Here is a 110,688-nt window from a genome sequence, read left to right on the forward strand (position 1 = left end):
CCGCAAGAAAGCCACGGCTGCTGGATTTCTATGCAATCGCTCGATGCGTGGCTATCATGCGGGCCTCATTGTGAGGCGAGACCTGCATGCTGACGTTGTTAAAGCTTCTTAAAGATGGCCGATTCCATTCGGGTCAAGCATTGGGTGCCGCCCTGGGCGTCAGTCGTAGTGCTGTGTGGAAGCAGCTTCAGCATTTGGAAGCTGAGCTGGGTCTGTCTATTCATAAGGTTCGTGGGCGCGGCTATCAACTGTCCGCGCCATTGGCGCTGCTCGATCCTGCCGAGATTAGCGCTCAGGCGCACTCCTGCGCCTGGCCCGTCCAGGTTTACGACTCAATCGACTCCACTAATGCCGAAGCACTGCGCGCTATCGAGCGTGGGCAAGCGGCACCCTTTGTGGTGCTTTCGGAGCGGCAGACAGCCGGACGCGGGCGACGTGGTCGCAAGTGGGTCAGTCCATTCGCAGAAAACGTCTATTACAGCCTGGTGCTACGCATTGATGGTGGGATGCGCCAGCTGGAGGGCTTGAGTCTTGTCGTTGGGCTCGCTGTCTTGCAGGCGTTGCGCGAGCTCGGTATTGCATCCGCTGGATTGAAGTGGCCTAACGATGTCCTTGTAGGCCAGAAAAAGATCGCGGGAATACTGCTCGAGTTGGTTGGTGATCCTGCTGATGTGTGCCACGTGGTCCTGGGGGTGGGGATCAATGTGAACATGCAGTCCGCTGATGAGGTGGACCAGCAATGGACATCCCTGCGGCTCGAGTCAGGCAAATTTTTTGACCGCAACCAATTGGTTGCGGTGCTGGGGGAGATGCTGCAGCGATACCTGGCTCGTCACCAGGCGGGTGGTTTTTTGGCCATCCAGTCGGAGTGGGAGCAAAATCATCTATGGCAGGGGCGAAGCGTGTCCTTGATTGCCGGCGTCAATCAAATTGATGGTGAAGTACTTGGTATTGATGGCCAGGGCGCTTTGCGCCTGAAGGTGGATGGTGTGGAGAAAGTCTTCAGTGGTGGTGAGTTGAGCCTGAGGTTGCGTGATGATTCTTGAGCTCGATTGTGGGAATAGTTTCATCAAGTGGCGTGTGCTTGCCGCTAATGCCGGGCAGGTGCTCGGTGAAGGGGTCGTCGATTCCAATCTTGGATTGCTGGAGGGTTTGGGGGCGATCAAAGGGCTTGCCCTCACGTTTTGCCGGTTGGTGAGCGTCAGGACCGCGGAGGAAACCGCTGCGTTGACGTCATTGCTCGGCGATACCTTTGATGTGCCGGTTGTATGCGCAACGCCTGCTCGCGAAATGTCAGGCGTGCGCAATGGCTATGAAGAGTTTGAGCGGTTGGGGCTGGATCGCTGGCTCGCAATGCTCGGAGGCTTTCATCTGGCCTCGGGTGCGTGTCTGGTGCTCGATTTCGGTACGGCCGTGACCGCTGACTTTATCGCGGCGGATGGAGAGCACCTGGGTGGTTTCATCTGTCCAGGGATGCCGTTGATGCGCAACCAGTTGCGCACCCACACCCGCAAAATTCGTTATGGGGATCTGGCGGCCGAGCAGGCTCAGGAAAGTCTTGTTCCTGGTCGCGCGACTGTCGAGGCTGTAGAGCGTGGTTGTCTGTTGATGTTGCGCGGCTTCGTGCTGACCCAGCTCGAGTTGGCGCGCAGTTACTGGGGTGAGGACTTTGTCGTGTTCCTCACCGGGGGGGATGCGAGCCTGGTTGCTGAGGTCGTGCCTCAGGCCAGGGTTGTTCCGGACTTGGTGTTTGTCGGATTGGCCATGGCCTGTCCCTTGTCCTGAGGTTTTTATGCGTTGGTTGTTTCTACTGCTGCTTGTCCTCAATGGCTTCTACTACATCTGGCATCAACAAGAGGCTCCTTTGCGCGCGAAGGATGTCACGCCTTTGAGTCTGTATCGCGGATCTCAACAAGATATTCGCTTGTTGAGCGAAGCAAGTGACGTATCCAAGGATAAGGGAAAAGCTGCCTCGGCAGACAATGGCTGCCTTTATCTGGGCGGCTATACGCGCCAGGAGGCCGCACAGGCGGTTGAGCGTCGTTTGAGCGGGATGGAGGTCAAGTTTCAGTCCCTGCCGAAAGCTGCGGCTGAAGGAGCGGCGTATTGGGTGCGTATCGCACCGGAAAGCCGGCGTTGGCTGGACGATTTGCAGCTGCAAAACCTTTCTAAAGAATTCAATGAGTTAAAACATAAAATAATGCCGTGCGAGGGGGTTGCACCCACCGAATAGTTTGCATAGAATGGCGCCCGCTCCACAGCGAACACCGGAAACGGTAAGCGGTGTGAAGCGAGGTCAACGCAGCTAAGCTCAGGTTTTTAATGAGAAAAATGCTTGACAGAAGGCTGGCATGATGTAGAATGCCGGCTCGCTTAGGAGGGGTTCCCGAGCGGCCAAAGGGATCAGACTGTAAATCTGACGTCTACGACTTCGAAGGTTCGAATCCTTCCCCCTCCACCATTTTTAGCGAGAGCTGTAAGCCTCGCGGGTATAGTTTAGTGGTAGAACCTCAGCCTTCCAAGCTGATGATGCGGGTTCGATTCCCGCTACCCGCTCCAAGTTTACGGGTTTTGCACAGTGTTACGCTCTTGTAGCTCAGTTGGTAGAGCACACCCTTGGTAAGGGTGAGGTCAGCGGTTCAAATCCGCTCAAGAGCTCCATATAACAAGGCAGATATGAAAATATCTGCCTTTGTTTTAGGTGGTAGTGGTTGCGCCTGATTGTGTTTCTGAGGGTTGCCGGTGTCATGGATGTCGGTGTTGCAGCCAGGATTGCCTCGTAAGTGTTGTAAAGTCTTTTTCGGGTCGGCATAATGGTCGGCCTGATTTTGTTTTAGGTCAGTAGCTCAATTGGCAGAGCGACGGTCTCCAAAACCGTAGGTTGGGGGTTCGATTCCCTCCTGACCTGCCAGATTCACTCGGTGTGTCTGGCTTTCTTTTCACAGGATCTTCATAGATGACTCCTAAAGCTGAAGCTCAAGGCTCTCGTTTCGACCTCCTCAAGTGGCTTGTAGTAGTCGCTCTGGTGGTTGTTGGCGTTGTTGGCAATCAGTACTTTTCTGCTTCGCCGATCCTGTACCGCGTACTCGCATTGCTTGCTATTGCTGCCGTAGCTGCCTTTGTAGGCCTGCAGACAGTCAAGGGCAAGTCTTTCTTTGTACTGGTTAAGGAAGCGCGCACCGAAATTCGTAAAGTCGTTTGGCCAACTCGCCAAGAAACCACGCAGACCACGTTGATCGTTGTGGCTGTTGTCCTGGTTATGGCGTTGCTGTTGTGGGGGCTTGATTCCCTGCTCGGCTGGCTTGTTTCCTTGATCGTCGGCTAAGGGTGTCCCGTGGCTAAGCGTTGGTATGTTGTGCATGCTTACTCCGGTTACGAGAAGCATGTAATGCGCTCGCTGATCGAGCGCGTAAAGCTGGCTGGTATGGAAGATGGCTTCGGCGAGATTCTGGTTCCCACTGAAGAAGTGGTCGAGATGCGCAATGGCCAGAAGCGCAAAAGCGAACGCAAATTCTTCCCTGGCTATGTGCTGGTGCAGATGGATATGAACGAGGGTACTTGGCACTTGGTCAAGGATACGCCTCGGGTGATGGGTTTCATTGGCGGTACTGCCGATAAGCCTGCACCAATCACCGATAAAGAAGCAGAAGCGATTCTGCGCCGCGTTGCCGATGGCAGCGACAAGCCGAAGCCGAAGACGTTGTTCGAGCCGGGCGAGTCGGTGCGTGTCAATGACGGTCCGTTCGCAGACTTTACCGGTGTTGTTGAAGAAGTTAACTACGAAAAGAGCCGGATCCAGGTCGCAGTGCTCATTTTCGGTCGCTCTACTCCGGTGGAGCTCGAGTTCAGCCAGGTCGAAAAGGTCTAGTTGAACAAAAATCCCAACCCCGCAGCCGTAGGCTGTGGGGTTTTGTCGTCACTGGGATAAACGCGCAAGTAACCGGGGAGCCTCTCGAGGCGTTCGAACCCGTAATTGGAGTGCCTCATGGCCAAGAAGATTACCGCTTACATCAAGCTGCAAGTGAAGGCCGCTCAGGCTAACCCAAGCCCACCTGTTGGTCCTGCTCTGGGTCAGCACGGCGTGAACATCATGGAATTCTGCAAGGCTTTCAACGCCCGTACTCAGGGTCTTGAGCCAGGTCTGCCGACTCCAGTGATCATCACTGTCTACAGCGACCGTAGCTTCACTTTCGAAACCAAATCCACCCCTGCTTCGGTTCTGCTGAAGAAGGCGGCCGGTCTGACCAGCGGTTCCGCTCGTCCGAACACCGTTAAGGTTGGCACCGTGACTCGTGCTCAGCTGGAAGAAATCGCGAAAACCAAAAACGCGGATCTGACTGCAGCTGATATGGAAGCAGCCGTGCGTACTATCGCCGGTTCTGCTCGTAGCATGGGCCTTAACGTGGAGGGTGTGTAATGGCTAAGCTGACCAAACGTCAAAAGGCTATCGCCGGCAAAATCGAAGCAGGCAAGGCCTACAACTTTGTAGACGCCGCTGCCCTGCTGGCTGAGCTGTCGACTGTCAAGTTCAGCGAGTCGTTCGACGTAGCTGTAAACCTGGGTGTTGACCCGCGTAAATCCGACCAGGTCGTTCGTAGCGCTACTGTGCTGCCACACGGCACTGGCAAGACCGTTCGCGTTGCTGTGTTCACCCAGGGTCCAGCTGCTGAAGCCGCTCTGGCTGCCGGCGCTGACCGCGTAGGCATGGACGACCTGGCTGCCGAAATGAAAGGCGGCGACCTGAACTATGACGTAGTGATCGCATCCCCGGATGCAATGCGCGTTGTAGGTCAGTTGGGTCAGATCCTCGGTCCACGTGGCCTGATGCCTAACCCTAAAGTCGGCACCGTAACTCCAGACGTAGCTACCGCGGTTAAGAACGCCAAGGCTGGTCAGGTTCGTTATCGCACCGACAAAAACGGCATCATCCACACTTCCGTTGGCAAGATCGGCTTCGATGCCGTCAAGCTGAAGGAAAACGTTGAAGCCCTGATCGCTGATCTGAAGCGTATCAAGCCAGCTTCCTCGAAAGGCATTTACGTCAAGCGCGTTACCCTGAGCACCACTATGGGCCCAGGTCTGGTCATCGACCAAAGCTCGCTCGACGCGTAAGACACAAATTGGCGCAAGCGATTGCGCCAATTGAAAAATTGGGGTCCCTGCCTGGCGGGGGCTATCCAAGACCGTAGGCGACGCAAGTCTTAAACCACAAGCCTACGCAGATGGTGCTCCCGGTTCCTTACCGAATCAGACACCAAAACGACATCCGGTTTCGACCAGATGAAACGGTAACAAGCAGGAGTTAAACCCGTGGCAATTAAACTCGAAGACAAGAAGGCCATCGTCGCTGAAGTCAACGAGGCTGCCAAAGTCGCTCTGTCCGCTGTCGTGGCTGATGCCCGTGGCGTAACAGTAGGCGCGATGACCGGACTCCGTAAAGAGGCTCGTGAAGCTGGCGTTTACGTACGTGTTGTACGTAACACCCTGCTCAAGCGCGCTGTTGCTGACACTGAATTCAGTGTCCTCAACGACGTGTTCACTGGCCCTACCCTGATTGCGTTCTCCAAGGAACATCCAGGCGCTGCTGCCCGGATCTTCAAGGAATTCGCAAAGGGTCAGGACAAGTTCGAGATCAAGGCAGCTGCGTTCGAGGGCAAGTTCCTCGCAGCTAACCAAATCGACGTACTGGCAACTCTGCCGACCCGTGACGAAGCAATTTCTCAGCTGATGAGCGTGATTCAAGGCGCTACCAGCAAGTTGGCTCGTACTCTGGCGGCAATTCGCGACCAGAAAGAAGCTGCTGCAGCCTAAGGCTCGTCAACTTCTCGCGTTTTTTGTTTTTTTCGATGGTCGCGTAGGCCGTCCCCAATATCAGGAATTAGATTCATGTCTATCTCTCAGAACGATATCCTTGAAGCAGTTGGCAACATGTCCGTAATGGAAGTTGTTGAGCTGATCAAAGCTTTCGAAGAAAAATTCGGTGTTACCGCTGCTGCTGCATCGGCTGGTCCAGCTGTTGCTGCTGCCGTTGCTGAAGAGCAAACCGAATTCAACGTCATGCTGACCGAAGCTGGCGAGAAGAAAGTTAACGTGATCAAGGCTGTACGTGAACTGACCGGCCTGGGCTTGAAAGAAGCCAAGGCTGTAGTTGACGGCGCACCTGCCATGGTTCTGGAAGCTGTTGCCAAAGACGCAGCTGACAAAGCCAAAGCAGCTCTGGAAGAAGCAGGCGCTAAAGTCGAGCTGAAGTAAGCATCGACTTTGCTCCTCCAGCCCGAGCGTTAAGCGACAGGCTGATGGCTGGTGGCTCTTGCCACCGGCCTTTTTCCGTTATTGGCAGCCGACTGGGTCGGTGCCGATAACGTGCTGTAACCACCCGATGCGGTGGCGCAAACCATGGGGTTTGCACGATTTTCTGGCTGCTCCCGTCGGGAGGGGCCAAACAAGCAGGTGACCAAGCTGGGGAACGCTGATGGCTTACTCATATACTGAGAAAAAACGTATCCGCAAGGACTTTAGCAAGTTGCCGGACGTCATGGATGTGCCGTACCTCCTGGCCATCCAGCTGGATTCGTATCGTGAATTCTTGCAAGCGGGAGCGACTAAAGATCAGTTCCGCGACGTGGGCCTGCATGCGGCCTTCAAATCCGTTTTCCCGATCATCAGCTACTCCGGCAATGCTGCGCTGGAGTACGTCGGTTATCGCCTGGGCGAACCGGCATTTGATGTCAAAGAATGCGTATTGCGCGGTGTAACTTACGCCGTACCTTTGCGGGTAAAAGTGCGCCTGATCATTTTCGACAAAGAGTCGTCGAACAAAGCGATCAAGGACATCAAAGAGCAAGAAGTCTACATGGGTGAAATCCCCCTGATGACTGAAAACGGTACCTTCGTAATCAACGGTACCGAGCGTGTAATCGTTTCCCAGCTGCACCGTTCCCCGGGCGTGTTCTTCGACCACGACCGTGGCAAGACGCACAGCTCCGGTAAACTGCTGTACTCCGCGCGCATCATTCCTTACCGCGGTTCGTGGCTGGACTTCGAGTTCGACCCGAAAGACTGCGTATTCGTGCGTATCGACCGTCGTCGCAAGCTGCCTGCATCGGTACTGCTGCGCGCGCTGGGCTATACCACTGAAGAAGTGCTGGACGCGTTCTATACCACCAACGTATTCCATGTGAAGGGCGAGACCCTGAGCCTGGAGCTGGTGCCTCAGCGCCTGCGCGGTGAAATCGCTGTCCTCGATATTCAGGATGACAAGGGCAAGGTTATTGTCGAGCAGGGTCGTCGTATCACCGCTCGCCACATCAACCAGCTGGAAAAAGCCGGGATCAAAGAGCTGGATGTGCCTCTGGACTACGTCCTGGGTCGTACAACCGCCAAGGTCATCGTGCACCCGGCAACCGGCGAAATCCTGGCAGAGTGCAACACCGAGCTGAACACCGAGATCCTGGCCAAAATCGCCAAGGCTCAGGTTGTTCGCATCGAAACTCTGTACACCAACGATATCGACTGCGGTCCGTTCGTCTCCGACACCCTGAAGATCGACTCCACCAGCAACCAACTGGAAGCGCTGGTCGAGATCTATCGCATGATGCGTCCTGGCGAGCCGCCAACCAAAGACGCTGCCGAGACCCTGTTCAACAACCTGTTCTTCAGCCCTGAGCGCTATGACCTGTCTGCGGTCGGCCGGATGAAGTTCAACCGTCGTATCGGTCGTACCGAGATCGAAGGTTCGGGCGTGCTGTGCAAGGAAGATATCGTCGCGGTACTGAAGACCCTGGTCGACATCCGTAACGGTAAAGGCATCGTCGATGACATCGACCACCTGGGTAACCGTCGTGTTCGCTGCGTAGGCGAAATGGCCGAGAACCAGTTCCGCGTTGGCCTGGTACGTGTTGAGCGTGCGGTCAAAGAGCGTCTGTCGATGGCTGAAAGCGAAGGCCTGATGCCGCAAGACCTGATCAACGCCAAGCCAGTGGCCGCGGCGGTGAAAGAGTTCTTCGGTTCCAGCCAGCTGTCCCAGTTCATGGACCAGAACAACCCGCTGTCCGAGATCACCCACAAGCGTCGTGTTTCCGCACTCGGCCCTGGCGGTCTGACTCGTGAGCGCGCCGGCTTCGAAGTTCGTGACGTACACCCGACTCACTACGGTCGTGTATGCCCGATTGAAACGCCGGAAGGTCCGAACATCGGTCTGATCAACTCCCTGGCCGCTTATGCGCGCACCAACCAGTACGGCTTCCTGGAAAGCCCGTACCGCGTGGTGAAAGACGCTTTGGTCACCGACGAGATCGTGTTCCTGTCCGCCATCGAAGAAGCCGATCACGTGATCGCTCAGGCCTCGGCCACGATGAACGACAAGAAAGTCCTGATCGACGAACTGGTAGCTGTTCGTCACTTGAACGAATTCACCGTCAAGGCGCCGGAAGACGTCACCTTGATGGACGTATCGCCGAAGCAGGTAGTTTCGGTTGCTGCGTCGCTGATTCCGTTCCTCGAGCACGACGACGCCAACCGTGCGTTGATGGGTTCGAACATGCAGCGTCAAGCTGTACCAACCCTGCGCGCTGACAAGCCGCTGGTAGGTACCGGCATGGAGCGAAACGTAGCCCGTGACTCCGGCGTTTGCGTCGTGGCTCGTCGTGGCGGCGTGATCGACTCCGTCGACGCCAGCCGTATCGTGGTTCGTGTTGCCGATGACGAAGTTGAAACCGGTGAAGCCGGTGTCGACATCTACAACCTGACCAAGTACACCCGCTCCAACCAGAACACCTGCATCAACCAGCGTCCGCTGGTGCGTAAGGGTGATCGGGTTCAGCGTAGCGACATCATGGCCGACGGCCCGTCCACCGATATGGGTGAACTGGCACTGGGTCAGAACATGCGCATCGCGTTCATGGCATGGAACGGCTTCAACTTCGAAGACTCCATCTGCCTGTCCGAGCGTGTTGTTCAGGAAGACCGCTTCACCACGATCCACATCCAGGAACTGACCTGTGTGGCTCGTGACACCAAGCTTGGCCCAGAGGAAATCACTGCCGACATCCCGAACGTGGGTGAAGCGGCTCTGAACAAGCTGGACGAAGCCGGTATCGTTTACGTAGGTGCCGAAGTTGGCGCAGGCGACATCCTGGTCGGTAAGGTCACTCCGAAAGGCGAGACCCAGCTGACTCCGGAAGAAAAACTGCTGCGTGCGATCTTCGGTGAAAAAGCCAGCGACGTTAAAGACACTTCCCTGCGCGTACCTACCGGTACCAAGGGTACTGTCATCGACGTACAGGTCTTCACCCGCGACGGCGTTGAGCGTGATGCTCGTGCCCTGTCGATCGAGAAGTCCCAGCTGGACGAGATCCGCAAGGACCTCAACGAAGAGTTCCGTATCGTTGAAGGTGCTACTTTCGAACGTCTGCGTTCCGCTCTGGTCGGCCACAAAGCCGAAGGCGGCGCCGGTCTGAAGAAAGGCCAGGACATCACCGACGAAGTTCTCGACGGTCTTGAGCACGGCCAGTGGTTCAAGCTGCGCATGGCTGAAGATGCTCTGAACGAGCAGCTCGAGAAGGCTCAGGCCTACATCGTTGATCGTCGCCGTCTGCTGGACGACAAGTTCGAAGACAAGAAGCGCAAACTGCAGCAGGGCGATGACCTGGCTCCAGGCGTGCTGAAAATCGTCAAGGTTTACCTGGCAATCCGTCGTCGCATCCAGCCGGGCGACAAGATGGCCGGTCGTCACGGTAACAAGGGTGTGGTCTCCGTGATCATGCCGGTTGAAGACATGCCGCACGATGCCAATGGCACCCCGGTCGACGTCGTCCTCAACCCGTTGGGCGTACCTTCGCGTATGAACGTCGGTCAGATCCTTGAAACCCACCTGGGCCTCGCGGCCAAAGGTCTGGGCGAGAAGATCAACCGCATGATTGAAGAGCAGCGCAAGGTTGCCGAGCTGCGCAAGTTCCTGCACGAGATCTATAACGAGATCGGCGGTCGTCAGGAAAGCCTCGATGACTTCTCGGACCAGGAAATCCTGGACCTGGCTCAAAACCTGCGTGGCGGCGTTCCAATGGCCACTCCAGTGTTCGACGGCGCCAAGGAAAGCGAAATCAAGGCCATGCTGAAACTGGCGGACCTGCCAGAAAGCGGCCAGATGCAGCTGACCGACGGCCGTACCGGCAACAAGTTCGAGCGCCCGGTTACCGTTGGCTACATGTACATGCTGAAGCTGAACCACTTGGTAGACGACAAGATGCACGCTCGTTCTACCGGTTCGTACAGCCTGGTTACCCAGCAGCCGCTGGGTGGTAAGGCGCAGTTCGGTGGTCAGCGTTTCGGGGAGATGGAGGTCTGGGCACTGGAAGCATACGGTGCCGCTTACACTCTGCAAGAAATGCTCACAGTGAAGTCGGACGATGTGAACGGCCGTACCAAGATGTACAAGAACATCGTGGATGGCGATCACCGTATGGAGCCGGGCATGCCCGAGTCCTTCAACGTGTTGATCAAGGAAATTCGTTCCCTCGGCATCGATATCGATCTGGAAACCGAATAACACGTGACGCGAATCGAGAGCGGGGCAGGATTGCCCGCTCTCTGCTCCGCCAGGAGGAAAGGCCTTGAAAGACCTACTGAATTTGCTGAAAAACCAGGGTCAAGTCGAAGAGTTCGACGCCATCCGTATTGGATTGGCATCGCCTGAGATGATCCGTTCGTGGTCGTTCGGTGAAGTTAAAAAGCCGGAAACCATCAACTACCGTACGTTCAAACCTGAACGTGACGGCCTGTTCTGCGCCAAGATCTTTGGCCCGGTAAAGGATTACGAGTGCCTGTGCGGTAAGTACAAGCGCTTGAAGCACCGTGGTGTGATCTGCGAGAAGTGCGGCGTTGAAGTCGCGCTGGCAAAAGTTCGCCGTGAGCGCATGGCGCACATCGAACTGGCCTCGCCAGTTGCCCACATCTGGTTCCTGAAATCGCTGCCGTCCCGTATCGGCTTGCTGATGGACATGACCCTGCGTGATATCGAGCGCGTTCTCTACTTTGAGAGCTACGTCGTTATCGATCCAGGCATGACCACCCTTGAAAAAGGTCAACTGCTCAACGACGAGCAGTACTTCGAAGCGCTGGAAGAGTTCGGCGACGATTTCGATGCTCGCATGGGTGCCGAAGCTGTCCGCGAACTGCTGCACGCTATCGACCTGGAGCACGAGATTGGCCGCCTGCGTGAAGAAATTCCGCAAACCAACTCCGAAACCAAGATAAAGAAGCTGTCCAAGCGTCTGAAGTTGATGGAAGCCTTCCAGGGTTCCGGCAACCTGCCAGAGTGGATGGTGCTGACCGTTCTGCCGGTTCTGCCGCCAGATCTGCGTCCACTGGTCCCGCTTGATGGCGGTCGCTTCGCGACTTCCGACCTCAACGATCTGTATCGTCGAGTGATCAACCGTAACAACCGTTTGAAGCGCCTGCTGGATCTGTCCGCTCCGGACATCATCGTGCGCAACGAAAAGCGTATGTTGCAGGAAGCCGTCGACGCACTGCTCGACAACGGTCGTCGTGGCCGCGCTATCACAGGTTCCAACAAGCGTCCTCTGAAGTCCCTGGCTGACATGATCAAGGGTAAGCAGGGTCGTTTCCGTCAGAACTTGCTCGGTAAGCGTGTTGACTACTCCGGCCGTTCGGTAATTACCGTAGGTCCGACCTTGCGTCTGCACCAGTGCGGTCTGCCGAAGAAAATGGCTCTCGAGCTGTTCAAGCCGTTCATTTTCGGCAAGCTTGAAATGCGTGGTCTTGCTACCACCATCAAGGCTGCCAAGAAGATGGTCGAGCGCGAGCTGCCAGAGGTTTGGGACGTTCTCGCTGAAGTGATTCGCGAACACCCGGTTCTTCTCAACCGTGCACCGACCCTTCACCGTCTGGGTATCCAGGCGTTTGAACCGGTACTGATCGAAGGTAAGGCTATCCAGCTGCACCCTCTGGTCTGCGCCGCGTACAACGCCGACTTCGACGGCGACCAAATGGCCGTGCACGTACCGCTGACGCTGGAAGCCCAGCTCGAAGCGCGTGCGTTGATGATGTCGACCAACAACATTCTGTCGCCAGCCAACGGTGAGCCAATCATCGTTCCGTCGCAGGACGTTGTATTGGGTCTGTACTACATGACTCGTGAAGCGATCAACGCCAAGGGCGAAGGTCGTGTGTTCGCGGATCTGCAGGAAGTTGACCGTGTGTTCCGTGCCGGCGAAGCCGCACTGCACGCCAAGGTTAAAGTCCGGATCAACGAAACCGTCAACGACCGTGATGGCGGCAGCGTGAGCAACACCCGTATCGTCGACACCACTGTCGGCCGTGCTCTGTTGTTCCAGGTTGTGCCAAAGGGTCTGTCGTACGACGTCGTCAACCTGCCGATGAAGAAGAAGGCAATCTCCAAGCTGATCAACCAGTGCTATCGCGTGGTTGGTTTGAAAGAGACTGTGATCTTCGCTGACCAGTTGATGTACACCGGTTTTGCTTATTCGACCATTTCCGGCGTTTCCATCGGTGTTAACGACTTCGTTATCCCGGATGAAAAAGCCCGCATCATCAATGCTGCCACTGATGAAGTGAAAGAGATCGAAAGCCAGTACGCCTCCGGCCTGGTAACCCAGGGCGAGAAGTACAACAAAGTGATCGACCTTTGGTCCAAGGCGAACGACGAAGTTTCCAAGGCGATGATGGCCAACCTCTCGAAAGAGAAAGTCATCGACCGTCATGGCGTCGAAGTCGACCAGGAGTCCTTCAACTCGATGTACATGATGGCTGACTCGGGTGCGCGGGGTTCCGCAGCACAGATTCGTCAGCTGGCCGGTATGCGTGGCCTGATGGCCAAGCCGGACGGTTCCATCATTGAAACGCCGATTACTGCGAACTTCCGTGAAGGTTTGAGCGTACTTCAGTACTTCATCTCCACTCACGGTGCTCGTAAGGGTCTTGCGGATACCGCGTTGAAAACGGCTAACTCCGGTTACCTGACTCGTCGTCTGGTAGACGTTGCACAAGATCTGGTTGTAACCGAGATCGATTGCGGCACCGAACACGGTCTGCTGATGACTCCGCACATTGAAGGCGGTGACGTTGTAGAGCCGCTGGGTGAGCGCGTATTGGGTCGTGTTATCGCCCGTGACGTATTCAAGCCAGGTACCGAGGACGTCATCGTTCCTGCCGGCACCCTGGTAGACGAAAAGTGGGTCGAGTTCATCGAACTCAACAGCATCGACGAAGTGATCGTGCGTTCGCCGATCAGCTGCGAAACCCGCTTCGGTATTTGCGCCAAGTGCTACGGCCGCGATCTGGCTCGTGGTCACCAGGTGAACATCGGTGAAGCGGTCGGCGTTATCGCTGCCCAGTCCATCGGTGAGCCGGGTACCCAGCTGACGATGCGTACGTTCCACATCGGTGGTGCGGCAAGCCGGACCTCCGCAGCCGACAGCGTTCAGGTGAAGAATGGCGGTACCGTCCGTCTGCATAACCTGAAGCACGTTGAGCGAGTGGATGGTCACCTGGTTGCTGTGTCCCGTTCCGGTGAGCTGGCCATCGCTGATGACTTCGGTCGTGAGCGTGAGCGTTACAAGCTGCCGTACGGTGCCGTGATTTCGGTTAAAGAGGGTGACAAGGTCGAAGCTGGCGCCATCGTGGCCAAGTGGGATCCGCACACTCACCCGATCGTTACCGAAATGAAAGGTACCGTGACCTACGTGGGCATGGAAGAAGGCATCACGATCAAGCGTCAGACTGACGAATTGACCGGTATGACCAACATTGAAGTACTCGACGCCAAAGATCGTCCAGCTGCCGGTAAGGACATCCGTCCTGCCGTGAAGATGGTCGACGACAACGGCAAGGATCTGTTGCTGCCAGGCACTGACGTTATCGCTCAGTACTTCCTGCCGGCCAACGCCCTGGTCGGTGTAGCGGATGGTGCGAAGATCGCGATCGGTGATGTTATCGCTCGTATCCCGCAAGAGACTTCGAAAACTCGCGACATCACCGGTGGTCTGCCGCGTGTTGCCGACTTGTTCGAAGCCCGTCGTCCGAAAGAAGCGTCGATTCTGGCTGAAGTCAGCGGCACCATCGCGTTCGGTAAAGAGACCAAAGGCAAACGCCGTCTGGTTATCACCCCGAACGACGGTACCGATCCGTACGAAGAGCTGATTCCGAAGTGGCGTCACCTGAACGTGTTCGAAGGCGAACAGGTAAACCGCGGCGAAGTTATCTCCGACGGTCCGAGCGATCCACACGACATCCTGCGTCTGCTGGGTGTGAGTGCGCTGGCCAAGTACATCGTCAACGAGATCCAGGACGTTTACCGTCTGCAAGGCGTGAAGATCAACGACAAGCACATCGAGACCATCCTGCGTCAGATGCTGCGTAAAGTTGAGATCGCTGAATCCGGCGATTCCAGTTTCATCAAGGGCGACCAGATGGAATTGACTCACGTACTGGTAGAGAACGAGCGTCTGAGCGGCGAAGACAAGTTTGTCTCCAAGTTCACTCGCGTTCTGCTGGGTATCACCAAGGCGTCGTTGTCCACCGAATCGTTCATCTCGGCGGCTTCCTTCCAGGAAACCACTCGCGTACTGACCGAAGCGGCGGTAACCGGCAAGCGCGATTACCTGCGCGGCCTGAAAGAAAACGTGGTCGTGGGTCGTCTGATCCCGGCTGGTACCGGCCTGGCTTATCACAGCGAGCGTAAGCGCCGCCGTGATGCAGACAAGCCGTTGCGCGTAAGCGCCAGTGAAGTGGAAGCTGCACTGACCGAAGCGCTGAACTCGAGCGGTAACTGAGTTCTGCGGTAAATGAGTGTGAGGCCCTGGTCACTCCGTTCATCGAATCGAGACAATTTGTCGAGATTGGATGAGCGGGGAGGGCGGGGCCTTGCCTTGACTGGGGACAAGATCCTCTTTAGACTCTTGTACCCCTAAATTTGGCGGGAACTCGTTCCTGCCATTTTGCTTTTCTTGCAAGACAATAGCGTCGCAAGACAACAGTGGAGCTAGTAGATGGCAACTATCAACCAGCTGGTACGTCAGCCGCGTAAGCGTATCGTCGAGAAATCCGACGTGCCTGCGCTGCAGAACTGCCCGCAACGCCGTGGCGTGTGCACCCGTGTGTACACCACCACGCCGAAAAAACCTAACTCGGCACTGCGTAAAGTATGCCGTGTGCGCCTGACCAACGGTTTCGAGGTTTCCTCGTACATCGGCGGTGAAGGCCACAACCTGCAAGAGCACAGCGTGGTACTGATCCGCGGCGGTCGTGTAAAAGACTTGCCAGGTGTTCGTTACCACACCGTTCGCGGTTCGTTGGATACTTCCGGTGTTAAAGGTCGTAACCAGGGTCGTTCGAAGTACGGTACCAAGCGTCCGAAGTAATCGGCCGTTTTGCAGTTTTTCATTTTATTGAGTCGATAAGAGTAAGGTCGGGCACGCATCCATAGGAGCTGTCCCGGGCTAACCTGAAGACCGTTTGAGGGCTTATCAATGCCAAGACGTCGCGTAGCAGCCAAGCGTGAGATTCTGGACGATCCGAAATACGGAAGCCAAATCCTCGCCAAATTCATGAACCACGTAATGGAAAGCGGCAAGAAAGCCGTTGCCGAGCGTATCGTTTATGGTGCCCTGGATACCGTGAAGGCTCGTAAGGCCGGCACCGATCCCCTGGAACTCTTCGAAAAAGCACTCGACGCCATCGCTCCGCTGGTCGAAGTGAAGTCGCGCCGCGTTGGTGGTGCTACTTACCAGGTTCCGGTCGAGGTTCGTCCTTCCCGTCGTAACGCTCTGGCAATGCGCTGGTTGGTAGACTACGCCCGCAAGCGCGGCGAGAAGTCTATGGCTCTGCGTTTGGCTGGCGAACTGTTGGACGCTGCCGAAGGTAAAGGTGCTGCAGTTAAGAAGCGTGAAGACGTTCACCGTATGGCTGAAGCCAACAAGGCTTTCTCGCACTACCGCTTCTAATTTTAGCGTCACTAATTTTGCGAGGGCTTTATGGCTCGTACAACACCGATTAATCGCTACCGTAACATTGGTATCGTTGCACACGTGGATGCTGGTAAAACCACCACCACTGAGCGCGTCCTTTTTTACACTGGCAAAAGTCACAAAATGGGCGAGGTGCATGACGGCGCCGCGACCACAGACTGGATGGTTCAGGAGCAGGAGCGTGGTATTACCATTACTTCTGCTGCCATTACCGCCTTCTGGCAGGGTTCCGCCAAGCAGCACAAAGACCAGTACCGTTTCAACGTCATCGATACCCCGGGCCACGTAGACTTCACTATTGAAGTTGAGCGTTCCCTGCGTGTACTCGACGGCGCGGTCGTTGTGTTCTGCGGTACTTCCGGCGTTGAGCCTCAGTCCGAAACCGTATGGCGTCAAGCCAACAAGTACGGTGTTCCACGTATCGTTTACGTGAACAAGATGGACCGTGCCGGTGCGAACTTCCTGCGCGTGATCGCTCAGATCAAGCAGCGTCTGGGTCACACTCCGGTGCCTATCCAGCTGGCTATCGGTTCCGAAGACAACTTCCAGGGTCAGATCGATCTGATGACCATGGAAGCCGTTTACTGGAACGATGCCGACAAGGGTATGACCCCTCGTCGTGAAGCCATCCCTGCTGAACTGCAGGAACTGGCTGAAGAGTGGCGCAACAACATGGTTGAGGCTGCGGCCGAAGCCAGCGAAGAGCTGATGAACAAGTACCTTGAAGGTGAAGAACTCACCATCGAGGAAATCAAGGGTGCTCTGCGTCAGCGTACTATCGCTGGTGAGATCGTTCTGGCTGTTTGCGGTTCTTCCTTCAAGAACAAGGGTGTTCCCCTGGTTCTCGACGCCGTTATCGACTACCTGCCGGCTCCAACCGACATTCCTGCCATCAAGGGTACTGACCCGGATGACGAGGAAAAGCAGATGGAGCGTCATGCAGACGACAACGAGCCGTTCTCGGCTCTGGCGTTCAAGATCGCTACCGACCCATTCGTGGGTACCTTGACTTTCGTCCGTGTTTACTCGGGCGTGTTGGCCTCCGGCGACGGCGTGATCAACTCGGTCAAAGGCAAGAAAGAGCGCGTGGGTCGTATGGTGCAAATGCACGCAAACGCCCGTGAAGAGATCAAGGAAGTACGCGCTGGTGACATCGCGGCCCTGATCGGCATGAAGGACGTCACCACTGGTGAAACCTTGTGCAACGCTGACAAGCCAATCATCCTGGTTCGCATGGACTTCCCGGAGCCGGTTATTTCGGTTGCCGTTGAGCCTAAGACCAAGGATGACCAGGAAAAAATGGGTATCGCTCTGGGCAAACTTGCTCAGGAAGACCCGTCTTTCCGCGTCAAGACTGATGAAGAGACTGGTCAAACGATCATCTCTGGCATGGGCGAGTTGCACCTGGACATTCTGGTTGACCGGATGCGCCGTGAGTTCAACGTCGAAGCCAACATCGGTAAGCCTCAGGTTTCGTATCGTGAGCGCATCACGAAGAATTGCGAAATCGAAGGCAAGTTCGTTCGTCAGTCCGGCGGTCGTGGCCAGTTCGGCCATTGCTGGATCCGTTTTGCTCCTGCTGACGAAGGTCAGGAAGGTCTGCAATTCGTGAACGAAGTAGTGGGTGGTGTGGTTCCTAAGGAATACATCCCGGCTATCCAGAAGGGTATCGAAGAGCAGATGAAGAACGGCGTAGTTGCCGGCTATCCGCTGATCGGCCTGAAGGCTACCGTGTTTGATGGTTCTTACCACGACGTCGACTCGAACGAGATGGCGTTTAAGGTGGCTGCTTCCATGGCGACCAAGCAACTGGCCCAGAAGGGCGGTGGTGAGTTGCTCGAGCCGATCATGGCGGTAGAGGTTGTTACGCCTGAAGACTATATGGGTGACGTGATGGGCGACCTTAACCGTCGTCGCGGCATGATTCTGGGTATGGAAGACACGGTCTCCGGTAAGGTGATCCGTGCTGAAGTTCCGTTGGGCGAGATGTTCGGTTATGCGACCGACGTTCGTTCGATGTCCCAGGGTCGCGCAAGCTACTCTATGGAATTCAAAAAATACAATACAGCTCCGTCGCACATCGTCGAAACTGTAACCAAAAAACAAGGCTGATTCAGTCCTTTAGGCAAGGAGTTAATTGTCGTGGCTAAAGAAAAATTTGATCGTTCCCTACCGCACGTCAACGTTGGCACCATCGGTCACGTTGACCACGGTAAAACCACTCTGACCGCAGCTCTGACTCGCGTTTGCTCCGAAGTTTTCGGTTCCGCAATCGTTGATTTCGATAAAATCGACAGCGCTCCAGAAGAAAAAGCTCGTGGTATCACCATCAACACCGCGCACGTCGAGTACAACTCGAAGATCCGTCACTACGCTCACGTTGACTGCCCAGGTCACGCTGACTATGTGAAGAACATGATCACCGGTGCTGCCCAGATGGACGGCGCGATCCTGGTTTGCTCGGCCGCTGATGGTCCGATGCCACAAACTCGTGAGCACATCCTGCTGTCCCGTCAGGTAGGCGTTCCGTACATCGTGGTTTTCCTGAACAAGGCTGACCTGGTAGACGACGCTGAGCTGCTGGAACTGGTCGAGATGGAAGTTCGCGACCTGCTGTCCACCTACGACTTCCCGGGCGATGACACTCCAATCATCATCGGTTCGGCTCGTATGGCGCTGGAAGGCAAAGACGATAACGAAATGGGCACCACTGCCGTTCGTAAACTGGTTGAGACTCTGGACAGCTACATCCCAGAACCAGAGCGTGCTATCGACAAGCCATTCCTGATGCCAATCGAAGACGTATTCTCGATCTCGGGTCGTGGTACTGTTGTGACTGGTCGTATCGAGCGCGGTATCGTTCGCGTTCAAGATGCACTGGAAATCGTTGGTCTGCGTGACACCACCACCACCACCTGCACCGGTGTTGAAATGTTCCGCAAGCTGCTCGACGAAGGTCGTGCTGGCGAGAACTGCGGCGTTCTGCTGCGTGGTACCAAGCGTGACGACGTTGAGCGTGGCCAGGTTCTGGTTAAGCCAGGTTCGGTTAAGCCGCACACCAAGTTCACCGCAGAAGTTTACGTTCTGAGCAAGGAAGAAGGCGGTCGTCACACTCCGTTCTTCAAAGGCTACCGTCCACAGTTCTACTTCCGTACTACTGACGTGACTGGTAACTGCCAGCTGCCAGAAGGCGTTGAAATGGTAATGCCAGGTGACAACATCCAGATGGAAGTTACCCTGATCAAGACCATCGCAATGGAAGACGGCCTGCGTTTCGCTATCCGTGAAGGCGGTCGTACCGTCGGCGCTGGCGTCGTAGCCAAAATCATCGAGTAAGCATCTCTTTTGAGATAGCTTCGATGCTTTGAAAAGCCCCCGCTCAGCGGGGGCTTTTTTATTGGGTTGACACCCATCTGGGGCGTCTATAGAATTGCGCCTCCTTTTAACGGGCGTATTGCGCTCGGTGGGAATAGCAGCCGGAGTCTGAAATCCAATGCAAAATCAGCAAATCCGTATCAGGTTGAAGGCTTTCGACCATCGCCTGATCGACCAATCAACCCAGGAAATCGTGGAAACCGCGAAACGTACTGGTGCTCAAGTGCGTGGTCCAATTCCACTGCCTACCCGTAAAGAGCGGTTCACCGTTCTGGTCTCCCCGCACGTCAACAAAGACGCGCGTGACCAGTACGAGATCCGTACTCATAAGCGCGTTCTGGACATCGTCCAGCCAACGGATAAAACCGTTGATGCTCTTATGAAGCTTGATCTTGCGGCCGGTGTGGAAGTGCAGATCAGCCTCGGCTAAGACTCGGTCTTAGTCGTGTAACGCTCTGAAATGGGCGGCCATAGCGGGTGAAAGCCCCGTACACTCATGAGGTTTACAACATGACTATTGGTGTAGTCGGTCGTAAATGCGGTATGACCCGTATTTTCACCGAAGAAGGTGTCTCCATTCCGGTCACGGTCATTGAGATCGAACCGAATCGCGTCACCCAGTTCAAAACTGAAGAGACCGATGGCTATCGTGCAGTGCAAGTCACTGTCGGCGAGCGTCGCGCTTCGCGTGTAACAGCAGCTCAGGCTGGCCACTTCGCTAAAGCGAACGTTGCCGCTGGTCGTACCGTAATGGAATTCCGCCTTGAAGAAGGCGAGTACCAGGCCGGCGATCTGATCAACGCTGAAATCTTCGCCGCTGGTCAACTGGTTGATGTAACCGGTCAGTCCAAGGGTAAAGGCTTCCAGGGTACGATCAAGCGTTGGAATTTCCGCGGGCAAGATAACACCCACGGTAACTCCGTATCCCACCGCGTTCCAGGCTCTATCGGCCAGTGCCAGACTCCTGGTCGTGTATTCAAGGGCAAAAAAATGTCCGGTCATATGGGCGCTGAGCGCGTGACCGTGCAGTCCCTCGAAGTAGTGCGCGTGGACGCTGAACGCAATCTGTTGTTGGTCAAGGGCGCTGTTCCTGGCGCTACTGGCGGCAACTTGGTTGTACGTCCAGCAGCCAAGGCTCGCGGTTAAGGGGAAGCTGACATGCAATTAAATGTAAATGACGCTCAAGCGATCGAAGTTTCCGAACTGACATTTGGCGGCGAGTTCAACGAGACGCTGGTTCACCAAGCAGTCGTAGCCTACATGGCTGGCGGTCGTCAGGGTTCCAAGCAGCAAAAGACCCGTTCCGACGTTCGTGGTGGCGGTAAGCGCCCATGGCGTCAGAAAGGTACTGGCCGTGCTCGTGCCGGTACTATCCGTAGCCCAATCTGGCGTGGCGGCGGTACCACTTTCGCAGCTCGTCCTCAGGATCACTCCCAGAAGCTGAACAAGAAGATGTATCGCGCAGCAATGCGTTCCATCCTTGCTGAGCTGGTGCGTACTGATCGTCTGGTCGTGGTTCAGGATTTCGCCGTTGAAACGCCGAAAACCAAAGACCTGCTGGGCAAACTGAACAACATGAGCCTGACCGACGTTCTGATCGTGTCCGACGCTGTTGATCAGAACCTGTACCTGGCTGCTCGTAACCTGCCACACGTAGATGTACGTGACGTGCAAGGTTCCGATCCAGTTAGTCTGATCGCATACGACAAGGTGTTGATCACCGTGTCGGCCGTGAAGAAATTCGAGGAGCTGCTGGGATGAACCAGGAACGCGTATTTAAAGTTCTGCTTGGCCCGCACGTTTCCGAGAAGGCTACGGTTCTGGCAGACAAGAAAGGCCAGTTCGTTTTCAAGGTTGCTACCGACGCAACCAAGCTGGAAATCAAGAAGGCCGTCGAAAGCCTGTTCAGCGTGAAAGTAGAGCGTGTTACTACCCTGAATGTTCTGGGTAAGAGCAAGCGCACTGCTCGCGGTCTGGGCAAGCGTAATGACTGGAAGAAGGCAGTTATCTCCCTTCAGCCAGGCCAAGATCTCGATTTCAGCAGCAGTGCTGAGTAAGGAAGGGGTGCATCATGGCAATCGTTAAATGCAAACCGACTTCCCCTGGCCGCCGTTTTGTGGTCAAGGTGGTCAACCAGGAGCTGCATAAAGGCGCTCCTCACGCACCGCTGCTCGAGAAGAAATCGAAGACTGGTGGTCGTAACAACAATGGCCGTATTACCACTCGTCACATCGGTGGTGGTCATAAGCAGCATTATCGTCTGGTCGACTTCCGTCGCAACGACAAAGATGGCATCTCTGCCACTGTCGAGCGTATCGAATACGATCCAAACCGTACTGCTCACATCGCTCTGCTGCTGTACGCAGATGGCGAGCGTCGCTACATCATCGCCCCTAAAGGCGTGAGCGCTGGCGACCAGCTGATCGCAGGTGCCCTGGCACCGATCAAGCCGGGCAACGCTCTGCAACTGCGCAACATTCCAGTTGGTAGCACCGTACACGGCATCGAATTGAAGCCAGGTAAAGGCGCTCAGATCGCTCGTTCCGCTGGTGCTTCGGCTCAGCTGATCGCTCGTGAAGGCGTGTACGTTACCCTGCGTCTGCGTTCCGGTGAAATGCGTAAAGTCCTGGCTGAATGCCGTGCGACCCTGGGCGAAGTCTCGAACTCCGAGCACAGCCTGCGTTCGCTGGGTAAAGCTGGTGCCAAACGCTGGCGTGGCGTTCGCCCAACCGTTCGTGGTGTTGCCATGAACCCGGTTGACCACCCACATGGTGGTGGTGAAGGTCGTACCTCTGGTGGTCGTCATCCGGTATCGCCATGGGGCTTCCCGACTAAGGGCGCGAAGACTCGTGGTAATAAGCGTACCGACAAAATGATCGTCCGTCGTCGCAAGTAAATAGAGGGATACGACAGTGCCACGTTCTCTGAAAAAAGGTCCTTTTATCGATCTTCACCTACTGAAGAAGATCGAAGTGGCGGCGGAAAAGAACGATCGCAAGCCGGTGAAAACCTGGTCGCGTCGTTCGATGATCCTGCCACAAATGGTCGGTTTGACCATCGCAGTACACAACGGTCGTCAGCACGTCCCAGTTCTCGTGAACGAAGACATGGTCGGCCACAAACTGGGCGAGTTCGCCGGTACCCGCACTTATCGCGGGCACGTGGCAGACAAGAAAGCCAAGCGTTAAGGGGTTAGGAAATGGAAGTAGCCGCTAAGTTGTCGGGCGCTCGAATCTCCGCCCAGAAAGCCCGCTTGGTCGCCGACCAGATCCGCGGGAAGAAGGTGGGCGAAGCGCTCAACCTGTTGGCTTTCAGCAGTAAGAAAGCCGCCGAGATCATGAAGAAAGTGCTGGAGTCGGCCGTAGCCAACGCCGAGCATAACGAAGGCGCAGACGTTGATGACCTGAAGGTCAGCACTGTTTTCGTCAACGAAGGGCGTTCGCTGAAGCGCATCATGCCACGTGCCAAAGGCCGTGCTGATCGCATCGTCAAGCGGTCTTGCCATATCACTGTCAAGGTTGCTGACAAGTAACGGAGTCGAAGAGATGGGTCAGAAAGTACATCCCATTGGCATTCGCCTGGGAATCGTCAAGGAGCACACCTCCGTCTGGTACGCAGACGGTCGGACTTATGCGGACTATTTGCTCGCAGATCTGAATGTGCGTGAGTACCTCCAAGACAAACTAAAAAGCGCGTCCGTAAGCCGTATCGATATCCATCGTCCGGCCCAAACTGCACGCATCACCATCCACACCGCTCGTCCAGGTATCGTTATCGGGAAGAAAGGTGAAGATGTTGAGAAACTGCGTCAGGACCTGACCAAGCAAATGGGTGTGCCTGTGCACATCAATATCGAAGAGATCCGCAAGCCGGAGCTCGACGGTATGCTGGTTGCGCAGAGCGTAGCTCAGCAGCTGGAGCGTCGCGTAATGTTCCGTCGCGCTATGAAGCGCGCTGTACAGAACGCCATGCGCATTGGTGCCAAAGGCATCAAAATCCAAGTGAGCGGTCGTCTCGGCGGTGCTGAAATCGCACGTACTGAATGGTATCGCGAAGGTCGTGTGCCGTTGCACACCCTGCGTGCCGACATCGACTATGCCAACTACGAAGCTCACACCACTTACGGTGTGATCGGTGTAAAGGTTTGGATCTTCAAAGGCGAAGTAATTGGTGGTCGCCAAGAAGAACTGAAACCACAAGCACCAGCGCCTCGTAAAAAAGCTGCTAAGTAAGGGGTACGCCAAATGTTGCAACCAAAGCGTACGAAGTTCCGCAAGCAAATGACTGGTCACAACCGTGGCCTGGCATTGCGCGGTAGCAAAGTCAGCTTCGGCGAGTTCGCGCTGAAGTCTGTTGCTCGTGGTCGTCTCACCGCTCGTCAGATCGAGTCAGCGCGTCGTGCTCTGACCCGTCACGTAAAACGTGGCGGCAAGATCTGGATCCGTGTATTCCCGGACAAGCCTATTTCCAAGAAGCCACTCGAAGTTCGGATGGGTAAAGGTAAGGGTAACGTCGAATACTGGGTTGCCCAGATTCAGCCAGGCAAAGTCCTGTATGAAATCGAGGGTGTTTCTGAAGAGCTGGCGCGTGAGGCTTTCGCCCTGGCTGCTGCAAAGCTGCCGCTCGCCACCTCCTTTGTTAAACGGACGGTGATGTGATGAAAGCGAATGAACTTCGTGAAAAATCCGCACAGCAGCTGAACGAGCAACTGCTCGGCTTGCTGCGCGACCAGTTCAATCTGCGTATGCAGAAAGCAACTGGCCAGTTGGGGCAGTCTCATCTGCTCTCGCAAGTTAAGCGTGACATCGCTCGCGTGAAGACTGTGCTCAACCAGCAGGCAGGTAAGTAATCATGGCTGAAGCCGAAAAAACTGTCCGTACGCTGACTGGCCGTGTTGTCAGCGACAAGATGGACAAAACCATCACCGTTCTGATCGAGCGTCGCGTTAAGCACCCGATCTACGGTAAATACGTTAAGCGTTCGACTAAGCTGCACGCGCACGACGAAACCAATCAGTGCCACATCGGCGACAAAGTCACTATTCGTGAAACTCGTCCTTTGGCCAAGACCAAGTCTTGGGCGCTGGTTGATGTTCTCGAACGCGCTGTGGAAGTCTAAGGACTAGGGGTCGGAGAAATTATATGATTCAGACTCAATCCATGCTCGATGTGGCCGATAACAGCGGCGCTCGCCGCGTTATGTGCATCAAGGTGCTGGGTGGCTCCCATCGTCGTTACGCTGGTATCGGTGACATCATCAAAGTTACCGTGAAGGAAGCAATTCCTCGCGGTAAAGTGAAAAAAGGCCAAGTGATGACTGCTGTTGTAGTCCGCACTCGTCACGGCGTACGTCGTGCTGATGGCTCCATTATCCGCTTTGATGGCAACGCTGCTGTTCTGTTGAACAACAAGCAAGAGCCGATCGGCACCCGTATCTTTGGGCCAGTGACCCGTGAACTTCGTACTGAGAAGTTCATGAAGATCGTCTCGCTCGCCCCAGAAGTGCTGTAAGGAGATCCGACATGCAAAAGATTCGTCGTGACGACGAGATCATCGTGATCGCCGGCAAAGACAAAGGTAAGCGCGGTAAGGTGCTTAAGGTTCTCGCTAACAACCGTCTGGTTATTGGTGGTCTGAACCTGGTCAAGCGTCATACCAAGCCTAACCCGATGTCGGGCGTGCAGGGCGGTATCGTCGAAAAAGAAGCTCCACTGGATGCTTCTAACGTCGCCATTTTCAACGGCGAAACCAACAAGGCTGACCGCGTTGGTTTCAAAGTAGAAGACGGCAAGAAAATTCGTGTCTTCAAGTCGACCCAAAAAGCGGTTGATGCTTGAACACTGCTAGGTAGATGAGACCATGGCACGACTAAAAGAGATTTACCGGAAGGAAATTGCTCCGAAACTTAAGGAAGAACTTAAGCTTTCGAACGTGATGGAAGTTCCGCGCGTTACCAAAATCACCCTGAACATGGGTCTGGGCGAAGCGATCGGTGACAAAAAAGTCATCGAGCACGCTGTTGCTGACCTGGAAAAGATCACCGGCCAGAAAGTCGTTGTGACCTACGCTCGCAAATCCATCGCTGGCTTTAAAGTCCGTGAAGGTTGGCCGATCGGCGTCAAAGTGACCCTGCGCCGTGAGCGTATGTACGAGTTCCTGGATCGTCTGCTGTCGATCTCCCTGCCTCGGGTTCGCGACTTCCGCGGCCTGAATGCCAAGTCCTTCGATGGTCGTGGCAACTACAGCATGGGCGTGAAAGAGCAGATCATCTTCCCGGAAATCGACTACGATAAGATCGATGCTCTCCGCGGTCTGGACATCACCCTGACCACCACTGCCAAGAACGATGATGAAGGCCGCGCTCTGCTGCGTGCGTTCAAATTCCCGTTCCGCAACTGATTGGAGTAGGACCATGGCCAAGATGAGCATGAAAAACCGCGAGCTGAAGCGTCAGCTCACGGTTGCCAAGTACGCCAAGAAGCGTGCAGCACTGAAAGCTATCATCGTTGATCTGAACGCAAGTCCAGAAGCGCGTTGGGAAGCTACAGTAGCCCTGCAGAAGCAGCCACGTGACGCAAGCGCTTCGCGCATGCGTAACCGCTGCCGCCTGACCGGTCGTCCACACGGCGTTTACCGCAAGTTCGGCCTCGGCCGTAACAAGCTGCGTGAAGCTGCCATGCGTGGTGACGTACCGGGTCTGGTTAAAGCCAGCTGGTAAGTACTGTCAAAGTCTCGGTGTCCAGGATCGCAAGATCCTGACCACCGGTGGCCTTGAATCTGGATCAAGCCCCTTTTGGGGCTTGATTCATTTCCGGGGTGTGTCTAGAATACCCGGCTCGCCTGAGCCCGTGTTTTTCATGCTCGGAGATTCTCGGCGACACGTAATAGCCGCAAGGCTAATTTTTTTGTATTAGGAGCGTCTAGCCCATGAGTATGCAGGACCCGTTAGCGGACATGCTAACTCGTATCCGTAATGCCCAGATGGCTGAAAAGTCCGTCGTAAGCATGCCATCTTCCACGTTGAAGGTAGCTGTTGCCAAAGTCCTGAAGGACGAAGGTTACATTGCGGGTTATCAGATCAGCAGCGAAATCAAACCACTGCTGTCCATCGAGCTGAAGTACTTCGAAGGCCGTCCGGTTATCGAAGAAGTGAAGCGCGTTAGCCGTCCAGGCCTGCGTCAGTACAAGTCCGTCGATGATCTGCCAAAAGTTCGTGGCGGTCTCGGTGTGTCTATCGTCTCCACCAACAAGGGTGTGATGACTGATCGTGCTGCGCGCGCTGCCGGTGTCGGCGGCGAAGTTCTTTGCACTGTGTTCTAAGGGGGGATAAGCATGTCTCGCGTCGCTAAGAACCCCGTTAAGCTGCCAGCCGGTGTCGAAGTAAAATTCGCAGGCCAACAGCTTTCGGTGAAGGGTGCCAAGGGCACTCTCGAACTGAACATCCATTCGTCCGTTGAGATCGTTGAAGAAGCCGGTGAGTTGCGTTTCGCTGCTCGCAATGGCGATCAACAGACTCGCGCAATGGCTGGTACCACTCGTGCGTTGGTAAACAACATGGTCCAAGGCGTAAGCCAAGGCTTCGAGCGCAAGCTCCAGCTGGTCGGTGTTGGTTACAAAGCGCAAGCAAAAGGCACAGTGCTGAACCTGGCTCTTGGCTTCTCGCACCCAGTGGATTACGAACTGCCGGAAGGCATCACCGCTGAGACTCCTAGCCAGACCGATATCCTGATCAAGGGCATCGACAAGCAGCTGGTAGGTCAAGTGGCCGCCGAGATCCGCGACTTCCGTCCACCAGAGCCGTACAAAGGCAAAGGTGTGCGCTACGCGGACGAAGTCGTCCGTCGTAAAGAAGCCAAGAAGAAGTAGGGCATAGCAAATGACCGACAAAAAAGTTACTCGACTGCGTCGCGCTCGCAAAGCACGCCTGAAAATGCACGAACTCGAAGTCGTGCGTCTCTGCGTGTTCCGCTCTTCGCAGCACATCTACGCCCAGGTCATTTCGGCCGACGGCAACAAAGTCCTGGCAAGCGCCTCGACTTTGGATAAAGAACTGCGTGATGGTGCCACCGGCAACATCGACGCGGCCACTAAGGTTGGCCAGCTGGTCGCTACGCGTGCTAAGGCCGCTGGCGTCTCGCAAGTGGCTTTCGACCGCTCTGGCTTCAAGTACCACGGCCGCGTTAAAGCGCTGGCTGATGCTGCTCGTGAAGCTGGGCTGGAGTTCTAAGTTATGTCAAATAACGACCAAAAGCGCGACGAAGGCTACATCGAGAAGCTGGTTCAAGTTAACCGCGTAGCCAAAACCGTTAAAGGCGGCCGTATCTTCACTTTCACCGCATTGACCGTGGTTGGTGATGGTAAGGGCCGTGTTGGCTTCGGCCGTGGCAAGTCGCGTGAAGTGCCTGCTGCGATCCAGAAGGCAATGGAAGCTGCTCGCCGCAACATGATCCAGGTTGATCTGAACGGCACCACTCTGCAGTACGCAATGAAGTCCGCTCACGGCGCTTCGAAGGTGTACATGCAGCCTGCTTCTGAAGGTACCGGTATCATCGCTGGCGGCGCCATGCGTGCTGTCCTCGAAGTTGCTGGCGTTCAGAACGTTCTGGCCAAGTGCTACGGCTCGACTAACCCGGTAAACGTGGTTCACGCCACTTTCAAAGGTTTGAAGGCCATGCAGTCTCCTGAATCCATTGCCGCCAAGCGTGGCAAAAGCGTCAAGGAGATCTTCTGATCATGGCTACCGTTAAAGTTACGCTGATCAAAAGCATGACCGGCCGCATCCCTAACCACAAACTGTGCGTTAAGGGTCTGGGTCTGCGTCGCATCGGTCACACTGTAGAAGTCCTGGATACTCCCGAGAATCGCGGGATGATCAACAAGGCTTACTACATGCTGCGTGTCGAGGGTTAATCGATGAAACTCAATGATCTGAGTCCAGCGCCGGGTTCCCGTCGCGAAAAGCATCGTCCGGGCCGTGGTATCGGTAGCGGTTTGGGTAAGACTGGTGGCCGTGGTCACAAAGGTCAGACCTCCCGCTCCGGTGGCACCATTGCTCCAGGCTTTGAAGGCGGTCAACAGCCGCTGCATCGTCGCCTGCCGAAGTTCGGTTTCGTTTCCCTGAAGGCCATGGACCGCGCAGAAGTGCGTTTGTCCGAGCTGGCTAAAGTGGAAGGCGACATCGTCACCGTGCAGTCCCTGAAAGATGCCAACGTGATCAACGTCAACGTACAGCGTGTGAAAATCATGCTGTCCGGTGAAGTGACTCGCGCTGTCACTATCGGCAAGGGAATCGGCGCCACCAAAGGTGCGCGTGCGGCTATCGAAGCAGCTGGCGGCAAGTTCGAGGAATAAATGGCTAAGCAAGGTGCTCTCTCTGCGCTCGGCAAAGGCGGTATGTCTGAACTCTGGGCTCGTCTGCGTTTTCTGTTCCTGGCGATTATCGTCTACCGAATAGGCGCACACATCCCGGTTCCAGGTATCAACCCGGACCGACTCGCGGACCTGTTTCGACAGAATGAGGGGACCATTCTTAGCTTGTTCAACATGTTTTCCGGCGGCGCGCTGGAACGGATGAGCATCTTTGCACTGGGGATCATGCCGTACATCTCGGCATCGATCATCATGCAACTGATGACCGCCGTCAGCCCGCAGCTGGAGCAGTTGAAGAAGGAAGGTGAAGCTGGCCGTCGCAAGATCAGCCAGTACACCCGCTACGGCACTGTCGTCCTCGCTCTCGTCCAGGCCATTGGCATGTCCATTGGTCTGGCGGGGCAGGGCGTTGCGTTCACTGGTGACTTTGGCTTCCATTTCGTCGCGGTATCCACTTTTGTGGCTGGTGCGATGTTCATGATGTGGCTGGGTGAGCAGATTACTGAGCGTGGTGTTGGCAACGGTATCTCGATGTTGATTTTTTCGGGTATCGTCGCCGGTCTTCCGAGAGCGATCGGGCAGTCTTTCGAGTCTGCACGTCAGGGTGATATCAACATCTTCGCCCTGGTTGCCATCGGTTTGCTGGCAGTAGCGATTATCGGTTTCGTGGTGTTCATTGAGCGTGGTCAGCGTCGTATTGCTGTTCACTACGCCAAGCGTCAGCAGGGCCGTAAGGTCTTCGCTGCGCAGACCAGCCACTTGCCGCTGAAGGTGAACATGGCCGGTGTTATTCCGGCTATTTTCGCGAGCAGCATTTTGCTGTTCCCGGCTTCGTTGGGTGCCTGGTTCGGTCAGTCTGAAGGTATGGGCTGGTTGCAGGACATCTCGCAGTCGATCGCTCCTGGTCAGCCGTTGAATATTCTGCTGTTTAGTGCAGGGATTATTTTCTTCTGCTTCTTCTATACGGCGTTGATGTTCAATCCGAAAGACGTAGCGGAAAACCTGAAGAAGTCCGGTGCCTTTATTCCGGGCATCCGTCCAGGTGAGCAGTCTGCGCGCTACATTGATGGCGTTCTGACTCGCTTGACCATGTTCGGTGCTCTTTACATGACGGCCGTCTGCCTGTTGCCCCAGTTCCTGGTGGTTGCAGCCAACGTACCGTTCTACCTTGGCGGGACCTCGTTGCTGATCGTCGTCGTGGTTGTGATGGACTTCATGTCCCAAGTACAATCGCACCTCGTTTCGCACCAGTACGAATCCCTGATGAAGAAAGCCAACCTGAAGGGTTACGGCAGCGGCATGCTGCGCTGACCCATAAGGTTCGAGGAGTTGGTGATGAAAGTTCGTGCATCGGTGAAAAAGCTGTGCCGTAACTGCAAGATTATTCGCCGCGAAGGTGTTGTTCGAGTAATTTGCAGCGCGGAACCGCGTCACAAACAGCGCCAAGGCTGAGTGTGATTGTGCTTCAAGCCCGGCAGCTAGTGCGCTGCCGGGTTGATTATTTGTTATTACAGCGATATTATCTCGCGCCCTATTTCTTGGCTTCCGGGGCGTAGGTAGCTGTCAATTGGAGTCCCACTGAATGGCCCGTATTGCAGGCGTTAACATTCCAGATAACAAGCATACTGTTATCTCGCTGACCTACATCTATGGTGTTGGTCGCACTACTGCACAGAAAATTTGTGCAGAGACTGGGGTAAACCCAGCAGCAAAGATCAAAGATCTGAGCGACGAGCAGATTGAACAGCTGCGTGGCGAAGTGGCGAAGTTCACCACTGAAGGTGACCTGCGTCGCGAAATCAACATGAAAATCAAGCGCTTGATGGACCTCGGTTGCTATCGCGGTCTGCGTCATCGTCGCGGTCTTCCAGTACGCGGTCAGCGTACCAAGACCAACGCGCGTACCCGTAAAGGTCCGCGTAAGCCGATCCGCAAGTAATCGCCCCAGCGAATCGACAGGAATTTAATCATGGCAAAACCTGCTGCTCGTCCTCGTAAAAAAGTTAAAAAGACAGTGGTTGATGGCATCGCCCACATCCATGCATCTTTTAACAACACCATCGTGACCATCACCGACCGTCAAGGTAACGCTCTTTCCTGGGCTACCTCCGGTGGTTCGGGTTTCCGCGGTTCCCGCAAGTCCACCCCGTTTGCTGCTCAAGTAGCTGCTGAACGTGCTGGTCAAGCTGCGCTGGAATACGGCCTGAAAAACCTTGACGTCAACGTCAAAGGTCCAGGTCCAGGTCGTGAATCCGCAGTCCGCGCTTTGAACGGCTGTGGCTACAAGATCGCCAGCATCACCGACGTGACGCCAATCCCGCACAACGGGTGCCGTCCGCCGAAGAAGCGCCGCGTGTAATCCAGGAGATTGTAAAGAATGGCTCGTTACATTGGTCCAAAATGCAAACTCGCTCGTCGCGAAGGCACCGATCTCTTCCTGAAGAGCGGCGTGCGCGCGATCGAATCGAAGTGCAACATTGAAGCAGCACCTGGTATCCACGGCCAACGCCGCGGTCGCCAGTCCGACTACGGCACCCAACTGCGTGAAAAGCAGAAGGTCCGTCGTATCTACGGCGTTCTCGAGCGTCAATTCAGCGGCTACTACAAAGAAGCTGCTGGCAAGAAAGGTGCAACCGGTGAAAACCTGCTGCAACTGCTCGAATGCCGTCTGGACAACGTTGTATACCGTATGGGCTTTGGTTCGACTCGCGCCGAATCCCGTCAGCTGGTATCGCACAAGTCGATCAGCGTAAACGGTCAGACCGTTAACGTTCCGTCCTACCAGGTTCGTGCTGGTGACGTGGTCGCTGTTCGCGAGAAAGCAAAAAATCAACTTCGCATTGTCCAAGCTCTCGATCTGTGTGCCCAACGTGGCCGCGTAGAATGGGTAGAAGTAGACACTGAGAAGAAGTCGGGCGTTTTCAAGAACGTTCCAGCTCGCAGTGATCTGTCCGCCGACATCAACGAAAGCCTGATTGTCGAGCTCTACTCCAAGTAAGGGCTAGAAAATAGGTGCATCCATGCAGATTTCGGTAAATGAGTTCCTGACACCCCGCCACATTGATGTGCAGGTTGTCAGTCCAACCCGCGCCAAGATCACTCTCGAGCCTCTCGAGCGTGGTTTCGGCCATACCCTGGGCAACGCGCTGCGCCGCATCCTGTTGTCCTCAATGCCCGGCTGTGCAGTAGTCGAGGCCGAGATTGACGGTGTGCTCCACGAGTACAGCGCCATCGAAGGTGTACAGGAAGACGTAATTGAAATCCTGTTGAACCTTAAAGGTCTGGCTATCAAGCTGCACGGTCGTGACGAAGTTACGCTGACCTTGTCGAAGAAGGGTTCGGGGGTGGTTACCGCTGCCGATATTCAGCTGGATCATGATGTCGAGATCGTTAATCCCGATCACGTAATCGCTAACCTGGCGTCTAACGGCGCCCTGAACATGAAGCTCGTAGTGGCTCGTGGTCGTGGTTATGAACCGGCAGACTCGCGTCAGAGCGATGAAGACGAAAGCCGCAGCATCGGTCGCTTGCAGCTTGACTCTTCGTTCAGCCCGGTTCGCCGTATCGCATACGTGGTGGAAAACGCCCGTGTCGAGCAGCGTACTAACCTGGACAAGCTGGTTATTGATCTGGAAACCAACGGTACTCTGGATCCTGAAGAGGCAATTCGCCGCGCTGCAACCATCCTGCAACAGCAGTTGGCTGCGTTCGTCGACCTCAAGGGTGACAGTGAGCCAGTGGTTGTCGAGCAGGAAGACGAGATCGATCCGATCCTGCTTCGCCCGGTTGACGATCTGGAACTGACTGTACGTTCGGCTAACTGCCTTAAGGCGGAAAACATCTACTACATCGGTGACCTGATTCAGCGTACCGAAGTAGAGCTGTTGAAGACTCCGAACCTGGGCAAGAAATCCTTGACTGAAATCAAGGACGTTCTGGCCTCCCGCGGTCTGTCCCTCGGCATGCGCCTCGACAACTGGCCGCCTGCAAGTCTTAAGAAGGACGACAAGGCGACTGCCTGATCGTCGTAATCACCGAACGTAGTGTTTGGTAAGGAATGAACCATGCGTCATCGTAAAAGTGGTCGTCACCTGAGCCGCACCAGCTCGCACCGCAAGGCCATGTTCCAAAACATGGCGGTGTCGCTGTTCGAGCACGAGCTGATCAAAACTACTCTGCCAAAAGCTAAAGAACTGCGCCGCGTTGCCGAGCCGCTGATCACTTTGGCCAAGATAGATAGCGTTGCTAACCGCCGTCTGGCTTTCGACCGTACTCGTTCGAAAGCTATCGTTGGTAAGCTCTTCAACGACCTGGGCAAGCGTTACGCTACCCGTGAGGGTGGCTACCTGCGCATCCTCAAGTGCGGTTTCCGCGCTGGCGACAACGCGCCTATGGCGTACGTCGAGTTGGTTGATCGTGCTACTGCTGGCGAAGCTGTATCTGCCGAGTAAGACGTCAGTCTGAAACAAAGAACCGGGCCTAGTGCCCGGTTTTTTGTGCCTGTAAGAAACGCGCCGTTTGTACAAGCGTCTCCTTCGTCCACATCGTCATGATGTGATGGGGATGGTCATTAGTTTTTCTCTATCGATGTCTACAGGTTAATGAATTTGTAGCTGTCATATTGATGATCAATACTCCTTCTCAGCCGATAGCCGGCAGTTCAAGACCGACAGAGGAAGGAACATCGCATGAGCCAAAACAAAACGCTTACTACCGCCAGTGGCGCTCCTGTTGCCGATAACCAGAATTCCCGTTCCGCTGGCCCTCGTGGCCCGCTGCTGCTCGACGACTTTCACCTGATCGAGAAGCTTGCTCACTTCAACCGTGAAAACATCCCAGAGCGCCGCGTACACGCCAAGGGCTCGGGTGCCTACGGTACGTTCACCGTGACGCGCGATATCACTCAATACACCAGCGCGAAGCTGTTTGAGGCAGTCGGCAAGCAAACCCCCACTTTCCTGCGGTTTTCCACCGTGGGTGGCGAGCGTGGTTCGGCCGATACCGAGCGTGATCCACGCGGGTTTGCCTTGAAGTTCTACACCGAGGAAGGAAACTGGGACATCGTGGGCAACAACACCCCCGTGTTCTTCATTCGTGATCCACTGAAGTTCCCGGACTTTATCCACACCCAGAAGCGTTTGCCGCAAAGCAACCTGAAGAGTGCCCAGGCGATGTGGGACTTCTGGTCGCATTCGCCCGAGGCGCTGCACCAGGTCACCATCCTGTTTTCCGACCGCGGTATCCCTGATGGATACCGTCACATGCACGGCTTCGGCAGCCACACTTACAGCCTTATCAACGCTCAGGGCGAGCGTCACTGGGTGAAATGGCACTACAAGACCAAGCAAGGGATCAAGAACCTTGCACCTGCCGAGGCTGCTCGCCTGGCGGGTACTGATCCGGATTACGCTCAGCGCGACTTGTTCAATGCAATCGACCAGGGTGATTTTCCGAAATGGCGCGTGTGCATTCAGATCATGAGCGAGGCTCAAGCAGCGGCGCACTACGAGAACCCGTTTGATGTCACCAAAACCTGGTCGCAGAAAGAGTTTCCACTGATTGAAGTCGGAGAACTTGAGCTCAATCGCAATCCGCAGAACTACTTCGCGGAAGTCGAGCAAGCCGCGTTCGGGCCCAGCAACATGGTTCCAGGCGTTGGACTGTCGCCGGATCGTATGCTGCAAGGTCGGGTCTTCGCCTATGCGGACGCTCATCGCTACCGTGTCGGCACCAATCACCAGCAGTTGCCCGTCAACGCTCCTCGGAGTCCGGTCAACAGTTATCAGCGCGATGGTTCGATGGCTTTTGGCAGCAATGGCGGTGCGACGCCGAACTACGAGCCCAACAGCTACGTCGAGTCGCCGAAGCAGGCGCCTCGTTACGCAGAGCCGGCGTTGGCCCTCAGTGGTGCCGCCGATCGTTACGACCACCGTGAAGACACGGATTACTACAGTCACGCCGGCGCATTGTTCCGCTTGATGACTGAAGAGCAGAAATCACTGCTGGTCAGCAACATCGCCGGTGCGATGGCGGGCGTGTCGAGTGATGTGGTTGACCGCCAGCTGCAACATTTCTACAAGGCTGACCCGGCGTATGGAGAAGCAATCGCAAAGTTGCTCAACGTACAGCTTAACGAAGTCTAAATGAGAAGCAGAACCGCCCTTGTTTGGGCGGTTTTTGCGTTATTTCAGCCGGTTTTCTCAGAATATCTTCGCTTTTATTGCGTCTTGCGAGTGACGATACCGGCATGTTGGTTCAAACTACAACTTTCAAGCAGGGAGATGTAGGGCGATGCAGGGCCACCCAGATGTAATCGATTACCTCAACACGTTGCTGACCGGCGAACTGGCCGCGCGTGATCAATATTTCGTCCACTCGCGGATGTATGAGGACTGGGGTTTCACCAAGCTCTACGAACGAATCAACCACGAGATGGAAGAGGAAGCAGGGCACGCTGATGCCCTGATGCGCCGGATTCTGATGCTCGAGGGCACGCCGCGGATGCGTCCGGACGATCTCGATGTCGGCACCACAGTCACCGAGATGCTCGAAGCGGATTTGCGCCTGGAATACAAAGTGCGGGCAGCGCTGTGCAAGGGCATTAAGCTCTGCGAGCAACACAAGGACTATGTCAGCCGCGAAATGCTGCGGGTTCAATTGCATGACACAGAAGAAGATCACACCTACTGGCTCGAGAAGCAGTTGGGTCTGATCAAGTTGATCGGGCTTGAGAACTACCTGCAATCCCACACCTGATTGCTGCGAATACAAAAAAGCCCCTGTCACTGATGAAGTGACAGGGGCTTTTTCATGGGGCCCGGTTAAGCCCTGTCGCGTTCCAGCAGCGGCTTGAGGTAGTAACCGGTGTGGGATTGCTTCATCTCTGACACCTCCTCCGGCGTGCCGACGGCAATGATCTGTCCGCCCTTGGAACCGCCCTCCGGACCCAGGTCCACCAGCCAGTCGGCGGTCTTGATCACGTCCAGGTTGTGTTCGATCACCACCACTGTATTGCCGTGGTCGCGCAGGCGGTGCAAAACGTCCAGCAGTTGCTGGATATCCGCGAAGTGTAGCCCGGTAGTGGGTTCGTCGAGGATGTACAGGGTCTTGCCGGTATCGCGCTTGGACAGTTCGCGGGACAGCTTCACCCGCTGGGCTTCACCACCGGAAAGCGTGGTCGCCGATTGCCCCAGCTTGATGTACGACAGTCCGACGTCCATCAAGGTTTGCAGCTTGCGCGCCAGGGCCGGTACGGCATCGAAGAACACCCGTGCTTCCTCGATGGTCATCTCGAGGGTCTCGTGGATGCTCTTGCCCTTGTACTTGATCTCCAGGGTCTCGCGGTTGTAACGCTTGCTCTTGCACACGTCACAGGGCACGTAGATGTCCGGCAGGAAGTGCATTTCCACCTTGATCAGGCCATCGCCCTGACAAGCCTCGCATCGCCCGCCTTTCACGTTGAAGGAGAAACGCCCCGGCCCGTAGCCCCGGGAGCGGGACTCCGGTACGCCGGCAAACAACTCGCGGATCGGTGTGAACAACCCGGTGTAGGTCGCCGGGTTGGAGCGCGGTGTACGGCCGATCGGGCTCTGGTCGATGTCGACGACCTTGTCCAGGTGTTCCAGACCCTTGATGCTGTCGTGAGCGGCAGCTTCAAGCGTCGTCGCGCCGTTCAGCGCCGTGGCGCTCAATGGAAACAGCGTGTTGTTGATCAGCGTCGACTTGCCCGAGCCGGACACGCCGGTCACGCAGGTCAACAAACCGATTGGAATCTCCAGGTCGACATTGCGCAAGTTGTTGCCGCGAGCACCCTTGAGCGACAGCGACAGCTTCTTGTTGCGCGGCGTGCGGTTGGCCGGGACTTCGATCTTCACCCGGCCCGACAGATATTTGCCGGTCAGGGAGTCAGGGTGAGCCATGACTTCGGCCGGTGTGCCTTCGGCGACGATGTGCCCGCCGTGCACGCCAGCGCCCGGTCCGATGTCCACCACGTAATCGGCCAGACGGATCGCGTCTTCGTCGTGCTCGACCACGATCACCGTGTTGCCGATATCGCGCAGGTGCTTGAGGGTGCCGAGCAACCGGTCGTTATCGCGCTGGTGCAGGCCAATCGAAGGTTCGTCGAGGATGTACAGCACGCCGACCAGGCCAGCGCCAATCTGGCTGGCCAGACGAATACGCTGGGCCTCGCCACCGGACAGGGTGTCCGCGCTGCGATCCAGCGACAGGTAGTCGAGGCCGACGTTGACCAGGAATTGCAGGCGCTCGCGAATTTCCTTGAGGATCTTGTCGGCGATTTCGCCACGTCGGCCGGTGAGCTTGAGCCCGCCAAAATAATCGGACGCATCGCCGATTGGCAGGTTGGTCACCGCCGGCAGGGTTTTCTCGCCAACCCACACGTGCCGCGCTTCACGCCGCAGACGGGTGCCACGGCAATCCGGGCACGACTGGGTGCTGAGGAACTTGGCCAGTTCTTCGCGCACCGATGCCGATTCGGTTTCGCGGTAACGGCGTTCCAGGTTCGGCACGATGCCTTCGAACGGGTGCGAGCGTTTGACGATATCGCCACGGTCGTTCAGGTATTTGAAATCGACGTTTTGCGAGCCGCTGCCGTGCAGGATGAATTTCTGCTGATCGGCGGGCAGTTCGTTGAACGGAACTTCCAGGCTGAATTTGTAGTGCGAGGCCAGCGAGCCGAGCATCTGGAAGTAATAGACGTTACGCCTGTCCCAGCCACGAATCGCCCCTTCGGCCAGGGTCAGTTCGCCATTGACCAGGCGCTTGATATCGAAGAACTGCTTCACCCCCAAACCATCGCAGGTCGGGCAAGCGCCGGCCGGGTTGTTGAAGGAGAACAGCTTGGGTTCCAGTTCGCTGATCGCGTGGCCGCAGATCGGGCAGGCGAAGCGTGCGGAGAAGATCATCTCTTCACCCGGCTCGTCGTCCATCGGCGCCACCAGGGCGATACCGTCCGCCAGTTTCAGCGCGGTCTCGAAGGATTCGGCCAGGCGCTGTTGCAGGTCGGCGCGAACCTTGAAGCGGTCGACCACGACATCGATGGTGTGTTTTTTCTGCTTGTCGAGCTTGGGCGCTTCGTCCAGTTCATAGAGCTTGCCGTTGATTCGGGCGCGGACGAAGCCCTGCGCGCGCAGCTCTTCGAAAACCGACAGGTGCTCGCCTTTGCGCTCGCGGATGACCGGCGCCAACAGCATCAGCTTGCTGCCCTCCGGTTCGGCGAGGACCAGGTCGACCATCTGGCTGACGGTCTGCGCTTCCAGCGGGATGTCGTGATCCGGGCAGCGGGGAATACCCACGCGTGCATAAAGCAGACGCAGGTAGTCGTAGATTTCGGTGATGGTGCCGACCGTCGAACGCGGGTTATGCGAGGTCGACTTCTGTTCGATGGAAATCGCCGGCGACAGGCCTTCGATGGTGTCGACGTCGGGCTTTTCCATCATCGACAGGAACTGCCGGGCATAGGCCGACAGCGATTCGACGTAGCGACGCTGACCTTCGGCGTACAGGGTGTCGAAAGCCAGGGACGACTTGCCGGAGCCGGACAGGCCGGTGATGACGATCAGCTTGTCCCGCGGCAGGGTCAGGTCGATGTTCTTCAGGTTGTGGGTTCGAGCCCCACGAATCAGGATCTTGTCCAAGGTGGCCTCGCTCGGCGGGCGTCGAAAACGTAGGAGTATACGGCCAAATACTGGATGGATGCACACTATCAAACGAGTGGGCTACTGTCTTACATGAAGAGTGTGTCAGCAATGCGCGTCAAAGCGTCGCGATATACCCTGCCAATCGATGGGACTGGTAGAATCGCCGCCGGTTCACATGAGGTTTTTCCATGCACGATCCCCACAGCGAGCGCATGAGTGGCAGCGAGACCCGCGCGGCAAGCGGTCTGGCCCTGGTGTTCGCCTTCCGTATGCTTGGCATGTTCATGGTGTTGCCGGTACTGGCGACCTATGGGATGGATCTGGCTGGCGCCACGCCGGCGCTGATCGGTCTGGCGATTGGCGCCTATGGCCTGACCCAGGCAGTGTTCCAGATTCCTTTCGGTTTCATTTCCGACCGCATCGGTCGCCGCCCGGTGATTTACCTGGGCCTGATCGTGTTTGCCCTCGGTAGTCTGCTGGCAGCCAATGCCGACTCGATCTGGGGCGTAATTGCCGGCCGGATCCTGCAGGGCGCCGGGGCGATTTCCGCGGCGGTCATGGCCTTGCTGTCCGACCTGACCCGCGAGCAGCACCGGACCAAGGCCATGGCCATGATTGGCATGACCATCGGCCTGTCGTTTGCGGTGGCCATGGTGGTCGGCCCGCTGCTGACCCGCGCCTTCGGGTTGTCCGGGCTGTTCCTTGCCACGGGCGGTATGGCGCTGTTCGGCATCGTGATCGTGATGTTCATGGTGCCGCGCTCCACCGGCCCGTTGCAGCACCGTGAGTCCGGTGTCGCGCGCCAGGCGCTGATCCCGACCCTCAAGCATCCGGACCTGTTGCGCCTGGACCTGGGCATTTTTGTGTTGCACGCGATGTTGATGTCCAGCTTCGTCGCCTTGCCGCTGGCGCTGGTCGAGAAAGCCGGGCTGCCCAAAGAGCAGCACTGGTGGGTATACCTGACCGCGTTGCTGATTTCTTTCTTCGCCATGATCCCGTTCATTATCTACGGCGAGAAGAAACGCAAAATGAAACGAGTTTTACTCGGCGCCGTCGTGACGCTGATGCTCACTGAGCTATTCTTCTGGCAGTTCGGCGACAGCTTGCGGACTCTGGTGATCGGTACGGTGGTGTTCTTCACCGCGTTCAATCTGCTGGAAGCTTCGTTGCCGTCGCTGATCAGCAAGGTTTCACCGGCTGGCGGCAAGGGCACGGCGATGGGGGTTTACTCCACCAGCCAGTTCCTCGGCTCGGCACTGGGGGGAATCCTCGGTGGCTGGCTGTTCCAGCATGGCGGTCTGTCGGTTGTGTTCCTCGGATGCGCCGCTCTCGCTGCCCTCTGGCTGGCCTTTGCTGTTACCATGCGCGAACCTCCCTACGTCACGAGCCTGCGCTTGCCGTTGTCGCCCGAGGCGATCCGCGAAGCGGGTCTGGTCGAGCGCCTGAAGGCGGTCGTAGGGGTAACAGATGCAGTCATCGTCGCGGAAGAGGCGGCGATTTACATCAAACTGGACACCGAACTATTGGATCGCACCACCCTTGAGCGCCTGGTGAACAACCCGGCCGGGGCAGCGTGCGTAGCCTAGGAGAACGTTATGGCCCGTGGGGTTAACAAAGTCATATTGGTCGGCACTTGCGGCCAGGATCCCGAAGTTCGCTACTTGCCTAACGGTAACGCCGTGACCAACCTGAGTCTGGCGACCAGCGAACAGTGGACCGACAAGCAAACCGGTCAGAAAGTCGAAAAGACCGAATGGCACCGTGTGTCGATGTTCGGCAAGGTTGCAGAAATCGCTGGCGAATACCTGCGTAAAGGTTCGCAGGTCTACATCGAAGGCAAGCTGCAGACCCGCGAGTGGGAAAAAGACGGTATCAAGCGCTACACCACCGAAATCGTGGTCGACATGCAAGGCACCATGCAACTGCTGGGCGGCCGTCCACAGGGCGACCAGCAAGGCCAGGGCGGCGGTAACAACTACCAGCAATCCGCTCCGCGCCAGCAGGCTCCGCGTCCACAGCAGTCGGCACCGCAACAGTCGCGCCCGGCTCCACAGCAGGCGGCTCCTCAGCCGGCTCCGGATTTCGACAGCTTTGATGACGATATTCCGTTCTAGCCTGGCTGCAAGCCTCAAGCTACAAGCGGCAAGCTGAAACACAAAACCCGCACTTCACTTCGAAGTGCGGGTTTTTTATGGGCGGTAAAATTTGGTTGCAGACTCAGGCCGCGAGGAACTCGTTGGTCGACACCACGCTGGCATACGCAAACGCCAGGGCTGCCATGAACGCCGCATGAACCTGCACCGCCGCAACCGTCACGCCATTGAACTCCAGGTCACGGGTGGCGCAGGCGTCGTGGATCACGGTGACCGTATAGCCAAAATCCGCCGCCGCACGGGTGATGCCGTCGACGCACATGTGGCTCATGCTGCCCACGACCACCAGTTCCTTGATGCCTTGCTCGTCGAGGATCGATTTCAATTCGGTTTCGCGGAATGAGTTGACGAAGTGCTTGAGTACCACCGGTTCGTCGGCGCGGTTGAGCACTTTCGGATGCAGCTTGGCGCCTTCGGAGTTCGGAGTGAAAAACGGCGCCTCTTCGGAGGTGAATTCGTGGCGGATGTGCACCACCGAATCCCCCGCGTCGCGGAAGGCCTTGATCAGGCGGACGGCGTTGTCGGCGGCGGCATCGGCACCGACCAGCGGCCACTTGCCTTGGGGGAAGTAGTCGTTCTGGATATCGACTACGATGAGCGCTTGCTTGGCCATGACTGTTTCCTCGAAGTGTGTGTTGGTGTGGAATGAAGTATTGGCTGTGGCAGGCAATCCGAGGATTGGCCGCACCGACAATAGAAGGGGGAAAACTGACAATGGACGCAGAAAGGGCAGTCGCCGAACTCGGTGTGCTGATCTATCCCGGCGCGCAGATGGCGGCGGTGCACGGCTTGACGGACTTGTTCGGGGTGGCGAACCGGATCGCCGCCGAGCATCAGGCTGCGCAGTTACCGCTGTTGCGGGTCAGCCATTGGCAGGTCGAGGGTGATCAGCCGCCGGTTCGGGTATTCGATAGTCATTCCGGCCCGGGGCGCGCCCTGGTGGCCGTGTTGATTCCGCCGTCGATCGGCGGTTTTTCCGAGGGCCAGGCGCCACAGGGATTGATCCGCTGGTTGCGTGAGCAACATGCCAGCGGTGCGACACTGGGCGGGGTTTGCGTGGGTTCTATCCTGTTGGCCGAAAGCGGTCTGCTTGACGGTCGCAGCGCCACTACCCACTGGACCTCGGCCAAAGCCTTCGCCGAGCGTTATCCGGCGATCAGGCTCAAGGCCGATACGCCGATTGTCGATGACGGCGACCTGATTACCACCGCCGGGCTGATGGCCTGGTCCGAACTGGGTCTGCGCCTGGTCAATCGACTGCTGGGGCCGAGCATCGCCACCAACACCGCACGTTTTCTGGTGGTGGAACACAGCGACAGCGCCAGTGAGTGCGGCAGCAACTTTGCGCCGATCCTCAGTCATGGCGATGCGGCGATCCTCAAGGTGCAACACTGGCTGCAAAGCACCGGGGCGACCGATGTGTCGCTGGCGGCGATGGCCGAAAAGGCAGGGCTGGAAGAACGTACCTTCCTGCGCCGCTTCCGCGCGGCCAGCGGGCTCAAACCCACCGAATACTGCCAGCATCTGCGGGTCGGCAAGGCCCGGGAAATGCTTGAGTTCACCAACGGCACTATCGATCACATCGCCTGGACCGTGGGGTATCAGGACCCCGGGGCATTTCGTGCGACGTTCAGGAAAATCACCGGGTTGGCGCCGAGTGATTATCGGACGCGGTTTGGGGTGACGCCGGGGGCCGCGGCACGGTAGGCCGTTCACAACAAATCCCCCTGTGGGAGCGGGCTTGCTCGCGAATGCGGACTTTCAGTCAACATTTGCGGTGAATGACACTCTGCTTTCGCGAGCAAGCCCGCTTCCACATGTGTTCTGTGCCAGTCTGGAATCGTGCAAAATGCCGGAGTATCAAAGGGCGTCGTGCAGAATAAAACAGGCCTAATGCCATCGCTGTCTGTGCAACGGGCTGATTTTAAACCCCTTTTCCCTCGACGGGCCTTGGCCTGATCTCTGCACCCCTTCAGCTACATTCATCAAGCGTCGATTGAAGGGGGATGCATGACCCCAGCAAACTCCAGGAGACTGGTGGTCGCCCATTCGGTGCTCGCCGATGCACCGCAGCACGAAGTTGAAACCAACCGTGCGCTGGCCCGCTGGCTGGCTCAGATACTGGGGCTCAAGTATGGCGGCAGCTACGACCCGCAACTGCATGTCGGGCGGGACCTCTACCTGTTGCCGACCCAGACCCTGGTGGGCGCTGCGATTGCCCGGCAACTGGGGGTCAAGGGGCCGGAGGATTTGTGGGGTGGTTATGTCGACCACGACTTCATTTGCACCAAGGCCATCAGCCACGGATTGCTCAACCGCCACGCCCATGCGCCGCCAGGCTGGGCTCCGTTGTTTTCCGAGCGGGTGCGCAGCGTGGTGCTCGACGGTCTCAGTGTGTTCTCTCTGAAGGATGCGCGTCCGGCGGCAGAGCATTTGCTGTACACCGGGCCGATCCGCCTGAAACCGATTCATGCCTGTGCCGGACGTGGTCAGGAAGTGATCAAAAGCCTCGACGAGTTCGATGAGCTGCTTGCCCAGCCGGAAGCTGAGGCGATGTTCACCGAAGGCGTGGTACTCGAACAGGACCTGGACCAGGTGATCACCCACAGCGTCGGCCAGAGTCGTATCGGCGGCCACGTACTCAGTTACTGCGGTGATCAATATTTGACCGAGGACGCTCAGGGGGAACAGGTGTATGGCGGGTCCAACCTGCTGGTGGTGCCAGGCGGCTATGACGCATTACTGGAACTGGATCTTCCGGAAGACGTGTGCCTGGCGATCCATCAGGCACAGGTGTTCGACAGCGCGGCGGATGAAGCCTATCCCGGTTTCTATGCCTCGCGGCGCAACTACGACATCGCCCAGGGCGTCGGCAGCGACGGTCGGCCACGCAGCGGTGTGCTGGAACAGTCCTGGCGCATGGGCGGTGCCAGCAGCGCCGAGGTGGCGGCCTTGCAGAGTTTCGTCAACGATCCGGGGATATGCGCGATTCGTGTGTCTTCGGTGGAAACCTACATCGACCAGCCGCTACCGGCGGACGCCATCGAGGTGTACCGCGGGCCGGCGCAGGCCAGTGACTTTCTCCTCAAGTACGTGACGGTTGAATCCAATGACGGCTAGAAGCGAATCCATTCAGATCGACATCGACGACGAACAGATGAGCGGGACCTTCCTGAGTCCCAAATCGAAAGTTCCCGGTGTGCTCTTCGTGCACGGTTGGGGCGGCAGCCAGGAGCGGGACCTGGAGCGCGCCAAAGGCATCGCCGGCTTGGGATGCGTGTGCCTGACATTCGATTTGCGCGGGCACACCAATGGCACCGGTATCCCATTGACACGGGTGACCCGGGAAGACAATTTGCGCGACCTGCTGGCGGCCTATGACCGCTTGCTCGCGCACCCGGCTCTCGATACCTCGGCGATTGCCGTGGTCGGCACCAGTTACGGGGGGTATCTGGCCTCGATCCTGACCTCGCTCAGGCCGGTTCGCTGGCTGGCGTTGCGGGTGCCGGCGCTGTATCGCGACGAGCAATGGCACGCGCCGAAACGCGATCTGGACAAGCTGGACCTGCGTGATTACCGAAGCACCCTGGTGCGTGCCGACAGCAATCGCGCCTTGCATGCCTGCTCGCAATTCACCGGGGATGTCCTGCTGGTGCAGTCCGAGACCGACGACTATGTGCCCCATTCGACGATCATGAGTTACCGCGCGGCGTGCCAGCAGACTCACTCGCTGACCCATCGCATCATCGATGGTGCCGATCACGCGCTGAGCGACCCGGTTTCGCAGCAGGCCTACACCTCGATCCTTGTCGGCTGGATTACCGAGATGGTGGTGGGGGAGCGGTTGAGCATTATTCAATCCCGGTGATTTGCGGTGTGCTTGTGGACGCCTTCGCGGGCAAGTCGGATCGCCGCACCGCCGCTCCCACATGGATCGAGGGTGTACATAGAATCTGCATCCACCAACAGACCCTGTGGGAGCGGCGGTGCGGCGATCCGACTTGCTCGCGAAGGCGTCTTCACAGCCAGCACAAAATCACTTGGGTTTTTTCTCTATCCGCAGCGCCTTGGCCTTGGCTTCCACCAGCAAATACATCACCAGGGTAATCAACAGCGGCAGGATGAAATAAATCGCCCGATAGGCCAGCAGTCCCGCCACCAGGCTGCCCCGCGAAGCCTCGTGTTGCAGCAGGGCCACAAACACGGCTTCCAGCACGCCGAGCCCGGCCGGGATGTGAGTGATGACCCCGGCGATGGCGCTGATCAACAGCACGCCCAACACCAGTGGATAGTCCAGTTTGCTCGGCAGCAAGGTGAAAATCACCGCCGCCATCAGCGACCAGTTCAGGGCACCGAGGGCCAGTTGCAGCACCGCCATGCGCAAGGATGGCAGGTCGATTTCGATGCCGCGAATCGCCCACTCCCGACGCCTGGCAAACCGGCACGCCGCCAGGTACCCGGCGCTCAGCAGCAACAACAAGACCCCCACGCCTTGCAGCGTGCTACTGCTGAGCTTCCAGCCCGGAGGCATGCGTACCAGCCCGCTGCTGAACACGGCACCGGCAATTACCATGTACCCAAACCAGTTGGTCGCCAGGCTCAGGCCGAGGATTTTCGCGATGTTGCTCTTGCTGACCCCGAGCCGCGAATACAACCGGTAACGCATGGCGATGCCGCCGACCCAGGCGCTGAGGTTCAGGTTGAAGGCGTAGCTGATGATTCCCACCGGCAGGATTTGCTTCCAGGTCAGGTTCTGGCGGATGTAAGTGCGGCCGATCAGGTCGAAGCAGGCGTACACCAGAAAACTCACCAGGGTCAGCCCCGACGCAATGATCAGTGTGCGCACCTTGAAGTCCGCCAGGTTATCGAACACTTCGTTCCATTCCAGGCGCTGGGCGAGCATCGTGAACAGCACGATCAGCATCAGGAAGAACAGCATCGTCAGCGGTCGTTTCCAGCGGCTCCAGTGCGACTTGCCCGGGCTTTTGGCGTGAGTTGCCGTGTGGGGATCAGCGCGGTTCATGGTCAGCGCTCTCGGTCGGAGGGGGGAAGGGTTTCAGGCGAGGTTTATGCGCCGGCAACCAACCGGCCCATGCCGGGAAATGCCGCAGGAAGTGGAACACCAGAAAACCGATGGTCATGTGCCAGACACGCCCGCGTGGCGCGATGTCGTGAGACATGACCTTGCAGTGGTTGTCGCTGAGGTCTTCCAGGCGATCGAACAGAACTCGATTGAAGCCACGGTCGCGGATCAGCACGTTGGCTTCCAGATTCATCGACAGGCTCAACGGGTCGAGATTGCTCGAGCCAACGGTACTCCAGTCCTCATCCACCAGTGCGACCTTGCCGTGTAGTGGGCGGTCGCAATATTCGTAGATCTTCACCCCGGACTTGAGCAAGTAATCGTAGGTCATGCGCGCCGCGAGCTTGGCCACCCGCATGTCTGGCTGTCCCTGCAGGATCAACCGCACATCCACCCCTCGGCGTGCCGCGTTGCGGATCTCGCGCAGCAAGCGGAAACCGGGAAAGAAGTAGGCGTTGGCGATCACCACCCGGCGCTGCGCCTGGCGCAACACCTGGCGGTAAACCTCCTCGATGTCGGTCTGGTGTTCCCCGTTGTCGCGGTACACCAGCCGCACCTGGCCATCGTGATCACTGAAGGCCAGTTCCGAACGCCGCTGCCGACGGCGCTGCCACCAGTATTTGGCGTGTGCCGGGCGACCGCATTGCAGCAGGGCAAAGTGATGGATGTCGGCAACGGCCGGACCCTGAACCTCTACGGAATAATCCTGCTTGGCCTCGGGGCCGAAATCGGCCAGATGATCGGCGGAAAAGTTGATCCCGCCGACGAACGCGACGGTGCCATCGACCACCACAATCTTGCGGTGCAGGCGCCGGAACCAGTTGGTGCGGATGCCCAGGCGTTTCGGTGCCGGATCGAACATTTGCAGATGCACGCCGGCGGCTGTCAGGGCGGTGAGGAACCCGGTACTCAGTTCGCCGCAGCCAAAGCCGTCGAGGCTGACGGTGGTGCGCACGCCCCGTTGAGCGGCTTCGATCAGGATTTGTTGCAGCTCATTGCCCACCTTGTCCTCGAACAGAATGAAGGTTTCCAGCAAGATTTCACTTTGCGCCCGGCGCAGGGCTTCAAACACCCGGGGAAAATACGCCTCACCGTTTTCCAGCAACTCGACCCGATTGCTGCCTTGCCAGCCGTATTCGACATCGACCGCTGTCGGCTCGCGGGTCGGCGGAGCGGGAATGTGTTCCAGCGTGGTTTTTTCCATCGACTGGCTGCTCATAGCTCGATCTCCACCGACAGCGGGACGTGGTCGGAAAGGTGCGACCAGGGCCGGGAGGTCAGCACTCGCGGATGGCTGGCCTTGAGGTTGCGCACGTAGATTCGGTCCAGGCGCAATGCCGGCAAGCGCGCGGGGAAACTGCGTGCCGGTTTGCCATGGTGCGCGGCGAAGACTTCACGCAAACCACTGGGTTTTAGCAACGCATCGGCGCGCTGGCGCCAATCGTTGAAGTCACCGGCGACAATCACCGGGGCGTCGCCGGGCAGTGCGTCCAGGCGTTGGGCGAGCAGCTTCAGTTGTGCGGTGCGATGGGTTTCGAGCAACCCCAGGTGTACGCAAATGGCATGCACCTCCTGGCCATCGCCGGGCAGGCGCAACACGCAATGCAGGAGCCCGCGGTTCTCGTGGCCGCTGATGGATACATCGAGGTTGTCGTGGCGGATGATCTGGAACTTCGACAACAGCGCATTGCCGTGATCGCCCGCCGGATACACCGCATTGCGGCCATAGGCGAACTGTGGCCACAGGCTGTCGGCGAGGAATTCGTATTGCGGCATCGCCGGCCAGTTGGTGTAGCGCCTGGGATGCTGTTCGTGGGTGCCGTGGACTTCCTGCAAAAACACCACATCGGCAGACACACTGCGCACCGCTTCACGCAGTTCCGGCAGGATGAAACGGCGATTGAGCGCGGTGAAACCTTTGTGGGTGTTGACCGTCAGCACTGTGAAGCTGCGCACTGTCGTATTGATGGGTGTCTGCTCGTCCGTGACGCCGACCGGCTCGGGAATGTTCATGGCAACACGCCCTCGGTGGCAGGCTCACCGGGGACGGTGGCGAGGTTTTTGTCGAGGTGCAGGCGTTGCAGCAAATGGCGTGCATCAAAGGGGGCGCGGATTTTGATGTCGTTATCGAAATAGCAGAATACCTCCCGGGATTTGCACGCCTTTGGTTTCTGCCGGGGCGCGATCAGTTGTGCATCATCCGGTTGCCGGCCGTGATGCCAGGCTTCGATTCGTTCGCCCCAGTGTTTTAGTGCCTGCGGGGTGTAGCCGCTGGCATAGAGTGTTTCGGCGCCATGCAGGCGCAGGTAGACGAAATCGCTGGTGATGTCTTCGCGGTACGGCCATTTACCTGCCGTGTCGGCGATGACCAGGGCCGTGTTGTAGCGCTTGAGCAAGCGGACGAACAGCGGATCGATAAAACTGTCGTGACGGATCTCTACGGCATGGCGCAAGGGCTGTTTTTTGTGAGCCTTCAGACTCGCATGGCCGGTGACGTGGGAGTCGTGCTGGCGGGCGAGGGCGGCGGCCTGTTCGGTATTGTGGGGCAATTGGTCGAGGAAGTTTTCGAACAACTCGGCATCGAATTTGAAACTGGGGGGAAACTGCCAGAGGACAGGGCCGAGCTTTTCTTTTAATTCCAGCACTCCGGACGCAAAGAAATTGGCCAGCGGTCTGTGGATGTCCCGCAGCCGCTTGATATGGGTAATGAAGCGCGGGGCCTTGACGCTGAAAACGAAGTCGAGCGGGGTTTCGCCGTACCACTGGGCATAACGTTCGGGCCGCTGCAGCGCGTAGAACGATCCATTGATTTCGATGCTGTTGACCGCCCGCGAGGCGAATTGCAATTCGCGCTTGTGGGTCAGGCCACTGGGGTAGAAGTCTCCCCGCCAGGGCGTGTAGCGCCAGCCTGAAATACCGATATGAATCGTCGCCATGTCGCCTCCGGTCTGACAGCGCCTGTCTTGAGATGACTACGAGGCTGCGGCGAAAGTTTCGATGGCGCTACGGACGGTAAATTTTCTATAGAGCACCACTTGTGGGCGATATATTCCGGCACGTAGCTGCCGATGAGGGCGATTACATCCGGAGGCAAAACGGCAAGGACGGTTTCACACCAGCCCAAATGCTGGCCGATGAATGTCCCCAGCGGCACGCCGGTGACCAACGCCGGTCAGGCTGGTGAACATGCTCGCAATCGTGCTGGCGGCTTTTCCCTTCGGCACTAGACTGGTGGCGATAGTCGAGTCGATCGAGAAAAACACCCCGTGGGCAGCGCAGCGTCGGGATTTGGCTCGTTCAGAAAAATACAGGGAAGGACATTTGATATTTGCCTCGGGCGCAAAGATCGCGAGCGCGGGTGTTAGTCTGTGGCGAGGGATCTATATCCGAACTTGTCCGGCATTTCTCGATCAGTTCCCTACCGATACAGCCAAAGGAGCGGGTGTTTTGATCAGGCTCAAGACCGCGATACTGCTCGGTGCGTTGCTGTTTGTGGGCAGCGAGCAACTGGAAGCCGCCGCGATACCGGGGCTGCCCGCCGCCGCGACGCCGCCGGCCCACCCCGAGCCGCTGGTGCAAGGCGGGTTACTGGGGGCCATCAGTTCAAGCATCGACGAGGTCCAGACCAAACTCGATCTCAATGAAAATCTCGTCGACGTCTGGCGCCTGCGTGCCGACCTGGCAGTCGATGAAGTGGATCAGTTAGTCAATCAGCCTTCGGCCCGTTCGCCCTGGAGCGTCGCCGGCGATTTCCTGCTGCTGACCTGCGTGTGGGCGGTGGTGTTTGCCTGTCTTTGGCTGCTTGGGCGGATGGCCGTCAGGCGCCTGTGCGAGCATCGTCTGCTGCTCAGTCGTGAGCGGGGCCAGGCGTTGCTCGGCTACGTGCTGCCCTACACCCTTGCGGCGGTGATCAGTCTGCCGTTGACGATTTATGCCAGTCAGTTCTTGCCGATATCGGCAGGACGGGCGCTGGCGCTGTGTCTGGCCTATGCCGCCAGCGCGGGGATATTTGCCGCGTCATTGGTGCTGTCGCTGGTGGTGGTGTTCAATGTCGGGCACAAGCGGCGGGCGGTGCAGATCATCCGCGAGAAGAGTCCCCGCCCCTTGTTCGTCATCGGCTTTCTGGTGGCATTGAGCGATGCCCTGACCAGCCCGCAGATCGCCCATCAACTGGGCAGCAACCTCACCAGCAGCATCGCCGTGTTCACCGGGTTGGCAGCATCGATGTCCTTCGGCTTACTGGTGATCCGCATGCGCCGACCGGTCGCCCAGGTGATCCGCATCCTGCCGCTGGCCCAGCGCCTCAGGCAGCCGGCGCTGCGTGAAACCCTGCGGATATTTTCCGGGCTCTGGTATTGGCCGATTCTGTTGATGGTACTGGTTTCGATCATCAACCTGATCGGTGCCGGGGCGGACAACCAGAGAGTGCTGCGCAGCGCCTTGTTCACCACTGTATTGCTGATTGCCACGGTGTTCCTCAGCACCACGCTGCACCATTTGTTCAAGGCCCACAGCGAGACGGAGCTGCGCCGCAGCAGCGCCTACAAGGAACGCTTTCTCAATCTGTCCCACGCCTTGCTGCGCATCGGCATGGCCATCGTGTTCATCGATATCCTCGGACGGATCTGGGGCGTGTCGCTGTTCGAATTCGCAGTGACCAATGCCGTGGGCCGGGCGATCAGCGATTCCCTGAGCCACATCGGTTTGATCCTCCTGGTGACCTGGATGGTCTGGGTGTTGCTCGACACGGCCATTCAGGAAGCCCTGAAACCACCCACCAACAAGCGCTCGGCGCGCCAGCCGAGTACGCGGGTGAAAACCATCCTGCCGCTGCTGCGCAACGCGATCAAAATCATCCTGGTGGTGATTTGCGCGATCACCACCATGGCCAACCTGGGAATCAACGTCGCGCCATTCCTGGCCGGTGCCGGGGTCATCGGCCTGGCGATCGGTTTCGGTTCCCAGCAACTGGTGCAGGATGTGATTACCGGGTTGTTCATCATCATCGAAGACACCCTGTCCATTGGTGACTGGGTGGTGCTCGATTCCGGCCACGCAGGCACCGTCGAAGGCCTGACCATTCGCACCTTGCGCCTGCGCGACGGCAAGGGATTCGTGCACTCGGTGCCGTTCGGGCAGATCAAGGCCGTGACCAACCAATCGCGGCAATTCGCCTATGCGTTTTTCTCGGTGCAGTTCACTTACGACACCGATGTCGACAAGGCCATCGAACTGATCCGCGAGGCCGGGCACTCCATCAGCAACGACCCGTTCCTGCGCTACAACCTGCAAGGATCGCTGGATGTGTTTGGCGTCGACAAGATGGACCTCAACGGTGTGGTGCTGACCGCGCAATTCCGCACGGTGTCCGGTGGTCAATACGCGGTGAGCCGGGCCTTCAACCAGCGGTTGAAAAAGCTTGTGGATAACTGTCCGTGGGTGAACTTCGCGCAGACTTATCCACAGCAGGCGCTGGTGCCGCGGCATCCGGTCGAAGCGCCGCCGGAGATCGAACCAGAGCATGCTGCTGTACTGATGCCGGATAGGCCGCGTTCTCAGTAGAAGGTTTTGTCCTGAGGTTCTTTGTTGGCTGTGATGGCCTCTTCGCGGGCAAGTCGGATCGCCGCACCGCCGCTCCCACAGGGTTTTGTGTTGGAACACCAATCTGCGTCCGAACATAGATCCAATGTGGGAGCGGGCTTGCTCGCGAAGGCGCCAGACCAGACAACTTCAATGCCGGATCAGTTTGTTGCGCACCTCGGCACCACCGAGCTGATCCAACTCCCCCCAGAACTGCTGCTTGCCGGCAATCTCGGCAGCCACCGGCAACCCGTCCCGATACACCAGCCGATTGCACGCCAGTGCCGGGACTTTCATGCCGGGCAATAGCGTGCCGGCGAGGTTCAGCGGATCGACCCCGCACACCGCGACCAGGCTGCCGTCATGGGGCCGACGCCGCACCTCTCGCAACAAGGGGATCGCCTCGGGCAGGGCGAATTGCTCTCCCGCCAGGCCACTGACAAACCGCCCGCCGCGAATCTCGCCGCGTGCCTCCAGCTGATGGAAGGTACGCAGCAGTTCCCGCCAGCTCGGCAACCAGTCCGCCTCGCGTTCCAGCAAGCGCCAGAACACCACGCCGTAGCGGCGCAGCAAGGTCATGGCGATGTGTTCAAGGGTTTCGGCAGACATCCGCTGGTTTTGCACCATCGGCCCGGTAGGTGCGCGTCGCAACAGGGCCCAGCGTCCGGCGTCGTCCATGCCACCGATGAATGCTCCGCGTCCACGCCGACTGTTGCGCGGCTGGCGCTTGCTGGCCGGGGTAATCAGGGCGCGCAATCCGGCGAAGCTGTCGGCGTTCACCAGCCCCGCGCCCACCAGTTCCTGCAGGGCGATTTCCAGCTCTGAACGCAGCAGGTGGGCCTCATGGATCAGCTCATCGAAAAACAACGCGCCATGCTGGCTGAGGGCGGCGTGGACCTTTTGCGTTTTCGGCGACAGTTCGCTGACCGGCGTCTGTTCGGTCAAGCTGCTCCAGAGGCCGACCTGGTTGCGCGGCAGCAACACGATCGGCGTGCTGCGCAGGGCGGTGCTGGCGCTTTTGTTGTGTGCAGTCAGGCGTGTCCATACCAGTCTGCCGCTGCGGCACAACTCATCCAGCCAGGTCGCCGAGTAGTCCTTGATTCGCGCTGGCAGGATATCGCTGTCCCAGGCTGAAGCAGCGGCGGGGTAGCCTTCGAATTGCGCAATAACGGCCGGCAAAACCGCCGCGCCCTGGCCCTGGCTTGCGCTCGATACATGCTGCCAGTCGAACAGGAATCGCATGAAATCCTGCAACGCCACCGGCTCGATTTCCCGGCGCAGGCGCTTGACCGTATAGCGGTGAATCCGCGCCAGCAAATGCCGCTCGCACCATTCTTCCTGGGCGGTGCCCGGGGTGAATCGGCCGCGCAGCACGTAACCTTCGCGTTCCAGTTGCGCCAGGGCCTGGTTGACCTGCGCAGCGGGCAAACCGAGCGGTTCGGCAATGCGCTCGAGCGCCAGCGGCCCGAAGGCGCTGAGCCGTGCACGGATCAGTTCGAGGATGGCGTCGTCGGGTTCCCAGGCCTCGTCGAAGTCCGGCAGCGCTTGCAGCGATGGCGTCAATTCGGCCTGTGGATAAATCGCCCGCAGGCAGGTCAGGCGTTCCAGTGCCAGCCACAGCGATTGCCCGGCGTTGATCTGCAAACGGCTCGCGCGCCCACTGTCGGCCAGGGTTGTGAGCCAGTCTAGCCACTGCGGATTGGCGCAGGCCTCGGCATTGGTGATGCACGCCAGGCTCATCAAGGCCTCATGCATTTCATCGACACCGGAGGGCGTCGGCCAGGCTTCGTCGCGCACGGCGGCAATCGCCTCGGCGTCCAGCGCACCAAGATCATCGGTGGACTGCGGGTCGCTCCAGCGCCGATTGAGCACCGCTTGGGTGCGGCGTTCTTCCAGTGGTGCATCGTCGAGAAAGGTATAGGGCCGGGCGCTGAGAATCTCCGCCGCCAGCGGCGAGGGTGCCGGCAAGTCGCGGCTGATCAGGCGAATGTCGCCGCGCTCCATGCGTCGAAGCAAAGCCAGCCAGCCTTCGGTGTCCATGGCTTCGTGCAGGCAATCGTCGAGGGTCTGTTCCACCAACGGATGGTCGGGAATCTCCCGTTCGCCAGCGAGGTTTTCCACGCAGGCGATCTGATCGGGAAACACGCTGGCGATCAGGTCTTCGCTTTTCATCCGCTGAATCTGCGGCGGGACCTTGCGCCCGCCGCTGTAGCGCGGTAGCGCCAGGGCCACGCCGGCATTCCAGCGCCAGCGCACGCCGAACAGCGGCGCGTCGAGCACGGCTTGAATCAGGATGTGTTCGGCACTGTTGCTGTGCAGGTAGCGCCAGACGTCATCCAGTTCAAAACTGTGGCTGGTGGACAGCGACAGCACGATGGCGTCTTCGCTGGCGGCTGCCTGCAACTCGAAGTTGAAGGTGCGACAGAAGCGCTTGCGCAAGGCCAGGCCCCAGGCGCGGTTGATGCGGCTGCCGAACGGCGTGTGAATGACCAGTTGGGTGCCGCCGGACTCGTCGAAAAAGCGTTCCATCAGCAGCGTGTCCTGGGATGGCAGGGCACCCAGTGCTTGCCGTGCGCGAGCCAGGTAGTCCACCAGTTGTTCGGCGCTGGTAAGGTTCAGGCCCAGGGTCTCGGTCAGCCAGTCGAGCGCTGGCTGCAAGTTGCCTGGCGCAGCCCCCAGCAGGTCGTCGAGTTGTGCCTGCAAGCGCGCCACCGCCGCGGACAATTCGGCGCTGCGCCCCGGTGCTTCACCGAGCCAGAACGGAATGGTCGGCGGCAGGCCCCGGGCATCCTCGACCCGGACTTTGCCGGTTTCCACCCGCAGGATCCGATAGGACGTGTTGCCCAACTGGAAGATATCCCCGGCAATGCTTTCCACGGCGAAGTCTTCGTTGATGGTGCCGATGTTCAGCCCTTGAGGCTCCAGCAGCACGCTGTAGTCGGCGTTGTCCGGAATGGTCCCGCCACTGGTCACCGCCGTCAGTTTTGCGCCCCGGCGCCCGCGCAGGGTGCGGCTCACGGCGTCGCGATGCAGATAGGCGCTACGGATGCCCTGACGGCCGTTGTAGCCCTCGGCGAGCATGTGCAGCAGCGCCTGATAGTGTTTGTCGTCGAGTGCGGCGTAGGGCGAGGCGCGGCGCAGCATGCGCAGCAGCGCTTGCTCCGGCCATTCCTGACAACTGACCTCGGCGATGATCTGCTGCGCCAGCACGTCCAGCGGCGCTCGCGGGATCAGCAAGGTATCGAGTTCGCCCCGACGCACGCAGTCGAGCAGCGCGGCACATTCGATCAGGTCGTCGCGGGTGGTGGCGAACAAACGGCCCTTGGGCGTGCCGCCGACCTGGTGCCCGGAACGGCCGACCCGTTGCAGAAACCCGGCAATCGAACGCGGCGAGGCGATCTGGCACACCAGGTCGACGTCGCCGATGTCTATCCCCAGTTCCAGCGATGCCGTGGCAATCAGCACTTGCAGGTCGCCGCGCTTGAGTCGCTGCTCGGCATCCAGGCGAAATTCCTTGGCCAGGCTGCCGTGATGGGCGGCCACGGCATCCTTGCCCAGGCGCTCGCTCAGGTGCCGGCTCAGGCGCTCGGCGAGGCGCCGGGTGTTGACGAAAATCAGTGTGGTCCGGTGCTCCCGGGCGAGGGCGGCGAGGCGGTCGTACACCAGTTCCCAGACATCGTTGGCCATCACGGCCGATAGCGGCACGGGCGGCACTTCGATGTCCAGGTCGCGGGGGCGGGCGTGGCCGATGTCGACGATCTCGCACGGACGATCGCCACCGACAAGGAAGCGCGAAACGGCTTCGATGGGCTTTTGCGTGGCCGACAGACCGATGCGCAGCAGCGGCTCCGGGCAGAGTGCTTGCAGGCGTTCAAGGCTCAGTGCCAGGTGGCTGCCGCGTTTGCTGGCGGCCATGGCGTGGATCTCGTCGACGATCACCGTGCGTGCCGTGCCGAGCATCTGCCGGCCGGAATCGGAGCCGAGCAGCACATACAGGGATTCCGGCGTGGTCACCAGAATGTGCGGCGCCGTTTTGCGCATCGCCGAACGGTCTTTTTGCGGTGTATCGCCGGTGCGCACGGCAGTGCTGATCTGCAGTTGCGGCAGGCCCATCACGCCCAATTGCTCGGTAATGCCGGCCAGCGGGTTTTGCAGGTTGATCTGGATGTCGTTGGACAGCGCCTTGAGGGGCGAGACGTAGACCACCTGGGTGGCGTCGGGCAAGCCTTCGGGGTTTTCCAGGCCGCGGTGTACCAGGTCATCGATGACAGCGAGAAAGGCGGTAAGGGTCTTGCCGGAACCGGTGGGCGCGGCGACCAAGGTCGAGCGGCGCTGGCGGATCAACGGCCACGCCCGGGCCTGGGCGGCGGTGACGGCCGGGAACGTATGGTTGAACCAGGCGCTGACGGCAGGGTGAAAGCCGCTCAGGGCACTGTCTGCGGGGATGGGCAGGTTCATGCAGCAATTTATGCGGGTGGGGACGGGAAGTTGCAAGTACCGCTCAAGACCTTCGCTGGTCTTCAGGGCCTCATCGCGAGCTTGCTCGCGATGAGGCCAGTGGCGGCAACGCAAAAGTCGGACATCTACACTTTACGGGTGACGGTTGCGCACTAAACCCGCAAAATGCAACGATTCCGGCAATTATCAACGACATCGCCTGGGGCGGTGTCGATAAAGCCATCGTTTCAATCAGACTGGGCCTGCTGACTCTATGCGAATGCGCCTTATGTTACTGGGCGGCGGAAATGCCCTTGGGCAGGCGCTGATTCGCCTTGGTGCGGAGGAAGACATCGGATTCCTCGCCCCCCGCCCGCCCGAAGACGGCTGGGATGCCGCGAGCCTGACACAACTGCTCGACGACACCCGTCCCGATGCATTGATCAACCTTGCCTACTACTTCGACTGGTTTCAGGCCGAGGCAGTGAGCGAATCGCGCCTGGCCGGCCAGGAGCGCGCGATCGAGCGTCTGGCGGAACTGTGCCAGCACCACAACATCGTTCTGCTGCAACCCTCCAGCTATCGCGTGTTCGACGGCTCCCGCGCCACGGCCTACAGCGAAAAAGACGAACCGGTACCCCTGGGTCTGCGGGGTCAGGCATTGTGGCGGATCGAGCAAAGTGTGCGCGCTACCTGCCCCCAGCACGTGCTGTTGCGTTTCGGCTGGCTGCTGGACGATAGCCCGGACGGCGCCCTTGGCCGCTTCCTCGCCCGTGCCGAGCAACCCGAAGAACTGTTGATGGCCGACGACCGACGGGGCAATCCGACGCCGGTCGACGATGCGGCCCGCGTGATCATTTCAGTGCTCAAGCAACTCGATTGCGCCGCGCCGCTGTGGGGCACCTACCACTACGCCGGGCATGAGGCGACCACGCCGCTGGCGCTGGGGCAGGCGATCCTGACCGAAGCCCGCAGCCTGCATCCGCTGGCTATCGAAGCCCCGACCGCCCAGGCCCACGCCGCGCGTCCGGATGCCGCCGAAGAACCGCAACACGCGGTACTGGCCTGCAAAAAAATTCTGCACACCTTTGGAATCAAACCGCGCGCCTGGCGTGCGGCGCTTCCCGGTCTACTAGACAGGTTTTATCGCCATGGCTGACGACCCCGTTTTGATCACCGGTGGTGCCGGTTTCATTGGTTCTCACCTGACTGACGCGCTGCTTGCCAAGGGCCACTCGGTGCGGATTCTCGATGACCTGTCCACGGGCAAACGCAGCAATCTGCCGCTGGACAATCCCAGGGTCGAACTGATCGTTGGCGACGTGGCCGATGCAGCTCTGGTTGCCCGGGCGATGGCCGGTTGCAGCGCCGTGGCGCACCTGGCGGCCGTGGCTTCGGTGCAGGCCTCGGTAGACGATCCGGTGCGCACGCACCAGAGCAACTTCATCGGCACGCTGAACGTCTGCGAAGCCATGCGCCAGACCGGGGTCAAGCGTGTGCTGTTTGCTTCGAGCGCGGCGGTGTATGGCAACAACGGCGAAGGTGAGTCGATTGACGAAGACACGCCCAAGGCGCCGTTGACGCCTTACGCGGTGGACAAACTGGCCAGCGAGCATTACTTCGACTTCTACCGCCGCCAACATGCGCTGGAGCCGGTGATTTTCCGCTTCTTCAACATCTTCGGTCCGCGCCAGGATCCGTCCTCGCCGTACTCCGGGGTAATCAGCATATTCAGCGAGCGCGCGCTGAAGGGCTTGCCGATCACGGTGTTCGGCGATGGCGAGCAGACCCGGGATTTTGTCTATGTCGAAGATCTGGTCGACTTGCTGGTGCAGGCCATCGAGAAGCCCCGGGTCGAAGACGGTGCGGTCAACGTCGGCTGGAACCAGGCGACGACCCTCAAACAAATGCTCGAAGCGCTCGAAGCGGTGGTCGGCAAGCTGCCACCGGTGAGCTACGGCCCGGCGCGCTCCGGTGACATTCGTCATTCCCGGGCGAACAACCGGCGCCTGTTGGAACGCTTCAGTACCACTGAGCAGACCCCGATGCGCGAGGGGCTGGCGCGGTTGCTGGGGCGATAGATCGCTTCCATGCGGACATGAAAAAGGCGCCTTTTTACAGGCGCCTTTTTCATGGCCGGAATTTACGTACAACTTGTGCAACTCCTGTGGCGAGGGAGCTTGCTCCCGCTCGACTGCGCAGCAGTCGTAAATCCAGTCAATGCGGTTTGTTTGAATCACCGCTTTTGTCGGTTTTAGGGTCGCTTCGCAACCCAGCGGGAGCAAGCTCCCTCGCCACAACAGCCAGGTTCACCACCACGTGAACATTCTTCCAGCAGTGTCGCTTAGAACTTGTAACCCAGACCCACCATGTAGACGAACGGATCCACATCAACGTCTACCTTGGCCCGGGTGCCCGGTGCAATGGCGTTGTTTTCCACAGTGGCGGTGGTATCGATGTCGATGTAGCGCACCTGGGCGTTAATCATCACGTTGTCGGTCAGCATGTAGTCGGCACCGACCTGCCAGGCCAGCCCCCAGGAATTATCCGCCTTGAAGTTACTGAAACCGGCGGACTGGGCTCGGCTGCCGACATGTTCGTCGTAGATATAGGTGTAGTTGATGCCACCGCCGATGTACGGCTGGAACGCCGACTTGGGATCCAGCGGGTAATACACCAGGCTCAAGGTCGGCGGCAGCTGTTTGATGCTACCGAGCTTGCCGTTGGCGGGTGCCAGCGCGGTGCCCTTGATTTTTACATCATGTTCAAATGGGGTCGCCGCCAGCAGCTCGATGCCCAGGTGGTTGGTGAGCATGTAGGCGAAGTTCAAGCCCAGTTGCGTGTCGCTGCTCAGTGTCGCCTTGCCACCCAGGTCGGCACCCGCCAGCGGGCCTTGATCAACCTTGACACTGGAGCTGTCGGCTTCCGGGTTGACGGTGATTGCACCGGCGCGAAGGAGAATGTCGCCCGCCTCGAAGGCGTGGGCGAGCGGGGCTGCAAGCGCGAGGGCAACCAGCGAAGCGCTGAGCATGGACTTGTTCATGGGGGCTCCAGAGGACGTTAAAAAGTTCGATGTCCAATGGTAAGCGGGCTAACTATTCGGTCTTTTGATGCAGCTCAATGAAAGTGGGGTGGGAGTGATTTTTGTGGTGTTTTTCATGGCCTGATCGTCGGATCGCCGCCCGGAGCAAGCTCGCTCCCACAAGGAGTTGTGGTGTGCTGAAGATTTGTGTTTCAGCACTTGACCCTGTGGGAGCGAGCTTGCTCGCGATGGCGGACAGACAGTTGACACAATACAGTCGGACTCACTCCGGCAGTTCATACAGGTAAATCTTGTCCGCCTCCATCTGATATCCGGCATCCGCCAGTTCGCTGGTGGACGCCTTGACCTGCAACGCGCCTTCGATCCAGTAAGGCTGATACAACTCGTCGAGCTTCACGCCAACCTCACTTTTGACGTGCACGATCTGGTTCGACGGCGGTGGCGGCACATGGATGCAGGCGCCGAAATACGGCACCAGCAGAAACTCCGTGGTGCGGCCTTCCTCGCTCACTTCCAGCGGCACGATGTAACCCGGCAGGCGAATGTTCTGGCCATCGAGGGTCTTGACCACCGGTGCATTGGGCAGGTCTTGCTTGGCGGCGGGCGCCGATTCGGCCGACAGAGCATTGCTCATCTGCGAAAGATCGTGCAGCGGCGTCATGTTCGGCACTTCTTTTGGCGCGTCGGGCGGGATCATCTCCGACCAGGTCAGGTCTTTTGGCTGGGCCGCCCACAGCGGCAGGGCGACCAGCATCAACAGCGCAAGTACGGCGCGGGGCATTTTCAACGTCCTCATAAACGGATCGACAGGCCATCGGCCAGGGATTGGCGATAGGCGCGCCAGGCCGGCACACTGCCCATCAGCAGCGCGGCGATCAGGATGCCACCGAGCAGCGTCCATTCATATTCGCTCGGCCAGGACAGCGGCAGGAACAGACCGTAGTTGGCTTGCACATAGCCTTGGGCCGCCGCGATGCACGCATACAACAACGCCACACCGGCGATCACGCCCGACAGCGCCAGGGCAAAGGCTTCCAACACCAACAGCGTCGCGATGTGCCAGGGGCGTGCGCCCACCGAGCGCAGGATCGCCATCTCCCGGCGGCGTTCATTGAGGCTGGTGAGAATCGCCGTAAGCATGCCGATCAACCCGGTCAGCACCACAAACAGCGAGACCACGAACAAAGCCTTTTCCGCGGTGCCCATCAGACTCCACAGCTCCTGCAACGCCACGCCCGGCAGGATCGCCAGCATCGGCTCACCACGGAACTCGTTGATTTCCCGTTGCAGGGCAAAGGTCGAAATCTTGTTGTTCAGGCCGAGCATGAACGCGGTGATCGCTTGCGGCGTGAGGTCCATGTTGCGCGCCTGGTCGGCGGTGATGCGCCCCTCGCCCCGGGCCGGCACGCCGTTATGCCAGTCGATGTGAATCGCTTCCATGCCACCGAGGCTGATGTGCAGCGTGCGGTCCACCGGTGTGCCGGTGCGTTTGAGAATGCCGACCACGGTGAACGGCTTGTCGTCGTGCTTGACCAGGCTGATCGCCGCCACGCCGTGGGCCAGCACCAGTTTGTCACCGAGTTTGTAGTGCAGTGCATCGGCCACTTCGGCGCCGAGCACCACTTCGAACGGGTCAGTGGCAAAAGCCCGGCCATCGGCCAGTTGCAGGTGTTGCTGGCGTCCGTACTGGTAATGTTCGAAGTACGCTTCAGTGGTCCCCATCACCCGATAACCACGATGGGAGTCGCCGAGGGACATCGGGATCGCCCACTTCACTTTCGGGTTGCTGGCGAAGTGTTCGAAGCTGTCCCAGCGGATGTTGTTGGTGGCGTTGCCGATACGGAACACCGAATACAGCAACAGGTTCACCGAGCCGGAGCGGGCGCCGACGATCAGGTCGGTGCCGCTGATGGTGCTGGCGAAACTGGCCTTGGCTTCGGTGCGCACGCGCTCCACAGCCAGCAACAGGCACACCGACAGGGCAATGGCGAACGCGGTGAGGATCGCGGTGAAGCGACGGTTAGCCAGGCTGGCCATGGCTAGACGAAACAGATACATCTCAGACCTCGGACGGGGTGGCGGCGCGATTGAGTTCGGCCAGCGACAGGTTGTGGTCGAACAGCGGCGCCAGGCTCTGGTCATGGCTGACGAACAACAGGCTCGACCCGGCTTCGCGGCACTCGGCGAACAGCAGGCGAATGAAGTTCTCGCGGGCGTCGTAATCGAGGGCCGAGGTCGGCTCATCGGCGATCACCAGTTCCGGTTGACCGATCAGTGCGCGGGCGGCGGCGACCCGTTGCTGCTGGCCGATGGACAGCGAGTCGGCGCGGCGACCGAGGATGTTTTCATCCTTCAAACCCAGGTGGGCGAGCAGCGTGGCGGCGGCTTTGTCGACGCTGCCGTGGCGTTGTTTCGCCCGTTCGGCGCGCAGTTTCGAGAAGTGGCAGGGCAGTTCGACGTTCTCGCGCACCGACAGAAACGGCAGCAGGTTGAACTGCTGGAAGATGTAGCCGGTGTGATCGACGCGGAAGTGGTCGCGGGCGCCGGCCGAGAGTTGCGTCAGTTCCTGGCCGAGCAGGCGGATGCTGCCGCGATCAGGCTTTTGCACGCCGCCGAGCAAGCCGAGCAGGGTGGTCTTGCCGCTGCCGCTGGGGCCTTTGAGGAACAGGGTTTCGCCGCGCTCCAGGCGAAACGCCGGGATGTCCAGCAGCGGCGGGTGACCGGGCCAACTGAAGCCCAGGTCGGACAGTTCGATGAGTGCTTGGGTCATTTAGCCGATTTCATGGGTGTTGATTGACCTGTGTAGGAGCTGCCGCAGGCTGCGATCTTTTGATCGTTGAGGGTCAAAAGATCGCAGCCTCGTTTCACTCCGCAGCTCCTACAGGGGGGCTTCAGTGAATTCAGAATTTCAGCGCAGCAGCCTTGGCCGTCACATCAACCCCTTGCTGCCCGCTCGGGCCGATCAGTTGTACCTGAATTTTCCGGGTGGCCGGGAAGCGGGTGAAAATATTCGCCAGGTCCAGGGTCTTCAATGCATCTGGCGTGGCGCAGGTGAACTGATAGCGAGCGTGGATTTCGCTGTGATCATGATGTTCGTGGCCGTCTTCGTCCTTGGCGTCTTCATCGTGATCATCGTCGGCCTCGGGCTTGTCGCCGAACAGCGGGCTTTCCAGTTCCTGGTTTTCCACCACGCAACCGGCGGCTTTCGGCAGGTTGAACAGGGCCAGTGGTTGCTCGAGTTGCGCGCGGGTGGCGGCGACCTTGGCTTTGTCGGCGTCGCTGGTGGCGACGTGCTCGAAACCCACCAGGTTCATGGCCGGGCTTTCCAGCTCCAGCTCCAGGGTCTTGCCGTCCAGGGCCGCGTTCAGGCGTCCCACGCCATGTTCGTGGGCGGCCAGGCTGCCATGCTCATGATCGTGTTCGTCGGCGGCATGGGCGACAGCCAGCGGCAACATGGCAAACGGCAGGGCGAGAAGCAGACGGCGCATGACGAGTCTCCGAAAAGTAAAATGAAGAAAATGTTATGTGATCTTATAACGTAAGTGCGGAGAGTTTGACTGCCTGCTTGGCGTTGCACAAGTCCCATGGGAGCATGCCGGGAAGAAATGTGCGGGAGCAGACCTATGTTGCGAATTCGCGGAAGCATCGGCGATTGGCCGGTGGATTTGACCCTGGAGATGGACGACGCGGACTGGGCGCGGCTAGGGGCGCAGTTGCAGGTGGAAAAATCCGCCGTCAGCGTGCCAGCGGCGAAACCACTGAATCAGGATGATGCGCTGTGGCAGATCGCCAGGGATTTGCTGCGCAAGGCAGGGCAGCTCAGCGGGCCGGACCTGCTTGATCAACTCGAAGGGCTGACCGGCAGCGCGGCGGCGGGCAAACGCCTGCTGGTGCGTTTGCGCCATAGTCCGGACGTGAAGGTAGTGAGCGGCGGGGATACGCCGCTCTACAGCTGGATCGAGTAGACCGTAAAAAGATCGCAGCCTGCGGCAGCTCCTACAGGGTGAATACATATTCTCTGTAGGAGCTGCCGCAGGCTGCGATCTTTTGATTTTTAATAGAGGGCGGCAAACAACTTGCGGCGGTAGGTGCTCACCAACGGATGATCATTGCCCAGCAACTCGAACACCTGCAGCAAGGTCTTGTGTGGCAGGCCTTCGCTGTAGCTGCGGTTGCGGGTGAACAGCTTGAGCAAAGCCTCCAGAGCGGCGTCGTACTGCTGACGGGCCAGTTGCTGGATCGCCAGTTGATAGACCGCTTCATCGTCCAGCGGGTCTTTTGCCAGCCGGGCCTTCAGATCGGCGGCATCCGGCAGGTCCTTGGCCAGACCGAGAAACTTGATCTGTGCCTTGGCGCCAGCCAGCGCGGCCTTGTGCTCGTCGCTCTTGACCGCATCCAGCACGGCTTGCGCTTCGCCCAGTTCACCGCGCTCGGTCAGGCAGCGGGCGTAGAGGATCAGTGCCTTGGCGTTGGTGTTGTCTTCACCCAGGATCACTTTGAGCAGCGCTTCGGCATCGGCAAAGCGACTGTCGTCGAACAGCGCCTGGGCCTGTTCGAACGGATCGGCGGCGGCCGGTGGCGGCATCTGCACGTGGGGTTCGAGCAGGGCGCGCACGGCGGATTCCGGCTGGGCACCGGCAAAGCCGTCGACAGGCTGGCCGTCCTTGAACAGCACCACGGTCGGCAGGCTGCGGATGCCGAAGCGGGCGACGATGTCTTGTTCGAGGTCGCAATTGACCTTGGCCAGCAGCAATTCACCCTGATAGCTCTCGGCAATGCTCTGCAACATCGGCATCAGCACTTTGCAGGGCGCGCACCATTCGGCCCAGAAATCCACCAGCACCGGCTTGTGGAAAGAGTTCTCGATCACCGACTGGTCGAAATCGGCAGTCGTGGCGTCGAAGATGTACGGCGTTTCCTGACTCATGGGCAATCTCGTAAAAGCGTGAATGGGGCAACTATACGACTTGGTGGGGGGCGGCCGGAAGCGGGGTGGCCGTGAGCGGTGTGTTGCCTGACCGGGCTTGCTCCGGGCGGCGATCCGACGAAGCTTTTAGCTAGCGTTGCGCGTGGTACAGGCTCACATGCCGAAACTCGTGGGGCTCGGCCAGATCCGGCAGGGTCATGGCTTCAAGCATTTCGATGCGCCGGTACAACGGATGGCGAAAATCCCGCACTCGGGAATCCGCCACCAGCGCCTCTCGGCCGCGGCTGAGGAACTGGTCGAGCAGCGGCAGGTTGGCCCGGTCGTACAGCACATCCGCCACCAGAATCAGGTCGAAGCGATCGGCCTCGGAGAAAAAATCTGTCGAGTAGTTGAGTTCTACGTCATTGAGCTTGGCATTGGCCCGACACGCGGCAATCGCCAGCGGGTCAAGGTCGCAGGCCAGCACTTCGAGCGCGCCGGCCTTGGCTGCGGCAATCCCCGCCACCCCGGAACCGGCACCAAAATCCAGCACGCGCTTGCCTTCGACCCAATGCCGGTTTTCGGCCAGATAGCGGGCCACGGCCAGGCCGCTGGCCCAGCAGAAACTCCAGTACGGCGGCTCATGCAGGATGCGCCGGGTCTCTTCCGGGCTGAAGGCGCGGTCCATGTTGTCGCCGTCGATCAGCCACAACTTCAGGTCGGTCCCTGGTAACTCACAGGCAACCAATTGCGCATCACCGAGCAGTTCACCCAACGCCTTTTGCAGGTCGAGCGGTGCACTCATGGGGCTTTGACGAATTGCAGTTGACCCAGGGCCTGGGTGGTCGGCTGGGTAATCAGCTGCGACGGCAAGTGCAGGATCAGCTGCCCGGACTGACTGGCGCGGCCTCGCAGTTCAACACGGCCCCCGGACGGGAAGGATTGCGGATTGAAACGCAGGTGAAATGGCAGCACCTGGTTGTTGCCGATCAGGCTGGAACTGGCGAGCAATTGTTGCGGGCGGTCCTTATCGTCGATCACCAGCAATGCCAGTTCGACCTCAGCGCCGGCTGGAACGCCTTGCAGGGTACCGCTCAGTTCACGCTGATAGGCGGGCAGAGGGCCGAGGTCAGCCGCCTCCCGGGCTTTCTTCTGCGCTTGCTGCGGCGCCGGGCCTGGCGTTGGCGGCTGGGACTTGGGGGCATCGCTGCCGCAAGCCACCAGCAGACTGAAAACACTGAGCAAAATGAGCGGACGTAACGACATTGGTGGCTCCATAAAGCTGAATTCCATGGATCAAGTGATCATCCCGTCTGTATACCGCAAACCCTATGGCTTGTCTTGCCACCGGGATGCGCTACCATGGCCCTCCCTTTTTTTGTTGCCTGCCACCATGCACTGTCCCTTCTGCGGTGCCAACGACACCAAGGTCATCGACTCGCGTCTGGTCGCCGAGGGCGAACAGGTGCGCCGCCGGCGTGAATGCCTGGCCTGCGGCGAGCGTTTCACGACGTTCGAGACGGCTGAACTGGTGTTGCCGCGCCTGATCAAAACCGACGGCAGTCGCCAGCCGTTCGACGAAGAAAAACTCCGCGCCGGCATGCAGCGCGCGCTGGAGAAGCGCCCGGTGAGTGTCGAGCGCCTCGAGTCGTCGCTGGTGCACATCAAACACAAACTGCGCGCCACGGGCGAGCGCGAGGTCAAATCCCTCGTGGTCGGCGAATTGGTGATGGCCGAGCTGCAGAAGCTCGACGAAGTCGCCTATATCCGCTTCGCTTCGGTATATCGTCGCTTCCAGGATCTCAATGAGTTCCGCGAAGAGATCGATCGCCTGGCCCGTGAACCGGTGAAAGAATGACCACACCCGCAGAACAAGCCATCCTCGACGCCCATTTCATGGCCCGTGCCCTGGAACTGGCGCGCAAGGGACATTACACGACGCACCCCAATCCGCGTGTCGGTTGCGTGATCGTGCAGGGCGGGCAGATTGTCGGCGAAGGCTGGCACGAGCGCGCCGGCGAGCCCCACGCTGAAGTCCACGCCTTGCGCGCGGCCGGTGAGCAAGCTCGTGGCGCCACCGCATACGTGACGCTTGAGCCTTGCAGCCACCACGGCCGCACACCGCCTTGCGCCGATGCACTGGTCAATGCCGGTGTGGCCCGCGTGGTCGCAGCGATGCAGGACCCGAATCCGGAAGTCGCCGGTCGCGGTCTGCAACGCCTGGCCCAGGCCGGTATCGCCACTGAAAGCGGTGTGCTGGAAGGCGAGGCGCGCAAGCTTAATCAAGGCTTTCTGAAACGCATGGAACACGGCTTGCCGTTCGTGCGGGTCAAGCTGGCCATGAGCCTGGACGGGCGCACGGCGATGGAAAGCGGCGAAAGCCAGTGGATCACCGGCCCGGCAGCGCGTTCGGCGGTACAACGGCTACGTGCCCAGGCGAGTGTGGTGCTGACCGGTGCCGATACGGTGCTGGCGGACAGTGCTCGTTTGACCGTGCGTGCCGATGAGTTGGGTCTGGATGCCAGGCAAACGGCACTGGCCATGAGCCGTCCACCGCTGCGGGTGTTGGTCGACGGGCGCCTGCGGGTGCCGCTGGATGCGCCGTTCTTCAAGGCTGGCCCAGCGCTGGTCGCCACCTGCGTGGCAGTGGAAGAGCAATACGCCAACGGTCCGGAATGCCTGATCGTGCCGGGCTACGATGGCCAGGTCGATCTGCGCCAGCTGCTGGTTGAGCTCGCCGCCCGTGGTGCCAACGAGGTGCTGGTCGAGGCCGGCCCGCGTCTGGCGGGTGCCTTTGCCCAGCTCGGTCTGGTGGACGAGTTCCAGATTTTTATTGCCGGCAAGTTCCTGGGTTCCTCGGCGCGGCCGCTGCTGGACTGGCCGCTCGCGCAAATGAAGGATGCGCCCGAGCTTAAAATCATCGAAATTCGCGCGGTGGGCGATGACTGGCGAGTCATTGCCATTCCTACGCCAGCAGCGAGCGTATAATTTCCGGCCATCGCTATAGCGCTGGCTTTGTTCTCGAGGAGAACCTCATGTTTACCGGCATCATCGAATCCATCGGCAGTATTCGTGCATTGACCCCAAAGGGCGGTGATGTGCGGGTTCACGTCGAAACCGGCAAGCTCGACCTGAGCGACGTCAAACTGGGCGACAGCATCGCGGTCAACGGCGTGTGCCTGACGGCCGTGGAATTGCCGGGCAATGGCTTTGCGGCGGACGTCAGTCGCGAAACCCTCGACTGCACCGCCATGAACGACCTGAAAAGCGGCAGCCCGGTCAATCTGGAAAAAGCCCTGACCCCGACCACTCGCCTCGGCGGGCATCTGGTCAGCGGTCACGTCGACGGCGTGGGCGAAGTGGTTGCCCGTACCGAGAACGCGCGCGCCGTGGAATTCCGCATCCGCGCGCCGAAGGACCTGGCCAAGTACATCGCCCATAAAGGCTCGATCACCGTCGACGGCACCAGCCTGACCGTGAACGCAGTCGATGGCGCCGAGTTCCTGCTGACCATTATTCCCCACACCCTGAGCGAAACCATCATGGCGTCGTATCAGCCAGGCCGCCGGGTGAACCTGGAGGTGGACTTGCTGGCCCGTTACCTGGAGCGCCTGCTTTTGGGCGACAAGGCCGCAGAGCCGACTGCCGGCAGCACCATTACCGAAAGCTTTCTGGCCCAAAACGGCTACCTCAAATCCTGAGCTCTAATTTCGAAAGAAGGGGGGTGCCTTGTGGCGCTCAATAGCATCGAAGAACTGGTTGAAGACATCCGCCAAGGCAAGATGGTCATCCTCATGGATGACGAAGACCGCGAGAACGAAGGCGACCTGATCATGGCCGCCGAGTGCTGCAAGCCCGAGCACATCAACTTCATGGCCAAGCATGCCCGTGGCCTGATCTGCATGCCGATGAGCCGCGAGCGTTGCGAACTGCTCAAGCTGCCATTGATGGCGCCGCGCAACGGTTCCGGTTTCGGCACCAAGTTCACCGTATCGATCGAAGCGGCCACCGGCGTGACCACCGGCATCTCGGCCGCCGACCGTGCGCGTACCGTGCAGGCTGCCGCTGCCCGTGATGCCAAGGCTGAAGACATCGTCAGCCCGGGCCACATCTTCCCGCTGATGGCTCAGGCCGGCGGTACCCTGGCCCGTGCCGGCCACACCGAAGCGGCGTGCGATCTGGCGCGCATGGCCGGTTTCGAGCCGAGCGGCGTGATCTGCGAAGTGATGAACGACGACGGCACCATGTCCCGTCGCGCCGAGCTGGAAGCTTTTGCCGCTGAACACGACATCAAGATCGGCACCATCGCCGACCTGATTCACTACCGGATGATCCACGAACGTACCGTTCAGCGGATTGCCGAGCAGCCACTGGACAGCGAACTGGGCCAATTCAACCTGGTGACCTATCGTGATTCGGTGGAAGGCGACGTGCACATGGCGCTGACCCTGGGCAACGTATGTGCCGAAGAACCAACCCTGGTTCGCGTGCACAACATGGACCCGCTGCGTGACCTGCTGATGGTCAAGCAACCCGGCCGCTGGAGCCTGCGCGCCGCCATGGCCACGGTTGCCGAGGCTGGCAGCGGCGTGGTGCTGTTGCTCGGTCACCCGCTCGATGGCGACGTGTTGCTCGCGCATATCCGCGAAACCGCCGATCACGCAGCGGTGAAAAAACCGACCACCTACAGCACTGTCGGTGCCGGTTCGCAGATCCTGCGTGACCTTGGCGTACGCAAAATGCGCCTGATGTCGGCACCCATGAAATTTAATGCGATATCCGGTTTCGATCTGGAAGTTGTAGAATACGTGCCCTCCGAATAATGACCGGTTGTTTCCGGCCTTGAATTCGCGGTTCAAATATCACCGAGGGACGCGTACGAGACGCGTCCCGGCTCTTTAAGAGATCTATCGAATGACCCTGAAGACCATCGAAGGTACCTTCATTGCCCCTAAAGGCCGCTACGCTCTGGTAGTGGGCCGTTTCAACAGCTTCGTCGTTGAAAGCCTGGTCAGCGGTGCAGTTGATGCCCTGGTTCGCCACGGCGTGAGCGAAAGCGACATCACCATCATCCGCGCACCTGGCGCCTTCGAAATCCCGCTGGTTGCGCAGAAAGTCGCCCAGAAAGGCGAATTCGCGGCAATCATCGCCCTGGGCGCGGTCATTCGTGGCGGCACCCCGCACTTCGAATACGTGGCTGGCGAGTGCACCAAGGGCCTGGCCCAGGTGTCCATGGAGTTCGGCGTACCGGTCGCTTTCGGCGTCCTGACCGTTGATTCCATCGAGCAAGCCATTGAACGTTCCGGCACCAAGGCCGGCAACAAAGGTGCTGAAGCTGCCCTGTCCGCTCTGGAAATGGTCAGCCTGCTGGCGCAGTTGGAGGCCAAGTGATTAGCGACGAAAGCGATCGTTTCAACCCGCGCGATCCAAAGCCTGCGGATGCCGGCAAGCCATCGAAAAGCGTCAAGCGTCGCGAAGCCCGTCAGCTCGCGACTCAGGCGCTGTACCAATGGCACATGGCCAAGCAGTCGCTGAACGAGATCGAAGCGCAGTTCCGGGTCGATAACGATTTCAGTGATGTCGACGGCGCGTACTTCCGCGAAATCCTGCACGGGGTTCCGCAATTCAAGACCGAAATCGACACCGCGCTCACGCCTTGCCTGGACTTGACCATCGATGAGCTGGACCCGGTTGAACTGGCGGTTCTGCGTCTGTCCACCTGGGAGCTGCTCAAGCGCGTCGACGTGCCGTACCGCGTTGTGATCAACGAGGGTATCGAACTGGCCAAGGTCTTCGGTTCCACCGACGGCCACAAGTTCGTCAACGGTGTGCTCGACAAGCTGGCCCCGCGTCTGCGTGAAGCTGAAGTGAAGGCGTTCAAGCGCTGATCGGCGCTTGGAATGTCGACACGAAGCCATGGGCGAGTTTGAGCTGATCCGCAATTTCTTCGCCGCCGCGCCTTGTGCGCAGGGCGGCGAAGGCGTTGCCCTCGGGATCGGCGATGACTGCGCCTTGCTGGCTGTTCCCTCCGGGGAGCAGATGGCGATCTCTACCGATACGTTGGTGGCCGGCGTGCATTTCGCCGATCCCTGCGATCCGTTTCTGCTCGGTCAGCGCTCGCTGGCCGTGGCCGTCAGCGACCTGGCCGCCATGGGCGCCACCCCGGTTGCCTTTACCCTTGCCCTGACTTTGCCGACGGTGACCGCCGATTGGCTGCAAGCTTATGCCCGTGGTTTGAACCAGATGGCGCAAAGCTGCGGCGTGGCGCTGGTGGGGGGCGACACGACCCGCGGGCCGCTGAGCCTGACCATGACCGTGTTCGGACGCGTGCCGGCCGGCCTGGCGCTGACCCGCAGTGGAGCGCAACCGGGCGACCTGCTGTGTGTCGGCGGCAACCTGGGCAATGCCGCCGGTGCCTTGCCCTTGGTGCTCGGCCAGCGCACAGCCGAAGCGCGCATTGCCGAGCCATTGCTGGCGCATTACTGGTCGCCGCAACCGCAGCTCGGTTTGGGTCAGGCGCTACGGGGCAAGGCCACTTCGGCAATGGATATCTCCGACGGCCTGCTCGCGGATTGCGGGCATATCGCGCTGGCGTCGAAGGTCGGAATCGAAGTCGAGCGGGATCGATTGCCGCTGTCGCAGAGTCTGGTCGACTTTCTCGGTCAGTCGGACGCACAGGTTGCAGCCCTGAGCGGCGGCGACGATTACGTCCTGGCCTTCACCTTGCCGCCCGTCGAATTGCCGCTATTACTGGCCGGTGGCTGGCCGATCCATGTAATTGGCCAGGTTGTGACAGGGCAGGGCGTGAGGCTGCTGGACGCCGATGGCAAAGACATCACCCCGCAATCCCGGGGTTATCAACATTTTCGGGAGTCACCGTGACAGATCATCCCAAACAGGTCCCGGCGGAGTTCGTACCGCCGTCGGTCTGGCGCAATCCATGGCATTTCCTGGCGTTCGGCTTTGGCTCGGGCACCTTGCCAAAGGCGCCCGGCACTTGGGGGTCGTTGGTTGCGCTGCCCTTTATCCCGTTGTGGCAGATGCTGCCCGACTGGGGTTACTGGCTGATGCTGGGCATCACCATGCTGTTCGGCTTCTGGCTGTGCGGCAAAGTGGCCGACGATTTGCGGGTACACGACCATGAAGGCATCGTCTGGGACGAAATGGTCGGGATGTGGATCACCCTGTGGCTGGTGCCGGAAGGCTGGCAGTGGTTGCTGGCGGGTTTCCTGATGTTCCGCTTCTTCGACATCCTCAAGCCATGGCCGATTCGCTGGATTGACCGGCACGTACATGGCGGCGTCGGCATCATGCTCGATGATGTCCTGGCCGGGGTGTTCGCCTGGTTGGCGATGCAGGGACTGGTGTGGTTTTTCGCCTGACCGGGGATTCCAGGCGTTGATCATGAGAGCTGTTGATTCGAACTGACACGGTTCTTAAGGTAGATGATGTATCCATTGTGGGAGCGGCGGTGCGCCGCTCCCACATTGATTGTGGTGCGGTGTATATCAAACATTTTGATAGTTATCGCCGATAATTCAGCCTAAGCGTCCTCCGGAACCTGCTGTTACAATGCCGGCTCTGCGAATCTTCAGACTTTTAGATCAGGAGCACACCGGTGCCTGTCGTTTTTGTCGCCGCTTCCAAGCTGCCAACGCCTTTTGCGCAATTCACCATGCATGGCTTTCTCGATGAAGCCACCGGCCGCGAGCACGTTGTGCTGAGCCTGGGTGAGATTGCCGACGGTGCCCCGGTACTCGGCCGGTTGCACTCCGAATGCCTGACGGGCGATGCCTTGTTCAGCCAGCGCTGCGACTGCGGGTCGCAACTGGAGGCCGCCTTGCAGGCCATCGCCCGCGAAGGTCGTGGCGTCTTGCTCTACCTGCGCCAGGAAGGCCGGGGCATTGGCCTGCTCAACAAGATCCGAGCCTATGAGTTGCAGGACGGTGGCGCCGATACCGTCGAAGCCAACGAACGCCTGGGCTTTGCCGCCGACCAGCGTGACTACGCCATGTGCCTGCCGATGTTGGAGCACCTGGGCGTGAAGTCCTTGCGCCTGATGACCAACAACCCGCGCAAGGTCAAGGCCTTGACCGACATGGGTATCGTGGTCGCCGAGCGCGTGCCGCTGCACACCGGCCACAATCCGCATAACCGACTCTACCTGGCGACCAAGGCCAGCAAGCTCGACCACATGATGGGCAATGAGCATCAGGGCGAGGTAGATCGGGCGTGACCCGCGGTCAGGTGCGGCGGCGATTGTCCTTCAACTGGTGGCAATACCTGGCGCTGGCCTTGTTGCCGCTGTTTGTGATCAACGCGGTATTCGGTCAGAGCGAAGCGATTCTGCCGGTGCTGGCGATGCCGTTGTTCATCGCCGGAGTCGCCTCGATGTTTGTCAGCCTGAAATTTTTCGGTACCTACAAACACGCGCTTATCGCCACCCAAAAAGCCCTCGATACCCCTGAAGAACCTGGCGCCTGGATCAGTCTGGCGGCCAAGCGGCGCACGGCATTCCTGGCCGCCGGGCTGCCGGCCTGGATCGGTGCCCTGGCGGTGTTCGTCGGTCTCGAAGCCGTGCCGCTGATGCTGCTGGCCCTGTCGACCGCCGTGCTGTTCTACCTTTACCGTATTCCGCGTCAACTCGGTTGATGCGCGCGCTCTGGCTGGCGGTGTTGCTGCTGGCCGCCAGCGGCTCGGCATTCGCGGTCGAACGGGTTGTCAGCCTCGCCCCGTCGCTCTCTGAAATCGTCGTTGAACTGGGTTCCGCCGACCTCCTGGTAGGGGTGCTGGATGCCGGTGAACGACCTGCAGAACTCAAGAACCTGCCCTCCGTTGGCCGCTATGGCCAGCTGGACATGGAGCGCCTGCTCAGCCTGAAACCCGATCTGTTGCTGCTATGGCCCGGTAGCGTCGGCCCGGCCCAGCGTGACCAGCTCAAGCGACTGAATATGCCCACCTACGTCGCCGAACCCCACAGCCTGAACCAGCTCGCCGCACAGATCGAGGCCATTGCCGCTCAGCTCGGTCGGCCTGAGCGCGGAACTTCATTGGCCGGCGATTTACGCCAGCGGCTGGATGAATTGCGTCAGCGCTATCGCCGGGACAAGCCGTTGCGAGTGTTCTATCAGGTCTGGGATCGGCCGCTGTATACGGTTGGCGGCGAGCAGATCATCAGCGATGCGCTGGAGGTCTGCGGTGCGCAAAACGTATTTGATGACCTGAAGCTGCCGGCACCGCAAGTCAGCGTGGAAGCCGTGTTGCAGCGCAATCCCGAGGTAATCCTGGCCAGCGATCAGGCGCAGCTCGATGCGTGGAAAGCCTGGCCGCAGGTGGCGGCCGTGGCACAAGGGCAATTGCGACTGGTGACGGACAAGGGCCTGGAGCGGCCGAGCGGGCAGATGATTGAGGCAACTGCAAAACTGTGCCAGTTGATCGCGCCGAATTTGTAACTGTGGCGAGGGAGCTTGCTCCCGCTGGGCTGCGAAGCAGCCCTAAAAACCAACACTGCAATTTGTCTGATTGCCCTGTCAGCTTTGATTGCGACTGCTGCGCAGTCGAGCGGGAGCAAGCTCCCTCGCCACAATGATTTGCGTCAGCCTCAGATCTCCGGCGTCCAGGTTACCCCGAACATCCACGCCCGACCTTCCTCGCGATACCCGTACTGGCTCCCTTGGAAGCTGTACAGCGCCCGGCTGTAACCCTTGTCCAGCAGGTTGTCGACCTTCAGCTCCAGCCGGACTTCACGATTGAGCTCCCAACTGCTGCGCAGTCCCAACAAGGCATAACCGCCCAATGGCTGTTGATTGTTCAGGTCGTCATAGCTGCTGCTGACCGCTTGCCAACTGGCGCCAAGGCCCAGGCGATCGAACTGACGGTCCAGATCCCAACTCAAGGTGCGGCGCGCGCGACGGGCCAGGGTGTGACCCGTGTCACGATCTCGTGGGTCGATAATCGCCACGCCAAGGTTGCTCTGCCAGCCGAACAGTTCCTGTTTCAGCGCTGCTTCGAAGCCGTTGATCCGTGCCGAGGCAACGTTCTCGGGGCGCGAGTTGCTGCCGAAAATGATCGCGTCTTCAAGGTCGGTGCGATACAGCGACGTCTCCAGGCGACTGTCCTCGGTCAATTGGCTACGCCATTGCAGCTCATAGCTTTTCGAGGTTTCAGGCTTCAGGTCGGGGTTGCTGAAGTCAGGGTAATACAGGTCGTTGAAGGTCGGCGCGCGGAAGCCTTCGCTGTAGGTCAGCAGCACTTCGTTGTCCGGGTTCAGCGGCAGGGTGAAGGTGCCGCTCCAGGTGTTCTGGCTGCCGAACTGCTGGTTATCGTCGTGGCGCAGGCCCAACTCCGTGGAAAAACTGTCAGCCTGATAGCGATGCTGGATAAATGCGGCGCGGTTCCAGCGGCTGTCTTCGTCGAATGCCGTGGTGCTATTGATCCGGTCTTCGTACCAGTCGCCGCCGAGCATCAGGCTGTTGCGCTCATTGAGCGTCAGGTCGTTTTGCCAGGTCACCGAGTCGCGATAGGTGTTGAACACGGTGCGCTCATCGCTGAGCTTGTCGAGGGTCTTCTCGCGGTTTTCACTGTGGCCGACATCAACGCGGGTTTTCCAGAGATCGTTGATCCGTGCATCGACATAGCTGCTGACGCTGCTCACGTCGAAGTCGCTGTAGGGCTGTTGCTGGACCGATTCGAACGTATTCATGTCGAAGCGACCGAACGGGTTGTCGAACTCGCTCTTGCCACGGTTATCCAGCAGGTTGGCGCCGACTTCGATGTCTTGCGTCAGGGCGTGACTCAGGCTCAGGCTGAGCGACTTGTTGCGATATTCGTCATGGTCGCCATCACTGGGATACGACTCATGGGTGCGATTGATGCCGGCGGTTTCGTCGAGGCTGGCGCCGAGGTTGAAGCGGGTTTGCTCATCACCGCCGGACAAACCGAGACTGCGCTCCCAGGTCTGGTTGCTGCCAAATCCCATGTGCAATCGAGGTTGCAGGCCTTGCTCGCCACCACGGCGGGTGAAGATCTGGATCACCCCGCCAATCGCATCGCTGCCATAAATCACCGAGCGGGAGCCGCGCAGCACTTCCACGCGCTCGACCTGCTCGATATTGATGTGTTGCAGGTTGCTGTCGCCGGAGGTCGAACTGCCGATGCGCTGGCCATCCACCAACACCAGGCTCTGGGCCGACTGGGTGCCACGGATGTAGACACCCGGAATGCTGCCGCGCCCGCCGGACTGCGAGACTTGCACGCCCGGCACCCGACGCAACAGGTCAGTGACGCTATAGGGTTGCAGGCGATCGATGTCTTCGCGGGTGAATACGGTGTTGGCGGCGCTGCTGTCGTTGCGCGCTTCGACCTGGCGGTTGGCGCTGATCAACACGTCGGGCAGCTTCAGGGCCTGGTCGCGTTCGAAGGCGTCGGCCAGCAATTGACCGGCCGGCAGCAGGGTCAGCGTCAGGGCGAAGGGAGAGAGTTTCATGGAGTATCCGAGATTTCAGATGCGACGCAACTCTCCGTAGGAGCTGCCGAAGGCTGCGATCTTTTGATTTTGATTTTTTCAGATATGGAGTTGTCGAAGGCCAGGATCAAAAGATCGCAGCCTTCGGCAACTCCTACACAGGGTTTTGCGTTTAGAGGTTGAGCAGTTGCAGGCGTTCGCGAATGGACGCTTCGATTCCCGCCTCGTCCAAGCCACACTCGGCCAGCATTTGCGCCGGCTTGGCGTGCTCGACGTAAATATCCGGCAAGCCCAGGTGCAGCATCGACTTGAGGATGTTTTCGCGGGCGAGGAATTCGCTGACCGCGCCACCGGCGCCGCCCATGATCGCGTTTTCTTCGACGGTCACCAGCAAGTCGTGGCTGCCGGCGATTTCGCGAACCAGCGCTTCATCCAGCGGTTTGACGAAACGCATGTCGACCACGGTCGCGTCCAGCGTCTCGGCGACTTTCAGGGCTTCGGCCAGTTGCACGCCGAACACCAGCAGGGCGACTTTGCTGCCCTGTCGGCGAATCACACCCTTGCCGATCTCGATCGGTTCGAGGTCTTTCTCGATGGTCGCGTTCGGGCCGTTACCCCGTGGATAACGCACCGCCGCCGGACCTTCGTACAGGTGGCCGGTAGTGAGCATTTTGCGCAGCTCGTTTTCATCGCTCGGGGTCATCACCAGCATGCCGGGGATGCAGCGCAGGAACGACAAATCGAAGCTGCCGGCGTGGGTCGGACCGTCTTCGCCCACCAGGCCTGCGCGGTCGATGGCGAACAGTACGTCGAGATTCTGCACCGCGACGTCATGCACCAACTGGTCGTAACCGCGCTGCAGGAAGGTCGAATAGATGGCCACCACGGGTTTGGCGCCTTCGCAGGCCATGCCGGCCGCGAGGGTGACGGCGTGTTGCTCGGCAATGGCGACGTCGAAGTAGCGCAGCGGGAAGCGTTCGCTGAAAGCAACCAGGTCCGAGCCTTCCTTCATCGCCGGGGTAATCCCGACCAGACGCGGGTCGGCAGCCGCCATGTCGCACAGCCATTCACCAAACACACCGGAGTACTTCGGCCCGCTGGCCTTTTTCGGCGCGGCGGCCGGGGCGTCCAGGGGTTCGAGCTTGGTGATGGCGTGGTAACCGATCGGGTCGACTTCCGCCGGGGCGAAGCCTTTGCCTTTCTTGGTGACGACGTGCAGGAACTGCGGGCCTTTCAGATCGCGCATGTTGCGCAGGGTGGCGATCAGGGTCGGCAGGTCGTGGCCATCAATCGGGCCGATGTAGTTCCAGCCCAGTTCTTCGAACAGCGTGCCGGGAACCAGCATGCCTTTGGCATATTCTTCGGTCCGGCGAGCGATTTCCCAGGCACCGGGCAGGCGCGAGAGCACTTTCTTGCTGCCTTCGCGCATGCTCGCGTAAGTGCGGCTGGAAAGGATCTTCGCCAGGTAGTTCGACAAGCCACCGACGTTACGCGAGATCGACATGTCGTTGTCGTTGAGGATCACCAGCATGTTGGCGTCCACTTCCGGCGCATGGTTCAGCGCCTCGAACGCCATGCCCGCGGTCAACGCGCCGTCGCCAATCACCGCGATCGCCTTGCGCTCGCTGTTTTGCAGGCGGGCGGCAATCGCCATGCCCAGCGCGGCACTGATCGAGGTGCTGGAGTGGCCGACGCCAAAGGTGTCGTACTCGCTCTCGGAGCGGCGCGGGAACGCAGCGACGCCGTCCTTTTGGCGCAGGGTGCCCATGCGCTCGCGACGACCGGTGAGGATCTTGTGTGGATAAGCCTGATGACCCACGTCCCACACCAGCCGGTCGTCCGGGGTGTCGAAGACGTAATGCAGCGCGATGGTCAGCTCGATCACGCCCAGGCCGGCACCGAAATGCCCACCGGTCTGGCCGACCGTGTAGAGCAATTCCAGGCGCAACTCATCGGCCAGGGTTTCCAGCTCGGCTTCGCCTAACCGGCGCAGGCCGTCCGGCGTGTTCGCGCGGTCGAGCAGGGGCGTGGTCGGGCGCTTGCGGGGAATCTCATGAAACGTCGTGGGCATCAGGCGAATCGTTATAGGTATAAAAGATGCGGCAGTTTACCTGATGCATCGCCCCCTGCCCACGCGTTGGGCTTTTTTGGCGCAATCGCCTTCAGCTGCGGCGATCGACGATATACCGGGCCAGATCACGCAAGGGTTCGGCCGCCGCGTCAAACGGTCGCAGCGCGTGCAGGGCCTGGTCGCGCAGCTCCAGGGCATAGGCCTTGGCGGCGTCGAGGCCGAGCAGGGCCGGGTAGGTCGGCTTGTCCCGGGCAATGTCGGCGCCCTGGCGTTTGCCGAGGGTTTCGGTATCGCTTTCGACGTCGAGAATGTCGTCCTGGACCTGGAATGCCAGGCCGATGGCCTGTGCATAAGTCTGCAGGGACTTGAGTTCGTCTTTTTCGGCACGGCCGCTGGCCAGGGCACCGAGCTTGACGCTGACCTCGATCAGCGCGCCGGTCTTGTGCCGGTGCATGTACTCCAGGGCTTTCTGGTCAAGCTTCAGTCCGACCGAGCCGAGGTCGATGGCCTGACCGCCGACCATGCCCACCGGGCCTGCGGCCAGTGCCAGGGCGCTGACCATTTGCAGGTGGATTTCGGCATCCAACGCGCTCAGGCGCGGGTCGAGCAGGGCGCTGAAGGCCAGGCTCTGCAAGCCGTCGCCGGCGAGGATCGCGCAGGCTTCATCGAATTTCTTGTGGGTGGTGGGCTGGCCGCGACGCAGATCGTCATCGTCCATCGCCGGCAAATCGTCATGCACCAGCGAATAAGCGTGGATCAGCTCCACGGCACAGGCTGCGCCATTGGCTTGCTCGGGTTTGCCGCCCAACGCTTCGCACGCGGCGTAGGTCAACAGTGGACGCACGCGTTTGCCGCCATTCATCACGCTGTAGCGCATGGCCTCGTACAGCCGCGCCAGCTCGGGGCTCGGGGCAGTGAACAGGGTTTCCAGAGCCGCATTGACGCGGGCCTGGCTGGTTGCCGAGTACGCTGCAATCATTCTGACTGATCCGCTTCGAAGGGTTCCTCGGCCAGCTCGCCATCACGCTCGAGCAGCACCTGAACCTTTTGCTCGGCCTGGGCCAGCGCCGCCTGGCAATCGCGGGTCAGACCGATGCCTTGCTCGAAAGCGGCCAGCGAGTCCTCCAGCGACAATTCGCCATTCTCCAGACGCTCCACCAGCGTTTGCAGGTCGGCGAGGGACTGTTCGAAATCCAGTGCAGCTTTTTTGCGGGCCATGGCGGCGATTTCCGGTTGACGTTAAACCGGCGCGACACTAGCAGATAGGGGGTTCATGGGCAAATGAGCGGGGTGTTTGACACGCGAAAAGCGGAGCCCTGTGGCGAGGGAGCTTGCTCCCGTTGGGGCGCAAAGCGGCCCTAAATTCATCTGCCAAGTTTTTCAGGAATACTGAGGTCAATTGATTGGGCCTGCTTCGCAAGCCAGCGGGAGCAAGCTCCCTCGCCACAAAGTAAGTGGACCTCAAGTGTACTGAGGATTATTCGGCTCACTTTATGAGCCGAATAACATCGCTATTCGGCTCACCGTCCACCCATTACCGTGATTCCCACCGCAATTTCGCAGCCGTCCGATTGTTAAAAAACACCCGAATGGATAACCTTCGAGCCCTATACGACCTGGTAGTCACGGGTCTTTCAGACGAAACGCAGTATTCGCATCTGTAACGTGCCCAGGATCAGGCGCAAGGTTTCGTCATGCATGGCAGGAGGCGTCGCATGCGCTCATTTCTATTGCTGCTGATCGGGCTGGTTTTCGCCCCCGTGATTCTGGCCGCGCCGAATGCCGAGTTGGCGGAACCGGTGGGTGGTTGGCGTTACAACGGTCTGCTGGACCGCAGCGAAAACCCGCAAGTCGCCTATCCCACGCCGCCGATTGATCGGGGTGTGCAGCGCAATCGCACGATGATCGAAGGCCAACTGAAGGCCCTGGGCACCCAGCGCGGGCCGCACACCTTGGCGGTCAACGGCAATCCGCTGAATCTCTATACCGACGAGCAAGGGCGTTTCGCCCGGCCCTATGCATTTGGCGCCGGTTCCAACAGCGTCGAAGTGCGCAGCGCCGAAGGCCAGTCCCTCAAGCGTGTTCAATTCTATGAAGCCAACAACCTGCGCACCCCGGCGCGGATTCGCGTGGTGCTGGGTTGGGATGATCCGAAAGCCGAACTCGACCTGCATATTGTCACGCCCGATGGCCAGCATGCCTTCTGGGCACATTCGGCCTTGACCAATGGCGGCGGCCTCGACCCCGACGGCGTCGATGGCCCGGGTCCGGAAATGTTCACCATGACCGCGCCGCTGCGTGGCACCTATCTGGTTTACGTGAACTATTGGGGCAACTTCGGCAGCGGCGGCTATAACTTCGATGAGTCCGGCAACCAGAACGAGGTGATTACCTCGCAGATCAACCTGGTGCTCAACGAAAACACCGTCGATGAAAAACGCGAGACGTTCATCGTGCCCCTGCGCGCAATCGGCGACCTGCTGCTGGTCAAGACTTTCAACTACTAGGCATCCCCGCTCCACGGATGAACATCGGGTTTTGTGAACATGAGTGATAGCACTGTTACTCCGGCCGCAGGCGCACCAGCGGCCAAACCTTCTCTGCATTGGCCGACGCTGCTGATCGGGATATGCCTGGTCATTGGCGTGGCCGGTGGGCTGGGGTGGTTCATGCACAAACCCAAGGCCCCGGTGCCTGTGTTGGCCAGTGACAAACTGGGCATGAGCCGCCCGGATGGCTTGCTGGAAACCCACTCCTTGAGCCAGTTACCCAAGGACTTGTTGGCAGTGCCGTTCCTCAAGGAAACCCTGACCGAAGATTTCGTCTTCTATTACGAAACCCACGCCGATCGCCTGGGGTTGATCGGCAGCTTGCGGCGGATCATCTACGAACATGACCTGAAACTGCAGGACACCTTGATCGAGCAACTGTTCGATCAACCGGCGGACGTAGCGTTGTGGCGCGGGGCGGATGGGCGGCTCAAGGATTTCCTGCTGGTGATGGATCGCGGCGGGCTGGCCAAGGTGCTGGAGCCGCTGGCCAAAGTGGCACTGGACGACTCGCAACTGAGCAAGGTTGCGGACCTGAAGGTCGGTACCGACGACGTGGGGCTCTATCAACTCAGTTACAACGCGAGCAAGGCGCTGCTGTTCGCGTCCCATGGCGACAAATTGGTGGTGCTGTCCAATCCGGCGAAACTCTACGATCCGCAAAGTGGCGCAACGGAAGAATCGGGCAGCGTGTCGACCACGGCCATTGCCGCGTTGCTCAATGGCGACAAACTGTTCCCCGAAGCCTTCGGCCTGCCGCCGCGCGCGCCGGAGGTGAAACAACGTCTGTCGGTCAATGCCGGTGTGTTGGCCATGGGTTACCAGCGCTTCATACCGAACTTCGCCGGCCTGCGTTTCGACATGGACGACAAGGGCTGGCACAGCTTCCTGGCCATGGATGAACTGGAGAATCAGCCGGACTTCGATTTCAAACCGATCTGGCAAGCCATGCCCATGGGCGCCAGCGCTTGCGTGGCGTTGCCGCTGGCTGCCGAACAACAGAAACCGCTGCTGGTGAAACTCGGTGCCGAAGATAGCGTGGCACAAGCGTTGACCGAACACATGGCCGGTGCGGCGGGGCTCTGCTGGTACGCTGATTCGCGTCTGTACACGCCGTTGCTGGTGGCCAGTCTGAGCGACGAGGATAGCGGCACGCTCGATGGCGATCTGGGCAAGCTGTTCGGCTCGATGGTCGGCGCCTATGAAAGCAATGTCGCCGGGCACGCATTCCCGGTGGTGGAGAAACAGGAAGGGCAGAGCCATCAGTGGCAGCGACAAGTCAGTTCCAGTTTCGGCCCGTACAAAGCCAAGGACGCCGAAAATCCGGAGGCGATCAGCGGCAAGGCGTTCATGCGTGTGAGCTTGGCCCGCCACGGTTCAACCTTGCTGTTTTCCCTCGATGACAAACTCGTCGACAAGGCTCTAGGCACCCTCGACAAACGCTTCCCGCCGATGGCCGACGTGGTGCCCAAGGACCTGCTGATGCCGGTCTATTTCGGCCCGGATTCCATGGCGCAACTGATGCAGCAGGAAACCTTCGACAGCCTGCCCCAGGACATGGAACCGGTGTTCTACAACGCCGCGCAAACCTACCTTATCCCGAAGCTGCGCAAGCTCGGCGGCTACGGCAAATACGCCCTGACCTTGCCCGAAGGCAGTGAGCCCGACGGCCATTGGCAATGGCTGCCGCTGGAGTGGAAAGCCCTGTGACGGCATTGATCCGAAGTCTCGGCCTGCTGGCGTTGTTGTTGAGCGCGGGTGCCCACGCTGTCGAGGCACCATCGCTCGACCCGCAGCAATCCCAGGTGTTTCGCGCCTGGTTCGTGCGTATCGCCCAGGAGCAACTGAGCCAGGGCCCGAGCCCCCGTTGGTATCAGCAAGACTGCGCCGGGCTGGTGCGCTTCGCTGCCAATGAAGCGCTGAAAGTCCATGACGACAAATGGCTGCGCAGCAATGGCCTGTCCAATCGTTACCTGCCGCCGGAACTGCAACTGAGCGACGCCCAGCGCAGCCTTGCCCAGCAATGGCAGCAGGGCGGCGGCAAGGTCGGGCCATACGTCAATGCGATCAAGTTGATCCAGTTCAACAGCCATCTGATCAGCCGCGATGTGTCTCAGGCACGCCCTGGCGACCTGATGTTTTTCGATCAGGGCGACGACCAGCACCTGATGATCTGGATGGGCCGCTACATCGCCTATCACACTGGCACCAGCACACCCACCGACAACGGCATGCGTTCGGCAAGCCTGCAGCAACTCATGACATGGAAGGACACCCGATGGATACCCGACGCAGCCAACCCCAACTTCATCGGCGTCTATCGACTGAATTTTCTTTCCCAATGACCGGTGCCCGCATGCTGCGTTTTCTGTTTCTGATGTTGGTATTGCTGCTGCCGTTCTCGGCGGTTTACGCCGACGATTCGGTCCCGGCCAGCGGCTATGCGCCGGTGGCGGGCGAGAGTTTTTTCCTGCTGGCCGACAGCAGTTTTGCCAGCGATGAACCGGCGATGGTGCGCCTCGAAGCACCGGGCCGCGACTATCGCCGGTTTCGCATGGAGCCCTACGGCGGCGCCGACATTCGGGTGTACCGCATCGACAAGCCGCTGGATTTCCTCAAGCGCCAGAAGAACCTGCATCGGGTGGTCAGCGATGGCCAGTTCAAGGGTGAAGGCCTGTCCAACACCCTCGCTTACCTGTGGGACAACTGGTATCGCAAATCCCGTCGGGTGATGCAGCGGGCATTTTCCTACGAGTCGCGTAAACAAGTTACCGAGGAAGTGCCGGAACTGAAGATGGGCAACGCGATGGCCGCGCCAACGCCCTACGATGCGCAGCCGCAATTCGCACTGATACCGGGTTTGCCGGTGGTCAGCCAGTTCCGTTATCCGTTGTGGCAGGCCAAGCCGATTCAGCCACCTGCCGGGGTGAACCTGGCCGGTTCTTCCAGCGAGTTCGTCAGCGTCGCGCCGGGCAACGTCTACATCCCGTTGGGTAATCTCAAGCCGGGTCTGTATCTGGTGGAAGCGCTGATCGGCAAATACCGCGCGACCACCATGGTGTTCGTCTCCAACACCGTGGCGGTGAGCAAGATCGCCGGTGACGAATTGTTGGTGTGGGCCGCGCGCAAACACGAAGGCAGCTCGGTGCCAAAGGTCAATGTGCTGTGGACCGATGGCCTCGGCGTAATGAGCAGCGGCGCTACGGATATCGATGGCTTGTTGCGCTTGAAGCACGTCAGCCCCGAACGTTCGTTCGTGATCGGCGAGGACGAAGAGGGCGGGGTGTTCGTTTCCGAGAATTTCTACTACGACAGCGAAATTTACGACACCAAACTCTATGCCTTCACCGATCGGCCGCTGTATCGACCGGGGGATTGGGTGTCGCTGAAAATCGTCGGGCGGGAGTTCAAGAACGCGCGGGACTCGGTGCAGCCAAGCGCGGCCGACGTCAATGTGACCGTGCTGGATGCGACCGGCACGGCGCTGCAATCCCTCGATCTGAAGCTCGATTCCAAGGCTGGCAGCCAGGGCCGATTCCAGTTGCCGGACAACGCCGTGGCCGGTGGATATGAGCTACGTTTCAACTACAAGGATCAGGCCTACAGCAGCGCCTTTCGCGTCGCTGAGTACATCAAGCCGCACTTCGAGATTTCACTCAACCTGGCCAAGCAGGATTACCGTACTGGCGAAGCGGTCAAGGGCAACCTGGTGCTGCTGTACCCGGATGGAAAACCGGTGGCCAATGCGAAATTGAGCCTGAGCCTGCGCGCCCAACAGCTGTCGATGGTCGACAACGAACTGCAATACCTCGGGCAATTTCCGGTGGAGCTGACCAGCACCGAATTGACCACCGACGCCAAGGGCAATGCGTCCCTCGACTTGCCGGCCGCCGAGAAGCCAAGTCGCTACATGCTCACGGTGTTTGCCAGCGACGGAGCGGCGTATCGGGTCAAGACCACCAAGGAAATCCTCATCGACCGTGGCGCGGCGAATTTCCGCTTGGGCGCGCCTCAACGCTTCAGCGCGGTGGGTGACAAGGTTGCGTTCAGCTACTCCCGCGAAGGCGAGCAGGTCGATGCCGTTACTCCGGGCAGCTATGGCTGGGTGCGTTTGGAAGACCAGAGCACCGGTGGAGGCAAACTCGCGGAAACCGACAAGGGGTTCATCCTGGTCTTTGACCGGCCGGGCACCTACAACCTGACGCTCAAGGATGATCATGGCCGGGTGGTCGGCGCCACCGGCCATTCGGTTACCGGCGAAGGTGTCAAAGCCGTACCCGGCACCGTGGAAATCGTCCTCGACAAGCCCGAGTACATCGCAGGCGATGAAGCGCTGGCGCTGATCACTTTCCCGGAACCGGTCAGCGATGCCTTGCTGTCGCTGGAGCGGGACAAGGTCGAAGCCACTGCGCTGCTGTCCAAGGGCGGCGACTGGCTGAAGATGGAAAAACTCAGCGATACCCAATATCGCGCGCGCATTCCGGTGAAGGACGGTTTCGCGCCGAACCTGACCTTCTCGGTGCTGTACACCAAGGGTGGCCAATACAGTTTCCAGAACGCCGGCATCAAGGTGGTCACGCCACAAATCGACGTGGCCATCACCACGGATAAGGAAACCTACCAGCCGGGTGAAACCGTCTCGGTGGACCTGACCACCCAGTTCGCCGGCAAAGCGATTCCCGCGCACCTGACGGTCAGCGTGGTCGATGAAATGGTCTATGCCTTGCAACCGGAAGTCGCGCCGAGCATCGACCAGTTCTTCTATCACCCACGCCGCAACAACGTGCGCACCAGCGCCAGTTTGTCGTTCATCAGTTATGACGTCGCCTTGCCGGGCAGCCCCGGTGCACCGGGCAAGGCCAATCGCAGTGAGCGCGGCGTGAAGGTTCTGGAGCGACCGCGTCGCGAGGATGTCGACACCGCTGCGTGGCAGCCTGAATTGCTGACCGATGCCAACGGCAAAACCCGCTTCACCTTCAAGATACCCGACTCCCTGACCCGCTGGCGCATCACCGCCAGGGCCATCGCCGATGGCGGGCAGGTCGGGCAGAAGAAGCAATTCGTGCGCTCGGAAAAACCGCTGTACCTGAAGTGGAGCGGCCCGACCCGATTCCGCGCTGGCGACAAACCGGACCTTGGTGTGTTCGCCTTCAGTCAGGCCGAGAAACCGGTCAAGGCCGAACTGGTGACCCGTTACGCCGGCAACGAACAACGCGTGCCTGTGACCCTGAACAGCGGCATCAACTACATCCCGTTGCCAGAATTTGAACTGGCCAATGGCGAGTGGAGCGCCGAGCTGGTGCAGGATGGCAAAACCGCTGACGCCCTGGCGGTGCGCCTGAGCGCGACCGGTGAAGGCTGGCAGGTGACTCAAACCCAGAGCCTCGATGTGGCTGAGGGCGATACGCCGCTGACGTTGCCGACAGACGCCAGTGATATCCGCCTGCGCCTGGATGACAGTGCGCAAGCGTTGTTCCGTTCTGCCCTCGACGATCTGTTGAGCTACCCCTACGGTGGCGTCGAGCAGACCGCCAGCCGCCTGCTTCCGTTGAGCATCGCTTACCCAACGCTGGCGGCGAATCCGCAGATCCGTGATCGTCTGCGCCTGATCATGCAAAACAGTCGCTTGCGGCTGGTGCAAATGGCCGGCCCTTCGGCGAGCTTCACCTGGTGGGGCATGGACGGCGAGCCCGATGCCTTCCTCACCGCCTACGCCTATTACGCCGACTGGCACGCCAGCCAGGTGCTGGAACTGAGCCTGCCGCCGGAGCATTGGCAGCGGGTGCTGGAGGTCTACGCCAAGCAGGCGAAGAACACGCCGCTGTTGCAGCGGGCGCTGATCCTGTCGTTCGCCAAACAGATGCAGTTGCCGGTCAACACCTTGCTCAGTGGCTTGATGGACGACCTGGCGAAAGCGGGCGAGGGCACTGCCGCGAACCTGATGGAAGACGGCGAAGACAGCCTCGTCATGAGCGATCCGGATTCCGCCTTGGGGCTGGCGGGTGCACGAGTGCTGACGGCATCGCTGGCCAGGCAGGCGAAGGTCGCTTTGCCGGACAGGTTCAATCGGCAACTGGCCGACGCGCAGCAACGTCTGGCGGTCAGTTCCCAGCCGTTTGCCGAAGCGCTGAACCTGTCGCTGCAACCCTTCGATCAGGCTCGCGCTCAAGCGCTGTTACAACGTCTATTGCCGCAGCAATCAACCCTGGAACGTGCCTTGGCGCTCACCTGGCTGCAACGCAGCATCGAGCAGGCATCGCCCACCATTGCATTGGCGCCGGGTGAAGGCTGGAAGAAGCAGTACGGGGTTTCTGGTGAGATGTACTGGACGTGGCAGGGGCCTGCGCCAGTGCCGGCGGTATTGACGCTGACCGGCGCGCAAGAGCGTCCACTGCGCGCTGCATTGAGCTACCGCAGTCAGCAGCCGGCGGTCGATCCGATGGCCGTGACCATTACCCGTCGCCTGTCGCGACTGGTGCCGGGGGATGAGGCTTTCACCTTCAAACTCGAAGCGGTCGGCAGCGCGCAGCTGTCCAGCGACAGCCTCTATCTCGATGAAGTGATCATCACCAGCAAAGCCGCCAAACCGTTGCGCTATGGCCTGCTGGAAGTGCCGCTGCCACCGGGTGCCGATGTCGAGCGCACCACCTGGGGCATCAAGCTCATGGGCAAGGCCGGCACCGAACCGACATCGCTGGAGAAGGCGCGTTTCGAGCCGGGGCAAATGGCTTATGCCGTTCCGGTCGATGCCTTGAGTGGCGAATTGCGCCTGCGGCATTTGGTGCGTTTCTCGCAGAAGGGGCAGTTCAACTTGCCGCCGGTGCGTTTCACTCAGGTGTATGCGCCGCAGCATCAGGCGATGGAACAAAAGGCTGCCCTTGGCCAGGTCACGGTTCACTGACGTGCACAGGCGGCTGATAGCTTGGTTGCTGTGTTTGATCCCTGTGCTGGCAACGGCGCAGGACGAACCTTTGCGCCTGGCCTTCAAGGGCGATTTGTTGTCCCTGAGCCGAACGCAGGTGATCACCCGCGAGCCGTTGCCGCAGCCGTTACAGACGCCGCTGGGCAGTGTGTGGAAGTTGTTCGTCTACGCCTGGCTGGTGGACACCGGCGCGCGCGAGCCGGCTTATGAATGCCGCGGCCAGTCGAAAGAAGAGGTTTATTGCTGTACGACGGGCGGCAGGATCGGGCGTGATCAGGCGTTGGTGAAGTCATGCGGTCTGTATTTCGAACCCGCTCGATTGGGCATCAGCGATGCCGACTGGCGAGCCTATTGGCAGACGCGGCAGGCGCCGCAATGGCTGCTGGATTTGCCTTCGTTGCAACCGGCTACCCGGGTTTCGGTGGCGGAGCTTTTGAAGGTGTTGGCCGTGCTGCCAGCGCAGGATCAAGCCCGACGTGTGTTGCTCGATGTGGTGCTCAATGCCGCCGATGGCCAGGCCGTCGGCGAACTCGGAAGCCGCCTGCGGGTAAAGACCTGGAGCTGGTTGGCGGATCAGGATGCAACATCGCGTCAGGGCGGGTTTGCCGGTTGGACAGCGGACGGCACAGCGGTCTGGGCCGGTGGGCGCGGCACCAGTCAACGGGTTCTTCGAGATTACGCGCAGGCACTCTCTACGGTGATTCCAGTTGCATGGCCTGCGGATGCAGGGCAGTGCGTAGAGGTCGACCTGTTCTCCGGCTATCCACTTCGGCGCGTGCTGTCAGGGAACACCGCAGTGACTTCCGGGGCATTGCAGGGTGACTACCGCGTTGAATTCGCCAACGGCAATGCGCTGGATATCCACAGCGACGGCGAACTGTTTCTGCTGAACGACAAGCTGGTGGCACGCCTGGATCGCGAAGAGTACGTGGCCCGTGTTCTCCAGCGCGAAGCCAGCGCCGAGCCGGTCGAGGCCGCCAAAGCCCTGGCCGTGGCCATCCGCACCTACCTGCTGCAAAACGCCACGCGCAGCGGTGATTGCCTGAGCATCGACGACAGCAGCAGCCGTCAGCGGGTCGCACCGCGTCCGGCGTCGCCCGAGTCGCGCGACATCGCCGCCTGGACCAGCGACCTGGTGCTGGCCGGCAGCACCGTCACCTACCACTCCGATCAACCCGGCCCGGACAAGCTGTCCTGGCAGCAAGCCGTCGAACAGGCCCGTGCCGGCCAGCGCTACGATGCCATCCTGCTGCACGCCTACCCACGCGCCAGTCTCAGTCGCTGGGACAACCCGATCGCGTCCTGCGAAGCTTTGCCCGCCGCACAAGAATGGCTGCAAAAGCAACGACGCGGCTGGCGCCAGAAACTTGAAAGTGAAACCGTCTACAGCGAAGTCAGCACCTTCGCCGTCTGCCGCCTGGCCTTCGGTCGCCCCTATGTCGACCGCGAGCGTCAGCGCATCTACGTGCGTGGCGTGCAGACACTGCAAGACCGCCTCGACCTGACCCACGAATACCTGCACCTGGCCTTCGAAGCACACCCCAATGGCCAGGATGAAACCTACATCGAAGGGCTCGCCCGCCACCTCTTGCTGGAATAGTCCATGAAACTCCGTTATCCACAGGTCTTGCTGTTGCTCTGCTCGCTGGTGGCGTTGCCATCGGTGATGGCGGCTGACAGCGTCAAACTCGACACCCCTGCAGGTGGCTGGCGCACCGGCGCGCCTGAGGGCGAAGGGGAACACTTCCGGCAGACCGTGAACTACCCGGCCTCGTCGGTGAATACCCCGGCAGGGCAGGCCAACACCGCGCGCATCAGCGGGCAGATCAAAGCCACGCCCAAATCCACAGAGCCCGGCCGGTTGATCGTCAACGGAGTGAGCATGCCGCTGAAAATCGACCCGGCCGGCCGCTTCGATCGCCCGTTCTCATTCCCCAACGGCAGCAACAGCGTCGAGGTGCGCAGCCCCGATGGCCAGCAACGTCAGCGCACGCAATTTCTCAACAGCAGCGGCGGTGCGACCCCGGCCAAACTGCGCGTCTTGCTGGCGTGGGACAGCGACAACACCGACCTCGACCTGCACCTGATCACCCCCGACGGCGCGCACATCTGGTACGGCGACCGCGTCGCCCCCAACGGCGCCGCGCTCGACGTCGACGTCACCACCGGCTACGGCCCGGAAATCTTCGCCATGCCCGCACCGATCAAGGGGCAATATCTGGTCTATGTGAACTACTTTGGCGGCGGCTACAGCAGTGATGAAGAGGGGCAGGAAGATGCGGTGCAAGCGCTGACCACGGCCCAGGTGACGGTGATTACCGAGGAAGGCGCGCCGAGCGAGAAGATGGAAACCTTCCTGGTGCCGATGCGTGCGGTGGGGGAGTTGACGTTGGTGAAGTCGTTTAGTTATCCGTGAGGTTGAGGTGCAACTTACGCAGGCTTTGCACACGGCGAGGTGGAGGCCTATTAGCGTTGTTTCATGCAGACATACATTGTGAATGTTCCTGTATCGGCATCAGGAGTAATTGAAAGGGCCCTCCAACTGACATGGAAATGCCCTGACGTGAATGATCTTCCTGGCAATACCTCCCTCGATTCAGCTTTCAGCGAAATTACCCAACTGATCGTGACCGCGCGACAACGCGCCATGCGGGCGGTCAACACCGAACTGATTGAGCTGCACTGGCAGGTTGGGGCCTACATCAGTCGCAAAATTGAAGCGGCGGAGTGGGGTGATGGGGTGGTGGCTCGATTGGCTACTCACCTCGCTCGTACTCAGCCTGGACTGAGGGGTTTTACCCGGCCTAATTTGTTTCGTATGCGTCAATTTTTCGAAGCGTACAGGCATGACGTAAAAGTCTCAGCACTGCTGAGACAATTGCCCTGGACACACAACATGATCATCCTCAACCAGAGCAGACACCCGGAGGAGCGTGAGTTTTACCTGCGCATGGCAATCCAGGAGAAGTGGTCGAGCCGTGAACTGGAGCGTCAGTTCAAGGTGGCTCTGTTTGAGCGTTCAGTGGTCAGCCCGGCAAAAGTCTCAGCACCGCTGCGACAAATTCATCCCCAGGCCCTGGACGTATTCAAGGATGCCTACGTGGTCGAGTTTCTGGCCCTGGACCGTGGTCATGCAGAGACAGACTTGCATGGAGGCCTGCTGCACAAGCTCAGGGATTTTCTGATCGAACTGGGCAGGGACTTCTGCTTTGTGGGATCGCAATATCCGTTGCAGGTAGGTGGGCGGGACTTTGCGCTGGATCTGTTGTTTTTCCACCGTGGGCTGAACTGCCTGGTGGCGATCGAACTCAAGGTCGGGCGCTTTGAGCCGGAATACCTTGGGAAGATGGATTTTTATCTCGAAGCGTTGGACCGCAACGTCCGCAAGCCACACGAAAACCCGGCGCTCGGCGTATTGCTGTGCGCGAGCAAGGAGGACGAAATCGTCGAGTACGCCCTGAACCGCTCACTGTCGCCGGCCTTGATTGCGGAGTACCACACCCAATTGCCAGACAAGAAACTGTTGCAAGCCAAGCTGCAGGAGTTTTATGCGCTGAATACGGAAGGAGTTGGGTGAGTTTTTTCGTGAATCACTTTCTTTCAGGCATTAAAAAGCCGGCTTGTGGCCGGCTTCTCGGGGACTGGCTTGGATCATTTTTGGTAAACCGCGCCAGCCTTCAAAACGTACACCCGGATCTTGCGTCCGGCTGTGGGACCTGGTGAGAAAGTCATCTGTCAGGCCAGTGCATCTGAGCCGCAGGGCGGTTCGATGCGCAAATGTGGGGCGCAGCATACGCAGGTTTGATGGAAATTCCCAGCGGGAAGTGCCGGGCAGAGCCGTTTGGCCACTCGGGTGGGCGGCCGATGGGCGGCCGATGGGCGTTCTGGAGTGCTTAAAGAAAGGGCACCGTTGGCCGTCGTTTGTTCAGGGTCGACCACCAGAACACCCAGCCCAGCACCCTGATGTTCTGCTCTTCGATTTGTGCGGCCCTGAAGATTTCATCCGGGTATTCGGCGCGGTTGTGGCTGCGCAGTCGCAGGGAGTTGCCCGGCAGTCGATGCAGGTACTTGATGCGCAGCATGCCGTCATGTTCGATGGCGTAGATCTCGCCATCGACAATCTGGGTCAGGCCACGGTCAATCGCCAGGGTCGAACCGTCTTCAATTTTTTCCCCCATGCTGTTGCCGCTCATCAGGGCGCAGATGGCGTCTGAGTGATTGATTTCCAGGGAATCGAGGTGGCTGCGGGGCAGGCGGATGGATTTCTCGGGGTCTTCTATGACGTGGGTTTTGTTGGAGCCCAAGGCGGTGACAGCTTCCTTGAGGAATGGCAGTTCGACGTCGACAGGCTCGATGACCGTGTAGACACCGCGGATGGTCTGGGCATCGAAGGTGTTGCCAGTTTCGTCGAGCAGGCGCAGGAGCTGGGCATCTTTCGGGCCTTCGCCGGTTTTCAGCCAGTCGCTGCTGACGGAGAGTTTTCGGGCGACTTCTTCCATGCAATGGGCGGGCACACCGCGGGTGTACCAGTTATGTACATTTTGTGGAGCCGTATCCAGGAATTCGGCAAATCCGGTGGTCGTGATGTTCGCTGCTTCGAGGAGCGCTTTAAAGCGTGGGCCGCTAGTGTTCTTTTTCATGAACGTGAGTCTACTGGCGGCTAACAAGGGTTTGAATAAACGCCTCGTTCAAATTTTGCGGGTAATTTACGACCGGATGTAAGACGTTCCTGGGGCGTTTTAAACAAGCAAAAACTATTGGAAGACCTGTTTAAACGGGGTGTTTGGCGTGCTTATCAAACGCCCACAAAAAACCCCGGATTACCCGGGGTTTTTCTTGCCGTTTGCAGCTAAAAGCCTGCAGCCGGGCTTAGCCTTTGTAGGCGGCAACCGACTTGGTGATCGCTTCGCGGGCGGCGTCTGCACCGGCCCAGCCTTCGATCTTCACCCATTTGCCTTTTTCGAGATCTTTGTAGTTCGCGAAGAAGTGCTCGATCTGCTGGATCAGCAGTGGTGGCAGGTCGGTGTATTCCTTTACGTCCACGTACAGCTGGGACAGCTTGTCGTGTGGGACTGCGATGACTTTGGCATCGCCGCCGCCGTCGTCGGTCATGTTCAGGATGCCGACCGGACGGGCGCGGATTACCGAACCTGGAGCAACCGGGTAAGGGGTTACGACCAGCACGTCGAGGGGATCACCGTCGTCAGCCAGGGTGTTCGGGATGTAACCGTAGTTGGCCGGGTAGAACATTGGGGTGGCCATGAAACGGTCAACGAACAGGCAATCGCTGTCTTTGTCGATTTCGTATTTGATCGGCGCGTGGTTGGCCGGAATCTCGATCGCGACGTAGATGTCGTTCGGCAGGTCTTTGCCAGCCGGAATCTTGCTGTAGCTCATTGGGCGTTGCCCCCGTTAGTTGACCAAAAACACTTGGCCGGATTGACCAAAAAGTGGCGGCGATTATAGGCATATTCCTGTGTCGACGCCATGGACCAGAAGTCGTATGGCGCTTACTGGTGTGCCTGATAGACAGGGTCATGCGCCTGAAGTTGCTTCAACCTCGCCAACGGGTCCTGGCGATAGAACAGCTTCAACTGCTGGTACACCTGTGGATAAGCCTCGTGCAGCAAATCCGGGGCGCTGAAGAAGTATTCGCTGGTGACGGCGAAGAACTCGGCAGGATTCTCGGCGGCATACGGGTCGATGGCGGTTTCGGCATCGGGATTGCGTTCCAGTTGCCGGTCGAGGTCGTCGTAGGCCTCTTGCATGACGCAGGCCCAGTCACTGACACGCATGTCGGGATGCAACGGAGGCAGGCCGTTGGCGACACCGTTGAGCATGTCGAGTTTGTGCGCCAGTTCGTGGATCACCAGGTTGTAGCCTTCCCAGCCACCACTGGCCATTACACCGGGCCAGGCGAGGATGATCGGGCCCTGCTGCCAGGCTTCACCGCTGTGCTCACCGTCCCATTCGTGCTCGACACCGCTGGCATCGCGATGGCGCTGGGGGCTGAGGAAGTCGTCGGGGTAGAGAATGATTTCGTGGAAGCCCTGATACCAGTTCAGGTCGCCGAGGTGGAGCAGCGGCAGCTGTGCCTGAGCGGCGAGCAGCAAGCGTTGTTCCTGGTGCAGTTCGACACCGGGCAGGGCGCTCAGGTGCTTGTCTTCGAGGAACAGCACGCAGGCTTCGCGCAGCCATTGGTCTTCGGCGGCGCTGATGCCATCGAGAAAGCTCAGGTGATGGCGCACCCGTTGCCACATGTCATCGGCAATCGGGTGCTTTGCCAGGGTGCGCCGGCGACGCCAGGCGCTCAGGGACCACATCGTGTCAGCGCGATTCGGCTTTGGAGTTCGAACCGGCGAGGCGGTTGCGCACCATGCCAATGATCATCGGAACCAGCGATATCAGGATGATGCCGACTACCAGTAGCGACAGGTTCTTCTTGATGAACGGCACGTTGCCAAAGAAGTAACCGAGCGTCACCAGGCCGCCGACCCACAGGATGGTGCCCAGCACGCTGAAGGCAAAGAAACGCGGGTAAGGCATTTTCCCCACGCCGGCGACGAATGGCGCAAAGGTGCGGATGATCGGCAGGAAGCGCGCCAGGGTCACGGTTTTGCCACCATGCTTGTCGTAGAAATCGTGGGTTTGTTGCAGGTAGTCACGACGGAAGATCTTCGAGTCCGGATTGCTGAACAGCTTTTCACCCGCCGTTCGTCCGATGATGTAGTTGGTGCTGTCGCCCAGGATCGCCGCCAGCATCAGCAGGCCGCCGAGCAGGACCGGGTCCATGCCGCCGCCGGCCGCCACGGCGCCAGCAATGAACAGCAGAGAGTCGCCCGGCAGGAAAGGCATGACCACAAGGCCGGTTTCACAGAAGATCACCATGAACAGAATGGCGTAGATCCATGCCCCGTAGTTGGTTACAAGCATGTCGAGGTAGACGTCGAGATGCAGGACAATGTCGATCGGGTTGAAATCCATGGAAAGCACCTGTGGTGACGGCCCGACTCGGCAGGCCTGTGCGGATGACTTCGCGTAAGACTACGGATAGGGGTAGTTTTTCTTACAAGCCGGGAATATCGGGATTATACGAGGCGAGTGGTGAAAATCGCGTCGAGATTGTAGCGGGGAATGTCATCACAGGGCTGATGTTTGATAACGATCGGGTGGGAGCGAGCCTGCTCGCGATGCCGTTGCCTCGTTGGACCAGTGTAATCCAGTCGATGCCATCGCGAGCAGGGTGCAGGTGATTCAGAGTTCTTCGCTGATCGGCAGCACATAGTTCTTGAATTCGGTGTCTTCCTTGAATCCGATGGACTCGTAGGTTTTCTGCGCGACTTCGTTGTTGCTGCTGGTGGAAACACGCATGCGCACGGCATTGGTTTCCTTGGCCATTTTTTTCGCAGTGCGGATCAGGTTGTCGGCCACCAACTGGCGGCGAGCGTCCTCGGCGACATAAATATCGTTGAGGATCCATACCCGCTTGAGCGAAAGCGAAGAGAAGCTCGGGTACAGCTGGCAGAAGCCCATCAGTTTGTTGCTGTCGTCATCGGACAGCGCCAGATAGATCACCGATTCCTTGCGACGCAGGCGTTTTTCGAGGAACGCCCGGGACGAGTCCGGATACGGCAGGGAACCATAAAACTCGCGATATTTGACGAACAACGGGGTCAGCAGGTCCAGGTGTTCGAGGGTCGCTTGAATAATCCGCATGGTAGGTCTCGTCTTCAAGTGGCTGTCTTGCGTCTCTGACGGCGATGGGAAACCCTTGGCGGGCGCGCAACGATCCTGCCTGAAACTGGTACGAATGTGCAATGCGCAAGCGGTTCAGGCATTCGGCGGGCCGAGCAGGAAATTTCCTTTCATATCGCCTCCAGTGTCCGACTCCAGTGTCTGAACCTGTGCTTCGTCCTTCAGATTCACCCCTGACAACTGCCGTCGGCAGGCTTCGCGCATCAAATACAGCAAACGGTGTGCGGCCATGCCGTAGCTCAGGCCTTCGAGCCGAACGTTGGAGATGCAATTACGGTAGGCATCGGTAAGACCGACCTTGGGATTGTAGGTGAAATATAATCCCAGGCTGTCCGGAGAGCTGAGGCCAGGGCGTTCGCCGATGAGGATTACGGTCATTTTTGCACCAAGCAACTCACCGATTTCATCGGCGACGGCCACCCGGCCCTGTTCCACGAGTACGACTGGCGCAACAGTCCAGCTGTCGCCGGCCATTTGCTCTTCGAATCGCGCCAGAAACGGTAGGGTATGGCGATGAACGGCCAATGCCGACAGTCCGTCGGCGACCACGATCACCAGATCCACACCACCCGGATGGACCGTCGCGTAGTCACGCAGGGTCTGCGCCGAGGCATCACTGAGTTTTCGCCCCAGGTCGGGGCGTTGCAGGTAGGTGTTGCGATCCGTCGCCGCACTGTGCAGCAAAAGGCACTGGCGATCACGTTCGGCCAATTGCGCGCTGAGGGAGGCATGGTCAAACGGCAAGTGCACCGCATCTCGCGCCTGGGCGTGGGCGTATTGGAAGTCCAGTTGTGCACGGGTGGGAATGCTGGTGCCGGTGCGGCCCAGAGCGATTCGCGCTGGTGTCAGGCGTCGTAGCTCCAGCCAAGGGTTGTGTGGATCGAAGGGTAGTTTTTCCATGTCGATGCTCATCCCAGTTGCGCCAGGGCCTGCCGGAAGGCTGGCGGCAGGCTGTCGCCGAAGAGAACCCTGCCATCGGCTTGAGTGAAGATGCCCATTTTCGCCAGCCACTGTTCGAATTCCGGTGCGGGCTTCAGGCCCAGGGTCTGCCGGGCGTAGAGCGCATCGTGGAACGAAGTGGTCTGGTAGTTGAGCATGATGTCGTCGGAGCCGGGGATGCCCATGATGAAGTTGATCCCGGCGACGCCCAGCAGGGTCAGCAGGGTGTCCATGTCATCCTGGTCGGCTTCGGCGTGGTTGGTGTAGCAGATGTCGCAACCCATGGGCACACCGAGCAATTTGCCGCAGAAGTGGTCTTCCAGGCCGGCGCGGATGATCTGTTTGCCGTTGTACAGGTATTCCGGGCCGATGAAGCCGACGACGGTATTTACCAGGAACGGTTTGAAATGCCGCGCGACGGCGTAGGCACGGGTTTCGCAGGTTTGCTGATCGACGCCGTGATGGGCGTTGGCCGACAGGGCGCTGCCCTGGCCGGTTTCGAAGTACATCAGGTTCTGGCCCAGTGTGCCGCGATTGAGGCTCAAACCTGCGTCGTAACCTTCCTGCAATATATTGAGGTTGATGCCGAAACTGGCGTTGGCCGCCTCGGTGCCGGCGATCGACTGGAACACCAGGTCCAACGGGACGCCGCGATTGATCGCTTCGATCGAGGTGGTGACATGGGTCAGCACGCACGCCTGGGTCGGGATTTCATAGCGCTGGATGATCGCGTCGAGCATCTCCAGCATGGCGCAGATCGAGGCGATGCTGTCGGTCGCCGGGTTGATGCCGATCATGGCATCGCCGTTGCCGTGCAGCAGGCCGTCGAGAATGCTCGCGGCGATGCCGGCCGGTTCGTCGGTGGGGTGATTCGGTTGCAGGCGCGTGGACAGTCGACCGCGCAGGCCCAGGGTGCCGCGAAACTGGGTGACCACGCGGATTTTCTGCGCCACCAGCACCAGATCCTGCACGCGCATGATCTTCGACACGGCGGCGGCCATTTCCGGAGTCAGGCCAGGGGCGAGGGCGCGCAGGACCTGCTCGTCGGCGGCATCGCTGAGCAGCCAGTCGCGAAAGCCGCCGACGGTGAGGTGGCTGACGACCGCGAAGGCTTGTTTGTCGTGAGTGTCGATGATCAAGCGGGTGACTTCATCGGACTCATAGGGAATCAGCACCTCTTGCAGGAAGTGGGATAGCGGAATGTCGGCCAACGTCATCTGGGCCGCGACGCGCTCGCCGTCATTGAGGGCCGCGACGCCGGCCAGAAAATCCCCGGAACGCGCCGGGCTGGCCTTGGCCATCACATCCTTGAGGCTGTCGAAGCGATAGGTCTGGGCGCCGACGGAATGGGCATATACGGCCATGGGGCGGGGGCCTCCTGATCAATTTAAAATGCGATCCGCTTTTCTGTGGGGAATTGCATGCACTTCAATAATGCAGGCGCCAGGCTCGAGGCCCGGCGCCGGTGCATTCATATACCTTCGAGCATAGCGTCTGCCGGTGCCTCGGAACGTTGCTTGGCGGTCAACTGGAAGTACAGGTAGCCGGCAACCATGAAGCCGAGGAAAACCAGGCCGATCACAGTGTTGAACCAGGCCATCGCCACCAGGCACACCACCGCCAGGAACAGCGCGATCCCCGGTACGATCGGATAACCCGGTGCGCGGAAGGTGCGTTCCAGGTTCGGTTCGGTCTTACGCAGCTTGAACAGGCTCAGCATACTGATGATGTACATCACGATGGCGCCGAATACCGACATGGTGATCATTGCCGCCGTCAGGGTCATGCCTTGCAGGTTGACCAGGCCGTCGCTGTAGATCGCCGCGATGCCGATCACGCCGCCGGCCAGAATCGCCCGATGCGGGGTCTGGAAACGCGAGAGTTTGGCCAGCCCCTTGGGCAGGTAGCCGGCGCGAGCCAGGGCGAAGAACTGTCGTGAGTAGCCAAGAATGATCCCGTGAAAACTTGCCACCAGGCCGAAGAGGCCGATCCAGACCAGCATGTGCATCCAGGTCGAGTTATTGCCGACCACGGCTTTCATCGCCTGGGGCAGCGGATCGTTGATGTTCGACAGTTGACGCCAGTCGCCGACGCCGCCGGCCATCACCATCACGCCGATGGCCAGGAACACCAGGGTCAGAATGCCGCTGACATAGGCTCTGGGAATCGTGCGTTTCGGGTCCTTGGCTTCCTCGGCGGCCATGGCCGCGCCTTCGATGGCGAGGAAGAACCAGATCGCAAAGGGGATCGCCGCAAAGATCCCGGGAATCGAGTCCATCGTGAACTCGTTCGAGCCCGACCAGCCATTGAGTACGAAGTTGCTGAAGCTGAAGCCCGGGGCGACCACGCCCATGAACACCAGCAATTCAGCGACTGCCAGCACGGTGACCACCAGTTCGAAGGTGGCCGCGATGCTGACGCCGAGGATGTTCAGGCCCATGAACACGAAATAGGCGCCAACGGCGGCGATCTTCGGGTCCAGTTCCGGGTATTGCACGTTGAGGTAGGCACCGATGGCCATGGCGATGGCCGGTGGCGCGAAGACGAATTCGATCAGTGTGGCGATGCCGGCGATCAACCCGCCTTTCTCACCAAAGGCCCGGCGGCTGTAGGCAAACGGCCCGCCAGCGTGGGGAATCGCCGTCGTCAGTTCGGTGAAGCTGAAGATGAAGCAGGTGTACATCGTCGCCACCATCAGCGCGGTGACGAGAAAGCCCAGTGTGCCTGCGGTGCCCCAGCCGTAACTCCAGCCGAAGTACTCGCCGGAAATCACCAGGCCGACGGCAATACCCCATAAATGCAGGGTGCCGAGTGTGGGTTTGAGCTGTGTGGAAGAAGTAGTCATAAGTCCTCTCTAATTTTTATTGTTCAATCTTTTGGACTTTCGGGTACGACGGGTTGGGTGCAAATCCTGAATGATGGGTAGGCAAGGCCCGTGCCAGAGCGGCCAGGCCTTGTGTGTTGGGTCATTTAAGAAGGCGGTAGAAAGGGCGACACAGAAATACCTGTGTCGCCCCCGGTTTTTAGAAGAAGCCCAGCGGATTGATGTCGTAGCTCACCAGCAGGTTTTTGGTCTGCTGATAGTGGTCGAGCATCATCTTGTGGGTTTCACGGCCGACGCCGGACTTCTTGTAGCCACCGAACGCGGCGTGCGCCGGGTACAGGTGGTAGCAGTTGGTCCACACACGACCGGCCTTGATGGCGCGGCCCATGCGGTAGGCGCGGTTGATGTCGCGGGTCCAGAGGCCGGCACCCAGGCCGAACTCGGTGTCGTTGGCGATGGCCAGGGCTTCGGCTTCGTCCTTGAAGGTGGTGATGCTCACCACCGGGCCGAAGATTTCTTCCTGGAACACGCGCATTTTGTTGGTGCCCTTGAGTAGCGTCGGCTGGATGTAATACCCGCTCGCCAGGCTGCCCTCGAGTTTTTCCACCTTGCCGCCGGTCAGCAGCTCGGCGCCTTCGCCCTTGGCGATTTCCAGGTACGAAAGGATTTTGTCGAATTGCTGCTCGGACGCCTGGGCGCCGACCATGGTGTCGGTGTCCAGCGGGTCGCCACGTTTGATTTGCAGGACCTTCTTCATCACCACTTGCATGAATTCGTCGTAGATCGACTCCTGCACTAGCGCCCGGGAAGGGCAGGTGCAGACTTCGCCCTGGTTGAAGAACGCCAGTACCAGGCCTTCGGCGGCCTTCTCGATGAAGGACGGTTCGGCCTTCATGATGTCTTCGAAGAAGATGTTCGGCGACTTGCCACCCAGCTCCACGGTGGACGGAATGATGTTTTCCGCCGCGCATTTCATGATGTGCGAGCCGACCGGGGTCGAGCCGGTGAAGGCAATCTTGGCGATGCGCTTGCTGGTGGCCAACGCCTCGCCGGCTTCGCGACCGAAACCCTGGACGATGTTCAGCACGCCCGGTGGCAGCAGGTCGCCGATCAGTTCGACCAGCACGGTGATGCCCAGCGGGGTTTGCTCGGCAGGCTTGAGCACCACGCAGTTGCCGGCAGCCAGCGCCGGGGCGAGTTTCCAGGCGGCCATCAGGATCGGGAAGTTCCACGGAATGATCTGCCCGACCACGCCCAGCGGTTCATGGATGTGATAGGCCACGGTGTTGCCGTCGATCTCGGCGGCGCTGCCTTCCTGGGCACGGATGCAACCGGCGAAATAGCGGAAGTGGTCGGCGGCCAGCGGGATGTCGGCGTTGAGGGTTTCACGCACGGCTTTGCCGTTGTCCCAGGATTCGGTGATTGCCAGCAGTTCAAGGTTCTGTTCGATGCGGTCGGCGATTTTCAGCAGCACCAGCGAACGCGCCTGGGCTGAGGTGGCGCCCCAGGCATCGGCAGCGGCGTGGGCAGCGTCCAGGGCCTTGTCGATGTCTTCGGCCGTGGAACGGGGGAATTCGGCAATCGGTTGGCCATTTACTGGCGAGGTATTGGTGAAGTACTGACCTTTGACAGGCGCGACGAACTCGCCGCCGATGTAGTTACCGTATTTGGCTTTGAACGAAACGATAGCGCCTTCAGTACCGGGGTGAGCGTAACGCATGGTGGTCTCTCCTTGCTTTTGTGCTTATAGGGAGTCGCGCATGTGCGCTTGCTTTAAGCGTAGAGCAAGGGCCGGGCCAGTGCCTTGCATGTCAGGTAAATCAAGGCCTTGCGGGGTTTTTGTCGGACGGGCGGGCGGCGCCTGTGGCGCTTTGGGTACAGCCTGGGTGACACTTTGTACCCTTTGTGGCACAGCTTGTGACCAACCGGTCTTGCAGGCATTGCAATGCGGGCCGGGCTGGAGGATGCTCGGCATCACCTCATGCACGGGACGCCGAGCCCCGGGGAGAATAATAAGAAATGCACGACAATCATTTGAGTCGCCATGCCCAGCAAGTATTGACGGTGACTCAGGGCAAGACCCACCTGCACGGTCCTGGCAGTGATCCGTCCATCGCCCGTTCCTGGCTGCGCTGCCTTGAGGACTATCACCTCGATCCGGCCCTGAGCATCGCGCCGACGGTGCTGGAACATGGCCGTGTCCTGGAAAGCCGCGAGCGCTTGCAGCAAGTGCTGCACATCGCCGGCAATGAAATGACCAGCTTGCATCAACAACTCTCCGGCGCCGGTCATGCCGTGCTGCTGACCGACGCCCGCGGCGTGATCCTCAACTGCGTCACCGCGCCCGCCGAACGACAGATCTTCGAGCGCGCCGGCCTTTGGCTCGGGGCCGACTGGAGCGAGGCTTGCGAAGGCACTAACGGTATCGGCACCTGCCTGGTGGAGCGTCAGTCGCTGACCATCCATCAGGACGAACACTTTCGCGGCCGCCACACCGGCCTGACCTGCTCGGCGAGCCCGGTCTTCGATCCCCATGGCGAATTGCTGGCGGTGCTCGACGTGTCGTCGGCGCGGCGCGATGTGTCGCGGCAAAGTCAGTTCCACACCATGGCGCTGGTCAATCTGTCGGCGAAGATGATCGAGAGCTGCTACTTCCTGCGCTGCTTCGACAATCAATGGTTGTTGCGTTTTCACTTGCAGGCCGAGTCCGTCGGTTTGTTCAGCGAAGGCTTGCTGGCGTTCGACGGGGAAGGGCGCATTAGCGCGGTCAACCAGAGTGCGCTGAACCTGCTGGGACATATTCGCGGCGGCTTGCTTGGCAAACCGGTGGAGGCGTTTTTCGATTGCTCGCTCGATGAGTTGCTCGGACGCGCGAGCACCAATGCCGCCGCCAGTTGGCCGTTGCGCACCCGTGATGGCCGCAAGCTGTTCGCGGTATTGCGCGGTGAGGCACGGCGACCGCTGCCGATTCCGATGGTGCCCGCGGCCAAGGTTGTACAAGCGCCGCGCCTGTCGGGCATTTGCCTGGATGACGCGATGTTGCAGGCGGACTTCCGCAAAGCCTTGCGCGTCTACGAGCGCGACGTGCCGCTGCTGATCAATGGTGAAACCGGGTCCGGCAAGGAGGCCTTTGCCAAGGCGGTGCACCACGCCAGCCAGCGGGCGGAGAAAGCCTTTGTCGCCCTCAACTGCGCGGCCATTCCCGAAAGCCTGATCGAAAGCGAGCTGTTCGGATATCGCGGCGGCAGCTTTACCGGTGCGCGCAAGGAAGGCATGCGCGGCAAGTTGCAGCAGGCCGATGGTGGGACCTTGTTCCTCGATGAAATCGGTGACATGCCACTGGCCATGCAGACGCGCTTGCTGAGGGTGCTCGAAGACCGTCAAGTGGTGCCGATCGGCGGCGAGCCGGAATCGGTGAATGTGCGGATCATCAGTGCCACTCACCGTAACTTGCTGGATCGTGTGCAGGACGGCAGCTTCCGTGAGGATTTGTATTACCGCCTCAACGGGCTGGAAGTCGCGTTGCCGGCCTTGCGTGATCGTAGCGACAAATCCCGGTTGCTCGACTTTCTGCTGGCCGAGGAGGCGGGCGGCGAAACCGTGTTGATCGACGGGCCGGCGCGGGCGGCCTTATTGGGATTCGCCTGGCCGGGAAACGTGCGGCAGTTGCGAAATGTGCTGCGTACGTTGGCCGCCCTGTGTGAGGACGGGCGGATTGGCCTGGAGGATTTGCCGGCGATGATTCGTTCAGCCAGGCCGGCGGTGGCGCAGGCTATCGAGGAACCATCGGAGCATCCGCTGGAAGATGCCGAGCGGCTGGCGTTGCTCACGGCGCTGGAGCAGACACGCTGGCACATGACCAACACGGCGGAGCAGTTGGGGGTCAGCCGCAATACCCTTTATCGCAAGCTGCGCAAGCACGGTATCGCCCGGTAAAAGCTTTTGTGGCGAGGGAGCTTGTCGGATCGCCGCACCGTCTCGCTCGACCGCGCAGCAGTCGCCTGTCGATTGCCCCCCGACTCAGTTCAGAACGACTGCGGTTCAAGGGTTTGGGGCTGCTGCGCAGCCCAGCGGGAGCAAGCTCCCTCGCCACAATGACCGCGGTGAATCTCAGCTAAAGAGTGCGATTTTCCCCTCCCTAAGCTAACCTGCGGCCATGTTTACGAGGTCGACTATGCACATTCATATTCTTGGTATCTGCGGCACTTTCATGGGGTCAATGGCGGTTCTGGCCAAAGAGCTGGGCCATCACGTGACGGGCTCCGATGCCAACGTCTATCCGCCGATGAGCACTCAGCTGCAAGCCCAGGGCATTGAATTGACCCAAGGCTACGACCCGGCGCAACTCGATCCGGCCCCTGATCTGGTAGTGATCGGCAATGCCATGTCCCGGGGCAACCCGGCTGTGGAGTACGTGCTGAACAAAGGCCTGCCCTATGTCTCCGGCCCGCAATGGCTGGCCGATCACGTGCTGCAAGGTCGCTGGGTACTGGCGGTTGCCGGTACGCACGGCAAAACCACCACCAGCAGCATGCTGGCCTGGGTGCTGGAGCACGCGGGCATGAGCCCCGGCTTCCTGATCGGCGGCGTACCGCAGAACTTCTCGGTATCGGCGCGTTTGGGCGATACGCCGTTCTTCGTCATCGAAGCCGACGAATACGACAGCGCGTTCTTCGACAAGCGTTCCAAGTTCGTTCACTACCGTCCACGTACGGCCATCCTGAACAACCTGGAATTCGATCACGCGGACATTTTCCCGGACCTGCCGGCCATCGAGCGGCAGTTCCATCATCTGGTGCGAACCATCCCGAGCGAAGGCCTGGTGATTCATCCGACTACTGAGCCGGCCTTGCTGCGCGTGATCGAGATGGGTTGCTGGACTCCGGTGCAAACCACCGGTGCCGGCGGCCAGTGGCAGGTCAAGCTGCTCAGTGAAGATGGCTCGAAGTTCGAAGTGATGTTCGAAGGCGTCGCCCAGGGTGTGGTCGAGTGGGACATGACTGGCCAGCACAACGTCGCCAACGCCCTGGCGACCCTGGCGGCCGCACGCCACGTCGGTGTGGTGCCGTCCATGGGCATCGCCGCGTTGAGCGCGTTCAAAAGCGTGAAGCGCCGGATGGAGAAAGTCGCGGAAGTGGGTGGCATCACCATTTATGACGACTTCGCTCACCATCCGACCGCCATCGCCACCACGCTGGATGGCCTGCGCAAGCGCATCGGCGATGCACCATTGATCGCGATCATCGAGCCGCGTTCCAACTCCATGAAGCTTGGCGCGCACCGTGACGGATTGCCGGAAAGCGTGGTCGATGCCGATCAGGTGATCTGGTACGCACCGGCCAACCTCGGCTGGGATCTGGCGGGTACCGCGGCGCTGTGCACCGTGCCGTCGATTGTCAGCGATTCCCTGGAAGGCATCATCGAGCGCGTGAAGAGCCAGGCTCAGCCGGGCACCCACGTGGTGATCATGAGCAACGGCGGCTTCGGCGGCCTGCACGGCAAACTGGCCGAGGCGCTCAAATGAACCATGGCCCGGACCGCATCACCCTGGCCATGACCGGCGCTTCGGGCGCCCAGTACGGTTTGCGTCTGCTCGACTGCCTGGTGCGGGAAGATCGTGAAGTGCACTTCCTGATTTCCAAGGCCGCGCAGTTGGTGATGGCCACCGAAACCGACGTCACACTGCCGGCCAAGCCGCAGATGATGCAGGCGTTCCTCACCGAATACACGGGGGCTGCCGCCGGGCAGATTCGGGTGTACGGCAAGGAAGACTGGATGTCGCCGGTGGCCTCGGGTTCCGGCTCTCCGGCGGCGATGGTGGTGGTGCCGTGTTCCACGGGCACGTTGTCGGCCATCGCTACCGGTGCTTGCAACAACCTGATCGAACGGGCCGCCGACGTGACGCTCAAAGAGCGTCGGCAGTTGATCCTGGTGCCCCGTGAAGCGCCGTATTCGAGCATTCACCTGGAGCACATGCTCAAGTTGTCGAACATGGGCGTGACAATCCTGCCGGCATCTCCGGGCTTCTATCATCAGCCGCAAACCATCGACGACCTGATCGATTTCGTCGTGGCGCGGATCCTCAACCTGCTGAATATTCCTCAGGACATGTTGCCGCGCTGGGGCGAGCATCATCTGACCAGCGATGAATAAGCTGCTGGTGATGGTGCTGGCGCTGCAATTGGCCGGGTGTGCGACCGTGCGCACCCTCGATGCAGCGAAGCCGGGGGCGCCGGTGGTGTACTCGGGGACTCGCCTGGATTTGTACGCGTTGAACGGTGGGTGCTGCGCGATGGACCGTTTCGGAGCCGAAGCACCGAGTTATCCGGGCGTTGATCTGCCGGCCAGTGCGTTGCTCGACACGCTGCTGTTGCCGTTGTCGTTGCTGACGGTGATCGGGGTGAGCTTTCAGGCGACGGGTGGATTGTAAGAGAGCGTTGTGGCGAGGGGGCTTGCCCCCGTTGGGCTGCGGAGCAGCCCCAAAAACCGGCCATCTCCATTTTTCTGATACATCGCGAGTTCCATATTTACGACTGCTACGCAGCCGAACGGGGCGGTGCGGCGTTCCGACGAGCCCCCTCGCCACAGGTCCGCGGTTTACTTGCCCAACTTCCTCAGCTCATCCGACTCGACAATCCTGACCCCGTCCTGCTCTTCCAGTGCCAGACGCCACATTGCCCGGGCCAACTGGCACGCTTCGATGCCGTGGTATTTGCCAGGAATCAGCCGAGACAGCGGGCCGGCGACTTTCTCGCCCAATCGCGGTTCGGTGCGATCACCCAGCAATAGCGAAGGGCGGCAGATGGTCAACTGCGGCCAGTCCTGCGCGCGCAGTGCGTACTCCATCTCGCCTTTGACCCGGTTGTAGAAAATCGAGGATCTGCGATCGGCTCCCAGAGCACTGATCACGATCAGGTGCCGTGCGCCCATCTCCCGTGCACGTTTGGCAAAGGCTACGACCATGTCCAGGTCCACCGCGCGGAACGCCTGTTCCGAGCCCGCCTGTTTGATGGTGGTGCCCAGGCAGCAGTAGGCGATATCGACCCGGCCGTTCAACTGCGGCAGAAACTCCGCCGGGTCGCCGACGGGGTTTTCAAGGTGCGGGTGCTCGGCCAATGGCCTGCGTGAGGGGGCCAATACCCGTGAAATCGTTGGCTCGTTGAGCAAACGATCAAGCAGATGTTCACCGGTCAGGCCGGTGGCTCCGGCAAGCAATACGTGCTGAGGCGTCAAGTACATAGTGTTTCTCCCTTGATACTATTCAGCTTAGTTGCTGTTTGCATCCTTGCTTTCAATGGACGCACTTTGCAGGGCTTTTCGTGCCTGCTGTTTGCGCAGCAGTTGCCAATGCGAGAGGACGGTTTTCGGTGCCCAGATCTGTGGTTCGGACGCTTCGAAACCGTCCGCCAGTTCACGTTCGGCGACAGTGGCCTTGGCCAGTTTGAAGGCTTGTTCCAGGTCATCGGTCTGGTTCAGGGCCTGGGCGAACAGGGCATCGCCGAAGTAAGTGAAGTTGGCTTCCTCCGAGCAACCGAAGGACACTCGGTCGGCCCGCGAGGCTGTCATGATCAGGGTCCGTTCATCCTTGAGGGCGGGGATGAAACCGCCGGAGTAGCAGGACGAAATCACGATGATCTTGTCGCGGTTCTTCAGTGGGGCGAGAACAGCGGCCAATTCGTCGGCCGGCAGATCGGCCAATTCCATGCGTGGCTGGTCTAGCACCAGTTCGTGTTCGCTGGTGCCATGGCTGGTCAGGTAGATGAAAATCAGGTCTTCCGGACCGCTGCGTTCGGCCAGCGTCAGGGCTGCGCGGCGCAGGTTTTCCCGGGTAGCCATCGGGCGGTCGGCGAGGTGGTCACGATGGTTCACCAGGCGGATCTGGCCAAAGGTGCCGAAACGGGTGTTGAGCATGTTGGCGACATAGTCGGATTCGCGCAGAAACACGCTTTGCTTGCCATCGCCACCCAGGGTCAACGAATACAGCTCCACCGCCGGGGTCGAGGGTGGAACGTTGGCCAGCGCTGCGTCGAGCAGGCGCCCCTGGGCCAGCAGGCCGAGCTCCAGGGTGTCGGGCAGTAATTTGCCCTCGGCGTCGCGTACGCGCTGGCCGTTGATCCAGGTGCCGCTGAGCACGGTGCCGTCGGTCAACACCAATGTGCCGCGCCCCTGGTAACTGTCGTTGTCGAACTGGCCGGTGTAAAAGCTACCGTCGGACAGGTTCAAGCGGCCCTGGCCGGAAAAGCGCCAGTCATTGAACTGGCCGATGTAGTGGCTGCCGTCAGTGCCAATCAACTCGCCCTTGCCGTTCAGCGAGCCTTCCTTGAACTGACCCAGCCAGACATCGCCGTCGGCGTTTTCGTAGCGGCCCTTGCCGTGCAGTTGATTGTTCTTGAAGCTGCCGACATAGATGTCGCCGTCGGCGCTGTTGAAAGTCCCGTTGCCTTCCAGCTGGCCGTCGACGAAATGCCCGGTGAACTGATTGCCGTTGCCGTCGCCGCGCTGACCTTCGCCATTGGGTTTGCCGTGGGCGAACTGGCCTTGATAGGAGCTGCCGTCTTCGAGTTCGAGTCGCCCCAGGCCGGCGTATTGATCGGCCTTGAACTCTCCGCGATAGCTCATGCCGTTTTCTTTGAGTGTGCCTTCGCCGTTGCGCCGGCCGGCCTTGAAGCCGCCGCTGTAGCTGCTGGCGTTGGTGGTCAGTGCCCCCTGGCCGTCGAACAGTCCCTGATTGAACTGCCCGCGATAGACTTCGCCATTGCTGCCATGCCATTCGCCCTGGCCCTGCCACTGGCCTTTGTCGAACTCGCCGGCGTACCAGCTGCCATTCGGGTAGTCGATACGCCCCTTGCCTTGCAGCAAACCATTGACCAGATCACCGCGATAGCGTCCGCCGTCCGGCAGGCGTGCGTCAGGAGGCAATGGCGATTCGCCGTCGCCGCAAGCGGTGAGCATCAGGGTCAAGGCGAGGAGTGCAAGTGGGCGCATAGCGGATTCCGGGCAATTAGGCGAGGGAGTATGCCGCAGCTATGTGCCCTTATACAGGTCGAGGTACCGCGTGAGGTCGCGAAACAGCGTGAACTGCTTCGCATCCAGGACGGTTTATACGAAGCACAGGGACAGGGGTTCGGCGATGTACGCCGGTTTGTCCGAACCTTCGATTTCCAGGGTGGTGGTGGCCTTGAGCAGCCATTGGCCGGGTTTCTTCTCGATGACTTCGGTCAGGTCGACCTTCAGGCGCACTTTCGAATTGACCTTGACCGGCTGGATGAAGCGCACGCTGTCGAGGCCGTAGTTGACCACCATCTTCAAGCCTTCTGGCATGACGAGGATGTCTTCCATCAATTTCGGGATCAGCGACAACGACAGGAAACCGTGAGCGATGGTGCAGCCAAATGGCGTTTGCGCGGCCTTGACCGGGTCGACGTGGATGAACTGAAAATCCCCTGTGGCTTCGGCGAACAGGTTGATGCGGTCCTGGTCGATGGTGAGCCATTCGGAACGTCCAAGTTCCTTGCCGACATAATCTTTGAGCTCTGCAACTGGAACATAGGGCATTGAGACTCTCCTTGGGTTCATCGGTTTTATGGTTTTGGCTTGCGGGGATCTGACCTCCCGGCTTACCACTTTAGATCAACATGGCCAAACGCTCCGGTCAACTGACCATGCTTTTGGCGAATGCCGGTCTATAGCGCGAGCATGCTTATAATGCCCTGCCAATGCGGGTGACGGATTTTGCGGGAGATCTTTGATGCTGTTACGGGGCCTGACGTGGCTGGTGCTGTTCCAATTGCTCGGCACTGCGATCAATCATTTGTTCTTGCCGGTGCTGCCGGGGCCGATTGTGGGGTTGCTGCTGTTGCTGGTGTACCTCATCTGTCGCGGACAGGTCGGCGAACCGCTGAACCTGGCGGCCAGCAGCCTGCTGCGCTACCTGCCGCTGTTGCTGGTACCGCCGGCCGTGGGCGTAATGGTCTACGCCGCTGACATCGCGGCGGATTTCTGGGCCATTGTCGGTGCGCTGGTGTTGTCACTGCTGCTTTCGATGGCCTTCGCCGGGGTGCTGATGCAGCGCATGGTCAAGCGTCACGCTCACTCCGAGGACAACCAATGATCTTCGACTGGCACGGCGCCTGGACGTCGGTAATTCATCATCCCTTGTTTGGTATCGGCATCACTCTTGGCGCCTACCAACTCGTCCTGGCGGCATTCGAGAAAACCCGATGGATCTTTTTGCAGCCGGTGCTTGTCTCCATGTTGCTGGTGATCGGCGTGCTGGTGGGTTGCGGCCTGACCTACGCCGAGTACCGCAAGAGCACCGAGATTCTCAGCATCCTGTTAGGCCCGGCCACTGTCGCGCTGGCGGTGCCGCTTTATCTCAACCTGCGACGGATTCGGCAGTTGTTCTGGCCGATATTTACTACGCTGGTGATAGGTGGGGTGGTGGCCACGGGGATGGGTGTGTTACTGGGCTGGTCGTTCGGTGCCGAGCACATGATCCTGATGACCATGGCGCCGAAATCGGTGACTTCGCCTATCGCCATGTTGGTGGCTGAGCAGATCGGTGGTGTCGCGGCGCTGGCAGCGGTGTTCGTCTTGATTACTGGCGTGATCGGCGCGATTTTCGGCCCGGCGTTGTTGACCCGTCTCGGCGTGCACAGCCCGGAAGCCAGGGGCATGGCGCTGGGCATGACGGCCCACGCGGTCGGAACGTCGGTGGCGTTGCAGGAAAGTGAAGAGTGCGGTGCCTTCGCGGCGCTGGCGATGAGCCTGATGGGTGTGGCCACGGCGGTGTTCCTGCCGTTGGCGGTATCGATGGTGGTGTAAGGAAATGTCTATGAGTCTGCCGCTTTTTCCGCTCAATACAGTGCTGTTTCCAGGCTGCATCCTCGACTTGCAGATCTTCGAGGCGCGCTATCTGGACATGATCGGCCGCTGCATGAAGCAGGGCGGCGGGTTCGGCGTGGTATGCATCCTCGATGGCGAAGAAGTCGGTATCGCCCCGGCTGGATACGCCCTGGTCGGGTGCGAGGCGCTGATCACCGATTTCAAGCAGCAGGAAAACGGCCTGCTGGGGATCCGGGTTCAGGGCGGGCGGCGTTTCCATGTATTACGAACGGACGTCCAGCGCGATCAGTTGACCATCGCCGAGGTCGAGTGGCTGGAAGACGAGCCGGAGCAACCGTTGCAGGACGAAGATGCCGACCTGGTGGCGCTGCTCAAGGCTTTGGCCGAACACCCGATGGTCGAAGCCTTGAACATGGGCACCGAAGCGACCGGCCAGCAGTCGCTGGCCAATCAGTTGGCGTACCTGTTGCCCTTCGCTGAACTGGACAAGATCGACCTGCTGCAACTCGATGATCCGCAGCAACGACTGGATGCGATTCAGGCGTTGCTGGATGAGTTGCAGGGGGAATTGTTTGCCTGATTAATAATGACAAACCAACGATTGTTTGGCTGGGTGTTGTTGTTTGGTTGGGTCATCAATTTAATGGTTGGTTGTTCAGGGGTAGTAGTCAGTTTTCCTGTCTGGTCGTTGTATTGATTTCTAATAAATGCGGAGAGTGGTTTGTGTTGATCTGTAAAGTTCAGGTGATTATATTTGCGTCGTCTGCATGAAGCAGGCATTACATATATAAGGAGCTGTTTTGTGAAAGATTTAAGTGGCGATGAGCGTACGTTGTGGGGGTTGTGCTTTTCCCGGATTATGGTCCAGTATGTTTTCGCAAATGCACCGCAGGTCGAAGTTGAGTTTGCGGCGGACTCGGCAGCGAATGCAGCCAATGCATTGATCCTGGTGCGACGTTCGGGTTTGAATGGCGGTCGCGATAGATTTGAGCAGCGGCTTTGGGATGATTATGTGGGGGAGGCGATGGTCAAATTCTCCACGGAAGTTCGTTGGAAATTGGAGGACTATGTCGTCGTCGCCGGTAAGGTTGGCAAACATGCCGATACGGCCATTGCGAAGTATCGTGGCGTTGAAGAATCGACTTTGCCAAGCTTCCCGTTCGGGGACTAAGATTTAATATAAATTGTCAGGGTGCGCAGATACTTAATATCAAGGCGATTCTTGATTGACTCGCTGTGATTGGGTGAGTCGCCGAGAAGTTATTTGCCTGGCATTATTGAAAGGATCGCAGCCTTCGGCAGCTTCTACAGGGCTAACACCCCATTCATGTAGGTGCGACTGAACGCTGCGATCTTCTGTTTTATCTAGTACGCATACCGCAACATCGTATGCGGTAAATGCCGCAATACGAAGAAGCCGAACAATGCCAGCAGCGCCGGCAACACCAGCCACCAGACCTTGGGCGGCAAAGCGTTGAGCGGTTCTTTGCGCTGGATCAGCCACAGGCTGGCCGCGCAGACACACGCCGCCAGCATTGCGCCGGCCAATACATCCGTCGGCCAATGCGCTCCGAGGTAGACCCGCGAAAGCGAAATTGCCATTGCGGGCAGGCAGCCCACCAATAACCAGGTCAGACGCATCCGGGGCGGTTGCCCGCGGCCGGCCAGGACGGCGAGGGTCAGGAACAGCGCGAAAGACCCTGAAGCATGG

Annotated in this window: 112 protein-coding genes, 4 tRNA genes and 1 pseudogene (1 of these 117 only partly in view); 84 read left to right on the plus strand and 33 right to left on the minus strand. The window is 59.4% G+C overall.

Features of this window, described 5'->3' with window-relative positions; translation table 11 throughout:
• Positions 1–86: 86 nt before the first annotated feature.
• From birA to bfr, 49 genes are all read left to right on the plus strand, one after another.
• A complete protein-coding gene (gene birA / locus ACM6IT_RS21250) occupies positions 87–1,046 on the plus strand; it encodes a bifunctional biotin--[acetyl-CoA-carboxylase] ligase/biotin operon repressor BirA (RefSeq protein ID WP_056728984.1) in 960 nt (319 codons plus the stop codon).
• On the plus strand, positions 1,036–1,785 hold the full coding sequence (locus tag ACM6IT_RS21255) for a pantothenate kinase (RefSeq protein ID WP_414914786.1): 750 nt from the start codon (positions 1,036–1,038) through the stop codon (positions 1,783–1,785). Before birA ends, ACM6IT_RS21255 begins: the two co-directional genes overlap by 11 nt.
• A 7-nt stretch (positions 1,786–1,792) precedes the next feature.
• Positions 1,793–2,233, plus strand: coding sequence for a hypothetical protein (locus ACM6IT_RS21260; protein WP_414918639.1), 441 nt, complete (start codon positions 1,793–1,795; stop codon positions 2,231–2,233).
• Positions 2,234–2,376: 143 nt separating this feature from the next.
• Positions 2,377–2,461 (plus strand) — tRNA-Tyr (locus tag ACM6IT_RS21265).
• A gap of 24 nt (positions 2,462–2,485) precedes the next feature.
• Positions 2,486–2,559: transfer RNA gene (locus ACM6IT_RS21270), tRNA-Gly, on the plus strand.
• 26 nt (positions 2,560–2,585) lie between these two features.
• Positions 2,586–2,661, plus strand: a tRNA-Thr gene (locus ACM6IT_RS21275).
• A 174-nt stretch (positions 2,662–2,835) separates the two neighbouring features.
• Positions 2,836–2,911, plus strand: a tRNA-Trp gene (locus ACM6IT_RS21280).
• Positions 2,912–2,956: 45 nt separating this feature from the next.
• Positions 2,957–3,325 (plus strand): preprotein translocase subunit SecE, encoded by a 369-nt coding sequence (gene secE, locus ACM6IT_RS21285; protein WP_007984402.1) that lies wholly within the window; start codon positions 2,957–2,959, stop codon positions 3,323–3,325.
• A gap of 9 nt (positions 3,326–3,334) precedes the next feature.
• On the plus strand, positions 3,335–3,868 hold the full coding sequence (gene nusG, locus ACM6IT_RS21290; protein ID WP_007984405.1) for a transcription termination/antitermination protein NusG: 534 nt from the start codon (positions 3,335–3,337) through the stop codon (positions 3,866–3,868).
• A gap of 117 nt (positions 3,869–3,985) precedes the next feature.
• On the plus strand, positions 3,986–4,417 hold the full coding sequence (rplK, locus tag ACM6IT_RS21295) for a 50S ribosomal protein L11 (protein WP_007933726.1): 432 nt from the start codon (positions 3,986–3,988) through the stop codon (positions 4,415–4,417).
• Positions 4,417–5,112 carry a 50S ribosomal protein L1 gene (gene rplA / locus ACM6IT_RS21300; protein ID WP_003186095.1) on the plus strand — a complete coding sequence of 232 codons (696 nt, stop codon included), beginning with the start codon at positions 4,417–4,419 and terminating at the stop codon, positions 5,110–5,112. The genes rplK and rplA overlap by 1 nt, the downstream gene beginning before the upstream one ends.
• A 198-nt stretch (positions 5,113–5,310) precedes the next feature.
• Positions 5,311–5,811 (plus strand): 50S ribosomal protein L10, encoded by a 501-nt coding sequence (rplJ, locus tag ACM6IT_RS21305; RefSeq protein ID WP_007970413.1) that lies wholly within the window; start codon positions 5,311–5,313, stop codon positions 5,809–5,811.
• 75 nt (positions 5,812–5,886) lie between these two features.
• Positions 5,887–6,252: a 50S ribosomal protein L7/L12 gene (gene rplL / locus ACM6IT_RS21310; RefSeq protein WP_007970414.1), complete on the plus strand. Its 366-nt coding sequence runs from the start codon at positions 5,887–5,889 to the stop codon at positions 6,250–6,252.
• 220 nt (positions 6,253–6,472) lie between these two features.
• Complete coding sequence (gene rpoB, locus ACM6IT_RS21315; protein ID WP_053162836.1) at positions 6,473–10,546, plus strand: DNA-directed RNA polymerase subunit beta; 4,074 nt, start codon at positions 6,473–6,475, stop codon at positions 10,544–10,546.
• Between the two features lie 64 nt (positions 10,547–10,610).
• Positions 10,611–14,810 carry a DNA-directed RNA polymerase subunit beta' gene (gene rpoC, locus ACM6IT_RS21320; protein ID WP_056728978.1) on the plus strand — a complete coding sequence of 1,400 codons (4,200 nt, stop codon included), beginning with the start codon at positions 10,611–10,613 and terminating at the stop codon, positions 14,808–14,810.
• A 216-nt stretch (positions 14,811–15,026) separates the two neighbouring features.
• Positions 15,027–15,398 carry a 30S ribosomal protein S12 gene (gene rpsL, locus ACM6IT_RS21325; RefSeq protein WP_003186084.1) on the plus strand — a complete coding sequence of 124 codons (372 nt, stop codon included), beginning with the start codon at positions 15,027–15,029 and terminating at the stop codon, positions 15,396–15,398.
• A gap of 108 nt (positions 15,399–15,506) precedes the next feature.
• The gene (gene rpsG / locus ACM6IT_RS21330) at positions 15,507–15,980 is read left to right on the plus strand and encodes a 30S ribosomal protein S7 (RefSeq protein ID WP_007994653.1); all 474 of its coding nucleotides are present in this window, start codon (positions 15,507–15,509) and stop codon (positions 15,978–15,980) included.
• A 30-nt stretch (positions 15,981–16,010) separates the two neighbouring features.
• On the plus strand, positions 16,011–18,116 hold the full coding sequence (gene fusA / locus ACM6IT_RS21335) for an elongation factor G (RefSeq protein WP_007994652.1): 2,106 nt from the start codon (positions 16,011–16,013) through the stop codon (positions 18,114–18,116).
• Positions 18,117–18,146: 30 nt separating this feature from the next.
• On the plus strand, positions 18,147–19,340 hold the full coding sequence (tuf, locus tag ACM6IT_RS21340) for an elongation factor Tu (protein WP_008053875.1): 1,194 nt from the start codon (positions 18,147–18,149) through the stop codon (positions 19,338–19,340).
• A 157-nt stretch (positions 19,341–19,497) separates the two neighbouring features.
• Complete coding sequence (gene rpsJ, locus ACM6IT_RS21345) at positions 19,498–19,809, plus strand: 30S ribosomal protein S10 (RefSeq protein ID WP_003186070.1); 312 nt, start codon at positions 19,498–19,500, stop codon at positions 19,807–19,809.
• An 80-nt stretch (positions 19,810–19,889) separates the two neighbouring features.
• Positions 19,890–20,525, plus strand: coding sequence for a 50S ribosomal protein L3 (gene rplC, locus ACM6IT_RS21350; RefSeq protein WP_003186059.1), 636 nt, complete (start codon positions 19,890–19,892; stop codon positions 20,523–20,525).
• Positions 20,526–20,537: 12 nt separating this feature from the next.
• Positions 20,538–21,140, plus strand: coding sequence for a 50S ribosomal protein L4 (rplD, locus tag ACM6IT_RS21355; RefSeq protein ID WP_003228735.1), 603 nt, complete (start codon positions 20,538–20,540; stop codon positions 21,138–21,140).
• Positions 21,137–21,436 carry a 50S ribosomal protein L23 gene (gene rplW / locus ACM6IT_RS21360; protein WP_002555488.1) on the plus strand — a complete coding sequence of 100 codons (300 nt, stop codon included), beginning with the start codon at positions 21,137–21,139 and terminating at the stop codon, positions 21,434–21,436. Before rplD ends, rplW begins: the two co-directional genes overlap by 4 nt.
• A gap of 14 nt (positions 21,437–21,450) precedes the next feature.
• Complete coding sequence (gene rplB, locus ACM6IT_RS21365) at positions 21,451–22,275, plus strand: 50S ribosomal protein L2 (protein ID WP_003176423.1); 825 nt, start codon at positions 21,451–21,453, stop codon at positions 22,273–22,275.
• A 16-nt stretch (positions 22,276–22,291) separates the two neighbouring features.
• Positions 22,292–22,567 (plus strand): 30S ribosomal protein S19, encoded by a 276-nt coding sequence (gene rpsS, locus ACM6IT_RS21370; protein ID WP_002555486.1) that lies wholly within the window; start codon positions 22,292–22,294, stop codon positions 22,565–22,567.
• 11 nt (positions 22,568–22,578) lie between these two features.
• Positions 22,579–22,911, plus strand: coding sequence for a 50S ribosomal protein L22 (gene rplV, locus ACM6IT_RS21375; protein ID WP_003103908.1), 333 nt, complete (start codon positions 22,579–22,581; stop codon positions 22,909–22,911).
• 13 nt (positions 22,912–22,924) lie between these two features.
• Positions 22,925–23,611: a 30S ribosomal protein S3 gene (gene rpsC, locus ACM6IT_RS21380; RefSeq protein WP_007970424.1), complete on the plus strand. Its 687-nt coding sequence runs from the start codon at positions 22,925–22,927 to the stop codon at positions 23,609–23,611.
• 12 nt (positions 23,612–23,623) lie between these two features.
• On the plus strand, positions 23,624–24,037 hold the full coding sequence (gene rplP / locus ACM6IT_RS21385; protein WP_003228729.1) for a 50S ribosomal protein L16: 414 nt from the start codon (positions 23,624–23,626) through the stop codon (positions 24,035–24,037).
• Positions 24,037–24,228, plus strand: a complete 192-nt coding sequence (gene rpmC, locus ACM6IT_RS21390; protein WP_002555481.1) for a 50S ribosomal protein L29 — start codon at positions 24,037–24,039, stop codon at positions 24,226–24,228. The genes rplP and rpmC overlap by 1 nt, the downstream gene beginning before the upstream one ends.
• Before the next feature lie 2 nt (positions 24,229–24,230).
• Positions 24,231–24,497: a 30S ribosomal protein S17 gene (rpsQ, locus tag ACM6IT_RS21395; RefSeq protein WP_003176419.1), complete on the plus strand. Its 267-nt coding sequence runs from the start codon at positions 24,231–24,233 to the stop codon at positions 24,495–24,497.
• A 23-nt stretch (positions 24,498–24,520) separates the two neighbouring features.
• Positions 24,521–24,889, plus strand: a complete 369-nt coding sequence (gene rplN, locus ACM6IT_RS21400; protein ID WP_002555479.1) for a 50S ribosomal protein L14 — start codon at positions 24,521–24,523, stop codon at positions 24,887–24,889.
• An 11-nt stretch (positions 24,890–24,900) separates the two neighbouring features.
• The gene (rplX, locus tag ACM6IT_RS21405) at positions 24,901–25,215 is read left to right on the plus strand and encodes a 50S ribosomal protein L24 (protein WP_003176416.1); all 315 of its coding nucleotides are present in this window, start codon (positions 24,901–24,903) and stop codon (positions 25,213–25,215) included.
• Positions 25,216–25,237: 22 nt separating this feature from the next.
• A complete protein-coding gene (gene rplE / locus ACM6IT_RS21410) occupies positions 25,238–25,777 on the plus strand; it encodes a 50S ribosomal protein L5 (RefSeq protein ID WP_003210069.1) in 540 nt (179 codons plus the stop codon).
• Positions 25,778–25,790: 13 nt separating this feature from the next.
• Positions 25,791–26,096 (plus strand): 30S ribosomal protein S14, encoded by a 306-nt coding sequence (gene rpsN, locus ACM6IT_RS21415; protein ID WP_003176414.1) that lies wholly within the window; start codon positions 25,791–25,793, stop codon positions 26,094–26,096.
• Positions 26,097–26,305: 209 nt separating this feature from the next.
• A complete protein-coding gene (rpsH, locus tag ACM6IT_RS21420) occupies positions 26,306–26,698 on the plus strand; it encodes a 30S ribosomal protein S8 (RefSeq protein ID WP_003186040.1) in 393 nt (130 codons plus the stop codon).
• Positions 26,699–26,710: 12 nt separating this feature from the next.
• On the plus strand, positions 26,711–27,244 hold the full coding sequence (gene rplF, locus ACM6IT_RS21425; RefSeq protein WP_003176412.1) for a 50S ribosomal protein L6: 534 nt from the start codon (positions 26,711–26,713) through the stop codon (positions 27,242–27,244).
• Between the two features lie 10 nt (positions 27,245–27,254).
• Positions 27,255–27,605, plus strand: coding sequence for a 50S ribosomal protein L18 (rplR, locus tag ACM6IT_RS21430; protein WP_003186037.1), 351 nt, complete (start codon positions 27,255–27,257; stop codon positions 27,603–27,605).
• A 3-nt stretch (positions 27,606–27,608) separates the two neighbouring features.
• Positions 27,609–28,109, plus strand: a complete 501-nt coding sequence (gene rpsE / locus ACM6IT_RS21435; RefSeq protein ID WP_003186035.1) for a 30S ribosomal protein S5 — start codon at positions 27,609–27,611, stop codon at positions 28,107–28,109.
• Positions 28,110–28,111: 2 nt separating this feature from the next.
• Entirely contained in the window at positions 28,112–28,288 is a 177-nt protein-coding gene (rpmD, locus tag ACM6IT_RS21440; protein ID WP_003186033.1) for a 50S ribosomal protein L30, read from the plus strand.
• Between the two features lie 3 nt (positions 28,289–28,291).
• Complete coding sequence (rplO, locus tag ACM6IT_RS21445; RefSeq protein WP_003228720.1) at positions 28,292–28,729, plus strand: 50S ribosomal protein L15; 438 nt, start codon at positions 28,292–28,294, stop codon at positions 28,727–28,729.
• Positions 28,730–30,058 carry a preprotein translocase subunit SecY gene (secY, locus tag ACM6IT_RS21450; protein WP_003228718.1) on the plus strand — a complete coding sequence of 443 codons (1,329 nt, stop codon included), beginning with the start codon at positions 28,730–28,732 and terminating at the stop codon, positions 30,056–30,058.
• Between the two features lie 24 nt (positions 30,059–30,082).
• A complete protein-coding gene (rpmJ, locus tag ACM6IT_RS21455) occupies positions 30,083–30,199 on the plus strand; it encodes a 50S ribosomal protein L36 (RefSeq protein WP_002555468.1) in 117 nt (38 codons plus the stop codon).
• 130 nt (positions 30,200–30,329) lie between these two features.
• Positions 30,330–30,686 carry a 30S ribosomal protein S13 gene (gene rpsM / locus ACM6IT_RS21460; protein ID WP_009045849.1) on the plus strand — a complete coding sequence of 119 codons (357 nt, stop codon included), beginning with the start codon at positions 30,330–30,332 and terminating at the stop codon, positions 30,684–30,686.
• Positions 30,687–30,716: 30 nt separating this feature from the next.
• Positions 30,717–31,106, plus strand: coding sequence for a 30S ribosomal protein S11 (gene rpsK, locus ACM6IT_RS21465; RefSeq protein ID WP_002555466.1), 390 nt, complete (start codon positions 30,717–30,719; stop codon positions 31,104–31,106).
• Positions 31,107–31,124: 18 nt separating this feature from the next.
• Entirely contained in the window at positions 31,125–31,745 is a 621-nt protein-coding gene (gene rpsD / locus ACM6IT_RS21470) for a 30S ribosomal protein S4 (protein WP_003176404.1), read from the plus strand.
• Between the two features lie 22 nt (positions 31,746–31,767).
• Positions 31,768–32,769 carry a DNA-directed RNA polymerase subunit alpha gene (locus ACM6IT_RS21475; protein WP_007970428.1) on the plus strand — a complete coding sequence of 334 codons (1,002 nt, stop codon included), beginning with the start codon at positions 31,768–31,770 and terminating at the stop codon, positions 32,767–32,769.
• Between the two features lie 42 nt (positions 32,770–32,811).
• On the plus strand, positions 32,812–33,198 hold the full coding sequence (gene rplQ, locus ACM6IT_RS21480) for a 50S ribosomal protein L17 (protein ID WP_046041617.1): 387 nt from the start codon (positions 32,812–32,814) through the stop codon (positions 33,196–33,198).
• Positions 33,199–33,435: 237 nt separating this feature from the next.
• Complete coding sequence (locus tag ACM6IT_RS21485; protein ID WP_414914787.1) at positions 33,436–34,890, plus strand: catalase; 1,455 nt, start codon at positions 33,436–33,438, stop codon at positions 34,888–34,890.
• Between the two features lie 148 nt (positions 34,891–35,038).
• Positions 35,039–35,503: a bacterioferritin gene (gene bfr / locus ACM6IT_RS21490; RefSeq protein WP_008053867.1), complete on the plus strand. Its 465-nt coding sequence runs from the start codon at positions 35,039–35,041 to the stop codon at positions 35,501–35,503.
• A gap of 65 nt (positions 35,504–35,568) precedes the next feature.
• Here bfr and uvrA read toward each other — a convergent pair whose 3' ends face one another.
• Positions 35,569–38,403, minus strand: a complete 2,835-nt coding sequence (gene uvrA, locus ACM6IT_RS21495) for an excinuclease ABC subunit UvrA (protein WP_056728975.1) — start codon at positions 38,401–38,403, stop codon at positions 35,569–35,571.
• A gap of 191 nt (positions 38,404–38,594) precedes the next feature.
• Here uvrA and ACM6IT_RS21500 point away from each other — a divergent pair, with 191 nt between their 5' ends.
• Positions 38,595–39,992: an MFS transporter gene (locus ACM6IT_RS21500; RefSeq protein ID WP_056728973.1), complete on the plus strand. Its 1,398-nt coding sequence runs from the start codon at positions 38,595–38,597 to the stop codon at positions 39,990–39,992.
• A 9-nt stretch (positions 39,993–40,001) separates the two neighbouring features.
• Complete coding sequence (locus tag ACM6IT_RS21505) at positions 40,002–40,520, plus strand: single-stranded DNA-binding protein (RefSeq protein WP_007984430.1); 519 nt, start codon at positions 40,002–40,004, stop codon at positions 40,518–40,520.
• A 103-nt stretch (positions 40,521–40,623) separates the two neighbouring features.
• On the opposite strand, the gene ACM6IT_RS21510 is transcribed toward ACM6IT_RS21505, so the two are convergent.
• Positions 40,624–41,172: a cysteine hydrolase family protein gene (locus ACM6IT_RS21510; RefSeq protein WP_056728971.1), complete on the minus strand. Its 549-nt coding sequence runs from the start codon at positions 41,170–41,172 to the stop codon at positions 40,624–40,626.
• 101 nt (positions 41,173–41,273) lie between these two features.
• Here ACM6IT_RS21510 and ACM6IT_RS21515 point away from each other — a divergent pair, with 101 nt between their 5' ends.
• The 3 genes from ACM6IT_RS21515 to ACM6IT_RS21525 all read left to right on the plus strand — a co-directional run bounded on the left by ACM6IT_RS21515 (position 41,274) and on the right by ACM6IT_RS21525 (position 44,427).
• On the plus strand, positions 41,274–42,266 hold the full coding sequence (locus tag ACM6IT_RS21515; RefSeq protein WP_414918640.1) for a GlxA family transcriptional regulator: 993 nt from the start codon (positions 41,274–41,276) through the stop codon (positions 42,264–42,266).
• A 303-nt stretch (positions 42,267–42,569) separates the two neighbouring features.
• Entirely contained in the window at positions 42,570–43,679 is a 1,110-nt protein-coding gene (locus ACM6IT_RS21520) for a DUF3182 family protein (protein ID WP_414918641.1), read from the plus strand.
• Positions 43,669–44,427: an alpha/beta hydrolase family protein gene (locus ACM6IT_RS21525; protein ID WP_056728965.1), complete on the plus strand. Its 759-nt coding sequence runs from the start codon at positions 43,669–43,671 to the stop codon at positions 44,425–44,427. The genes ACM6IT_RS21520 and ACM6IT_RS21525 overlap by 11 nt, the downstream gene beginning before the upstream one ends.
• A 168-nt stretch (positions 44,428–44,595) precedes the next feature.
• On the opposite strand, the gene ACM6IT_RS21530 is transcribed toward ACM6IT_RS21525, so the two are convergent.
• The 5 genes and pseudogenes from ACM6IT_RS21530 to ACM6IT_RS21550 form a co-directional block, all read right to left on the minus strand.
• Entirely contained in the window at positions 44,596–45,582 is a 987-nt protein-coding gene (locus tag ACM6IT_RS21530) for a lysylphosphatidylglycerol synthase domain-containing protein (protein WP_056728963.1), read from the minus strand.
• Positions 45,569–46,861, minus strand: a complete 1,293-nt coding sequence (clsB, locus tag ACM6IT_RS21535; protein WP_056728961.1) for a cardiolipin synthase ClsB — start codon at positions 46,859–46,861, stop codon at positions 45,569–45,571. The genes ACM6IT_RS21530 and clsB overlap by 14 nt, the downstream gene beginning before the upstream one ends.
• Positions 46,858–47,655: an endonuclease/exonuclease/phosphatase family protein gene (locus tag ACM6IT_RS21540; RefSeq protein ID WP_056728959.1), complete on the minus strand. Its 798-nt coding sequence runs from the start codon at positions 47,653–47,655 to the stop codon at positions 46,858–46,860. Before ACM6IT_RS21540 ends, clsB begins: the two co-directional genes overlap by 4 nt.
• Positions 47,652–48,578: a DUF72 domain-containing protein gene (locus tag ACM6IT_RS21545; RefSeq protein ID WP_056728957.1), complete on the minus strand. Its 927-nt coding sequence runs from the start codon at positions 48,576–48,578 to the stop codon at positions 47,652–47,654. The genes ACM6IT_RS21540 and ACM6IT_RS21545 overlap by 4 nt, the downstream gene beginning before the upstream one ends.
• A gap of 101 nt (positions 48,579–48,679) precedes the next feature.
• Positions 48,680–48,917 (minus strand): annotated as a pseudogene (locus ACM6IT_RS21550) (MFS sugar transporter); the annotation flags it as partial.
• A gap of 172 nt (positions 48,918–49,089) precedes the next feature.
• On the opposite strand from ACM6IT_RS21550, the gene ACM6IT_RS21555 reads away from it, so the two are divergent.
• Complete coding sequence (locus tag ACM6IT_RS21555) at positions 49,090–51,204, plus strand: mechanosensitive ion channel family protein (RefSeq protein ID WP_414918642.1); 2,115 nt, start codon at positions 49,090–49,092, stop codon at positions 51,202–51,204.
• 168 nt (positions 51,205–51,372) lie between these two features.
• Here ACM6IT_RS21555 and ACM6IT_RS21560 read toward each other — a convergent pair whose 3' ends face one another.
• A complete protein-coding gene (locus ACM6IT_RS21560) occupies positions 51,373–55,680 on the minus strand; it encodes a DEAD/DEAH box helicase (RefSeq protein WP_414918643.1) in 4,308 nt (1,435 codons plus the stop codon).
• Positions 55,681–55,933: 253 nt separating this feature from the next.
• Here ACM6IT_RS21560 and ACM6IT_RS21565 point away from each other — a divergent pair, with 253 nt between their 5' ends.
• Together ACM6IT_RS21565 and ACM6IT_RS21570 are read left to right on the plus strand one after the other, a co-directional pair.
• A complete protein-coding gene (locus ACM6IT_RS21565) occupies positions 55,934–56,818 on the plus strand; it encodes a sugar nucleotide-binding protein (protein WP_008053852.1) in 885 nt (294 codons plus the stop codon).
• On the plus strand, positions 56,811–57,740 hold the full coding sequence (locus ACM6IT_RS21570) for an NAD-dependent epimerase/dehydratase family protein (protein ID WP_414918644.1): 930 nt from the start codon (positions 56,811–56,813) through the stop codon (positions 57,738–57,740). Before ACM6IT_RS21565 ends, ACM6IT_RS21570 begins: the two co-directional genes overlap by 8 nt.
• Before the next feature lie 263 nt (positions 57,741–58,003).
• Here ACM6IT_RS21570 and ACM6IT_RS21575 read toward each other — a convergent pair whose 3' ends face one another.
• The 5 genes from ACM6IT_RS21575 to ACM6IT_RS21595 form a co-directional block, all read right to left on the minus strand.
• Complete coding sequence (locus tag ACM6IT_RS21575; RefSeq protein ID WP_056728947.1) at positions 58,004–58,702, minus strand: OmpW/AlkL family protein; 699 nt, start codon at positions 58,700–58,702, stop codon at positions 58,004–58,006.
• A gap of 262 nt (positions 58,703–58,964) precedes the next feature.
• On the minus strand, positions 58,965–59,483 hold the full coding sequence (locus tag ACM6IT_RS21580) for a DUF3299 domain-containing protein (protein WP_056728945.1): 519 nt from the start codon (positions 59,481–59,483) through the stop codon (positions 58,965–58,967).
• A gap of 11 nt (positions 59,484–59,494) precedes the next feature.
• Positions 59,495–60,760 (minus strand): ABC transporter permease, encoded by a 1,266-nt coding sequence (locus tag ACM6IT_RS21585; RefSeq protein WP_414918645.1) that lies wholly within the window; start codon positions 60,758–60,760, stop codon positions 59,495–59,497.
• A 1-nt stretch (position 60,761) separates the two neighbouring features.
• Positions 60,762–61,472, minus strand: coding sequence for an ABC transporter ATP-binding protein (locus ACM6IT_RS21590; protein ID WP_057713120.1), 711 nt, complete (start codon positions 61,470–61,472; stop codon positions 60,762–60,764).
• A 130-nt stretch (positions 61,473–61,602) separates the two neighbouring features.
• Positions 61,603–62,190 (minus strand): DUF2796 domain-containing protein, encoded by a 588-nt coding sequence (locus ACM6IT_RS21595; RefSeq protein WP_414918646.1) that lies wholly within the window; start codon positions 62,188–62,190, stop codon positions 61,603–61,605.
• A 135-nt stretch (positions 62,191–62,325) separates the two neighbouring features.
• Here ACM6IT_RS21595 and ACM6IT_RS21600 point away from each other — a divergent pair, with 135 nt between their 5' ends.
• Positions 62,326–62,667 carry a hypothetical protein gene (locus tag ACM6IT_RS21600; RefSeq protein ID WP_056728938.1) on the plus strand — a complete coding sequence of 114 codons (342 nt, stop codon included), beginning with the start codon at positions 62,326–62,328 and terminating at the stop codon, positions 62,665–62,667.
• Positions 62,668–62,756: 89 nt separating this feature from the next.
• Here ACM6IT_RS21600 and trxA read toward each other — a convergent pair whose 3' ends face one another.
• The 3 genes from trxA to ACM6IT_RS21615 all read right to left on the minus strand — a co-directional run bounded on the left by trxA (position 62,757) and on the right by ACM6IT_RS21615 (position 64,874).
• A complete protein-coding gene (trxA, locus tag ACM6IT_RS21605; protein ID WP_414914799.1) occupies positions 62,757–63,629 on the minus strand; it encodes a thioredoxin in 873 nt (290 codons plus the stop codon).
• Positions 63,630–63,759: 130 nt separating this feature from the next.
• On the minus strand, positions 63,760–64,413 hold the full coding sequence (locus ACM6IT_RS21610; RefSeq protein WP_414918647.1) for a class I SAM-dependent methyltransferase: 654 nt from the start codon (positions 64,411–64,413) through the stop codon (positions 63,760–63,762).
• Positions 64,410–64,874: a YbaY family lipoprotein gene (locus ACM6IT_RS21615; protein ID WP_056728934.1), complete on the minus strand. Its 465-nt coding sequence runs from the start codon at positions 64,872–64,874 to the stop codon at positions 64,410–64,412. Before ACM6IT_RS21615 ends, ACM6IT_RS21610 begins: the two co-directional genes overlap by 4 nt.
• Positions 64,875–65,001: 127 nt before the next feature.
• Here ACM6IT_RS21615 and nrdR point away from each other — a divergent pair, with 127 nt between their 5' ends.
• The 11 genes from nrdR to ACM6IT_RS21670 all read left to right on the plus strand — a co-directional run bounded on the left by nrdR (position 65,002) and on the right by ACM6IT_RS21670 (position 73,060).
• Complete coding sequence (gene nrdR, locus ACM6IT_RS21620; RefSeq protein ID WP_003228656.1) at positions 65,002–65,466, plus strand: transcriptional regulator NrdR; 465 nt, start codon at positions 65,002–65,004, stop codon at positions 65,464–65,466.
• Complete coding sequence (gene ribD / locus ACM6IT_RS21625; RefSeq protein ID WP_414914801.1) at positions 65,463–66,596, plus strand: bifunctional diaminohydroxyphosphoribosylaminopyrimidine deaminase/5-amino-6-(5-phosphoribosylamino)uracil reductase RibD; 1,134 nt, start codon at positions 65,463–65,465, stop codon at positions 66,594–66,596. The genes nrdR and ribD overlap by 4 nt, the downstream gene beginning before the upstream one ends.
• Before the next feature lie 47 nt (positions 66,597–66,643).
• On the plus strand, positions 66,644–67,309 hold the full coding sequence (locus tag ACM6IT_RS21630) for a riboflavin synthase (RefSeq protein WP_046815884.1): 666 nt from the start codon (positions 66,644–66,646) through the stop codon (positions 67,307–67,309).
• Positions 67,310–67,339: 30 nt separating this feature from the next.
• Positions 67,340–68,431: a bifunctional 3,4-dihydroxy-2-butanone-4-phosphate synthase/GTP cyclohydrolase II gene (ribBA, locus tag ACM6IT_RS21635; protein ID WP_007984459.1), complete on the plus strand. Its 1,092-nt coding sequence runs from the start codon at positions 67,340–67,342 to the stop codon at positions 68,429–68,431.
• 91 nt (positions 68,432–68,522) lie between these two features.
• The gene (gene ribE / locus ACM6IT_RS21640; protein ID WP_003228649.1) at positions 68,523–68,999 is read left to right on the plus strand and encodes a 6,7-dimethyl-8-ribityllumazine synthase; all 477 of its coding nucleotides are present in this window, start codon (positions 68,523–68,525) and stop codon (positions 68,997–68,999) included.
• Positions 68,996–69,496, plus strand: a complete 501-nt coding sequence (nusB, locus tag ACM6IT_RS21645) for a transcription antitermination factor NusB (protein ID WP_056728930.1) — start codon at positions 68,996–68,998, stop codon at positions 69,494–69,496. The genes ribE and nusB overlap by 4 nt, the downstream gene beginning before the upstream one ends.
• Positions 69,497–69,524: 28 nt before the next feature.
• Positions 69,525–70,490: a thiamine-phosphate kinase gene (thiL, locus tag ACM6IT_RS21650; RefSeq protein ID WP_414918648.1), complete on the plus strand. Its 966-nt coding sequence runs from the start codon at positions 69,525–69,527 to the stop codon at positions 70,488–70,490.
• Positions 70,487–70,990, plus strand: coding sequence for a phosphatidylglycerophosphatase A (locus ACM6IT_RS21655; RefSeq protein WP_007970166.1), 504 nt, complete (start codon positions 70,487–70,489; stop codon positions 70,988–70,990). Before thiL ends, ACM6IT_RS21655 begins: the two co-directional genes overlap by 4 nt.
• Positions 70,991–71,226: 236 nt before the next feature.
• Positions 71,227–71,844: a GTP cyclohydrolase II gene (ribA, locus tag ACM6IT_RS21660; RefSeq protein WP_056728926.1), complete on the plus strand. Its 618-nt coding sequence runs from the start codon at positions 71,227–71,229 to the stop codon at positions 71,842–71,844.
• A complete protein-coding gene (locus ACM6IT_RS21665; protein ID WP_414918649.1) occupies positions 71,841–72,260 on the plus strand; it encodes an MFS transporter in 420 nt (139 codons plus the stop codon). Before ribA ends, ACM6IT_RS21665 begins: the two co-directional genes overlap by 4 nt.
• Positions 72,260–73,060 carry a cobalamin-binding protein gene (locus ACM6IT_RS21670; protein WP_414918650.1) on the plus strand — a complete coding sequence of 267 codons (801 nt, stop codon included), beginning with the start codon at positions 72,260–72,262 and terminating at the stop codon, positions 73,058–73,060. Before ACM6IT_RS21665 ends, ACM6IT_RS21670 begins: the two co-directional genes overlap by 1 nt.
• Before the next feature lie 149 nt (positions 73,061–73,209).
• Here ACM6IT_RS21670 and ACM6IT_RS21675 read toward each other — a convergent pair whose 3' ends face one another.
• The 4 genes from ACM6IT_RS21675 to ACM6IT_RS21690 form a co-directional block, all read right to left on the minus strand.
• Entirely contained in the window at positions 73,210–75,093 is a 1,884-nt protein-coding gene (locus ACM6IT_RS21675; protein WP_409078830.1) for a TonB-dependent receptor domain-containing protein, read from the minus strand.
• A 151-nt stretch (positions 75,094–75,244) separates the two neighbouring features.
• A complete protein-coding gene (dxs, locus tag ACM6IT_RS21680) occupies positions 75,245–77,143 on the minus strand; it encodes a 1-deoxy-D-xylulose-5-phosphate synthase (protein ID WP_056728919.1) in 1,899 nt (632 codons plus the stop codon).
• Between the two features lie 91 nt (positions 77,144–77,234).
• The gene (locus ACM6IT_RS21685) at positions 77,235–78,122 is read right to left on the minus strand and encodes a polyprenyl synthetase family protein (RefSeq protein WP_414918651.1); all 888 of its coding nucleotides are present in this window, start codon (positions 78,120–78,122) and stop codon (positions 77,235–77,237) included.
• Positions 78,119–78,361 carry an exodeoxyribonuclease VII small subunit gene (locus tag ACM6IT_RS21690; RefSeq protein ID WP_414918652.1) on the minus strand — a complete coding sequence of 81 codons (243 nt, stop codon included), beginning with the start codon at positions 78,359–78,361 and terminating at the stop codon, positions 78,119–78,121. Before ACM6IT_RS21690 ends, ACM6IT_RS21685 begins: the two co-directional genes overlap by 4 nt.
• Before the next feature lie 497 nt (positions 78,362–78,858).
• Here ACM6IT_RS21690 and ACM6IT_RS21695 point away from each other — a divergent pair, with 497 nt between their 5' ends.
• From ACM6IT_RS21695 to ACM6IT_RS21725, 7 genes are all read left to right on the plus strand, one after another.
• Positions 78,859–79,650, plus strand: coding sequence for a YfaP family protein (locus tag ACM6IT_RS21695; protein WP_056728913.1), 792 nt, complete (start codon positions 78,859–78,861; stop codon positions 79,648–79,650).
• A 39-nt stretch (positions 79,651–79,689) separates the two neighbouring features.
• Positions 79,690–81,402: a DUF2138 domain-containing protein gene (locus ACM6IT_RS21700; RefSeq protein WP_414918653.1), complete on the plus strand. Its 1,713-nt coding sequence runs from the start codon at positions 79,690–79,692 to the stop codon at positions 81,400–81,402.
• The gene (locus ACM6IT_RS21705) at positions 81,372–82,037 is read left to right on the plus strand and encodes a DUF1175 domain-containing protein (protein WP_414914809.1); all 666 of its coding nucleotides are present in this window, start codon (positions 81,372–81,374) and stop codon (positions 82,035–82,037) included. The genes ACM6IT_RS21700 and ACM6IT_RS21705 overlap by 31 nt, the downstream gene beginning before the upstream one ends.
• Positions 82,034–86,593 carry an alpha-2-macroglobulin family protein gene (locus ACM6IT_RS21710; protein WP_414918654.1) on the plus strand — a complete coding sequence of 1,520 codons (4,560 nt, stop codon included), beginning with the start codon at positions 82,034–82,036 and terminating at the stop codon, positions 86,591–86,593. The genes ACM6IT_RS21705 and ACM6IT_RS21710 overlap by 4 nt, the downstream gene beginning before the upstream one ends.
• Position 86,594: 1 nt before the next feature.
• The gene (locus ACM6IT_RS21715) at positions 86,595–88,214 is read left to right on the plus strand and encodes a DUF2300 domain-containing protein (protein WP_414918655.1); all 1,620 of its coding nucleotides are present in this window, start codon (positions 86,595–86,597) and stop codon (positions 88,212–88,214) included.
• Between the two features lie 3 nt (positions 88,215–88,217).
• Positions 88,218–89,030, plus strand: coding sequence for a YfaP family protein (locus ACM6IT_RS21720; protein WP_414918656.1), 813 nt, complete (start codon positions 88,218–88,220; stop codon positions 89,028–89,030).
• Between the two features lie 147 nt (positions 89,031–89,177).
• On the plus strand, positions 89,178–90,191 hold the full coding sequence (locus tag ACM6IT_RS21725) for a PDDEXK nuclease domain-containing protein (protein WP_414914813.1): 1,014 nt from the start codon (positions 89,178–89,180) through the stop codon (positions 90,189–90,191).
• A 316-nt stretch (positions 90,192–90,507) separates the two neighbouring features.
• Here the strand turns inward: ACM6IT_RS21725 and ACM6IT_RS21730 are convergent, their stop codons facing one another.
• The 9 genes from ACM6IT_RS21730 to ACM6IT_RS21770 all read right to left on the minus strand — a co-directional run bounded on the left by ACM6IT_RS21730 (position 90,508) and on the right by ACM6IT_RS21770 (position 99,852).
• Entirely contained in the window at positions 90,508–91,254 is a 747-nt protein-coding gene (locus ACM6IT_RS21730; RefSeq protein ID WP_056728903.1) for a S24 family peptidase, read from the minus strand.
• 229 nt (positions 91,255–91,483) lie between these two features.
• The gene (gene ppa / locus ACM6IT_RS21735) at positions 91,484–92,011 is read right to left on the minus strand and encodes an inorganic diphosphatase (protein ID WP_003205933.1); all 528 of its coding nucleotides are present in this window, start codon (positions 92,009–92,011) and stop codon (positions 91,484–91,486) included.
• Positions 92,012–92,124: 113 nt separating this feature from the next.
• Positions 92,125–92,937, minus strand: a complete 813-nt coding sequence (locus ACM6IT_RS21740) for a zinc-dependent peptidase (protein ID WP_056728901.1) — start codon at positions 92,935–92,937, stop codon at positions 92,125–92,127.
• A gap of 4 nt (positions 92,938–92,941) precedes the next feature.
• Entirely contained in the window at positions 92,942–93,598 is a 657-nt protein-coding gene (locus ACM6IT_RS21745; protein WP_008052342.1) for a DedA family protein, read from the minus strand.
• A 270-nt stretch (positions 93,599–93,868) separates the two neighbouring features.
• Positions 93,869–94,330: a GNAT family N-acetyltransferase gene (locus ACM6IT_RS21750; protein ID WP_056728900.1), complete on the minus strand. Its 462-nt coding sequence runs from the start codon at positions 94,328–94,330 to the stop codon at positions 93,869–93,871.
• Positions 94,331–94,444: 114 nt separating this feature from the next.
• Positions 94,445–95,269: an ethanolamine ammonia-lyase subunit EutC gene (eutC, locus tag ACM6IT_RS21755; RefSeq protein WP_414914816.1), complete on the minus strand. Its 825-nt coding sequence runs from the start codon at positions 95,267–95,269 to the stop codon at positions 94,445–94,447.
• A gap of 8 nt (positions 95,270–95,277) precedes the next feature.
• Positions 95,278–96,672, minus strand: a complete 1,395-nt coding sequence (locus tag ACM6IT_RS21760; protein ID WP_409078825.1) for an ethanolamine ammonia-lyase subunit EutB — start codon at positions 96,670–96,672, stop codon at positions 95,278–95,280.
• Positions 96,673–96,779: 107 nt separating this feature from the next.
• A complete protein-coding gene (eat, locus tag ACM6IT_RS21765; RefSeq protein ID WP_095941964.1) occupies positions 96,780–98,153 on the minus strand; it encodes an ethanolamine permease in 1,374 nt (457 codons plus the stop codon).
• A 178-nt stretch (positions 98,154–98,331) separates the two neighbouring features.
• Positions 98,332–99,852, minus strand: coding sequence for an aldehyde dehydrogenase family protein (locus ACM6IT_RS21770; RefSeq protein WP_223542021.1), 1,521 nt, complete (start codon positions 99,850–99,852; stop codon positions 98,332–98,334).
• Between the two features lie 299 nt (positions 99,853–100,151).
• Between ACM6IT_RS21770 and ACM6IT_RS21775 the strand changes: the two genes are divergently transcribed.
• The 4 genes from ACM6IT_RS21775 (at position 100,152) to ACM6IT_RS21790 (ending at position 104,562) form a co-directional block, all read left to right on the plus strand.
• Positions 100,152–102,068, plus strand: a complete 1,917-nt coding sequence (locus ACM6IT_RS21775; protein ID WP_414914818.1) for a sigma-54-dependent Fis family transcriptional regulator — start codon at positions 100,152–100,154, stop codon at positions 102,066–102,068.
• A gap of 238 nt (positions 102,069–102,306) precedes the next feature.
• Positions 102,307–103,656 carry a UDP-N-acetylmuramate:L-alanyl-gamma-D-glutamyl-meso-diaminopimelate ligase gene (mpl, locus tag ACM6IT_RS21780; protein WP_056728892.1) on the plus strand — a complete coding sequence of 450 codons (1,350 nt, stop codon included), beginning with the start codon at positions 102,307–102,309 and terminating at the stop codon, positions 103,654–103,656.
• The gene (gene ubiX / locus ACM6IT_RS21785; RefSeq protein ID WP_056728890.1) at positions 103,653–104,285 is read left to right on the plus strand and encodes a flavin prenyltransferase UbiX; all 633 of its coding nucleotides are present in this window, start codon (positions 103,653–103,655) and stop codon (positions 104,283–104,285) included. The genes mpl and ubiX overlap by 4 nt, the downstream gene beginning before the upstream one ends.
• Positions 104,278–104,562: a YceK/YidQ family lipoprotein gene (locus ACM6IT_RS21790; RefSeq protein ID WP_056728886.1), complete on the plus strand. Its 285-nt coding sequence runs from the start codon at positions 104,278–104,280 to the stop codon at positions 104,560–104,562. The genes ubiX and ACM6IT_RS21790 overlap by 8 nt, the downstream gene beginning before the upstream one ends.
• 167 nt (positions 104,563–104,729) lie before the next feature.
• On the opposite strand, the gene ACM6IT_RS21795 is transcribed toward ACM6IT_RS21790, so the two are convergent.
• The 3 genes from ACM6IT_RS21795 to ACM6IT_RS21805 all read right to left on the minus strand — a co-directional run bounded on the left by ACM6IT_RS21795 (position 104,730) and on the right by ACM6IT_RS21805 (position 107,687).
• On the minus strand, positions 104,730–105,371 hold the full coding sequence (locus ACM6IT_RS21795) for an oxidoreductase (protein ID WP_056728884.1): 642 nt from the start codon (positions 105,369–105,371) through the stop codon (positions 104,730–104,732).
• A 27-nt stretch (positions 105,372–105,398) separates the two neighbouring features.
• Positions 105,399–107,117, minus strand: coding sequence for a C13 family peptidase (locus ACM6IT_RS21800; RefSeq protein ID WP_056728881.1), 1,719 nt, complete (start codon positions 107,115–107,117; stop codon positions 105,399–105,401).
• A 114-nt stretch (positions 107,118–107,231) separates the two neighbouring features.
• The gene (locus ACM6IT_RS21805) at positions 107,232–107,687 is read right to left on the minus strand and encodes a MaoC family dehydratase (protein ID WP_056728879.1); all 456 of its coding nucleotides are present in this window, start codon (positions 107,685–107,687) and stop codon (positions 107,232–107,234) included.
• 193 nt (positions 107,688–107,880) lie between these two features.
• Here ACM6IT_RS21805 and ACM6IT_RS21810 point away from each other — a divergent pair, with 193 nt between their 5' ends.
• The 4 genes from ACM6IT_RS21810 to ACM6IT_RS21825 all read left to right on the plus strand — a co-directional run bounded on the left by ACM6IT_RS21810 (position 107,881) and on the right by ACM6IT_RS21825 (position 110,148).
• On the plus strand, positions 107,881–108,243 hold the full coding sequence (locus ACM6IT_RS21810; RefSeq protein WP_056728878.1) for a CidA/LrgA family protein: 363 nt from the start codon (positions 107,881–107,883) through the stop codon (positions 108,241–108,243).
• A complete protein-coding gene (locus ACM6IT_RS21815) occupies positions 108,240–108,956 on the plus strand; it encodes an LrgB family protein (RefSeq protein WP_347909344.1) in 717 nt (238 codons plus the stop codon). The genes ACM6IT_RS21810 and ACM6IT_RS21815 overlap by 4 nt, the downstream gene beginning before the upstream one ends.
• A 10-nt stretch (positions 108,957–108,966) precedes the next feature.
• Complete coding sequence (locus tag ACM6IT_RS21820; protein WP_414918657.1) at positions 108,967–109,557, plus strand: LON peptidase substrate-binding domain-containing protein; 591 nt, start codon at positions 108,967–108,969, stop codon at positions 109,555–109,557.
• A gap of 222 nt (positions 109,558–109,779) precedes the next feature.
• Positions 109,780–110,148, plus strand: coding sequence for a hypothetical protein (locus ACM6IT_RS21825; protein WP_414918658.1), 369 nt, complete (start codon positions 109,780–109,782; stop codon positions 110,146–110,148).
• Between the two features lie 194 nt (positions 110,149–110,342).
• Here the strand turns inward: ACM6IT_RS21825 and ACM6IT_RS21830 are convergent, their stop codons facing one another.
• Positions 110,343–110,688, minus strand: the 3' portion of a protein-coding gene (locus ACM6IT_RS21830) for a bifunctional DedA family/phosphatase PAP2 family protein (protein ID WP_056728871.1). It continues 971 nt past the right edge of the window; 346 of the gene's 1,317 nt are visible here — the last part of the coding sequence; the start codon falls outside the window, past its right edge; its stop codon occupies positions 110,343–110,345.

Origin of the sequence: Pseudomonas sp. IT-P4 (assembly GCF_949767755.1) — a bacterium.
Taxonomy (GTDB): domain Bacteria; phylum Pseudomonadota; class Gammaproteobacteria; order Pseudomonadales; family Pseudomonadaceae; genus Aquipseudomonas; species Aquipseudomonas monachiensis.

What these genes read in the sequence shown, in the direction of transcription:
- birA (WP_056728984.1), top strand. Translation starts at nt 87, where the DNA reads ATGCTGACGTTGTTAAAGCTTCTTAAAGATGGCCGATTCCATTCGGGT.
- ACM6IT_RS21255 (WP_414914786.1), top strand. Translation starts at nt 1,036, where the DNA reads ATGATTCTTGAGCTCGATTGTGGGAATAGTTTCATCAAGTGGCGTGTG.
- ACM6IT_RS21260 (WP_414918639.1), top strand. Translation starts at nt 1,793, where the DNA reads ATGCGTTGGTTGTTTCTACTGCTGCTTGTCCTCAATGGCTTCTACTAC.
- secE (WP_007984402.1), top strand. Translation starts at nt 2,957, where the DNA reads ATGACTCCTAAAGCTGAAGCTCAAGGCTCTCGTTTCGACCTCCTCAAG.
- rplK (WP_007933726.1), top strand. Translation starts at nt 3,986, where the DNA reads ATGGCCAAGAAGATTACCGCTTACATCAAGCTGCAAGTGAAGGCCGCT.
- rplA (WP_003186095.1), top strand. Translation starts at nt 4,417, where the DNA reads ATGGCTAAGCTGACCAAACGTCAAAAGGCTATCGCCGGCAAAATCGAA.
- rplL (WP_007970414.1), top strand. Translation starts at nt 5,887, where the DNA reads ATGTCTATCTCTCAGAACGATATCCTTGAAGCAGTTGGCAACATGTCC.
- rpoB (WP_053162836.1), top strand. Translation starts at nt 6,473, where the DNA reads ATGGCTTACTCATATACTGAGAAAAAACGTATCCGCAAGGACTTTAGC.
- rpsL (WP_003186084.1), top strand. Translation starts at nt 15,027, where the DNA reads ATGGCAACTATCAACCAGCTGGTACGTCAGCCGCGTAAGCGTATCGTC.
- rpsG (WP_007994653.1), top strand. Translation starts at nt 15,507, where the DNA reads ATGCCAAGACGTCGCGTAGCAGCCAAGCGTGAGATTCTGGACGATCCG.
- fusA (WP_007994652.1), top strand. Translation starts at nt 16,011, where the DNA reads ATGGCTCGTACAACACCGATTAATCGCTACCGTAACATTGGTATCGTT.
- rpsJ (WP_003186070.1), top strand. Translation starts at nt 19,498, where the DNA reads ATGCAAAATCAGCAAATCCGTATCAGGTTGAAGGCTTTCGACCATCGC.
- rplC (WP_003186059.1), top strand. Translation starts at nt 19,890, where the DNA reads ATGACTATTGGTGTAGTCGGTCGTAAATGCGGTATGACCCGTATTTTC.
- rplD (WP_003228735.1), top strand. Translation starts at nt 20,538, where the DNA reads ATGCAATTAAATGTAAATGACGCTCAAGCGATCGAAGTTTCCGAACTG.
- rplW (WP_002555488.1), top strand. Translation starts at nt 21,137, where the DNA reads ATGAACCAGGAACGCGTATTTAAAGTTCTGCTTGGCCCGCACGTTTCC.
- rplB (WP_003176423.1), top strand. Translation starts at nt 21,451, where the DNA reads ATGGCAATCGTTAAATGCAAACCGACTTCCCCTGGCCGCCGTTTTGTG.
- rplV (WP_003103908.1), top strand. Translation starts at nt 22,579, where the DNA reads ATGGAAGTAGCCGCTAAGTTGTCGGGCGCTCGAATCTCCGCCCAGAAA.
- rpsC (WP_007970424.1), top strand. Translation starts at nt 22,925, where the DNA reads ATGGGTCAGAAAGTACATCCCATTGGCATTCGCCTGGGAATCGTCAAG.
- rplP (WP_003228729.1), top strand. Translation starts at nt 23,624, where the DNA reads ATGTTGCAACCAAAGCGTACGAAGTTCCGCAAGCAAATGACTGGTCAC.
- rpmC (WP_002555481.1), top strand. Translation starts at nt 24,037, where the DNA reads ATGAAAGCGAATGAACTTCGTGAAAAATCCGCACAGCAGCTGAACGAG.
- rpsQ (WP_003176419.1), top strand. Translation starts at nt 24,231, where the DNA reads ATGGCTGAAGCCGAAAAAACTGTCCGTACGCTGACTGGCCGTGTTGTC.
- rplN (WP_002555479.1), top strand. Translation starts at nt 24,521, where the DNA reads ATGATTCAGACTCAATCCATGCTCGATGTGGCCGATAACAGCGGCGCT.
- rplX (WP_003176416.1), top strand. Translation starts at nt 24,901, where the DNA reads ATGCAAAAGATTCGTCGTGACGACGAGATCATCGTGATCGCCGGCAAA.
- rplE (WP_003210069.1), top strand. Translation starts at nt 25,238, where the DNA reads ATGGCACGACTAAAAGAGATTTACCGGAAGGAAATTGCTCCGAAACTT.
- rpsN (WP_003176414.1), top strand. Translation starts at nt 25,791, where the DNA reads ATGGCCAAGATGAGCATGAAAAACCGCGAGCTGAAGCGTCAGCTCACG.
- rpsH (WP_003186040.1), top strand. Translation starts at nt 26,306, where the DNA reads ATGAGTATGCAGGACCCGTTAGCGGACATGCTAACTCGTATCCGTAAT.
- rplF (WP_003176412.1), top strand. Translation starts at nt 26,711, where the DNA reads ATGTCTCGCGTCGCTAAGAACCCCGTTAAGCTGCCAGCCGGTGTCGAA.
- rplR (WP_003186037.1), top strand. Translation starts at nt 27,255, where the DNA reads ATGACCGACAAAAAAGTTACTCGACTGCGTCGCGCTCGCAAAGCACGC.
- rpsE (WP_003186035.1), top strand. Translation starts at nt 27,609, where the DNA reads ATGTCAAATAACGACCAAAAGCGCGACGAAGGCTACATCGAGAAGCTG.
- rpmD (WP_003186033.1), top strand. Translation starts at nt 28,112, where the DNA reads ATGGCTACCGTTAAAGTTACGCTGATCAAAAGCATGACCGGCCGCATC.
- rplO (WP_003228720.1), top strand. Translation starts at nt 28,292, where the DNA reads ATGAAACTCAATGATCTGAGTCCAGCGCCGGGTTCCCGTCGCGAAAAG.
- secY (WP_003228718.1), top strand. Translation starts at nt 28,730, where the DNA reads ATGGCTAAGCAAGGTGCTCTCTCTGCGCTCGGCAAAGGCGGTATGTCT.
- rpmJ (WP_002555468.1), top strand. Translation starts at nt 30,083, where the DNA reads ATGAAAGTTCGTGCATCGGTGAAAAAGCTGTGCCGTAACTGCAAGATT.
- rpsM (WP_009045849.1), top strand. Translation starts at nt 30,330, where the DNA reads ATGGCCCGTATTGCAGGCGTTAACATTCCAGATAACAAGCATACTGTT.
- rpsK (WP_002555466.1), top strand. Translation starts at nt 30,717, where the DNA reads ATGGCAAAACCTGCTGCTCGTCCTCGTAAAAAAGTTAAAAAGACAGTG.
- rpsD (WP_003176404.1), top strand. Translation starts at nt 31,125, where the DNA reads ATGGCTCGTTACATTGGTCCAAAATGCAAACTCGCTCGTCGCGAAGGC.
- ACM6IT_RS21475 (WP_007970428.1), top strand. Translation starts at nt 31,768, where the DNA reads ATGCAGATTTCGGTAAATGAGTTCCTGACACCCCGCCACATTGATGTG.
- rplQ (WP_046041617.1), top strand. Translation starts at nt 32,812, where the DNA reads ATGCGTCATCGTAAAAGTGGTCGTCACCTGAGCCGCACCAGCTCGCAC.
- ACM6IT_RS21485 (WP_414914787.1), top strand. Translation starts at nt 33,436, where the DNA reads ATGAGCCAAAACAAAACGCTTACTACCGCCAGTGGCGCTCCTGTTGCC.
- bfr (WP_008053867.1), top strand. Translation starts at nt 35,039, where the DNA reads ATGCAGGGCCACCCAGATGTAATCGATTACCTCAACACGTTGCTGACC.
- ACM6IT_RS21500 (WP_056728973.1), top strand. Translation starts at nt 38,595, where the DNA reads ATGCACGATCCCCACAGCGAGCGCATGAGTGGCAGCGAGACCCGCGCG.
- ACM6IT_RS21505 (WP_007984430.1), top strand. Translation starts at nt 40,002, where the DNA reads ATGGCCCGTGGGGTTAACAAAGTCATATTGGTCGGCACTTGCGGCCAG.
- ACM6IT_RS21510 (WP_056728971.1), bottom strand. Translation starts at nt 41,172, where the DNA reads ATGGCCAAGCAAGCGCTCATCGTAGTCGATATCCAGAACGACTACTTC.
- ACM6IT_RS21515 (WP_414918640.1), top strand. Translation starts at nt 41,274, where the DNA reads ATGGACGCAGAAAGGGCAGTCGCCGAACTCGGTGTGCTGATCTATCCC.
- ACM6IT_RS21520 (WP_414918641.1), top strand. Translation starts at nt 42,570, where the DNA reads ATGACCCCAGCAAACTCCAGGAGACTGGTGGTCGCCCATTCGGTGCTC.
- ACM6IT_RS21525 (WP_056728965.1), top strand. Translation starts at nt 43,669, where the DNA reads ATGACGGCTAGAAGCGAATCCATTCAGATCGACATCGACGACGAACAG.
- ACM6IT_RS21530 (WP_056728963.1), bottom strand. Translation starts at nt 45,582, where the DNA reads ATGAACCGCGCTGATCCCCACACGGCAACTCACGCCAAAAGCCCGGGC.
- clsB (WP_056728961.1), bottom strand. Translation starts at nt 46,861, where the DNA reads ATGAGCAGCCAGTCGATGGAAAAAACCACGCTGGAACACATTCCCGCT.
- ACM6IT_RS21540 (WP_056728959.1), bottom strand. Translation starts at nt 47,655, where the DNA reads ATGAACATTCCCGAGCCGGTCGGCGTCACGGACGAGCAGACACCCATC.
- ACM6IT_RS21545 (WP_056728957.1), bottom strand. Translation starts at nt 48,578, where the DNA reads ATGGCGACGATTCATATCGGTATTTCAGGCTGGCGCTACACGCCCTGG.
- ACM6IT_RS21560 (WP_414918643.1), bottom strand. Translation starts at nt 55,680, where the DNA reads ATGAACCTGCCCATCCCCGCAGACAGTGCCCTGAGCGGCTTTCACCCT.
- ACM6IT_RS21565 (WP_008053852.1), top strand. Translation starts at nt 55,934, where the DNA reads ATGCGAATGCGCCTTATGTTACTGGGCGGCGGAAATGCCCTTGGGCAG.
- ACM6IT_RS21570 (WP_414918644.1), top strand. Translation starts at nt 56,811, where the DNA reads ATGGCTGACGACCCCGTTTTGATCACCGGTGGTGCCGGTTTCATTGGT.
- ACM6IT_RS21575 (WP_056728947.1), bottom strand. Translation starts at nt 58,702, where the DNA reads ATGAACAAGTCCATGCTCAGCGCTTCGCTGGTTGCCCTCGCGCTTGCA.
- ACM6IT_RS21580 (WP_056728945.1), bottom strand. Translation starts at nt 59,483, where the DNA reads ATGCCCCGCGCCGTACTTGCGCTGTTGATGCTGGTCGCCCTGCCGCTG.
- ACM6IT_RS21585 (WP_414918645.1), bottom strand. Translation starts at nt 60,760, where the DNA reads ATGTATCTGTTTCGTCTAGCCATGGCCAGCCTGGCTAACCGTCGCTTC.
- ACM6IT_RS21590 (WP_057713120.1), bottom strand. Translation starts at nt 61,472, where the DNA reads ATGACCCAAGCACTCATCGAACTGTCCGACCTGGGCTTCAGTTGGCCC.
- ACM6IT_RS21595 (WP_414918646.1), bottom strand. Translation starts at nt 62,190, where the DNA reads ATGCGCCGTCTGCTTCTCGCCCTGCCGTTTGCCATGTTGCCGCTGGCT.
- ACM6IT_RS21600 (WP_056728938.1), top strand. Translation starts at nt 62,326, where the DNA reads ATGTTGCGAATTCGCGGAAGCATCGGCGATTGGCCGGTGGATTTGACC.
- trxA (WP_414914799.1), bottom strand. Translation starts at nt 63,629, where the DNA reads ATGAGTCAGGAAACGCCGTACATCTTCGACGCCACGACTGCCGATTTC.
- ACM6IT_RS21610 (WP_414918647.1), bottom strand. Translation starts at nt 64,413, where the DNA reads ATGAGTGCACCGCTCGACCTGCAAAAGGCGTTGGGTGAACTGCTCGGT.
- ACM6IT_RS21615 (WP_056728934.1), bottom strand. Translation starts at nt 64,874, where the DNA reads ATGTCGTTACGTCCGCTCATTTTGCTCAGTGTTTTCAGTCTGCTGGTG.
- nrdR (WP_003228656.1), top strand. Translation starts at nt 65,002, where the DNA reads ATGCACTGTCCCTTCTGCGGTGCCAACGACACCAAGGTCATCGACTCG.
- ribD (WP_414914801.1), top strand. Translation starts at nt 65,463, where the DNA reads ATGACCACACCCGCAGAACAAGCCATCCTCGACGCCCATTTCATGGCC.
- ACM6IT_RS21630 (WP_046815884.1), top strand. Translation starts at nt 66,644, where the DNA reads ATGTTTACCGGCATCATCGAATCCATCGGCAGTATTCGTGCATTGACC.
- ribE (WP_003228649.1), top strand. Translation starts at nt 68,523, where the DNA reads ATGACCCTGAAGACCATCGAAGGTACCTTCATTGCCCCTAAAGGCCGC.
- thiL (WP_414918648.1), top strand. Translation starts at nt 69,525, where the DNA reads ATGGGCGAGTTTGAGCTGATCCGCAATTTCTTCGCCGCCGCGCCTTGT.
- ACM6IT_RS21670 (WP_414918650.1), top strand. Translation starts at nt 72,260, where the DNA reads ATGCGCGCGCTCTGGCTGGCGGTGTTGCTGCTGGCCGCCAGCGGCTCG.
- ACM6IT_RS21675 (WP_409078830.1), bottom strand. Translation starts at nt 75,093, where the DNA reads ATGAAACTCTCTCCCTTCGCCCTGACGCTGACCCTGCTGCCGGCCGGT.
- dxs (WP_056728919.1), bottom strand. Translation starts at nt 77,143, where the DNA reads ATGCCCACGACGTTTCATGAGATTCCCCGCAAGCGCCCGACCACGCCC.
- ACM6IT_RS21685 (WP_414918651.1), bottom strand. Translation starts at nt 78,122, where the DNA reads ATGATTGCAGCGTACTCGGCAACCAGCCAGGCCCGCGTCAATGCGGCT.
- ACM6IT_RS21690 (WP_414918652.1), bottom strand. Translation starts at nt 78,361, where the DNA reads ATGGCCCGCAAAAAAGCTGCACTGGATTTCGAACAGTCCCTCGCCGAC.
- ACM6IT_RS21695 (WP_056728913.1), top strand. Translation starts at nt 78,859, where the DNA reads ATGCGCTCATTTCTATTGCTGCTGATCGGGCTGGTTTTCGCCCCCGTG.
- ACM6IT_RS21700 (WP_414918653.1), top strand. Translation starts at nt 79,690, where the DNA reads ATGAGTGATAGCACTGTTACTCCGGCCGCAGGCGCACCAGCGGCCAAA.
- ACM6IT_RS21705 (WP_414914809.1), top strand. Translation starts at nt 81,372, where the DNA reads ATGGCTGCCGCTGGAGTGGAAAGCCCTGTGACGGCATTGATCCGAAGT.
- ACM6IT_RS21710 (WP_414918654.1), top strand. Translation starts at nt 82,034, where the DNA reads ATGACCGGTGCCCGCATGCTGCGTTTTCTGTTTCTGATGTTGGTATTG.
- ACM6IT_RS21720 (WP_414918656.1), top strand. Translation starts at nt 88,218, where the DNA reads ATGAAACTCCGTTATCCACAGGTCTTGCTGTTGCTCTGCTCGCTGGTG.
- ACM6IT_RS21730 (WP_056728903.1), bottom strand. Translation starts at nt 91,254, where the DNA reads ATGAAAAAGAACACTAGCGGCCCACGCTTTAAAGCGCTCCTCGAAGCA.
- ppa (WP_003205933.1), bottom strand. Translation starts at nt 92,011, where the DNA reads ATGAGCTACAGCAAGATTCCGGCTGGCAAAGACCTGCCGAACGACATC.
- ACM6IT_RS21740 (WP_056728901.1), bottom strand. Translation starts at nt 92,937, where the DNA reads ATGTGGTCCCTGAGCGCCTGGCGTCGCCGGCGCACCCTGGCAAAGCAC.
- ACM6IT_RS21745 (WP_008052342.1), bottom strand. Translation starts at nt 93,598, where the DNA reads ATGGATTTCAACCCGATCGACATTGTCCTGCATCTCGACGTCTACCTC.
- ACM6IT_RS21750 (WP_056728900.1), bottom strand. Translation starts at nt 94,330, where the DNA reads ATGCGGATTATTCAAGCGACCCTCGAACACCTGGACCTGCTGACCCCG.
- eutC (WP_414914816.1), bottom strand. Translation starts at nt 95,269, where the DNA reads ATGGAAAAACTACCCTTCGATCCACACAACCCTTGGCTGGAGCTACGA.
- ACM6IT_RS21760 (WP_409078825.1), bottom strand. Translation starts at nt 96,672, where the DNA reads ATGGCCGTATATGCCCATTCCGTCGGCGCCCAGACCTATCGCTTCGAC.
- eat (WP_095941964.1), bottom strand. Translation starts at nt 98,153, where the DNA reads ATGACTACTTCTTCCACACAGCTCAAACCCACACTCGGCACCCTGCAT.
- ACM6IT_RS21770 (WP_223542021.1), bottom strand. Translation starts at nt 99,852, where the DNA reads ATGCGTTACGCTCACCCCGGTACTGAAGGCGCTATCGTTTCGTTCAAA.
- ACM6IT_RS21775 (WP_414914818.1), top strand. Translation starts at nt 100,152, where the DNA reads ATGCACGACAATCATTTGAGTCGCCATGCCCAGCAAGTATTGACGGTG.
- mpl (WP_056728892.1), top strand. Translation starts at nt 102,307, where the DNA reads ATGCACATTCATATTCTTGGTATCTGCGGCACTTTCATGGGGTCAATG.
- ubiX (WP_056728890.1), top strand. Translation starts at nt 103,653, where the DNA reads ATGAACCATGGCCCGGACCGCATCACCCTGGCCATGACCGGCGCTTCG.
- ACM6IT_RS21790 (WP_056728886.1), top strand. Translation starts at nt 104,278, where the DNA reads ATGAATAAGCTGCTGGTGATGGTGCTGGCGCTGCAATTGGCCGGGTGT.
- ACM6IT_RS21795 (WP_056728884.1), bottom strand. Translation starts at nt 105,371, where the DNA reads ATGTACTTGACGCCTCAGCACGTATTGCTTGCCGGAGCCACCGGCCTG.
- ACM6IT_RS21800 (WP_056728881.1), bottom strand. Translation starts at nt 107,117, where the DNA reads ATGCGCCCACTTGCACTCCTCGCCTTGACCCTGATGCTCACCGCTTGC.
- ACM6IT_RS21805 (WP_056728879.1), bottom strand. Translation starts at nt 107,687, where the DNA reads ATGCCCTATGTTCCAGTTGCAGAGCTCAAAGATTATGTCGGCAAGGAA.
- ACM6IT_RS21810 (WP_056728878.1), top strand. Translation starts at nt 107,881, where the DNA reads ATGCTGTTACGGGGCCTGACGTGGCTGGTGCTGTTCCAATTGCTCGGC.
- ACM6IT_RS21815 (WP_347909344.1), top strand. Translation starts at nt 108,240, where the DNA reads ATGATCTTCGACTGGCACGGCGCCTGGACGTCGGTAATTCATCATCCC.
- ACM6IT_RS21820 (WP_414918657.1), top strand. Translation starts at nt 108,967, where the DNA reads ATGAGTCTGCCGCTTTTTCCGCTCAATACAGTGCTGTTTCCAGGCTGC.